This is a genomic window from Nocardiopsis sp. NPDC006832 (genome assembly GCF_040635885.1).
GTDB lineage: Bacteria > Actinomycetota > Actinomycetes > Streptosporangiales > Streptosporangiaceae > Nocardiopsis.
Window position 1 is genome coordinate 1 of the sequence record NZ_JBEYLC010000001.1, and the last position, 115,343, is coordinate 115,343.

Consider the following 115,343-nt stretch of genomic DNA (forward strand, 5'->3'; position numbering starts at 1 on the left):
AAGGCTCTTGGCCTCGGCCGGAGAGGTCCCCCACTGGTGGGTGATCCACGCCTGGATGCTGCGCTGGCCGCCCTCTTCCAACAGGGCACCGGTGGCCTCCATACGGGCCAGGGAGGGCAGCATCCCATAGCGGATCCGGTCTGTTTCCTGATTGAGGCGGCCGAACTGTGCGAGCACATCGCCCTCGCACCCGAACGGGATATCCCGGCCGGAGAATTCCACCGCCATCTCCCGCGCACCCGCCATCGCCTTATCGACCGGGGTGTTCCCGGTCGGGCGCGGCGTGTGGGGAGGAAAGCTCATACTCTGATTATATGCGAACACCCTCAAGAATGACAGGCCTCCCTGTGAGTTTATTAGTCGAATTCTGGAGCTGGCATTCCTGCTATGCGATAGCCTCTGTTTCAGGTTGCCCGAACCCCCTTTTCCTTATGGCCGGATCCGCCCATCGCGGAGACACTCCTGGCGAATTCGAGGGAAGGGGCTCTGAAGAGAAACGATCTTGTCCGTAGCGCCATGTTGGGCGCCCAACATGGCGCTACGAGCAAGATCATCGCTGTGAAGACCAGAGCCGGCTACCGCGGGGACGCGCCCCGCCCCGTGCCCGACCTGTAGCGGGTACTTCGTGACCGGACCCGTCACGTAGTGGCGACGCGGCCCACGAGGACACCAGAGGGAAGGGAAGGCATCCGGCCGGCTGCGGCCGGAGTGGGCCGAAGGCCCACCGGGCCGTTGGGACCTCAACCACTCTCCCCCCTTCCCCGATAGCCGCCAAACCGCCGCCCGCACCGTACGGGTCAAGGCCACCAACCACAGCGTCACAGAACCCGACATCGCCTTGACGCGTGCGGTGCGGGCGGCAACAATCACGCGGCGGGGAAGGAGGGAGAACCCACCCCACCCCGCCAGGCCACCAGCAGGGCCCCGACCCGAGGCGCCCCACCCCACACCCCACCCCGCCCAACCACCCCAAAGAGCCAGAAACCCTAGGCGCCCCACCAATCCACCCGAGCACCCCCACCAACCCCAAGAACCAAAAACCTGAGGCACCCCACGCCCCATCCCCACCACACCCACCCACCCCCGGGCAGCACGAAACCGGCGAAACCAGCGGCTCCCCCAAGATCGATGGGATCACGCCCACCGACCCCACCACCACCCCGAACTCCCCTGCCTGTGGATAACTCGCCTTCCTTGCGGAAAATCCGATCTCTAGCCTCCGATCCCCCACCCCCCTTTCCGACCGTCTTCCGTCCTCACCTCCCACTCCCCGTGGCCCACGTCCCCGCCGCGTCCCGCCACATCCCGCGACGTCCCGCCACGCACACGAACGCGCGGGTGCCCCGGTACACCGGGACACCCGCGCGTTCGCGTTCGCTCAGCTCGCGCCGTGCACGACCCGATCGGCCCGTTCCTCGCTGGGCTGGATCTCACCGGACAGGATCTGCTCGGCGTAGTGGCAGGCCACCCGGTGGGTACCGCTCTTCAACGGGCGCAGTTCGGGCCGCTCGGTGTCGCACAGCTCCTCCTGGCGCCAGGGGCACCGGGTGTGGAACCGGCAGCCGGTCGGCGGGTTCGCCGGCGAGGGCAGGTCACCGGCGAGCAGGATCCGCTCACGGGAATCCTCGACCGTGGGGTCGGGAACCGGCACCGCCGACATCAGCGAACGGGTGTAGGGGTGCATCGGGGTCTCGTACATCTCGTCGCTGGTGGCCTCTTCCACCAGTGAACCCAGGTACATCACCCCTACGACGTCGCTGACGTGCCGCACGACCGCGAGGTCGTGGGCGATCACCAGGTACGTCAGCCCCATCTCCTCCTGGAGTTCCTCCAAGAGGTTGAGCACCTGCGCCTGGATGGACACGTCCAGGGCGGACACCGGTTCGTCGCAGATGATGAGGTCCGGTTGCAGGACCAGCGCGCGGGCGATGCCGATGCGCTGGCGCTGGCCGCCGGAGAACTCGTGCGGGTAGCGCTTGAGCGCCTTGGCGGACAGGCCCACCCGTTCCAGGGCGTCGACGATGCGGGTCTCCCGATCCTTCTGGATCAGTCGACGGCGGTCCTTGGCGGTGGTGCCTTCGGGGATCTCCTCGGGCCCGCCGATGCCGTGGGTCTCCAGCCCTTCCATGAGGATGGCGCCGATGGTCTGCCTCGGGTTGAGGCTGCCCAGCGGGTCCTGGAAGACCATTTGGAGGTTGGCGCGTTCGCGACGCATGGACTCGGGGTCGAGTCCGGCGAGGTCGCGCCCACCGAACCACACTTCGCCGTCGGTGATCTGGTTCAGGCGCAGGACGGCTCGCCCCAGGGTGGTCTTGCCGCATCCGGATTCGCCGACGAGGCCGTAGGTCTGGCCCTTCTCGATACTCAGCGAAACGCCGTCGACGGCTTGGACGTGCCCGATGGTGCGGTCGATGAGCACGCCGCGCTTGATCGGGAAGTGGACCTTGAGGTCCTTGATCTCCAGCAGGCTCATCCCCGCTCCTCCTCGTCTTCGCCGTCTCTGCCGTCTCCCACGTCTTCGCCGGCAACGGTCGCGGTGTCCAGGACGGCCCGGTCCACCACTTCCGCGTGCTCGATGGGATTGACGCAGCGGTGGACGTGCTCGCCACCGCCACCACCCCCGGCGCCGTCGGCCATGGTCACGAGAGGGGGCGGCCCCTGGAGGCACTCCATCGTGTAGTGGTCGCAGCGGGGCGCGAACGCGCAGCCGTCCGTCCAGGCGATGTTGTCGTTGACGGAACCGCGCACCGGGGTGAGCGGCTCCCCTCGTGGCGCGTCGAGCCTCGGGATGGACCCGAGCAGTCCCACGGTGTACGGGTGCGTGGGGTCGGCGAACAACGGTTCGCGTGGCGCGGTCTCCACCGCCCTCCCGGCGTACAGGACGTTGATGTCGTCGCACAGGCCGGCCACCACGCCCAGGTCGTGGGTGATCATGAGCAGGGCGGTGCCCTCCTCGGTGACCAGGTCCTTGAGCAACTCCAGGATCTGCGCCTGGATGGTGACGTCCAGGGCGGTGGTGGGTTCGTCGGCGATCATCAGGCGGGGCTTGCAGGCCACCGCCATGGCGATGAGCGCGCGCTGGCGCATTCCACCGGACAGTTGGTGCGGGTACTCGTTGAGCCGTCGAGTGGGATCGGGGATGCCCACCCGGTACAGCAGGTCGGCGGCCTCCTTGCGGGCGACGGCCCCGCGTATCCCCCGGTGTCGCTTGAGGATCTCGGTGACCTGCAGGCCGATGGGAACCACCGGGTTGAGCGAGCTGAGCGGGTCCTGGAAGATCATCGCCATCTGGGATCCGCGCAGGTCCCGCAGGCGGCGTTGGGAGAGGCGGAGCAGATCCACCTCACCGTCGGGCAGCTGCATGACGGCGCTGCCACCGACCTTGACCCCGCGGTCCGGGAGGAGCCCCATCAGGGCCAGGGAGGTGACGCTCTTGCCGCAACCGGACTCGCCGACCAGACCCGTGACTCGACCTTCCTCCAGGCTGAAGGAGACCCCGTCGACGGCGCGCGTTTCACCGGACCCGCGCCGGTGGAACACCACGGACAGCTCGTCCACCGCCAACAGCGGCGTGCTGGAACTCATGGTCACTTCCTCAACTTCGGGTCGAGCGCCTCACGCAGGGACTCTCCCAGGAGGGTGAAGCCGAGCGCGGTGATGATGATGCCCAGGGCCGGGTAGACGGCCAGGGCCGGAGCGCTGGACAGGAACCGTTGGGCCTCGGAGAGCATCGTGCCCCACTCCGGGAAGTTCGCGTCGGGGTTGCCCAGACCCAGGTAGGACAGGGCGGCCGCGTCGATGATGGCGGTCGCCAGGGTGAGCGTGGACTGGACGAGCACCGGCCCCATGGAGTTGGGCAGGATGTGCGTCAGGGCGATCTTGTGGCTGCGCACGCCCATGGCCTGCGCGGCCAGTACGTACTCGCGGTTGCCCTGGGAGATCATCGCGCCGCGCAGCAGCCGGGCGAAGATCGGGATTTGGGCGATACCGACCGCGAGCATGACGGTGGTCAGGCTGGGTCCGACGAGCGCGGCGACGGTGACGGCCAGCAGCAGGGACGGCAGCGCGAGCATCATGTCGATGACGCGCATGATGACGTTGTCGACCTGACGCCCCCACCGGCCACCGAGGACCGTGCAGCCGCCGGCGACGCCGCCGAGCAGGGCACCGAACAGGAAGCCGACGAAGGTGGCGACCACACCGACCATGAGGGTCTGGCGGGCTCCGATCACCATGCGGGAGAACATGTCGCGGCCGAGGTGGTCCAGGCCCAACCAGTTCTCGGCGCGTGGTCCGACGAACTCGTTGCGGTTGGGGAAGACCTCGCTGCCCCAGGCCTGTGAGGTCGGGCTGTAGGGGGCGATGAGCGGTGAGAACAGCGCCACCAGCAAGAACACGACGACGATGATCGCGCCACTGATCGCCATGGGGCTGCGCCGCATGCGTCCGAAGGCCTCGCGCCAGACCCCGGCACCGTGGCCGTCGTCGCCCCGGTCGCCCATGAGTTCGGCGAGCCGGTCGACCTTGGCGGCCTTGCGCTTGTGGAGGGGCGTCTTCTCTTCGGTCTCGGAAGGGCTTTGGGAGCTCGGTGTCGTAGGCATCACTGGGCCCGCACTCTCGGGTCGAGGAGGCTGTACGAGATGTCGACCAGGAGGTTGATGAACACGTACATGGTGGCGATGAGCAGGATGAACCCGGTCAGGACCGGATAGTCGCGTTCCTGGGTGGCGATGTACACGAACGAACCGATGCCCGGGAAGGCGAACACGCTCTCGGTGAGGACGGCCCCCGCGAAGAGGCTGCCGGTGAGCAGACCGACGGCGGTGACCACCGGCAACAGGGCGTTGCGCAGCACGTGGCGGGTGCGGACCGTGGTCCGGTGCAGACCCTTGGCGTTGGCCGTGCGCACGTAGTCCTCTTCCATCACCTCCAGGACGCTCGCCCTGGTCATACGGGTGATGACGGCCAACGGGATGGACGCCAGCGCCAGCCCCGGCAGGGCCAGGTGGGCGAGCGCGTCCCAGACCACGTCCCATTCACGGGTCATGACACCGTCCAGGACGACGAATCCGGTGATGTCGGTGCGGGTGAGCCCCGGGGAGAGCCGGAAGGCCGAGGGGAACCACCCCATGCCCTCGGCGAAGACCACCTTGAGGATGAACGCGAGGAAGAAGACCGGGGTGCAGATGCCCAGGAGGGAACCGCCGACGGCGGCGAAGTCCAGGATGGTGCCGCGGCGGCGCGCGGCGAGGTAACCGAGCGGAAGTCCGATGATGACGGCGATGAGGATCGCGGTCACGCCCAGCTCGAACGTCGCCGGGAACCTGAGGAAGAACTCGTCCAGGACCGGACGTGAGGTCTGGAGCGATGTCCCGAGGTCGCCTTGGGCGATTCTGCGCAGGAAGGCCAGGTACTGAACCATGAGTGGTTCGTCCAGGCCGAGCGACCGCCGCAGCATCGCACGCTGTTCAGGGGTCGCGTCGTCGGGGAGGAGGGCGTACTCCGGCCCGCCCGGCAGCCGTTGGAGCCAGACGAACAGCAGGATCGACAGGCCACCCAGTGTCGGGATGAGCTGTAGGAGTCGCCTGACGATGAATCGCAGCACCTTCGCCGCCTTTCGCCAGTGGTGGAAGGTTCGGATGATCGGGGGATCGCCCCAGGGGAGGTGCGGCGACGGGGGGACACCGCCATGGGGCACCCGTGGTGCCGGGCCCGACCGGCGTGGCGGTCGGGCCCGGCGGAGGTACTACTTCCAGGAGGCTTCGCCGAAGTTCTCCTGCGTCAGCGGGCTGACGTTGGGCGGCTCGACGTCGGGCGAGAAGGCGATCGAGGGCGGGGAGCTGGAGATGGGCAGCCCCGGCAGGGCGTCCATGACCATCTCGTTGAGCTCCTGGTAACCGGCGACGCGCTCTTCCTCGTCGGGGTTGGTGCTCACCTCGGTCATCTTGTCGAAGAGCTCTTCCTCGTCCATGCCCCACGCGTCGTTGTGGGTGGAGAACCAGGTGCCGATGAAGTTGTAGGCGTCGTTGTAGTCACCGGTCCAGCCGAGCAGGTACATCGGGCAGTTGCCGCTGTCGACCTGGCCGGAGTAGACGGACCACTCGTAGGGGGTGGCCTCCACGGTGACGCCGACCTCCTGGAGGTCTTCGGTGATGACGTCGAAGATGTCCTTGGGGGCGGGCATGTACGGGCGGGTGACCTCGGTCGGGTAGCAGAACTCGACGTCGAAGCCGTCTTCGTACCCGGCGTCGGCGAGCATCTCGCGGGCCTTGTCCGGGTCGTAGTCGAAGGTCCGCACGTCCTCGGACCAACCGTCGAGGGTGTCCGGGTGGAACTGCGTGGCGACCTCGCCACCCTCGGGGAGGATGGTGTCGACGATGCGCTGGCGGTCCACCGCGTGGGAGAGGGCCTCACGGACCTCCATCTCGGCGAGCGCCTCGTGGCTCTCCTGCTGGTAGGCCATGTACAGGACGTTGAACACGTCACGGGTGGGCACCTGGAAACCGGCGTCCTCCAGCGGCGCGACGTCGGCCGGGGCGACCAGGTCGTAGCCCTGGATGTCACCGGCCTCCAGCGCCTGGCGGCGGGCGGTCTCGTCGGGGATGCTCCGCAGGATCATGGTCTCGAAGCCCGCCGGGTCGCCCCAGTAGTCGTCGTACCGGTTGAGGGTGACCTCGGCCTGGTCCTGGTTCCATTCCTCGACGGTGAACGGACCGGTGCCGGCGAGTGAGCCGGCGCTCTGGGCGAAGTCGGGGAGGCTCAGGTTGCCCTCTTCACCGGTGACCTCCTGGCCCTCCATGGTCTCCAGGGTGGTGGGGCTCATGATGCCGAAGGCGGCGAGGCTGAATCCACCGGGGAAGATCGAGGAGTACTCGGAGATCTCGATGACGGCGGTGAGCTCGTCCTCGGCGTCACAGGAGACGTAACGGGATTCTCCGGTGCTGTAGTCCTCGTCGGGCTCGGCGAATCCACCGAAGATCGACTGCCAGTAGTAGGACAGGTTGGAGCTCTGGTAGGCACCGGTCAGATTGTTCCAGCGATCGAAATTGGCGCAGACGACCTCGGCGTTGAATTCGTCGCCGTCGTGGAAGGTGACGTTGTCGCGGAGGTTGAAGGTCCAGACGGTGCCGTCCTCGGACTGATCCCAGGTCTCGGCGAGACCGCCGACGATTTCCGAACCACCGGATTCGTGATCGAGAAGGGTTTCGAAGACCTGCCGGCTGTAACGGTAGGTCTCGCCGTCGTTGGTGAGGAAGGGATCCAGTGACGTGATGTCACCGGCGGCCCCGAAGACGAACGGCTGCTCGCCGTCGCCGGAGCCGCGGTCACTCTCCGCACAGGCTGTCGCCACCAGGGTGAGCGACGCCGCGACGGCCACGAGACCGAGCGGCTTTCGGGAAGACTTCGTGAACATGTGGTCCACCTCAGGGGGACGTGGGGTTGAGGCCCAGAACGATTGCTGTGGACCCTAAACCGGTTCACGAGCCCCTGGGAAGATAGACGGCTGGGTATTAATACAACCGTTTCAGATCTGTGCCGTGATCCATAGCTCGGTTTTTCGCGTCCAGGTGTTCAACTGTTCGGGATCTTAAAGGGTGCAACGGAAACCCGAATCCCATGACCCTGAGTACTCGCTTCAGTACATTCCCTCAAAGTTATCCGGTCATAGGATGATTTAACTTTTCCGACATGGTGTCCGTTTCGGACCAAGGACCCTTCGAGCGTCCTATGATCTGCGAATGGACACACCCCTGGACGACGCGTCCCTCACCGCGTTCCTCGAAGGTCAGGACAGCGCCTGGCTCACCGAACAGCTCATGCTGATCGCCGACGAGGACCCCATCACCCGCATCCGCCTGAGCGGTGCCGCCGGCGCGGAGAGCGCGGTCGAGGAGGCACGCGCCGTCGTGCTGTCCCTGGTCAACGCGCACCTGCCCGCCAAGAGCGAGGATGACGACGAGGAGGATGATCCCCTCCATCGCGCACTCGATCTCCTGGACGACCTCATCGACTACGGCTTCGAGGACGAGATCGGCGACGTCGCGGACGAGGCCCGGGAGGTGTACGTCGCCCGTCACGGCGAGGACGACGGCGAGCACTTGGCCCGACTGCACGTCCTGGCCGATGGCGAAGAGGACGACTGACCGGACATGGGGAAGGCCCGGCGGGGAACGGTTCGTTCAAAACCCGCCGGGCCCTTTGTCGAAGTGGAGTGGCCTGGTGCTACTCGTGGCACCAGCGACGCACGTTGGTGCTCCACAGCGCGATGTTGAGGACGATCGCGGAGAGCGCCGCCACGGTCCCCGCCAGCATCAGCGGGGTGTCGGCGAGCCAAGCCGCCAGGAACAGCGTGAACAGCGCGGTACCGAAGGCGAACAGTGAACCGATCTGGGAGGCCCGCCAGAGCACGTGACCGGCTCGACGGACCGGCAGTGCCAGCGCGACCAGGCCGAGGCCGACCAGGGCCGCCATCACGAGCAGCAGCCACAATTCGGTCGTCACGCTCGCGTGGACGCCTTCGGAAAGCATGCTCCCGACCAGGTAGGCGAGCAGGCCGTACAGGGCCGCGGCGACGAACATCAGGACACAGGTCTGACGCACGTCCAGCGGGGGACGCACTCCCGGGTGGGCCGGGGCCAGAAGGCTCTTCCGGGGCGGGGGCACCACGCTGAAGGGGCGGGACGCGGTGGCGGTGGGGGACGGTTGGGAGTCTTGCATGACGAACAGGGTCGCGTGCCGCGCCCCACTGCACAAGTGGAGTAATGCCACACAACGGACCGTGGCCGTGGCATGACGTAACGGAGCGGGACGGATCAGACCCCCGTGGCCCCCATCCGCTCCCCCACGTACTCCAGGGCCTGCGATGTCAGCGTGTCCAGGTCCTCGCGCACGTCGAGTTCCCGGCCGGCCTCGTCCAGGCCGAGCCGTTCCAGGGTCTGCATCTGGGAGAGCAGCAGCCCCGACGGCATGAAGTGGTCCTCTCGGGCGTCGAGCCTCTCCCAGATCACCTCCTGTGTTCCGTGCAGGTGGAGGAAGTGCACATCCGAGGCCCCGGCCCTCAGCAGGTCCCTGTAGTCGCGTTTGAGCGCCGAACAGGCCATCACGGTGGACTCGCCCAGGGCGTCGTTCGCACCGATCCAGCGGGCCAGTTCACGCAGCCATGGTCCACGGTCCTCGTCGGTCAGGGGCACCCCCGACTCCATCTTGCGGATGTTGGCCTCGGGGTGGAAGTCGTCGGCCTCGGCGAAGGGCAGCCCGAGACGGACCGCGACCCGCTGGGCCACACTCGTCTTGCCGCTACCGGACACACCCATGAAGACAAAGTGCATGGTCTCTCCGTCTCGTGGCCCGCCACTCGGCGGCACCACCAATAGTGTTATCAATCGTTCCCGTTAGGCTTCAGGCTGACCCCCGGCCCATAGCGGCCGAAGCAGCAGAACCGGGAAGTACGAGGGACCGCCGATGGGCACGACGCACCGCACGTTGCACAACCGGGTGCTGGCGGTGCTCGGCCCGGCGATCGCCGCGGGCGAGTACGCCTGCGGTCACACCTTCACGCTGAGCGGGTTGGAAGATGGATTCGGGGTCTCTCGGACGGTCGCCCGCGAGGCGGTGCGGGTCCTGGAGTCCATGGGCCTGGTGATCAGTCGCCCCCGCACCGGCATCCGGGTCCGGCCCCGGCGCGACTGGAGCGTGTTCGACCCGCAGCTGATCCGCTGGCGCCTGGCCGGAGACGCCCGCATGGACCAGCTGCGATCCCTGAACGAACTGCGAGCGGCCGTGGAACCGGGCGCCGCGGCCCTGGCCGCCGAACGCGGCCCCGCCGACGAGCGGGCCCGGCTGGTGGTGCTGGCCGAACAGATGACACTGACCGGTCGGGCCGGCAAGCTCGACACGTTCATGGACCTGGACGTCACGTTCCACCGGCGCATCCTGGAACTGTCCGGCAACGAGATGCTGGCCGGGCTCTCGGACGTGGTGACCGAGGTCCTGGTCGGCCGCACCTCCTACGACCTGATGCCGCACCAGCCGCGCCCGGAGGCGTTGCGCCTGCACACGGCGGTGGCGCAGGCCATCCGGGACGGGCTGCCGGACGTGGCGGAGGCGGCGATGCGGGCCATCGTCACCGAGGTCTCCGACGCGTTGAAGGACACCCGCCCCCCGCAGGGGTGAGCCGCGTTCGGGTCGCCCGGCGACCATGGCCCGTTCCACCTACAGGACCAGGGACAGACCGAAGGCGAGCCCGAAGCCGATGAAGCCGATCAGGGTCTCCATCACGGTCCAGGTCTTGAGCGTGGTCTTGACGTCCATGCCCAGGAAGCGGCCGACCAGCCAGAAGCCGGAGTCGTTGACGTGCGACAGGGCCGTGGCTCCGGAGGCGATGGCGATCACGATCAGGGCCAGGTCGATGGAGCTCAGCCCCGAGGTGGCCTGCACCGCCGGGGCGATGAGGCCCGCGGCGGTGGTGATGGCGACGGTGGCCGAGCCCTGGGCGACGCGCAGGGCCAGGGCGATGATGAACGCCGCGAGGATGACCGGCATGCCCGTGGAATCCAGGCTGTCGGCGAGGGCGTCACCGATACCGCTGGTGCGCAGGACCCCGCCGAACATGCCGCCGGCGCCGGTGATGAGGATGATCGCGCAGACCGGGCCGAGCGCCCCGCCCACGATCTCCTCCACCCTGGTACGCGTGAAGCGGCCCTTGCTGAGCACGACCATCGCGTAGACGACGGTGATGAGCAGGGCGATGGGGGTCTCACCGACCAGGCGCATGACCTGCACCCACGTGGCTTCCTCGGGCACCGCGCCGGTGGCGGCGACGGTGGTGATACCGGTGTTGGCGAAGATCAGCAGCATCGGCAGGAGGAGGACGCTGATGACGGTCATCAGGTGCGGCGGGTTCTCGTGCTTGACCTCACCGTCGGACATGATGTCGTCCGGGACGGGGAGCTCCCAGCGCTTGCCCGCCCACAGGCCGAACAGGTAGCTGGCCAGGTACCAGGTGGGGATGGCCAGAAGGGCACCGATGAGCAGGGTCAGCCCCATGTCGGCGCCGATCTCGACGGCGGCGGTGACCGGACCGGGGTGCGGCGGGACGAACGCGTGCATCACCGCGAAGGCGCCGGCGGTGGGCAGGGCGTAGAGCAGCACGGAGCCGCCCACGCGACGGGCGACGCTGAAGACGATCGGCAGCATCACGACGAGGCCGACGTCGAAGAAGATCGGGAAGCCGAACAGCAGTGAGGCCACGCCCAGCGCCAGCGGGGCCCGCTTCTCGCCGAACAGCTTGATGAGGGCACCGGCCAGGACGGCCGCGCCACCGGTGATCTCCAGCAGGCGGCCGATCATCACACCGAGGCCGACCAGGAGGGCGACGCTCGCGAGTGTTCCGCCGAAGCCGTCCAGGAGGGTGGGCACCACCCCGGCGACCGGGATGCCGGCGGCGAGCGCGGTGATCACGCTGACCAGCACGAGCGCGATGAAGGCGTGCAGTTTGAATCTGATGATCAGGAACAGCAGGAGCGCGATGGCGCCCGCCGCGATCCCGAGGAGGGGACCCGTGCCGTACACGGGTTCGAAGTTCTCCACGACGGAGCCTTCCACTGGGCGGGGTGGGACGTGGCGGACACCGAGTACCGCCTTGACCTGCTCTTGGACCAGGCTCCGAGAATGGTAATACCATTTGTGAGGTCCTGTGAACACACAGGTGAGGTTCTGTGACGGAGACGCAGGTCACAGGCCTGAAATCGGTGCTCGCGGGACGCGCCGGCCGGAACCGGCCCTGCTCACGGCAATGAAACGACACGCTCCGCCCGTAGGGTGATCGCGTGCCTGCGACCACAGAACCTCAGCTCCTGGACGACCGGATCCGACGCCAGGGGATCATCATCCTCAGCGTCTTCGCCTTCATCTGGGCTGTGGCGGGATGGGGGAACCTGAGTCAGGCCCCGCTCCTGGCCATGATCGTGTCCGCGTTGGTGTCCCTCCTGGTGATCCTCCAGGGGATTCGCTACGCGAGCCAGGGTCATCGACGACGCGAGCGCGTCCTTCCACGTTCGTGGAACCGCTGGGTGGGCGTGGTCAACATCACCCAGATCGTTCTGATCGCGGCGGCGGTGTTCGCCCTGGTGCGCACCGACCAGCTGATCTTCCTGCCGCCCACGATCGCGCTGATCGTGGGACTGCACTTCTTCCCCCTCGCCCCACTCTTCGATCAGAGGCAGTACCTCTGGACGGCGGCGGCCCTGTGCCTGCTGGCGATCGCCGGTTTCGTCGCCGTCCTCACCGGCGCGGCCCTGGAAATGGTCATCGCGGGCGTCTGCGTGAGCGCCGCCGTCACCCTGTGGACGAGCGCGATCCTCATCGCCATCCGCAACTGACCCCTCAGCCGGCCACGCGCTCCCGCGACAGCGGGACACCCTCGCCCTCCAGGATTCGTCATTGATCCTGCTTTCTTAGTAATCGCAGCTTGGAATTCAGGGCGTGTGGGGCTCAGGAGACATTGCAGCGTCTGCTGAGCCCTTTTTCGTGTGCGCGACCGGAAAGGTCAGAGACTCGCCCATGGGTTGTCGTTCAAATCGGCGGCCAGGAAGAACCAGAAGAGCCCCGATATCCGCCGAAGCACGCATGCACCACGCGCTCACGGCCGGGCGTTTCCCCTACCGGCCTCCACCTCATCCCTACTTCCTCACCCTCCGTCATCTGGACAAGTTCCCACCCGAACCACCAGACCGGTATTTTCACGGCACCCACGAATAAAACCGAAAGCGAGCGCAGCCGCCACCAGAACCCTGGTATCCGTAAATTGACACCCCGCCCTTCCAGACTTCAACCTCTTGCCATGAACGCAGAGCTCCGCACCTCCCTCCACCTCGCTGTTTACGACCAGATGGCCGACTGGCAGTACGGCCACGCGGTCGCGCACGTGCGTTCGGGGTTGGGTCCACTCGGGCTCGGGAGCCGCGAAATCGTCACCGTGGGCCTGACCGGAGCGCCCGTGACCACCGCCGGCGGCCTCACCCTCCTCCCCGACATCACGTTGCCGCAGCTCATCCCCTCCGCGAGCGCGATGCTGGTGCTCCCCGGATCGGAAGCGTGGGACCACTCCCCCGAGGTCATGGCCCCCTTGGCCTCCGCCGCGGGCATCTTCCTGGACGCCGGGGTTCCGGTCGGGGCGATCGGATCGGCCACGGTCGGCCTCGCACGCGAGGGCCTCCTGGACTACCGGGACCACACCGGGGTGTACCGACAGGACCTGGTCACGACCACCGGCTACGCGGGCGGTCACCGCTATCTGGCCCGGCTGGCCGTCACCGACGGTGACCTGGTCACCGCCGCCGCGACGGCACCGGTCGAGTTCGCCCGCGAGGTCATGGCCCGACTGGACGGCCACGGCCCCCGAACCTTGGACTCCTGGTATCGCCGCTACGCCCTGCACGACGGCGACACCTCCCTGAGCCTGGCGGATGAGGGCTGATCCACACCGGGCGGGTAGGCCGGCGCGAAGGGTCGCCCAGTATCGTCGTGGCCATACCCGCCTCTTCCGCGTCGCCGCGGCCGCCTCAGCCACCCCGGGGGACCCTCATGATCGACCTGCGCTCGGACACCTTCACCCGACCCACGAAGGAAATGCGCCTGGCCATGGCCGAGGCGAAGGTCGGCGACGACGTGTGGGGCGAGGACCCCACCGTCCGCGAACTGGAGGAGGAGACGGCCGCCCTGCTCGGCAAGGAGGCCGCCCTCTACGTCACCTCCGGCCACATGGCCAACCAGCTGGGCCTGTGGGTGGCGGCCCGCAGCGGCGAGGAGGTGTGGGCGCACGAGAACCACCACCTCATCGGCGACGAACAGGGCGCGGCGGTCGTGTTGTCCCGGGTCCTGCCGAGGCTGTACTCGGGCGACCCGTTCCCCGCCCAAGAGCTCCTCGACGGGTGGATCACCGGGCTGGGCGACGTGCATCGCGCGGATCCCGCCCTGTTGTGGTTGGAGAACACCTTCTCCGGTCGGGTGGTCCCGTTGGCCGAGCAGCGGCGCGTGACCGACTTCGCGCACGCCCACGGGTTGAGGGCGCACCTGGACGGCGCCCGGCTGTGGAACGCCGCCGCCCACCTGGAAGTGGGGCCGGCCGTGGTGGCCGAGGGCTTCGACACGGTTTCGGTGTGCTTCTCCAAGGGCCTGGGCGCACCGGTGGGTTCGGCGGTGGCCGGTGACGCGGACACGATTCGGCGGGCCCGGCGCGGTCGAAAGCTGCTCGGCGGCGGTATGCGTCAGGCGGGCGTCATCGCCGCGGGTGCCCTGTACGCGCTGCGCCATCACCGTGAACGCATGGTGGAGGACCACGAGCGGGCCGCTCGCCTGGCCGAACTCCTGAACGAGCTTCCCGGCCTGGACGCGGTGGCGCGAACCAACATGGTGCTGGTGACCACCCCCGAGGGCGAGGCCGGTCGGTACGTGGAGGCGTTCGCCGCGCAGGGGGTGCTCGCGACGGGCGGCGGTGACCGTATCCGGATGGTCGTGAGCCTGGAGATCACCGACAGCGACGTCGAGGACGCGGCGAAGGCGACCGCGAAGGCCGTCGCCCAACTCTGATCGGGCCCGGCCGCAGGTCAGCGGGGTGGAGCCTCGGTACACTTGCCCGGCTCCGCCGTGAACCCGGGGCCGGCAGGTGTCGAGCGTCACATCGCGTAGTAGCATCTGGCGTATGACATTGTCGTACTAGAGAGTGGTAGCACCGCAATGCCGGGAAGAATCCAGTCCATCGAACGCGCCGCCGCTATCCTGCGGCTGCTGGCCAGTGGCGCCCGGGGACTGAGCCTGGCCGAGATCTCCCGATCCCTCCAACTGCCCAAGGGCACGGCCCTGGGCATCCTTCGCACCTTGCAACACGTGGGGTTCGTGGAGCAGGACCCCGAGTCGAGTCGCTACCGCCTGGGCGGGGGCATGCTCAGCCTGGGCACCCGCTACCTGGACGGCAACGAACTGCGGACCCGGGCCCTGAACTGGGCCGACACCCTGGCCTCCCGAAGCGGGGAGAGCGTGCGCATCGGCACCCTGCACAAGCACCAGGTGCTCGTGGTGCACCACGTCTTCCGCCCCGACTCCTCCAGTCAGACCCTGGACGTGGGCACGTTGCTGCCGTTGCACGCCACCGCCCTGGGCAAGGTCCTGATGGCCTTCGACCCCTTGGCGGTCCCCGAGGACGTGGCCGCGGTGGAGACCGACTCCCCCGTGGAACTCACCGCCTTCACCCGCCATACGGTCACCACCATGGCCGACCTGGAAGCGGGTCTGGACGAGATCCGCGAACAGGGCTGGGGCTGGGAAGTGGAGGAACTCGTCGACGGCGAGGTGTCCATAGCCGCGCCCATCCGCGACCGGCGTGGAGTGACCGTCGGCGCGATCGGGGTGCGCGGCGCGGTCGAGCGCCTGCGAGACGAGGCCGGCCGCCCCGACATGGAGCAGGTCTCCTACATCCGCGACGCGGCTCGCGCGATCTCCCGCGACCTGGGCGTGACCCCGTACTGAGGCCCGCCACGAGCGCGCTTGCGACCCCGTCGGACGAACCCCGCTCACCGTGGTTTCCGGAGTGGGGTTCTTCTGATGTCCGCCTTCGCCTGAGATGGTGGGGGTCTAGGGCTTGTGACTCACGCGACACGATTGCGTCACGCGCTCTTGACATGGGAAGGAAACACAGTCGAAACTAACGCCTAATCATACGTCATTGTCGTACGCCATGCGGGGATGACCGCTGTAACGCATGTTCCGACCCCCCGTCCCCATCCACGTCCATCTGAAGGCGAGACCGATGAGCCAGCAGTACATCGCCGCGATCGACCAGGGCACCACGTCGAGCCGCTGCATCCTCTTCGACCAGGACGGGCGCATCGTCTCGGTCGATCAACGTGAGCACCGCCAGATCTTCCCCAAGCCGGGTTGGGTGGAACACGACGCCCTGGAGATCTGGACCAACGTCGAGTCCGTCGTCCAGAAGTCGCTGCAAAAGAGCGACATCACCCCCGACCAGATCGCCGCCATCGGTATCACCAACCAGCGCGAGACCACGCTGATCTGGGACAAGGAGACCGGTGAGCCGGTCTACAACGCGATCGTCTGGCAGGACACCCGCACCGACGAGATCGCCCGTGAACTCGGCGGTGAGGAGGGCCAGGACCGCTTCCGTCCCAAGTGCGGTCTGCCGCTGGCCACCTACTTCTCCGGCCCCAAGATCCGCTGGCTCCTCGACAACGTCGAGGGGGTCCGCGAGCGCGCCGACCGCGGTGAGCTGCTGTTCGGCACCATGGACACCTGGCTGATCTGGAAGCTGACCGGCAAGCACGTCACCGACGTCACCAACGCCAGCCGCACCATGCTGATGAACCTGGAGACCCTGGCCTGGGACGACGAGATCCTGGCGGCCATGGACATCCCGGCGAGCCTCCTGCCGGAGATCCGGTCCTCCTCCGAGGTCTACGGCGAGTCCACCGGCTACCTGGCCGGCACCCCGGTCGCCTCCTCACTAGGCGACCAGCACGCCGCGCTGTTCGGTCAGACCTGCTTCGACCCGGGCGACGTCAAGGGCACCTACGGCACCGGCACGTTCCTGGTCATGAACACCGGCACCAAGCCCATCAAGTCCGAGAACGGGCTGCTCACCACCCTCGGCTACAAGATCGGGGACACCCCGGCGGTGTACGCGCTGGAGGGCTCCATCGCGGTCACCGGCTCCCTGGTGCAGTGGCTGCGCGACAGCCTCGGCCTGATCTCCTCCGCTCCGGAGATCGAGACCCTGGCCCGCACCGTGGACGACAACGGCGGTTGCTACATCGTTCCGGCCTTCTCCGGCCTGTTCGCCCCGCACTGGCGCAGCGACGCCCGCGGCGTCATCGCCGGCCTGACCGGTTACGTGAACAAGGGTCACATCGCGCGCGCCGTCCTGGAGGCCTCGGCCTGGCAGACCCGCGAGGTCGTCGACGCCATGAACGCCGACTCGCAGATCGATCTGACCACCCTGAAGGTCGACGGCGGCATGACCGCGGACAACCTGCTCATGCAGATCCTGTCCGACGTGCTCGACGCCGAGGTGGTGCGTCCGATGGTCGCCGAGACCACGTGTCTGGGCGCGGCCTACGCGGCCGGTCTGGCCGTGGGTTACTGGCCCGACATCGAGACGCTGCGCGCCAACTGGCACAAGGCCGCCGAATGGAACCCGAAGATGGATTCGTCGGTTCGTGAACGCGAGTACCACAACTGGAACAAGGCCGTCGAGCGCACCCTGGGCTGGGTCGAGCACGAGAACGCCTGAAGCGTACGGGCGGACGTCAGCCGTCCCGCACCACACGCGTGACCGCGCCCCAAGGGGACAGAGCGAACTGGAACCCTTGGGGCGCGGATCCAGGGCACCGACCAGGTGCCCACTCCCCATTCAAATGTGACGGGTGTGTCCGATTATGCCCGTGTAGGCGCGAATCCGCTGCGGTTCACGCCACACCGGCCAGGTGACACCCGTGACCCGGCTGCCCCCGCCAAGGGGGCGGAGATCCCCATGGTCTATCTCGCAGAATTCATCGGAACCGCGATCCTCACCCTGCTCGGCTGTGGTGTCGTCGCGGGTGTCTCTCTAGCCCGGTCCAAGGCCCTCAACGCGGGCTGGATCGTCGTGACGTTCGGCTGGGGCATGGCGGTCACGATGGCCATCTACGTCGTCGGCACCACCAGCGGCGCCCACATCAACCCGGCGGTCACGCTGGGCATGGCCAGCATCGGCGACTTCGAGTGGGCGCTGGTGCCCGGTTACATCGCCGCCCAGATCGCGGGTGCCTTCGTCGGTGCCGTCCTGGTGTACCTGGCCTACCTCCCGCACTGGGAGCACACCGAGGACCAGGGCGCCAAGTTGGGCGTCTTCTCCACCGCTCCGGCGGTGCGCAAGCCGCTCCTCAACCTGGTCACGGAGATCATCGGTACCGCGCTGCTGCTGCTGGGCATCCTCGGCATCGGTGCCAACGCCGACGCGGTGTCCTCGGAGGGCGGCGTCATGCTGTCCGACCTGTTCGCCAACGGTCTGGCCCCGCTGATGGTGGGTCTGCTGGTGTTCGCGATCGGTATGTCCCTCGGTGGTCCCACCGGGTACGCCATCAACCCGGCCCGTGACCTGGGCCCGCGTATCGCGCACGCCCTGCTGCCCATTCCCGGCAAGGGCTCCTCGGACTGGGGCTACTCCTGGGTCCCGATCGTCGGTCCCATCATCGGTGCCGTGATCGGTTCCTGGATCTGGAAGCTGACCGGCTTCGGCGGCTGATCCCCACCGAGAACCCCGTACGAAACCCCACGGGGGCGTCCGACCTCGGTCGGGCGCCCCCGTCCTCATGGGTCCAGGTGCACCTCTTGGAGGTACTCCAGGGTCTCCGCCGGGCGAAGGGCCACCAGCCGTAGGTGGTCCACCAGGTTCTGGTAGCGGACCACCTCGTCCGGCTCCTCCAGGTAGATGCCGTCGGTGGTGGTCTCCAGGAAGACGACCGTGGGGTCGATGGGGTCGGGGAACTCCAACACCACGCACGAGCCACCGCTTCCGGGGTTGAGCCGGTCCGCGCGGGTCAGCTGCACGGTGACGTTGGGGCGCCGCGCCATCTCCAGGAGGTGCTCGACCTGGACGCGTTTGGTCCGCGGGTGGTCCTTCAAACGCAGGAGGGAACCCTCGTCGAAGATCGCCCACAGCCGGGGAGGATCCTGGTCCTCCAGGATGCGCTGACGGGTCATGCGGGCGTCGATGGCCCGCCGGATCTCCTGGGGGCCGGCCAGGCAGGCCTGGGCGTTGACCTTCATGTACTCGGGCACCTGGAGGAGCCCGGGGATCATGAGGGGCTGCCAGGTGGTGATCGCGCTCGCCTCGGTCTCGAAGCCGACGAAGCGCGCGGCCAGGACGTCGCGGTAGCGGGTCCACCAGCCGCGTTCCAGGGACTGGCGGCACAGGTCGAGGATCTCGTCGAACTCACGCCCGGGAGGAACCTCGCAGACTTCCAGGACCGCCTTGACCTCGGCGACCGTGGGCCTCTTCTTCACCCCCGACTCGATGTTGGAGTAGGTGGACTTGGACAGACCGGCGTCGGCGGCGACCTCTTCGCCGGTCTTGCGCGCGGCGAGCCGGATCCGGCGGAGTTCGGCGGACAGGCGGCGTCGCCGGATGGTGGGAGAGTACCTAGTGGCCATGATGGGGCTCATCGTAGAACCGGGAACGCCCGCCCTGTGGGGCAATCCGTGGAACCCGGAATCCAGGTCGTGATTCCGTCCCCGAAACCGGGATGTCGTCTTACGAGAGGTTGGATTCCAGAACCCGAACCCTCGAAGGCCTGCGAGACCTCCAATGTGCGACAATGTCGCATACCGTGCACCACTGGCGACACTTTCACTCCACCGTGTCACATCAGCCTCTGGCGCAGCATCCCCCAGTACCGCCGAGAAGGCGGAGTTCAGAACAAGGGGCGGTCAACCTTGGGCATCGTTCGGCATTGTCGTATCATGCAGTCGACACCAGCCTGAATCGCGGAGTCCGTTCAGGTACGTGCACCAGCCACCCCTCCCCAACGGACGGAGCACCAGCCATGAAGGCCGACACCCACCGCGCCACACCCCTATACCGGAGCCACACCCGTGAGGAACTCACCCGCGGCACCTTCGACCTCCTGGTCATCGGCGGCGGCATCCTCGGGACCTCCGTGGCGTGGACCGCCACCCAGGCCGGACTGCGTGTGGCCATGGTCGACGCCGGCGACTTCGCCGGCGCCACCTCCAGCGCCTCCTCCAAGCTCGTGCACGGCGGACTGCGCTACCTTCAGACCGGCAACGTGCGCCTGGTCGCCGAGAACCACCGCGAACGTCGCTCGCTGGCCTCCGACGTCGCCCCGCACCTGGTCAACCACCGCCCCTTCCTCGTGCCCATCTACAACGACGGCCCGCACGGCGCCGCGAAGATGGGTGCGGGCGTCTTCCTGTACTCGGCGCTGTCGGCCTTCGGCGACGGCATGGGCCGGCTGCTCTCCCCCAAGCAGGCCAAGCGCCTGGCCCCGGGCCTGCGCACCGACGGGCTCAAGTCGGTGGCCGCCTACAGCGACCACCAGATGAACGACAGCCGCATGGCCGTCATGTCGGTGCGCGCGGCCGTGGACGCCGGTGCCGTGGTGCTCAACCACGCCGAGGTGCGGGGACTGCGCACCACCAGCGGTCGTGTCACCGGCGCCGAACTGCGCGACCGGGTCTCCGGCGAGGAGTTCGGCGTGGACGCGCGACTGGTGCTCAACGCCACCGGCCCGTGGGTGGACCACCTGCGTCGTATGGAGGACCCGAACGCGGCGCCCAGCGTGCGCCTGTCCAAGGGTGCCCACCTGGTGCTGAACACCCCGGACCCGTGGCGCGCGGCGCTGACCATCCCCGTGGACAAGTACCGGGTGTCCTTCGCGATCCCGTGGGAGGGTCACCTGCTGCTCGGGACCACGGACGAGGCCTACGAGGGCGACCCGGCCGACGTGGGCGTGGTCCCCTCCGATGTGGACCAGATCCTGAGCGAGGCGTCGATGGGCATCGACCCCTCCTACCTGGACCGTGATCGGATGACGTACTCGTTCGCCGGCCTGCGCGTGCTGCCGGGCGGCCCCGGAGACACCAGTTCCGCCAAGCGGGAGACCGTGGTCTCCCAGGGTCGCGGCGGGATGTTGTCGGTGGCCGGCGGCAAGTGGACCACCTACCGGCACATCGGTCGGACCGTGGTGGAGGCGCTGCGCAAGGTGTCGTCCGTGCCGCTGGGCGAGGGCATGGCCGACCCGCTGCGGACCGTTCCGCTGCCCGGTCTGGCCAGCCCCGACGCGGTCACCCAGCGGCTCATCATCGACCGTGAGCCGGGGGCACGCGTGGACCCGCTCGTCGCCCGACACCTGGCCACCCACTACGGGAGCCTGGCCATGGACATCGCGGCCCTGGTCCGCGACCGGCCGGAGCTGGGCGAGCGCATCCACCCGGACGGCCCGGACGTGTGGGCGCAGGTCGTCTTCGCCCGTGACCACGAGTGGGCGGTGACCGTCGACGACGCGCTGCGTCGCCGCACCACCGTGACCGTGCGCGGCCTGGACACCCCCGAGGTGCGCGAGCACACGGAGCGCCTCCTGGCCGGTTGATCCGAACGTCGAACGCCCCGACCGTCTTCCCCACGGCCGGGGCGTTCGTGTGTCCGGCGCCGTGCGCACGGCACGCGGACCCCGCGGACACAAAAAGAACACCCCCGGCGGGTGGTACCCGTCCGGGGGTGTTCGGCGACGTTCACGCCCCTGCTAAGCGGGGCGACGACGCTACGTCTGTGCGATCGTTAGATGGCGACGACGTTCTCGGCCTGCGGGCCACGGGTGCCCTCGACGATCTCGAACTCCACGCGCTGGTTCTCCTCCAGGTTACGGAAGCCCGAACCCTGGATGGCGCTGTAGTGAACGAAGGCGTCGGGGCCGCCGCCGTCGGGGGAGATGAAGCCGAAGCCCTTCTCGCCGTTGAACCACTTCACAGTTCCCTGAGCCATGTTCTCTCCTTCAGCTCGGTGTAACACGGACGCATACTCACGCCCGATAATTGCCGCGAGCCGACTCCATGAGAAACCGCCCGCCGGTCACAAACTCCGCGGGCAAGACACCAACTGCGAAATTCAACGACTAACAATCACCTTGAACGTACCACAGCCGGCGCCCCGAGTGAGGGTTTCGAGTGTGGCAACACACACGGCCCGCCGAGGAATACCGGCGGGCCGCATGGGGGTCCCGTGTTATTCAGGTGGCGATCACCGGAACGTCACATGATGCTCACAAAGAGGCCACAAGGGTGTCGTTGACGCACCTCAGGACAGGTGACGCCGACACCTTCCCCGGATCGAGGTCGGCGCCGCCGTGAACGGTGAACGTGTGCTCCTCCCCCGGCAACAAGGTCACCAGGGCGCTGTCCACGACGGCGTCCGGGGCGATCCTGTCGACGTTCAGGACCAGGTCCCGCAAGAGCACTCCGGCCCGCACCTTCACCCGCAAATCGGAACCAATGACCCGGGTTTCCACTTCGAATTCCGGTTTTCTGTACGCGATCTCGTGGTCTCGGGCGAAGAACCACCACGCGCGCTCGTCCGCCCCGTCGACGGTGATCACCTCACCGCCCGGCTCGCCGGACCGAGACACCTCCTCGGGCACCGGGACCCGCAGCGCGCCGCGCGGCGCCACCCGGACCGGGTGCGAGGAGGCCGCCAGTTCCGACCCCGTGGCGATGTCACGGCGCGTCACCGTCAGCTCCGTCACCCACTCGGTGTCGGTGTCGTTGCCCAGCACCACGGTCAGCCCGTCGTCGACGGGTTGGACCGTGGCGACCCGGTCGGCGTAGACGCGGCGCAGCACGTACCACAGGGGTTTGCGCCTGCCCGCGCCGTCCACCGCCGCCCAGGAGGTGACCGGCCAGCAGTCGTTGATCTGCCAGACCACCGTGCCGGTGCAGTACGGCCAGGTGGAACGGAAGTGCTCGATGCCCACGGTCAGCGCCCTGGCCTGGTTCACCTGGGTGAGGTAGTGCCAGTCGTCGTAGGACCACTCACGGTCGCCGAAGTGCAGAGCGAGCCCGCGAGCGAGCTTGCCGTTGCCGTCGATCGCCTTCTGGTGGTGCAGCACACCCGGTGAGGTGGGGGTGAGCGGGTCGTCCGACACGGCCGCGCGCAGGGTCGCGTGGTTCGCCGGCGCCTGGTATCCGAACTCGGCGGCGAACCGCGGCCTGCGGTCCCGGTACACTGTGTAGTCCAGCTCGTTCCACACGTCCCACAGGTGCATGGTGCCGTGGGCGGGGTCGTTGGGGTGCACACCCTCGCCTTCGGAGTACGGGCTGCCCGGCCAGTAGGGGCGGGTGGGGTCGAGTTCGGCCACCACCCGAGGCAACAGGTCCAGGTAGTACCCGGCCCCCCAGGACCGCCCCGCCAACTTCTCCTTCCAGCCCCAGTCCTCGTGGCCCCAGATGTTCTCGTTGTTTCCGCACCACACCGCGAGCGAGGCGTGCGGGGACAGGCGGACGACCGCGTCTCGGGCCTCCGCCTCCACCTCCGACCACAGGGGCTCGTCCTCCGGGTAGGCGGCGCAGGCGAACAGGAAGTCCTGCCAGACCAGGACGCCGCGCTCGGAGCACACGTCGTAGAAGTCGTCCGCCTCGTAGATCCCACCGCCCCACACCCGCAGCAGGTTCATCCCGGCCCCGCAGGCCTGGTCGATCGCCTCCGTGTAGCGGGCCCGGTCCAGCCGGGAGGGGAAGGTGTCGTCGGGGATCCAGTTGGCGCCCCTGACCAGGATGTCGCGACCGTTGACACGGACCGCGAAGGCCGCCCCGTGCTCGTCGGGGGCGCTGTGCACCGCCACGTCGCGAAACCCGATCCGGCGTTCCCAGGTGTCCAGGACGACACCGGGCGCGGACAGTTCCACCGACAGGTCGTACAGGGGTTGGCCGCCGTGGCCGCGTGGCCACCACAGGTCGGGGTCGTTCACCTCCAGGTCGAGGGCGATCTCGTCCTCCCCTGCCGGGATCGTGACGGTCCCGGTGACTCCGGCGACCGACGCGTTCACCGTCAACACGGTGTCGTTCCCCGCCTCGGTGCGCTCCACGTTCAACCGCAGGGAGACCCTTCCCCGGGAGCCGTCCGCGGAGACCGAGACCAGCGGCCGCACCGACGCCAGACGCGCCGTCGACCAGGCGTGCAGGCGGATCGGCCGCCAGATCCCGGAGGTGACCACGGTCGGCCCCCAGTCCCAGCCGAAGTTGCAGGCCATCTTGCGGACGTACTGGTAGGGCTCGTCGTAGGCGGCGGGCACCGGCCCGAGACGGTCACGCTCGGCCTCGGCGCGCCGGTAGGGGGCGTCGAAACGCACCTCCAGCCCGGGGCTCGCCCCGGCCTCGCCCAGCGCCTCGGTGACGTCGAACCGGTACGACCGGTGCATGTTCGCGGTGCGCCCCACCTCGCGGTCGCCGACTCGGACGGTGGCGAAGGTGTCCAGTCCCTCGCACACCAGGTCGACGCGTTCGGCCGGCGTATCACCGGCCAGGGCGGCGACCTCCGCCGACAGGGAGCGGGTGTAGCTCCAGTCGGTGCGCCCGATCCAACCCAGACGGGTCTCGTTGTCGTCGAGGTAGGGGTCCTCGATCAGACCGTGGTCGAGCAGGTCGGTGTGGACGCAGCCCGGCACGGTCGCGGTGAGCCCCCCGGCCCCATGAAGCGTGGCGGCCGGTTCGGCGAGCGCGCCCTCATGGGGCGTCGCGGCCAGTGTCCAGCCGTCGTGCAGGTCGAACCACGCGGTCATGCGTGCTCCTCTTCCCTCTGTGTGCCACCGTCCCCCGAAAGAGGGGAGGGTCAGCGCTGATCGATTCCGACGAAGTGCCCCTGCTCCGCCTCCACCAGTGGGGCGGAGTCGTCGCCCTCGGCGACCACGGGCAGTTGGACGTCCTCGGGTGGGTCCGCGGCCAGTTCGGCGTCCACCTCGGCCCAGGTGCGGTGCAGTTGGGGCACGCACGAGAGCAGGTGACGGCTGTAGGGGTGCAGCGGGTTGTCGAACACCTGCTTCGTCGGGCCCATCTCGGCGATGGCGCCCTTGCGCAGGATCACCGACCGGTCGCTGACGTAGTTGCCCAGCGACAGGTCGTGGGTGACGAAGAGGATCCCCAGGCCGCGTTCCTTGAGGTCGGCCAGCAGGTTGAGCACGTCGATCCGGGTCGAGGCGTCCAGCATGCTGATGATCTCGTCGGCCACCAGCAGACGGATGTCCAACAACAGTGCCCGCGCGATGAGCAGTCGCTGCAACTGCCCGCCGCTGAGCTGGTGCGGGTACTTGTTCAGGACGTTCTCGGGGTCCAGGCGGACCGTCCCGATCACGTCCAGGACCTTCTTCCGCCAGTCGGCGTCGGAGACGCCCGGGAAGTAGGAGGAACGGATCATCTCGAAGACCCGGTCGGCCTTGAAGATGGGGTTGAAGGAGCTGAAGGGGTCCTGGAAGACGCCCTGCACGTGGCGGTAGTACTCCTTCTTCTCGGCGAACCCCCTCAGGCGGGTCACGTCCTTGCCCTCGAAGGTGATGCTGCCCTGGCTGGGATTGGTGAGGCCGAGCACCATCTTGCCGAGGGTGCTCTTGCCGCTGCCGGACTCACCGATCAGCGACACCACCTCACCCGGTTCCACCACCAGGTTCACGTCGCGCACCGCGCGCAGCTTGGCGCCGCCGAACGCGCCCACCCGGTACACCTTGTGCACATGGCTCAGTTCCAGCACGGCGCTACCTCCCCGTCTTCCAGCAGGCGGCCCAGTGGCCGGGTTCGATCTCCACCAGCGGCGGCGTCTCGGAGCACTCCTCCGAGGCGATGGGGCACCGGGCCTTGAACCGGCAGCCGGTGGGTGGGTCGAGCAGTCCGGGCGGGGTGCCCGGGATGCCCTCCAGGCGGGTGTCGGCGGTGGTGGATCCCACCTCCGGCAGCGCGCCGATGAGCATCTTGGTGTACGGGTGCTGTGGGTCGTTGATGATCGTGGAGGCCGGCGCCTTCTCCGCGACCCGGCCCGCGTACATCACCATGACCGTGTCGGCCATCTGGTAGACGAGCGAGATGTCGTGGGTCACGAAGATCATGCTCTTGATGAAGCCCCGGTCACGGAACTCCACCATGGACTCCACCACCGAACGCTGGGTGGACACGTCCAGGGCCGAGGTGGCCTCGTCGGCGATGAGCAGGGACGGGTCGAGCAGGGTGGACATCACCATGACCACGCGCTGCTTCATGCCGCCGGACAGCTCGATGGGGAACCGGTCGAGGACGTCGGGGTCCAGGCCCACCAGTTCGAGGCGGCGGCGCAGTTCGTCGGCGATCTTGGCCGGTTTCACCCCTCGGGCCTTCAGGAGCTCGTTGATCATCCGCCCGATCTTGCGGGTGGGGTTGAGGGCGCTCATCGCGTACTGCGGGATGAGCGAGATCTCGTGGTACCGGTAGGGGTTCATGGCGTCGTCGTCGGAGATGGGCAGCTTCTCGCCGTCCAGCTCGACGGTGCCGTCGACGTGCCGCATCCGGTTGTCCAGCCGGATCAGGCTCTTGCCGAGGGTGGTCTTGCCACAGCCGGACTCACCGGCCAGGCCCATGATCTCCCCGTCGGCGAGGTCGAAGCTCACCCCGTCGAGGGCGTGGACGTCCCCGCGCAGGGTTTGGTAGTAGACCTTCAGGTCGTTGACGCGGAGTGTCATCACAGCTCCCGCAGCTTGGGGTTGAAGACCTCGTCCAACCCGACGTTGAGGATGTACATCGAACCGACGATCGCGGTGATCCCGGCACCCGGCGGGAGGAACCACCACCACATGCCGAGTTGTAGGGCGCTCCACTGCATGGAACTCTCCAACATCATGCCGAGGGAGACACCGTTGGTGGGGCCCAGACCGATGAAGTCGAGTCCGGCGGCGATGAGGACGGCCCCACCGAACATCAGGATGAACGACATCACCAGGTAGGAGCTCATGTTGGGCGCCATCTCGGCGGTGATGATCCGCCAGGTGCGCCGTCCGCTGAGCCGGGCCAGGTCCACGTAGTCGCGGTTGGCCAGGGTCAGCGCCTGGGAGCGGACCGCTCGCGCGGCCCAGGGCCAGGAGGTCAGACCGATGAACAGGCCCTGTGTGAAGAGACCCTGGACGTCCAGGTAGGCCACGGCCACGATCAGCACGACCATGGCGGGCAGCACCAGCACGACGTTGGTGATCATGTTGAGGATCTCGTCGATGATCCCGCCCTTGTACCCGGCGACGAATCCGACCGTGGTGCCGATGACGAAGGCGATGCCGCCGCCGAGGAAACCGATGATGAAGGTCGAACGCACTCCGTAGACGAACTGGGCCCACACGTCCTGACCGAACGTGGTGGTGCCGAACCAGTACTCGCCGTTGGGCGGCTGCGTCTGCGGACCGACGTACTGGTTGGGGCCGTGGTCGACGAACAAGGGCCCGACGAGGCCGAGCAGCAGGAAGCCGAGCACGATGCTCAGCCCGATGAGGAGCTTGGGGTTGCGCCGGGCGAAGTGCAGGGTCTCGGAGACCTTGCGCTCGGCGACCGGTTCGGGGGCGGTGCCGGAATCGGCCGACCCCGGCGCTCCGGGAACGTTGGTCATGACGCGCCTCCCGTCATCTGCACGCGCGTACGCGGGTCGACCAGGACGTAGATGATGTCGATGATGAAGTTGGCGATCAGCACGCCCACGACCACGAACAGGAAGACCCCCTGGAGCAGGAAGAAGTCGCGGCTGTTCAGGGAATCGAGGATCAGGCTGCCGAGGCCGGGGTAGTTGAAGACGATCTCGGTGAGCAGGGCGCCGGCGATGACCGTGCCCAGCTGCACGGCCAGACCGGTGATCTGCGGGAGCATCGCGTTGCGGAACGCGTAGCGGCGGATCAGTTTCCGGGGCGCGCCCAGGGACTTGAGGTAGTTGGAGTAGTCCGCTTCCAGCTCGTAGATGATGAGGTTGCGCATGCCGATGGCCCAGCCGCCCAACGCCACGACGAACATGGACAGGAACGGCAGCACCCAGTGGGTGATCAGGCTGGAGATGAACAGCCAGCTGAACTCCGGGCGCAGGGAGAAGCTGTAGCCGCCGGAGGTGGGGAAGACCCCGGCGACGATGCCCAGACTCCAGGCGAGCAGCAGCGCGAGCCACATGTACGGGGTCGCGGTCAGGACGTAACCGACCGGCAGGAGCGTGTTGTCCAGGATCTTGCTACGGGCGGCGAAGGCCCCGAAGCGGTTGCCGATGATCCAGCTGAGGAGGATGGCGGGCAGCAGCAGCGCGAGTGTGTAGGGCACCGCGCGCATGATGACGTCGGTGACCTCCTGGGGGTACAGCATCACGCTGATGCCGAGGTCACCCCGGAACAGTCCGGCCCAGAAGGCGAAGTACTGCTCGTACAGGGGCTTGTCGAGGCCGAAGACCCCGTTGTAGTAATCGGTCATGCGGGCGAGCGCGTCGGGGTCGTCGACCGCCGCGCGGGTGAGCATGCTCCGGACGGGGTCGCCGGGCATGAAGCGGGGGATCATCCAGTTGATGGTGACCGCGACGATGAACGTCAGCAGGTAGACGAAGGACTTACGTCCGATGTAGCGCCACACACGTTCCTCCTGGTGATGGCGATGGGCGGTCGAGTACCCCCGTCGAGGTGCCGGGGCACCGCGACGGGGGCGGGTTCACGGAGCGCTCCCGGGGCGGAAGCGCTCCCAGGGGCCTACTCGGCGGCGGGTTCGATCGCCGCGAGGGTCTCGATGAAGCCCAGCTCGTACCAGCCCTCCCAGAGGACCGCGGGGGTGGCCAGGTCGCCGTCCTCACTGGGCCAGTTGGTCCAGTTCGCGTTGCTGACCTGCGCCCACTGGCCGTTGTACCAAAGCGGGATGGTGGGGAGTTCCTCCAGGTAGATCTCCTGGATCTGCGAGCTCACCTCGGCCATGCCCTCGGTGTCGTCCGCGGGGACGGCGGCGAGCTGCTGGGTGAGGTCCCACGCCTCCTCGTTCTCGTAACGGTGGAAGTTCACCGTCGTCTGCTCATCGCGGATGGGCATCTGGAAGAGGTATTCGTAGTAGGTCCACGGCGTGTTGCTCAGCTGCCGGGCGTTGTTGATGACCAGGTCGTACTCACCGCTGTTACGGTTCTGGTTCAGCAGGTCCTCGTCGGGGAACTCGGCCTCGATGTTGATGCCGACCTCCTGGGCGTCCTGGGCGATGAGGCGCGCGGCCTCCATCCAGTCGGTCCAGCCGGAGGGGACCGCCAGGGTCAGGGAGATGGGCTCACCGTCAGGGGTCTCGACGAAGCCGTCACCGTCCTCGTCCAGGTAGCCGGCGTCCTCCAGGAAGGCCACGGACTCGTCCTTGTCGTGGCTGAAGCCCGCCTCCTCGACCAGTTCGTGGTCGATGTAGTCGTCCCACTCGGGGAGCAGACCGGTGGGGCTGGCGGCCTCGACCAGGTTGGAGTAGGGACCCTCGATGATCTGATCGATGTTGATCGCGTGGGCCAGCGCCTGGCGGAAGGCCGCGTCGTCCAGCGGGGCGACGTCGTGGTTGGGGATCAGCCACGCGGTGTTGGCGCTGCGCATGTAGGGCGGGCCGTCGTAGTAGCTGGTGATCAGCTCGTTGCTCTCCAACACCTGGTCGATGCCGGGCAGGAAGTTGTTGGACAGGTCGACCTCGCCCTGGGTGAGCATGCCCAGGGTGACGTCGTTGGAGGCGTTGACGATGTCGACGACGTAGCGGGCGTCCATGGTGAGGTCGAGCGCGTCGGTGCCCCACCAGTCGTCGTTGCGCTCCCAGATCATGCGCTCGTCGTCGTGCGACTCGTAGCCGTAGGGGCCGGTGCCGACAGGGTTCTCGTTGGCGCCCTCGACGATCTGGGTCTCCTCCATGTCGGCCCAGATGTGGTCCGGGACGATCGGGTTGGAGTAGGCCCAGTTCATCCACTCCTGGGCACGGGGCTCGGAGAAGTTCACCGTGACGGTCTGCTCGTCGGTGGCCTCGACGGACTCGACGTAGTCCCAGACCGTGCTGTAGGGAACGCCGTCCACCTTGCCCAGTTCGAGGGTGGTGACGACGTCCTGGGCGACCAGGGGCTCACCGTCGTTCCAGGTGATCCCCTCGCGCAGGTTGATGACGTGGGTCTGCTCGTCGGGCCACTCGTCGCCCTCGGCGAGCCAGGGGACGTACTCCCCGGACTCGGGGTCGTAGTGGAAGAGCGACTCGTAGACCATGCCGATCGTGCCGACGGCGAAGTTGCCGCGCATCATGGGGTTCCAGCTGGTCGGCGGACTCCAGGCGGTACCCGTGGTGTACAGGGTCTCCTCCCGGGGATAGCTGCCACCGTTGGCGGACCCGCCTTCGTCCGAACAGCCGGTGGCGATGAGCGCCACCGCCGCAAGGGCGGCGGGAAGTCTCAGAGATTTCATCTCGACTCCTCCTTCGACCCGGTCGGCCCTTTTCAGGGGGGAAGCCGATTCCTGAGAGGAAGGCTGGGAGCGCTCCCAGTAGTGAGCGCGAAGGGCCGTTACTGAACCGGGTAAGTGAGGTCCACAACAGCATGCCCGGACGAAGCCCGTCAATCCCCGTCACTTCGGTGTTATCCGCTTGTAACAGGCATGTCGACCCGAAGACACACCGAGAAGACCGGCACTGAACCGGTTCCGTGCACGCCGTCGGGCCACCATCCTCGTTCAAGGGGTCAAGGGGCCCGTGCTCCCCCGGGGTTGGAGCTCGCCCAACGGGGTCTCCCGATCCTCGACGCGCTCCCCCGCCAGGAGTCGGTTGAGCATCTCGGCCACTATGCGACCGTGACCGAACACGTCACGGCTTATAGCGGTGAGCGAGGGGCGCACCAGACGACACAGCGCGGAGTCGTCCCAGGCCACGATGGACAGCTGCGAGGGCACCTTCACGCCCATCTCCGAGGCCACGCCCAGGCCCGCCAACGCCATCAGGTCGTTGTCGTAGACCAGCGCGGTGGGCGGCTCGGCGGCGGCGAGCAGTCGCCGCGTGGTGCGCCCGCCGGCCTCCCCGGTGTAGTCGGCGTGCACCGTGCGCGCCTCCTCCAGGCCCGCTCGGCGAGCGGCCTCCTGGAAGGCGAGGGTGCGGTCGCCCGTGTGCACGAAGTCCTCGGGGCCGGCCACCCGAACGATCCGGCGATGGCCCAGCGCGGCCAGGTAGTGCACGACCTCGCGCACCGAGGCGCCGTCGTCGGTGTACAGGCACGGCAGCCCGCCGGTGCCGCCCGGCCCGCCCAGGACGACCGCGGGCAGCGGCAGGACGCCCATGGCCTCGGGACGGGGATCATCCACCCGCAGGTCCACTATGACGACGCCGTCGACACGGCGTTCGGCGGCCCAGCGGCGGTAGACAGCGAGCTCGGAGCCGATGTCCTCGGCCACCTGGAGCATCAGGTCTATGCCGGCGGCCGCGAGCTCGGTCTCCACTCCCGAGACCAGTTGCATGAAGAACGGTTCGATCCCGAGGGATCGGGCGGGTCGGTCCACCACCATGCCGATCGCGCCGACCCGCCCTCCCGGGGCGAGTGCTCGGGCGGGGTTGCTGGGAGCCCAACCGAGGTCGCTGGCGATCGAGAGGATCCGTTCCCGCGTGGTCTCGGACACTCCTGGGCGGCCGTTGAGGGCGTAGGAAACCGCCCCTTTGGACACGCCCGCCGCCTTGGCGATGTCCATGATCGTCGGGCGCCTCATCACAGACCCCAAGCCGCCTCCCCATTACTTCACGTACTGAACCGGTTCAGTCACCGAGAGGGGATTGTAACCCACGCGCATACGGCGTGGTCCAGGGAGTTTCCCGACTGTGACGGATGTGACGGGTGGGACGGAGGGTTCGGGAGAGGCTCAGGGCTGGCATCCGGGGCACCAGTACAGGGTGCGTCCGGCCAGTTCCGAGGAGGCGATCGGCGAGGAGCACACCCGGCAGGGCTCACCGGTCCGGTAGCACACGTAGAGGGTGTCGGGCCGGGGCACGGGGTGGGCGTCGGGATCGGGACGGTCCTCGGGTCGGGTGGTGATGATGTAGCCGTCCCGCACCCCGTCACGCAGCAGGACGGACAGGTCCTCCCACAGGGTGTCCCACCGTTCCCGGCCCAGTTCCCTACCGGGGGTCAGGGGGTCGATCCCGGCACGGAACAGGGACTCGGCGCGGTAGATGTTGCCGACGCCCGCGATGACGTCCTGGCGCATCAGCAGCGCGGCGATGGTCGTACGCGAGCGCGAGATCATCCCCCAGGCCCGGTCGGGGTCGGCGTCGGGGCGCAGGGGGTCCGGACCCAGCCGGTTCTGGACGGCGTGCTTGTCGTCGGTGGTGATGACCTCGCAGGCCGAGGGGCCACGCAGGTCGGCCCAGCCACCGGTGTTGACCAGGCGGGCGCGGACGGCCCCCACCGGAGCGGGCGGAACGACGAAGCCGTCGGGGTCGCGCTCCAGTTCGAGCCGATCCGCGCCTGGGGCCCGTGGTGCGCCCAGGTGACGTTCACCATCGACGTCCCCGAAGGTCCAGGCGCCGTAGAGGCCCAGGTGGACGCGGAGCCACTCGCCCGAGTCGAAGCCCAGGAAGAGGTGCTTTCCGTGGGCCTCGCTCTCGACCAGGACCCGCCCGTCGACGCGCGCGGCCCCGTCGGAGAACCTGCCCTGGGGGCTGGTGGCGCGCACGGCGCCGCCGCCGAAGACCTTGTCGAAGTGTGTGGCCAGCCGGTGCAGTGTGTGTCCCTCGGGCACCCGAGTCTCCCCTTCTTCGCCCGCGGCATCGCCTGGCCTGTCGGGCGAACCAGGGTGATTCGGGCATGTGCGCGTGGCCTCCCAGGATAGGTGGGGCGCGGGCCGGGGCGGACCGGGATCCGGGCGGCGGGGGCCGGGGTCAGCAGGCGGAGAGGATCTCCTCGACCAGGGCGCGCGGGTCGGCCAGGCAACGCCAGGCGGGGACGACCACGACGAGGTCGTCGGTGGCCCCGTTGAGGGCCTCGCCGCGGGCCAGGAGCCGACGTAGCGCGGGACCGTCGGGCTCGCGGTCGAGCAGGAGCACCACCCTGCGGGCTCCGTAGCGAACGAGCAGGTCGGCGGCATGACCGTGCAGTCGTGGCGCGACGGTGACGTCGGTGCCGGCGGCGCGCAGGGCGTCGACCAGGGCGGCGCCGGCCGGATCGACGGGTGTGGCCACGGTGCCGGTGGTCGTGGCCCCGGCGATCAGGTCGGCGAGGGGTCCGTCGCCCTGGGCCCAGTGGGATCGATCCCCCACCACCACGAGCCGACGTCGGGTCCGGGTGAGGATCGACGCCCACAGGTGGCTCATCCGGCGCACCCGGCGTTCGGCGATGGCGGGCCCGCCGGTGGTGAGCATCGGGGACAGCAGGGTGACGTCGTTGGTACCGCCGCCCTCCGTCAGCAGGTCCGGGCCACCGACCCGGACGGGCCGGCGCAGGACGCGTTGGCGCAGCAGCCGGCGGACCAACGCCACCTGGGGTTGCAGGGGCGCGACCACGGCCAGGGTGTGCCCTTCGGGGAGTTCCCGGTCGAGCTCGTCGACCACCACGGCGACCCGATAGGCCTCGTCACGGTTGATGTAGGAGGACCCCGGCGCGGCCTCGCACGCGCCGGTGACGTCACGCCAGTCGAAGACGGGACCTCGGGCGGGTTCGGGTTCGGTGATCACCGAGACCCGTCCCCCGTAGCAGTGGCGTGCGGCGACGGTGGCCAGGGGTTCGGGGGCACCCCGGTGCTCGTCCAGCCACAGCATGGGCGGAGCGGCCTTGTAGGCGGCGCGCAGGGCCGAGCCGGCACCGTAGCGCAGGGCTCGGTCGTCGAGAAGGTCGGGAACGAGCCCGGCGGTGGCCAGGGCCCGACGTTCCTCCTCGGGTTCCAGGGCGGTGAGCGGCCCGGGGTGCGCGGGGTCGCCGAGGACGACGGCGCGGTCGGCCCGGTAGAGGACGGGCAGGAGTTCACCGACCCGGGTTCGTTCGGCTCCCGCCACGATCACCAGGTCGAACAGGCCGGCCTGCGGAGGCAGGGCACGGACCTGGTCGGTGCGGCAGACCCAGGCCGGTAGGGCTCCGAGGAGTCCGGTGAGTCCGGTTCGGCCGCCGCCGTGGTGCCAGTTGAGGGTCTCCAGGCGGTTCTCGATGGCGGCGCGACCGCGCCAGAGCCGGAGTTCGGTGTTCGCGGTGAGACGCTGCGCCCCGGCGCGCCGGTGGTCGTGGAGGGCGCGGGCGAGATCGTCGGTGAGTTCGGCCAGGGGCGCGCTGCGGGTACGGCGGTCCACGGCCTCGCGCCAGTCGCTCTCCAGGCGGGCCACGGCGCACAGTTGGGCCAGGCTGTCGGGATCGGTGGTCACGCCGAGTTCGCGGCGGACCGCGGCGCGGTGGGACAGGCCGCCCAACCCGCCGGCGGCCGCGCGTTCGGCGCGGTGCAGCCAGTACTCGGGGCCGCCTCGTTCGGGGGTGAAGAAGGTGTCGGGGTCCCAGCCGCGGGCGATGCTGCGGCCTCGTTCCTCGGCCAGGTGGGCGAGGGCGTGGCCGCCGGAGGCCATGGTGTCCATGGCCTCCCACACCTGGCGGACCCGGTTCCAGGCGTCGGTGAGGTCGTCGGAGCGGTCCGGGTCCTCGTCGTCGGGGGTCATCGTGACGGGGACGGCCCCCGTGTGCCGGCCCAGGACCCTGGTGAGCAGGCGTGCCTCGGCGGCGCGTCGTCCGTGGTCACCGGCCCGGATGACGGGGTGGCCGGGGTCGGTGTCGGCCCGGCGCAGGACCGCCTCGACATCGGCTTCGGTACACGCGCACACCAGGACGCGCTGCCCGGCGGTGACGGCGGTGCGAACCATGGCGTCCACGAGGTCGTAGGCACCGGACCCGGGCGGGGCGGCGACCACGGTGAGCTGCTCGCGCATGGCCGAACCCAGTGCCCGATATCGGGGCTGGGACAGGGCGGTGGCCGAGACCGGGACGGGCACGGTGGAAGCGGTGGCCTCGGCGGTGCCCTGGGCTCGCCGACCGGTGGCGCGACGCCGTCGACCCCGGGCCGGTCGGTCCCCGTCCGTTCCCTGGTCACGGGCGAGCTTGCCACCGAAGGGGCGTGCTCCGAGGAGGGACTCCAGGGCGGTGCCACCGATGGCGTCGGGGTCCAGACCGTCCCGGTCGGTGGGGTCGAGGTCGGCCAACAGACCCTCGACACTGCCGGGTTCGGGTTCCTCGATCTCGGGTCGGCCGCCCGGACCGGCGCGGAGGAGCACCGCGGTGTTGTGCGCGCCGACGTTCAACGTGCGGGGCAGACCGCGGGTGCCGAGCGGGGCGATGTCGTCGACGCGCTCGATCTCCAGGCGGGTGAGCAGGGTGCGCACCTTCGCGGCGAGGTCGGCGACGGCGGCCGGCCGGTGGACCGTGTCGGGCGCCCCGGCGCGCAACCTGGTGCGCAGTTCGAAGAGGTCCTCGGGGTCGGTGATGCCCAGGCGGGCCAGCAGGGCGATGTTGACGTCGGGTGGGCCGATGGCCCGGACCAGGGGCACGTCACCGGCCCCGAGCCGCTCGCCGCCCCCCCTGGTGTCGTACTCGTCGACGACCCGGACGTCCACGGTGAGCAGTGGCAACGTCACCCGCGCGTCGATCTCGTCCGCCGGTTCACCGGGCAGGACGACGAGGGGGTAGCCGTAGCGCAGGGCCTGACCATGGCGACCGGCGAGTCGTGTGACACGGGCGCTCTCGTGGTGCAAAGGCAGGGTGTCCCTGGCCCCGCTGAAGAGCAGTTCCGGACCGGCCGGCAAACAGGAGCAGGTGTCGGACTCCAGGTGTTCGGCGCGCACCACGTGGCCGTGGACCGCCTCCCGGTGCAGACAGGAGCGCAGGTAGGCCAGGAACGAGCGGACCTCGCCCTGGTCGACGGGGGGCTTCCAGCGCAGCGAGGCCGTTCCCACCCCGACGCCCTGGGCGCCCGTGTCGCCGACCGTTCCGCCCACGGTGGTGTGGGTACCGGCCGGTCCGCTCCGTGCCTCGTCTCGCAGTGACCTCACAGCGTCCCCCTGAGCATCCGACCCTCTTGTGATCAGATGATTACTCCCCGCCATCAGGTCCCATTGTGGTGCATTCCGCGCGCGTCCACCCTCGGAATGATCGAACCCGCGACGACTATCACTCAGGGTGACGCACCCGCTCGTTCAGGGCCGGGCTCGCCCTTCGCGGACACGGAGGGAGATCCACAGTTCCGTGCGGTGATCGGGGTCGTCGAGGTCGCCCGGGAGCAGCTCCCGGATGCGTTTCATCCGATAACGCAGGGTGTGCCGATGCACCCCCAGTCGTTCGGCCGCGGCGTCCCAGCGGCCCGAAGCGGCGAGGTAGGCACGGAGCGAGGCGAGCAGTTCGGCGGCGTTGCGCTGACGGTCGAGGGGGGCGAGGAGATCATCGGCCAGCCGGGTCCCGGCGGGGGTCTCCAGCAACCCGAGCAGACCGCCGGGCAGGTCGCCGGAGCGCACCGGACCGCGTCCCTCGTCCACCGACACGGCCAAGGCCCGTTCGGCCTGGGCGCGGGCCACGGCCAGTTCGGCGTAGGACACCGGCTCGCTCAGTCCCACGCCCCCGTCGAAGAGTTCGTCGAACACCTCGGGAAGCCGGTCGAGGATTTCGGCCGAGGCCAGCAGCAGTGTGCCGGTGGCCGGGCCGGCGGAGGGGACGTCCGCGGCGTCGGTGGTCAGGAGCCCGTCCGGGAGCGGCCCCTCCGGTGGCGGACCCTGCACGGCGACCGCCACCACCGGTTCGTCGGGCAGGGCGCGACGCAGGGCCGCCGCACCCGTGTGCGCGGGGTCCAGGGCCCCGTCGAACAGCGCGGCCACCACCCCCGGCGCGATCCCGGACCCGCCCTCCGTGGTCGGGCGTTCCAGTTCCAGGGACAGCAGCGACACCGCGGCGTTGACCAGGGTGCGGTCGTGCGAGCCGAACCCCCTGCGGGAGCCCACCGCGAGGAAGCCGCGCACCCGACGACCGATGGCCAGGGACTGCAGGGCCACGTGCTCGTCGTCGGAGACCACCGAGACTCCGGCGCGGGGACCCGCCCCGCGCAGCCGGGGCAGTTCGGCGGCCGACCGGCGAGCGTGCTCGGCGGCCCGGGCGGGGGCGGCGTGTCGAACCGAACCGTCGGGTTCCAACAGCAGCACCCACCCGTCGAGCTCGCGGGCCAACCGTTCGACGACGGCGCCCGCTCCGCGCAACGCGGCCCGGGCAAGTTCCCGCTGAGCACCGAAGGCCCTGGTCAGACCCTCATACTCCTCTTGGGCCAGCAGCCGCGATACCTCCTTGCCGACCGCGATGAAGGGTGTCTCCCGCGCCACCTCCACCAGGGTCACCCCGAACTCCTCGGCGGCCATGCGCAGCTCGTCGGGGGTGTGCTCGAAGACGACGTCGGCGCCGAACCCCAACCCGGCGATGTCGCGCTCGGCCAGGCGGCGCACGTAGTCGCGCAGGTCCCGTGGATCCTCCACCCAGCCCACCCCGGTGGTGAGCACCAACTCTCCCCCGGCCAGGTACGGGGTGGGGTCGGTGAGTTCGCTGACCGCGACCCACTCCACCCTGCGGTGCAGCCCTTCCTGCCCGGTGAGCAGGCGCAACCGCAGCTTGGGCGTGCGCAGCAGGGCTCCCAGTGTCGGTGGCATCGCGCCTCCCCCTCGTTCGACCACCCCGTCGATCCGCACCCCGCCGCAATGGCACAGGGCACCGCTTCGATTATCCACTGTGTCCATGTGTGTCGGGTTCCACCCGGCCTATGGTCTGTTCCATGGACCACCGGGGGTCGCCCGTTCGGGCGCCGTCAGGGTTCTGCCCCCAGGCGTCCGGACACGCCGAATCGAAGCGCAGGCGCGAAACCGACACCACTCGCTGTCAGGCGAGTCACCGGCGTCCACCCCGTAGAACCGACCCCCGCAAGGAGGCAGCCGTATGGCCACGACCGAGGTCGTCCAGTCCCGTCGGATCGTCACCGAGATCCCCGGCCCTGGATCCAGGGCCATCCAGGAGCGTCGCATCGCCGCCGTCGCCCAGGGTGTGGGCAGCACCCTGCCCGTCTACGTCGAGCGCGCGGGCGGTGGGATCATCGAGGACGTGGACGGCAACGCGCTCATCGACTTCGGGTCGGGCATCGCCGTGACCAACGTCGGCAACGCGGACCCGCGCGTGGTCGAGCGGGCCGCCGAACAGATGGGCCGGTTCACCCACACCTGCTTCATGGTCAACCCGTACGAGGCCTACGTCGACGTGTGCGAGGCCCTCAACCGGGTCACCCCGGGTGACCACGAGAAGCGGTCCATCCTGCTGAACTCGGGCGCCGAGGCGGTGGAGAACGCCGTGAAGATCGCGCGCAGCGCCACCGGACGCCAGGCCGTCGTGGTGTTCGACCACGCCTACCACGGCCGCACCAACCTCACCATGGGCCTGACCGCCAAGAACATGCCGTACAAGCACGGGTTCGGTCCGTTCGCCGGCGAGATCCACCGGATGCCCATGGCCTACGCCTACCGTTGGCCGACCGGACCGGAGAACTGCGGTCCCGAGGCGGCCGCCGCCGCGATCGACCAGATCACCAAGCAGGTCGGCGCCGAGAACGTGGCCGCGATGGTCATCGAGCCCATCCAGGGCGAGGGCGGGTTCATCGAGCCGGCGCCCGGTTTCCTGCCCGCGCTTGTGGAGTACTGCCGCGCCAACGGGATCGTGTTCGTGGCCGACGAGGTGCAGACCGGTTTCGCCCGCACCGGGGACATGTTCGCCTGTGACCAGGAGGGGATCGTCCCGGACCTGATCACGACGGCCAAGGGCATCGCGGGCGGGCTGCCGCTGGCCGCGGTGACCGGTCGCGCCGAGCTGATGGACGCCGTGCACGGCGGTGGCCTGGGCGGCACCTACGGCGGCAACCCCGCGGCGTGCGCGGCCGCCCTGGCCTCACTGGAGGCGATCGAGTCGGGTGACCTGGTGGGGCGCGCCCGGGAGATCGGCGAGCTGATGCTGGGTCGGTTGAACACCCTGGCGCGCAAGTTCGACGTGGTGGGCGACGTGCGCGGTCGCGGCGCCATGATCGCGATCGAGCTGGTCAAGGACCGTAAGGAGCCGAACCCGGAGGCGGTGGCGAAGGTGCTGAAGCACTGCCACGCCCGCGGCCTGGTGCTGCTGAGCGCGGGCACCTACGGCAACGTGATCCGGATGCTGCCGCCCCTGGTGATCGGTGACGACCTGCTCCATGAGGGCCTGGACCTGCTGGAGGAGGCCCTGGCCGACCTGTAGGGATCGGCCGGGTCAGCCCTGGTCGCGGACCGAGTCCAGCGACAGCAGGGCGACGTGCAACGACAGGCACGTCTCCACCGATTCCAGGTCGACGTCCAGCACCGAGGAGATCCGCCGCAGCCGCTCGTAGAAGGCGGGCCGGGACAAATGCGCCCGGCTCGCCGCCAACGCCTTGTTGCGGCCCGCGCCGAGGTAGTGGCGGAGCATGTCGGTCAGGTCGTCGCCGCGACGGGCGTCGTGGTCCAACAGCGACCCCAGCTCGCGTTCCACGTAGGTCTGCAGACGCTCGTCGTCGCGGAACAGGTGCAGTAGCCCGCGCAGGTGCAGGTCGGGAAGTCGGTAGAAGGGGCGCCGCTCGCCCTGTTTGAGGGCCACGTCCCCCACCTGCCGAGCCTCCAGGAAGGATCGGCGCACCGTGCGGATGTCGTCGGTCTCCGATCCCACGGCCAACACCACGGCGTCGCCCAGTCTGGCGTGCACCCGGTCGGCCAGTCGGCTCAGGGTGGTGTCCAGCCGTTGGCCGGCGGGCAGGGCCAGCAGGATCCCCACCCGTAGGTCGTCCAGGGAGCCCACCAGCGCGGGCAACCGCAGCTCCCGACAGGCCCGGGCGGCGCCCTCGGCGGTCTCGGACAAGCGGGCCTGCGCGGCCAGCCCGGTCCCGCCCTCCCGCAGGCGCAGCACCAGCCCCACGAGTTCACGTCCGTTGAGCGGCACCCCCACGGCGCGGGCGCGTACCAGGGCCTCCTGCGGGTCGGAGTAGGAACGATCGATGATGCCGGCGATGATCGTGCGGTGGGTCTGGCGTTCCAGGCTCTCCTGGTGGCGTTCCAGTAGACGGCCCAGGGCCAGGGTGGTGGCGGCGCGTTCGATGAGCATGGTCTGGCGGGCCGTGGGGGTGGCGCCGACGATGAGGATCAATCGCCCCCAGTCCTGTCCGCGCGCGCCCACGGTGGTGACCAACCAACCGGTGGTGGGCGCGTGCACGGTGCGGTCGCCCGAACGGACCGACCGTGAGCGGCTCTCCCAGGAGGTGAGCAGGGTTCCGGGTTCCTCGCCGTTGAGGTCGCAGGCCAGGACCTGATGGGTGAGGTTCTCCAGGACGACCGGGCAACCGGAGAGCCGGCCGACCTCCCGCAGGATCTGGACGGCGTCGGCGCCCTCGACGGACAGCCGGGTGAAGACCGAGTGGAGCTTCTCGGACTCGCGCAGTTCCTCCACCTGTTCGTTTACCACCCGGATGTGCACGGCCTCGGTGATCTCGACGAACCGCGCCTCGCGGTCGAGCAGGACGACCGGGACACGGGCGTCCTCGGCCGCGTCGAGGAAGGCCTTGGGGAGTTCGGCGTGGTACTTGCGGCCGAGCTCGACGGCGAGGCCGCTCACCCCGGCGTCGGCGAGGTCCTCGATGTAGCGGCGCAGCGCGGCGGGGTCGTCGGGCATGGCGATGCCCGTGCTGAGGACGAGTTCACCACCGCGCAACAGGTGGGCCAGATCGGTGACCTCGGCGACGTGGACCCAGCGCACCGGAACGTCCAGGTACTCGGAGCCGGCGACCACTCGGGGGCGTGCGCGCTGTAAGGCCGGGAGCCTCAGTACTTCGGCGAGGGTGGGGAGCACCTCGTCAGTGTAGAACGTGGGCCACACCCAGGGCGGTTTACACTATGTAAAGTCGACCAGCATGATGTCAACATGCTGAGCCTGGTCAATTCCGTGGGCGCTGGGAAGACTGAGGGCATGTCGGAACTCCTTGCGCGCCACCGCGCGGTCATGCCCTCCTGGATGCCCCTGTACTACGAGAACCCGATGGAGATCGTCGGAGGTAAGGGCGCCCGTGTCACGGACGCCGAAGGCCGTACCTACCTGGACTTCTTCACCGGCATCGTGACGAACATGCTCGGCTACGACGTCCCCGAGGTCCGTGAGGCGGTCGAACGTCAGATCGCCAAGGGCGTCGTGCACACGTCCACGCTGTACCTCATCCGCTCCCAGGTGGAGCTGGCCGAGAAGATCGCCCGGCTGTCCGGCATCCCCGACGCCAAGGTGTTCTTCACCAACTCCGGCACCGAGGCCAACGAGACCGCGTTGCTGCTGGCCACCCACGGACGCGGCAGCGACGAGGTGCTGGCCCTGCGCGGCAGCTACCACGGCCGGTCCTTCGGCACCGTGGCGGTCACCGGGAACAAGGCGTGGAAGAACTCCTCACTGTCCCCACTGAACGTGCACTACCTGCACGGCACCGATCACGCCTCCCCCGCCTTCCGGCACCTGACGGAGCAGGAGTACATCGACGTGTGCGTGGCGGACCTGCGCGACGTCCTCGACACCACGGCGCCCAACGTGGCCTGCCTCATCGCCGAACCGATACAGGGGGTGGGCGGCTTCGCGATGCCACCGGACGGCCTGTACGCGGCGTACAAGGAGGTCCTGGACGAGCACGGCATCCTGTTCGTCTCCGACGAGGTACAGACCGGGTGGGGGCGCACCGGCACGAGCTTCTTCGGGATCGGGAACCACGGGGTGACCCCGGACGCCATGACGTTCGCCAAGGGCCTGGGCAACGGGTTCGCGGTGGGCGGCGTGGTGGCGCGCGGCGACCTCATGGACGGGCTCCCGGCGCTGGGGGTGGCGACCTTCGGCGGCAACCCGGTGTCCATGGCCGCGGCCGGCGCCACCCTCGACCACGTGCTCGAACACGACCTGCAGGGCAACGCGCTGCGGCAGGGCGGCACCATCATCGACGGGCTGCGGGCCCTGCGCGAACTCTCCTGCGTGAAGGACGTGCGCGGCAAGGGGCTGATGTTCGCCATCGAGATGGTCGACCCGGCCACCGACGCGCCCTCCTCCGCCCTGGCCGGGCGGGTGCTGGAGGCCTCCCGCGAGCGCGGGCTACTGGTGGGCAAGGGCGGCGTGCACGGCAACGTGCTGCGGATGGCCCCTCCGATGAACCTGTCCACCGAGGAGGCCGCCGAGGGACGCGACATCCTGCTGGACGCCGTCCGCGCGGTAGCCGACCAGGCCTGACACGCCCCCCCCGGGAGGAAGAGGAAGCATGAGCGAACACGTCACGCATTGGATCGGCGGGACCGCCCACGAGGGCCCCGCGAAGCGGACCGGGGACGTCTACGACCCGGCGTCCGGACGGGTCCGCGGCACCGTGGACCTCGCCGGCCCCGAGGAGGTCGACGCCGCGGTGGCCGCCGCCAAGAAGGCGTTCCCCGGCTGGCGGGACACCTCGCTGTCCAAGCGCGTCCAGATCCTGTTCCGGTTCCGCGAGCTGCTGCGCGCCGGCTCCGACGAGCTGGCCCGGCTGGTGAGCGCCGAGCACGGCAAGGTCTTCTCCGACGCCCGGGGCGAGGTGGCCCGCGGACTGGAGGTCGTGGACTTCGCCTGTGGCATCCCCCACCTGCTCAAGGGCGGCTACTCCGAGAACGTGTCCACGGGTGTGGACTCCTACTCGATCCTGCAGCCCCTGGGCGTGGTCAGCGGCATCACCCCGTTCAACTTCCCCGCCATGGTGCCGATGTGGATGTTCCCGGTGGCGATCGCCTGTGGCAACACCTTCGTGCTCAAGCCCAGTGAGAAGGACCCGTCGGCGGGTTCCTTCCTGGCCCGGCTGTGGCGGGAGGCCGGGTTGCCCGACGGCGTGTTCAACGTGGTGCACGGCGACAAGGTCGCGGTGGACGCGATCCTGGAGCACCCGGACGTCGCCGCGGTCAGCTTCGTGGGCTCCACCCCGATCGCGCGGTACGTCTACCGGACCGCGGCCGAACACGGCAAGCGTGTGCAGGCGCTGGGCGGAGCGAAGAACCACATGGTGGTGCTGCCCGACGCCGACCTGGACCTGGCCGCGGACTCGGCGGTCTCCGCCGGGTTCGGTTCGGCGGGCGAACGGTGCATGGCCATCTCCGCGGTGGCGGTGGTGGACTCGGTCGCCGACGATCTGCTGGAGCGGATCAAGGAGCGTGTGGCCCGGCTACGGGTGGGGCCCGGCGACGACGAGCGCAGCGAGATGGGGCCGTTGGTGACCCGCGAACACCGGGACAAGGTCGCCTCGTACCTGGAGTCGGGGGTGCGCGAGGGCGCGACCCTGGCGATCGACGGTCGGGCGCACCCGGTCCCGGACGGTGACGAGGACGGCTTCTGGTTGGGTCCCTCCGTGCTGGACCACGTGGGGCCGCGGATGGCCTGCTATCGGGAGGAGATCTTCGGTCCGGTCCTGAGCGTCGTGCGCGTGGCCGACTACAACGAGGCCGTCGAGTTGGTCAACGACAACCCGTACGGCAACGGAACGGCGATCTTCACCAACGACGGCGGTGCCGCGCGGCGCTTCCAGAACGAGATCGAGGTCGGCATGGTGGGCATCAACGTGCCCATCCCGGTGCCCATGGCGTACTACTCGTTCGGGGGTTGGAAGCAGTCGCTCTTCGGTGACTCGCACGCCCATGGCACGGAGGGTGTTCACTTCTACACGCGAACGAAGGCCGTCACCGCCCGTTGGACCGATCCGAGCCGACGCCCCGAAGGAGGCGTCGACCTGGGCTTTCCCACCAATGGCTGACGAACTTCACCGAAATACGGCATGGATGTCTCTCACTGACCGTCGATGATGGGCCACACGGAGTATCGTTGACACCGACGCCCTACGGGGACGTGGCCGTCGGGCCACGTGTGTCACGAGAACCATCCTGGAGAAGGCGCGCTCAATTCCCCTCCTCCCCATGGAAGCGGGCGCGTCGACGGACGCGCTCCGGGTCCTACTTCTCCCCCTGGACCCGGGGCGCGACCGTCCGCTGACCACCCGAAGGCGGCACACCGATCAGTGTGCGGCGAACAACGGCTCGGGGACGGGCTGGTGCCCGATGATCCCCGCGCATTCGTCGCACCCGAACACCCGGGTCCCATCCGGCAGCTCACCGAGCTCCCGACGAGGCCGGGGCCACTTGACGTGGCAGACGACGCAGGCATCCCCCATGCACTGCGCCAGGCTCAGCCAGGTCGGGTCGTAGACGTAGCTGTCGGGTGCGGCGGCAGCCTGCATGACTGGTTCACACATCGTGCTCGTTCCGCGCAATGTCCCTGCTCCCCCCGTGGTTTAGGACAGTCTGGCGGGCCGATAGTTACCGGCTCTTAATTGAATCAGAAGCTCGCGGTGTCCGGAAGGGCCCGGACCGATCTAAATCACTCCGTGCAGGTAAATCATAACCCTAAGTGATCAACCCTGTGAAGCCCCAGGGCGAGGGCTGGACATTCATACGTTCTGCCCGAAATGTACGCCCGATCCCGTGGGGGACTCAGGCCTCCGCGCCCGGGGGACACCGAGAATCGGCGCGTCGCGCGGGCCGGATTGGTGACACGGGCCGCTTCCACACGCTCGGCCGAAACCCCGGCGGTGGCGACCTCGAACACCCGCCCCCCATGGGCACGGACCACCCCGAAAGCGCCCCGAGCGCACGCCCGGGAGGGAGAACCCCCTTGCCGGCAGACTGAACAACCGTTTAATGTATTGAACATGAGTTCAGCCCCGCGAGACGACCTCACCGCCCGAGCCCGCATCCGCGACGCGGCCCTGGCCCGCTTCGGCCGGGACGGCTTCGGTGTCTCCGTACGCGCCATCGCGGAGGAGGCCGGGGTCTCCCCCGGCCTGGTCATCCACCACTTCGGCAGCAAGGAGAAACTGCGCGCGGCCTGTGACGAGCACGTCCTGCGGCTCACGGCGGACACCAAGGGCGAGGTCGTCACACGGATGTCGGCGACCCACTTCCTCCAGCAGTTGGCCGAGGTGGACGGCCACGGAGACGTCTTCGCCTACCTGATGCGCTCGCTCCAGTCGGGAGGGCACGTCGCGTCGGCCCTGTTCGAGCGCATGGTCCAGGACGTGGAGATCTACCTGGCGGAGGGCGAGCGCGCGGGCACGATCAGGCCCAGTCGCGACCCGGCGGCCCGGGCGCGCTACGCCGCGTCCATGTCGCTGGGATCCCTGATGCTGCACACGACCATGCGCCCCCAGGACGCCGACCGGAACCCGTCCACCGTTCTGCGCGAGTGGATCGACGCCTACATGCTCCCGGCCCTGGAGCTGTACACCGAAGGACTGCTGCTGGACAGCACCTTCCTGGACGCCTTCGTCGCCCACCGCGACGACCCTCCCGCCAACGACCACTGAGCACCGAACCGAACCGGAGCAGCCCATGTCACCACGGAACGCGATCGAGGTCGGCGGCCTCGACAAATCCTTCGGCCGATTCAAGGCCCTCGACGAACTGGACCTGACGGTCCGCACCGGAGAGGTCGCCGGGTTCCTGGGACCGAACGGATCCGGCAAGTCCACCACCATCCGGGTCCTGCTGGGGCTGCTGCGCGCCGACTCCGGCAGTGTGCGCCTACTCGGCGGAGACCCCTGGAAGGAGGCCGTCCACCTGCACCGGCGGCTGGCCTACGTCCCCGGTGACGTGTCGCTGTGGCCCAACCTGACCGGCGGCCAGGCCATCGACCTGTTGGGGCGACTGCGCGGCGGTCTCGACGCCCGACGCAAGCGGGAGTTCCTGGAACGCTTCGAACTGGACCCGACGAAGAAGGCGCGCACCTACTCCAAGGGCAACCGGCAGAAGGTGGCCCTGGTGGCGGCGCTGGCGTCCACCGCGGAACTGCTGGTCCTGGACGAGCCCACCTCGGGCCTGGACCCGCTCATGGAGGCGGTGTTCACCGAGTGCGTGCGGGAGGTCAAGGAGACCGGTCGCACGGTCCTGCTGTCCAGCCACATCCTCTCCGAGGTGGAGAAGCTCTGCGACACGGTCACCATCATCCGTGCCGGTCGCACCGTGGAGTCGGGGACCCTGTCCGAGCTGCGTCACCTGACCCGATCGACGGTGCGGGCCGAGGTGGACGGCGACGCGACCGCGCTCAAGGACCTGACCGGCGTGCACGACCTGGCCGTCGACGGCGCCGCGGTCTCCTTCGCGGTGGAGCACGCCCACATGAGTACGGTGCTCCACGAACTCACGGCACTGGGCGTGCGCTCCCTGGTGAGCAACCCGCCGTCACTGGAGGAACTGTTCCTGCGCCACTACGGCACCGGCGCCGAGGGGAAACGGTCATGAGCGCGTTCACCGGAACCGGCACGCTGATCCGGTTCACCCTGCTCCGTGACCGCCTGCGCATGGCGATCTGGGTCGTGGCCCTGGCCGGACTGACCGCCGCCAGTGTCCCCGCCCTCGACGACATCTTCTCCGACCAGGCCGAACGTCAGGCGCGGGCCGCCCTGATGGACTCGCCCACCGGGATCGTGTTCGGCGGCCCCGGGTACGGCCTCGACGACTACACGCTCGGCCCGATGCTGGTCAACGAGCTGACCATGAGCCTGCTCATCGCGTTGGCGGTGATGAGCGTGCTGCACGTGGTCCGACACACCCGGGCCGAGGAGGAGAGCGGGCGCGCGGAACTGTTGCGCGCCGGGGTCCTGGGGGCGAGCGCGCAGACCGCGGCGGCCCTGATCACCCTGGCCCTGACCAACCTGCTCATCGGCGGGCTGATCACGGCCACCATGGTGGTCTTCGACCTGCCCGCCGCGGACTCGACCGTCTACGGGCTGGGGTTGGCGCTGGCCGGGATCTCGTTCGGGGCGATCGCGGCGGTGTGCGCCCAGGTGTCCGAACACGGTCGTTCCGCCTCGGGGCTCGCCTTCCTGATCATCGGGGTGCTCTTCCTGTTCCGTGCGGTGGGCGACATGGCCGAGGAGGGCGGCAACGCCCTGTCCTGGCTGTCACCGTTCGCGTGGGTGCAACAGACCCGGCCCTTCGACGAACCGCGCTGGGAACCACTGGCCCTGTACGGGGCGTTCGTCCTGGTGCTGTTCGTGGTGACCTACGCGCTGGCCCGCCGCCGTGACGTGGGCGCCGGGCTGGTCGCCGCCCGACCCGGACCACCCGACGCCGGAAGACTGCTGCGCGGGGTACTCACACTGCACGCGAACCAACAGCGCGGGGCGATCGTCGCCTGGGTGGTGGCGGTGCTCGCCTTCGGATACGCGTTCGGAAGCCTGGTCACCGAGGTCGAGGGCATGCTGGACTCCGCGCCCGACCTAGCGGCCATCCTGGGTGGCGACACCGACGACCTGGTCGACGGGTTCCTCGGGATGATCGCCGCCTACGTGATCATGGCGGCCGCCGCGTACGGGGTGCTGTCGGTCTCGCGAGCCCGGACCGAGGAGAACGCCGGCCGCGCGGAACTGCTGTTGTCGACCGCGGTGGGCCGGGTGCACTGGTGCGGCGCGGCACTGGTCGTCGCGGTCGTGTCCACCGTGTTGATCACGCTGTCCGGTGGGCTGGGTCTGGGCCTGGGCGCGGCGGTGGCGTTGGAGGACGCCCAGTGGACGTGGCGGATGGTGGAGTCGATGCTCGCCCAACTGCCCGCCGCGCTGGTGTTCGGGGCGATCGCGGCCTTGCTGCTGGGAGTCGCTCCACGGTTGCTGCCGCTGGTCTGGCTGTGGTTCGGGTACAGCCTGGTGGCCACGATGCTGGGCGCACTGTTCGAGTTCCCGGAGGAGGCCATGAAGCTGAGCGCGTTCGAGATCCTGGCCAGGCCTCCGATGGAGGGGTTCGAGACGGCGCCGTACCTGCTCTACCTGGGCGCGGTGCTGGTGGCCGGGGCGGTGTCCCTGGCCGGGTTCCGCGACCGCGACCTGGTCACCGCCTGACGGGCCCCGGACCGGACCGCCTTCGGGGTTCACTCCCCGGGGGCGGTCCACTCGCGCGCGGCGTCGCGCAGGCGGGTCAGCCGTTCCCAGTGCTGGGCGACGGTGTCCCGCCCCATGGGGGTGAGACCGATGGTGGTGCGGGGGCGGCCACCGGTGCTCTTGGTGACGGTCACGATGCCGCCCTTCTCCAGCTTGGACAGATGGCTGGAGAGGTTGCCCTTGGACAGCCCGGTGATGCGTTGAAGGAAGAGGAAGTCCGCGCTCTCACAGGACAGCAGCGCGCTGGTGATCGCCAGCCGCGAGGGTTCGTGCACCAGGCGGTCGATCTCCGCCATGTCCTCGAAGGGCGTGCCCATGGTCAGTCCGTCCCGTTCTCGCTCACCGGGGTGAGGGTCCGCACCAGCGTACGGTGATCCAGCAGCCCGTTCACCACGAAGACGAGCCCCGCCACCAACGGAACCATCACCGGGTACTCCCATTCGACCGGGTGGACGCCCGAAGGCGCGAGCGCACCCAGCGGAAGCAGGGTGAACACCAGGATGGCCCCGGCTCCGACCAGGTAGTGCCACCGGGCGCGCGGATCGGAGCAACCGACCGCGACCAGGCAGACGCCGATGAAGACGCCGAACACCCACCCGCCCTGGACACCCAGCACGTTGGTCACGCTCATCAGGGCGACGTACCCGAGGAGCAACCCGAACGGCAACAGTAGGAGCCACAGGACGCGCTTCGTGGTCCAGAGGGCACGCACCTTCCCGTACCGGCGCCGGTAATAGCGCTGGACGACGATGAACAGGCCGGCGAGCAGGAGTATCCCGACCGGGAACAGCACCGACCACGGGCCGCCCCGAGAGAGCGGAACGAAGGCCATCCAGAGCCCGAACAGGCCCAGCAGGACCGTGTACAGCCCTTGGTAACCGCTGAAGTCGGAGGTGACCGCGCGGATCCTCTCCAGGCGATCGATGTCGTGAGGGGTGTTCATTCGAACCTCCGGTTTGTACCGCAAACCTTTCTTCGACCATACGCGCACAGGGTTCGGTTTGCAATGCAAACCTCAGGGATGTTCCGTCTGGCAACGGGTATCCCGCATGGCGAGGACCCCGTACTTCCCCGGAAGGAACCGCCGTGACCGGCACCGACGCCCCATCTCCCACACCTCGAAGGAGGCGCCTCTTGATCGTGGTCGCGGTGGTGGCCCTGGTACTCGTGGTCCTGGTGGGGCTCATGTGGGTGATGCAGCGCTCGGTGATCTACGTGCCCCTGATCGGCGAACCCCCCACCGCCTCGGAGGTGATCGAGGGCGCCGAGGACGTGCGGCTCGACACCGAGGCCGGCCTCGAACTCGGCGGCTGGTTCGTCCCGTCCCAAGGCGAGGATCGCGAGGCCGCCGTGTTGGTGACCAACGGCAACGCGGGCAACCGCGAGAGCCGGGCGCCCCTGGCCCGAGCGCTGTCGGCGGAAGGGTTCTCGGTACTGCTGTTCGACTACCGCGGCTACGGCGGCAACGAGGGCTCCCCCTCCGAGAAGGGACTGATCGCCGACGCCCGGGCCGCCGCCGACCACTTGGCCGAACGAGGATTCGCCGCCGAGCGCACTCTCTACTTCGGCGAGAGCCTGGGCGCGGCCGTGGCCACCGGCCTGGCCGTGGAACGCCCGCCCGCGGCGCTGTTCCTACGCTCGCCGTTCAGTTCCCTGGCCGACCTGGGCGCCCACCACTACCCGTTCCTGCCGGTGCGGCTGATGCTGTGGGACCGCTACCCGGTGGCGGAGCAGGTAGCGCGGGTGGAGGTCCCCACGAGCGTGGTGATCGGCGACGTCGACGCGATCGTCCCGGCCGAACAGAGCCACGCGGTCGCGGGGGCGAGCGCGAACCTGTTCGAGGAGAGGGTCCTGTCCGGGGCCGGCCACAACGACGCCGAGCTGATCCACGGCCCCGAGGTGATCGAGACGTTCGTCCGCCTCGCCGACCACGCGCTCTGAGCGGCCTCGGACCCGCGCATCAGCCCGGCAGGTGGCTCAGGGCCCAGGCGGGGGCCAGGACCACGATGAGGAAGCGGGCCAGGCGGGTGACGAAGGTGACCACGCAGAACAGGACGAGGTTCATTCGGACCACCCCGGCGAGCACCGAGACCACCATGAACGGCGGGACGCTCGCGAAGGAGCTCAGGGCCAGCAGTCCGGCGCCCCAGATCGGGCGGTCCTCGGCCTTGGTCCGCCAGCCGGCCATCCGCGTCGCCCATTTGCCCGGGGTCGCGGCCTTGCGTTTGAGCCAGGGCGCGGTGATCGTCCCCTTGCCCACGTAGTAGTAGGGGATCTTGCCGAGGGTCTGCCCCACCGCGGCGGCCACCGCCATCGCCACGAGGGCGCCGTCGTCCAAGGTGGCGACGGCGCCCAGCAGGTACACCTCGATGTTGAGGATCGGGACCAACCCGCCCGCCGTGGCGACCACGAAGGCCAGGAGGGTCTCGCCCATGTCGGCGTTACTTCTCGGCGGCGGCGAGCTGTCCGCAGGCGCCGTCGATCTCCTGGCCACGGGTGTCACGGACGGTGACGGACACCCCGTGCGATTCCAGGCGCCGCACGAACTCGCGCTCGTCCTCGGGGCGCGAGGCGGTCCACTTCGATCCCGGGGTGGGGTTGAGCGGGATGAGGTTGACGTGCACCAGGTGCCCCTTGAGGAGCTTGCCGAGCAGATCGGCCCGCCAGGCCTGGTCGTTGATGTCCTTGATCAGGGCGTACTCGATGGACACGCGACGGCCGGTGGTGCCGGCGTAGCGCCAGGCCGCGTCGAGGACCTCGCCGACCTTCCAGCGGGTGTTGATCGGCACGAGCTCGTCGCGCAGCTCGTCGTCGGGGGCGTGCAGGGAGATCGCGAGGCGCACCTGCATCTTCTCGTCGATGAGCTTGTTGATCGCCGGGACCAGGCCCACCGTGGAGACGGTCACGCCGCGCTGGGAGATACCCATGCCGTTCGGGACCGGGTCCGTGATCTGACGGACGGACTGGAGCACCCGCTTGTAGTTGGCCATGGGCTCGCCCATCCCCATGAACACGATGTTGCTGATCCGCCCCGGACCGCCGGCGACCTCACCGCGGGCCAGGTCACGGCCGCTCGCGATCACCTGCTCGACGATCTCGCCGGTGGACAGGTTGCGGGTCAGGCCCGCCTGTCCGGTGGCGCAGAAGGGGCAGTTCATGCCGCATCCGGCCTGGGAGGAGATGCACAGGGTGACACGGTCCGGGTAGCGCATCATGACCGACTCGAACATGACCCCGTCGAAGGCCTTCCACAGGGTCTTGCGGGTCATCCCCTTGTCCGCGGACAAGTGTCGGACCGGAGTGAGCAGCGTGGGCAGCAGCGCCTCGCCGAGCTTCTCTCTGGAGGCCTCGGGCAGGTCGGTCATGTTGGCGGTGTCCGACTCCAGGGCGCCGTAGTAGTGCTTGGCGATCTGCTTGGCCCGGAAGGGCTTCTCGCCCAGCTCCTTGACGACGTCCTGGCGCTCCTCCAGGGACAGGTCGGCCAGGTGCCGGGGCGGCTTGGCGCGGCGGGGTGCGACGAAAGTGAGCTCGGCGGGCATAAGTATCCGTAACGAGTGGAGTCGGTGGACTGCGCCCGGCGCGGAAAAGGTGTGGCGCCGCGGGTCGTTATACGACTTATACGCGGCTGCGGCATTGCTCCGCCTGTCAGGGCACTACCGTCGAGTCTACGCGCAGTGTGGACAGCCCGGACGGGTGCAGGCCCCTTCGGTGACCACGACAACACGACTACCCCCTGGGTCGACACACACGTGGGAGAGCCGGTGACCGAGATCGACGTCCTGCTCGACGAGATCAGCCCGTACCAGAGCCGCCGCGTCGTCGTCGAATGCGACTCCCACACCACCGCCGCGTACCTGCTGGACGCTCGCGAGCGCATCCGTGTCCCGGTGTGGCTGGCCAACCACGAGAGCGCGCCGACCGAGGCGCAGCCCGGTGACCTGTACCAGGGGCGGGCCCCGCTGATGCCGGAGGCCTACACCAAGCACCCCCAGGGCCGCCCCCGTTTCGACCCGGACTCCTTGCGAGCGGTCTGGTTCGAGGAGGGCGACGGCGTGGCCCTGCTCGACGAGGAGGGGCTGCTGGCGGTCATCCCCGGTTGGGCGGACGCCGACAGCGGACTGCCCGGGTACGCGCGTGAGGCCATCGGGCGCAGCGCGTACGCGTGGGAGCTCGACTCGGTCAAGCGCCGGCTGTGGCCGCGGGTAGTGCACGCCGAGGCCTACTGGGACTGGCGTCGGGCCTCCGGTGCCTGGCGGAGCGTGCAGCGCACGGTGCTCGGCCATCTGAACCGACGGGTGGGCGAGGCCGGCCACTACTGGGACGTCTCCGACGGGCACCCGCCGTTGCTGCGGCTGTCGGAGCGACCGCCGACGAAGGAACGGCCGTTCACGGTCCTGTCGACGGTCGGCATGTGCGGTCAGCGGATGCCGACCCTGGACCGGTACATGGCCGACACCTCCCACCACGCCCGGGTGGAGCTGGCGCTGGCCACGACGTTGCCGGCGCACCACGCGGCACGTGTCTTCCGGTGGATCGGGGCGTTCCCCTGGCGGGCGGTCACCTGGTTCGGCACCGGCCACACGGTCAAGTGGTTGGACAACCCCGAGGACCAGGCGATGCGTCGGGGCGCGGGCGCCGTGCTGCTGTTGGAGGACCCGACCCCCTTGGTCACCGACCCCGACCGCCGGCCACCGGACACCTCGGGGCTGAACTTCCAGGGTGACCCGGTGAAGTGGCTGTGGATCGTGCCGATCACCCGCCCCGAGCACCTGTTCGCCAAGGAACACGACAGCGCCACCCTGGTGGAGAAGCTCGCGGCCGAGGGTCGCAGCTGGGTCCTGGGCTGAGGGACCTCGCCCACGCGCGCTAAAACCGGTTGACCGGTTCTGCCCGTTCCACGAGCATTCCCCGGTCGGGACGGTTCGAGGCGGGAACGGGTACGAGGCATGGACCAGACGCGGAACACCGGTACGGGGCCTCGGGCGGGGATCACGGCGCCGCTGCGGCACCCGAACTTCCGCGCGCTGGCGTTGGGCCGGGTCCTGATGATGTTCGGCAACGGCATGGCGAACGTGGCGTTGGCCTTCGCCGTGCTGGACGTGACCGGATCGCTCGCCCAGGTGGGTCTGGTGGTGGGCGCCCGGTCGGTGGCGAACGTGTCCCTGCTGCTGTTGGGCGGGGTCATCGCCGACCGGCTGCCGCGCGCCCTGGTGCTGCGAGGGGCCTGTGTGCTCGCGGCGCTCTCCCAGGGACTCCTCGCACTGGCCTTGCTCACCGGGTCCGCGACGTTACCGCTGATGATCGTGTTGAGCCTGGTGAACGGGGCCGCGGCCGCCGCCAACCTACCCGCGGCCGCGGCGCTCACCCCGCAGACCGTGCCGCACACACTGCTGCGTCAGGCCAACGCGCTGGTCGGGATCGCCAAACAGCTGGGCATGTTCGCGGGGATGTCGGTGGGCGGCGTCGCCGTGGGTCTGCTGGGTCCGGGGTGGGCGATCGGTGTGGACGCCGTGATGTTCGCCGCGGCCGGGGTGGCCTTCCTGTTCCTGCGAGTGCCGTCGACGACGCCGGCGGAGCGCGGCAACGTGCTCCGCGACCTGCTGGAGGGCTGGAGCGAGTTCGTGACCAGGCCCTGGGTGTGGATCATCGTGTTGCAGTTCATGGTGGTCAACGCCGGTTGGTCGGCGACCACCTCGGTGCTGGGCCCGGGGATCGCCGACGAGACGTTCGGGCGGACCACGTGGGGGCTGGTGATGGCGGCCAACAGCGTGGGGCTGTTGGTGGGCGGCGTCCTGGCCGCGCGTTGGCAGCCGCGAAGAGCGCTGTTCTACGGAACCGCTCTGGTCACCGTGCAGACCCTGCCGTTCTTCGTGCTGGCCGATCCGTCACCGATCGTGCCGTTACTGTTCGCGGCGATGTTCGTGGGCGGGGTCGCCGTCGAGCAGTTCAGCGTGGCCTGGGAGGTGTCGGTACAGGAGAACATCCCGCCGGACCGGCTCTCGCGGGTGTACTCCTATGACGCGTTGGGGTCGTTCGTGGCCATGCCGGTGGGGCAGATCGCCATCGGGCCGCTCGCCGAGTCGATCGGCGCGGACCGGTCCCTGCTGATCGTCGCCGTGCTGACGATCATGGCGACGTCGGCGGCGGTCGCCGCGCCGAGTGTGCGTTCACTGCGCCGCCGGTGACCTGTAGGGCGAGGCGGAACCGGTGCGATGGTCGCGGACCTGCCGGAACGCGTGGTACAGCCGGGCCATGTCCTCGTCGCTGAAGCGTTCGACGAAGCGGAGCAGGGTGACACCGGAGTCGGGGCCGGTACTGAGGACCTCGCCCATGACGCGCGCCGTGTACTCGGCGTGGGTCTCCCTGGGCCGGTAGGTCCAGGCCCGCCCCGTCTTCTCCCGTTCCAGCAATCCCTTCTGGTGCAGGATGTTGGCGACGGTCATGACGGTCGTGTAGGCGAGGTCGCGGTCGTAGACCATGCTCGACCGGATGTCGCGGACCGGCAGTGGCCCCTCCGCGCGCCACAGGGCGGACATGATCGCCGCCTCCAGTTCCCCCAGGCCCCTCATGGGTTCCCCCTCGCCCCCGTTGTTCCCGTTGTACGTAGGCGCATCGTAGGCAGGGTGATGGCGACACCGAGGAGGAATCGGGGAGAGCGCGTAGATCCGTGCATCCAGGGCCGCCGGCACCTGCGTTTCACGGTCGGGAGCACCGCTTCCACCGTCGGCTCGCGGGTCCCCTCGGACGAGCCCATGGAAACGTGTGTCGTGTCACATTCCCATCGGCCAGAGGCGGTCATGGCGTCACGAACCGAAAACCCCCACGGACATGGACAAACAGGACACTGTGATCACACAAGGCAAGGCCACGACCACGGAAAGCCAAGGTTCGTGTGAAAGATTGTTAGCTATCTCCCAGTTTCAACAACCACAGTGTTCCCGGCCGGGAGGTCGGTACAAGTAGCCTTGTACGCGACGAGTGCCGGCCTGGTCAGACACTCCGCATGGGGGCGACCCCATGTTTCTTCGAGCCCGCCTTGCCGGCAGCCACCCGTCTTTCCTGAACATTCACAAGCGAGCAGCGGAAGTGGGCGATCTCCGCCGTGTCGTCTGAGGCGTCTCAACCCCTGACAGATTTCGGCCCGAACGAGTGGCTGGTCGAGGAGCTTTACCAGAAGTACCTCACCGACCCGAATTCGGTTGACAAGGCTTGGTGGAACTTCTTCGCGGACTACAAGCCCGCGGACTCGGGCGGCGGGAAGGGTGGGGCCACTGCGACCGCTAAGGCGCAGACCGAGAAGGCCCCCGCAGCCCCCGCTCCGAAGAAGAAGCCCACTCCGGCCGCACCCAAGAACACCGACAGCGACGATGGGCTCCAGGTCAAGGAGGAGCGGCTGCGTGGCGCGGCCGCCCGTACCGCGACCAACATGGACTCCAGCCTGACCATGCCCACCGCGACGAGTGTGCGCGCGGTGCCGGTCAAGCTGCTGTTCGACAACCGCATCGTCATCAACAACCATCTCCGACGCAGCCGCGGTGGGAAGATCTCCTTCACCCACCTCATCGGCTACGCCATGGTCAAGGCGCTTGAGTCGATGCCGGAGATGAACCACTCCTACACGGAGGTCGACGGTAAGCCCGGCGTCGCCAAGCCCGAACACGTGAACTTCGGTCTGGCGATCGACCTCCCCAAGCCCGACGGCTCACGTCAGCTGGTCGTGCCCTCCGTCAAGAAGTCCGAAGAGATGGACTTCGCCGAGTTCTGGAGCGGCTACGAGGACCTGGTCCGCAAGGCCCGCAACAACAAGCTGGCCGTCCCGGACTTCCAGGGCACCACGATCAGCCTGACCAACCCGGGCGGCATCGGCACCGTGCACTCCGTGCCGCGCCTGATGCCCGGTCAGGGCACCATCCTCGCGGTGGGTGCCATGGAGTACCCGGCCGAGTTCCAGGGCGCCTCCCAGGACACCCTGAGCGAGCTGGGCATCAGCAAGGTCATGACGATCACGTCGACCTACGACCACCGGATCATCCAGGGTGCCCAGTCGGGTGAGTTCCTGCGTCGGATCCACCAGCTACTGCTGGGCGAGAACGGTTTCTACGACGAGATCTTCAACGCCCTGCGGATCCCCTACGAGCCGGTCCGCTGGGTCCAGGACATCCACGTCAACCCGGCCACCCAGCTCGACAAGACCACCCGGGTCCAGGAGCTGATCCACGCCTACCGTGTGCGCGGCCACCTCATGGCCGACACCAACCCGCTCACCCACGAGCAGCGCAAGCACCCGGACCTGGACGTGCTCGAACACGGCCTGACGCTCTGGGACCTGGACCGCGAGTTCCCCACCGGGGGCTTCGGCGGCAAGCAGGTCATGAAGCTTCGCGACGTCCTGGGCGTGCTGCGCGACACCTACTGCCGCACGGTGGGTATCGAGTACATGCACATCCAGAGCCCGGAGGAGCGGGAGTGGATCCAGTCGCACGTCGAGCGCGAGCACGAGAAGCTCGACCGTGACGAGCAGCTGCACATCCTGCACAGGCTCAACAGCGCGGAGGCCTTCGAGACCTTCCTCCAGACCAAGTACGTGGGTCAGAAGCGCTTCTCCCTCGAAGGTGGAGAGTCGCTGATCCCGCTGCTGGACGGTGTGATCTCCAAGGCCGCCAAGGCCGAGCTGGACGAGGCCGTCATCGGTATGGCCCACCGCGGTCGCCTGAACGTGCTGGCCAACATCTGTGGCAAGTCCTACGGGCAGATCTTCGGTGAGTTCGAGGGCAACCTCGACCCGCGCAGCGCGCACGGCTCCGGTGACGTCAAGTACCACCTGGGCACCGAGGGGGTCTTCGAGACCCGCGAGGGCGACAAGATCCAGATCACGCTGGCCGCCAACCCGTCCCACCTGGAGACGGTCGACCCGGTCGCCGAGGGCATCGTCCGCGCCAAGCAGGACGTGCTCGACAAGGGCCCGCACGGCTTCACCGTGCTGCCCATCCTCATCCACGGTGACGCGGCGTTCGCCGGGCAGGGCGTGGTCGCCGAGACCCTCAACCTGTCCCAGCTGCGCGGTTACCGGACCGGCGGCACGGTGCACGTCATCGTGAACAACCAGGTGGGCTTCACCACCTCGCCGTCCGACAGCCGCTCCAGCGTGTACGCCACCGACGTCGCGCGCATGGTGCAGGCGCCGATCTTCCACGTCAACGGGGACGACCCCGAGGCCGTGGTCCGGGTCGCGAACCTGGCCTTCGCCTACCGTCAGGCGTTCAACAAGGACGTCGTGATCGACCTGGTCTGCTACCGGCGTCGTGGGCACAACGAGGGCGACAACCCCGCGTTCACCCAGCCGCTGATGTACGACGTCATCGACGCCAAGCGTTCCACCCGCAAGCTGTTCACCGAGTCCCTGATCGGTCGCGGTGACATCACGGTGGAAGAGGCGGAGTCGGCGCTTCGCGACTACCAGAGCGAACTCGAACGCGCCTTCACCGAGACCCGTGAGGTCGAGAAGAGGCCGATCGAGCCGGGCTCCGTGGTCAAGCCCGAGGTGTTCACCGAGTCCCGTCTGGACCACTCCAAGGTGGAGACGGCGATCTCCTCGGAGACCGTCAAGCGGGTCATCGACACCCAGGTGAACCTGCCCGAGGACTTCAAGCCGCACCCGCGTCTGGCCCCGCAGCTGTCCCGTCGCGCGACCATGGTCGAGAACGACGCGATCGACTGGGCCACCGGTGAGCTGCTGGCCTTCGGGTCGCTGCTGCTGGACGACCACCCGGTCCGTCTGGTCGGTCAGGACAGTCGCCGCGGCACCTTCGGTCAGCGTCACGCCACGTTGATGGACCGCGACACCGGCGAGACCCACACGCCGCTGAAGAGCTTCGACAACGGCACCACGAAGTTCCTCGCCTACGACTCGCTGCTGAGCGAGTACGCGGCGCTGGGCTTCGAGTACGGCTACTCGCTGACCCGTCCGGGCTCCCTGGTGATGTGGGAGGCGCAGTTCGGTGACTTCGTCAACGGCGCGCAGACCATCATCGACGAGTACATCAGCGCGGGCGAGCAGAAGTGGGGCCAGCGCTCCAGCGTCACCATGCTGCTGCCGCACGGCTACGAGGGCCAGGGCCCGGACCACTCCTCGGCCCGCATCGAGCGGTTCCTCCAGTCGTGCGCGCAGGAGAACATGACCGTCGCGATGCCGAGCACCCCGGCGAGCTACTTCCACCTGCTGCGTTGGCAGGCCAAGTCGCCGCTGGAGCGCCCGCTCGTGGTGTTCACGCCCAAGTCGCTGCTGCGTCTGAAGACCGCGACCTCGGCCGCCCAGGACTTCACCTCGGGCTCCTTCCAGCCGCTGATCGGGGACGACTCGATCGCGCCGGAGAAGGTCCGTCGTGTGGTCATCTGCTCCGGCAAGATCTACTACGACCTGGACGCGGCTCGCCGCAAGAGCGGGGACAAGCACACCGCGATCATCCGCGCGGAGCGGCTGTACCCGCTGCCGATCGAGGAGATCCGCGAGCAGCTCAAGGCCTACCCGAACTCGGGCGAGGTCCTGTGGGTCCAGGAGGAGCCGGCGAACATGGGCCCGTGGCCCTTCGTCGCGCTGGTCTTCTCCGAGCAGCTCGACCGCCCGTTCACCCGGATCTCGCGTCCGGCCTCCTCCGCGCCCGCGGCCGGTTCGGCCAAGCGTCACGAGGCCGAGCAGCGTGCCCTGGTGGACACGGTCTTCCCACCCGCGGAATAGCGACGGAAGAACCATGTACTTCACCGATCGAGGAATCGAGGAGTTGGAGAACCGCCGCGGCGACGAGGAGGTCAGCTTCGCCTGGCTCGCCGAGCAGCTGCGGGTGTTCACCGACGTCAACCCCGAGTTCGAGACGCCCGTCGAACGGCTGGCCACCTGGTTGGCCCGGCTGGACGACGAGGAGGAGTAGCGACGAGGCATCGCGCTGAGCGATGTACCGGCCGAGGGGCCCGGGTCCACGTGGACCCGGGCCCCTCGCTTGTGTCCGGGGTCGATCCGGTGGGTGGGCCCGCGCACGCCGGGCTCGGGGTCGTCCCCGAGGTTCCCCCGATTCGACCCCCGAAATCCACGACATATCTTGAGTTCGCCGAAGACGCGACATATCGTGAAGACATCGAGAGCGAACGGAAGGGTTCACGATGGCAAGTTGGACCATCGACAGTCCGATGACGCACACCTTGGACGGCATCGTCGCCCTGAAGGTGCGAATCGTCGGCGGACAGGTCAACATCATTCCCACCGACGACCCGGTGACCTTCGAGATCACCGACATCGAGGGCGAGCCCCTGGAGGTCACCCAGGAAGCCGGGATCCTCACCATCCACTACCGGGACCTGACCGGTCAGGGGTTCCTCGACCGGCTCAAGCCCCTCCAGCTGACCGGCTACAAGAACATGCACTCGCGTCGGGTCACCGTGAACCTGAGGGTCCCCCGGGACTGCCCGGTGGAGGTGTCCACGGCCACCGCGCCCGTGGTGGCGGCCGGGCTCAGCGCCCGCACCAAGATCAGGACCGCCACCGGCGAGATCACCCTGGACGAGGTCTCGGGTGAGACCGACCTGAACACCGCCGACGGCAGCGCCTCGGTACGCGGGCCGGGCGGCACCCTGGGCTTCAACAGCGCCACCGGGCAGTTGGCCGTGGCCGGCGGCCGCCTCTCCGGGCTGCGGGCCAAGACCGTCTCCGGATCGGTCCTGGTCGACACCGACCTCTCGGCCTCGGCTCGTGTGCGGGTGACGACCGTGTCCGGCGAGGTGGCCCTGCGGGTCCCCGCGGAGAGCTCCGCCAACGTCGAGTTGCGCACCATGACCGGTGGGGTCGACTCCGACTTCGGATTGGACCGCAACACCGCGCCGGCCCGCAACACCCTGAGCGGGAAGATCGGCATGGGTGTGGACCCCGCCGCCATCAGTGTCAACACCGTGTCCGGTCGAACCGCGCTGCTGCGTCGTGCGCCCGAGGCTCCGGCCGCGATCCCAGAGGGGGCCTCATGAGCACCATCTTCGGCCACGGCAGACTGCGCCTGTACCTGCTCAAGCTGCTCGACGAGAGCCCGCGCCACGGCTACGAGATCATCAGCCTGCTGCGCGACCGTTTCCTTGGCGTGTACTCGCCCTCTCCCGGCACCATCTACCCTCGGCTCGCCCGGTTGGAGGAGGAGGGTCTGGTCACCCACACCGAGGAGGGCGGCCGCAAGGTGTACAGCCTCACCGACAAGGGACGTGAGGAGCTGCGCGCCCGCGAGAGCGACCTGGACGACCTGGAGCGGGAGATCACCGACTCGGTGCGCGACATCGCCCGCGCGGTCAAGCAGGACGTGCGCGCCACCATCAGCTCCCTGCGCGACGAACTGAAGTTCACCGCGGGCGGCACCCGCCGTGAGGGGGCCGAACGCGCCGAGGGGACCAAGGCCCCCGAGGACGAGGAGGACCAGGACCGTCGCGAGCGGGACCGCGCCCGGGACTGTGGGGACGGCGGAATGTGGGCCCGTGAGTGGGATCGGTTCGCCCAGGGCTTCGGCGGGGCGTTCGGTGCCGCCTGGGGTCGCACCGACTCCGAACGTCGTGGTGAGGGCTCGGGGGAAGGGTCCGAACACGACGACGCCCGGCGTGACGAGGCGGGGCGTAAGGAGACCGGGCACGAGGGGTCCGAGTTCGAACACGCCCTGAAGGACTTCTCCGTGCGCGTTCGGGACATGCTCCGGGGCGCCGGTCAGGTCGGCGGGTCCGCCGCGAACGACCTGCGACGCATCCTCGACGACACGGTCGAGGTGATCCGCCGCGACCTGGGCCGGTGGGGGCCGGCCGAGGGGGAACGCGAGGGGTCCGAACCGACGTCGGACAAGGGTGGGGAGTCCACCGAGGGACCCACCGGCCAAGGGTCCGAACCGGGGGACGCGGGCCCCTCGGAGGAGCCGAAGGCTCGACCGATGCCGCCCTCGGGCGGTGATTCCTGGTCCACCGCCACCGGCGAGGACCAGGAACGGCGCGACTGAGTCGACGCCGGAGGAGGCCCGGGAGACCACACGGGGGCGTGGTCTCCCGGGCCCCTCGTCGAATCATCCGATCCAGAAGGAAGAAGCGGTGCTGGTTCCGTACACGATCGAGCAGGACGCGGACGGCGTGTGGAGTGCCCACGCTCGTCTGCCTTCGGGGGCGGCCACTCGTGGCGAGGGTGACACCCCGGACGCCGCCCTGGCCGACCTGCGCCGGGCGTTCGACCTCCTGAAGGAGGAGTTCGACTCACCCGCGGAGCTGATGTGATCGTCCCGACGGCGCACGGTGTCAGAGCGTGGCCAGACCCACCAGGAGCGCCAGGCCGGCGAAGGCGACGAGGCCGGTCAGCGCCCATCTGGGCCAGGGCAGGCCACCCCTGGTGGTGGGCAGGTCCGACCATCTTCGGGCCCCGACCACGGCCGCGGCCACGGTCAGGAACACCCCGGCCGCCCACGCCCACGGGGAGACCAGGTGCCAGAAACCGGCGAGGTGGACGTACCCGAGCAGCGCGACCGTGAGCGTCCCGTAGGCGACCAGGCCCACCCGGTCCGTGGGTCGACGCGTCATCCGCCAGGGGCGGCGCCGGGCGGCGAAGCCCAGGAACAGGGCCCCGGGCAGCAGTGCCAGGATCGCCGTCACGGTGGCGTACAACCGCTCCCCCGCCACGTTGTCCGGACTGGGTTCGTCGACCCCGAGCAGTCGGATGCCGATGTCCTCGCTGTACCGGTGCGTGTTCGACAGGACCACGGCTCCCCGGTCACCGGAGTAGCCGATCCAGGCGGTGTGGCCGTTGGTGGTGGCGTTCCCTCCGTGCGCGGTGATCTCCCGACCGCCGAGGGTCTCCACGTACCAGCCCAGTCCCTGTTCCCGGCGGGCCACGTCGCCCGCGGCCACGGGTTCGGCCGCGCCGGCTCCCGGCGCCGAGTCGTCCATCATCGCCGCGAGGAGCAGCCCGAGGTCACCCGCCGTCGTGGTCACCCCACCCGAGGGACCGGACGCGACCGTGCGGTCCAGTTCGATGGGCCACCCACGGTCGGCGTCGTGCACGACGGGGTCGGAACCGGCCTGGTCGGACCACACTCGGGTGTGCTCCATGCCCAGGGGTTCCAGGAGGCGTTCGCGGACCAGGGCGGCGTAGTCGATCCCGGCGCGGGCCGCCAGCGCGTGCCCCAATAGACCGAAGCCGGTGTTGGAGTAGACGTTGCTTCCCCGTAGTTCGGGGTCGACGCGGGCCTGCGCGGCCACCTCCGCGAGGAAGTCGTCGACCGAACCCGCCGGGTCGGGGTGGCGTTTGGCGACGAACTGCCAGAGGGTCTGGGGCAGGGTCGTCTCCTCACGTGACAGCCCCGAGGTGTGGGTGGCCAGTTCCTCGACGGTGATGTCGGCGATGGCGGGATCGGCCGGGTCCAGTTCCGGCAGCAGTTCCCCCACCCTGGTGTCCAGATCGAGTTCGCCCTGGTCGATCATGTCGGCGAGCAGCATCCCGGGCAGCACCTTGGCCACCGACGCGGACCCGAAGGGGGTGTCCTCGTCCACCTGTTCTCCCTCGTCGCCGACCGAGCCCAGCCCCGCCGAGCGGACGTGGTACCCGCCCTCGGGGTCGGGTTCGACGAGGGCCACGGACAGCCCGTGGTAGCCGGTGGTGTCGCCGATCCCCTCCCGGACCGACGCCGCGACCTCACGGTCGCCCTCGACCCGGTCGTCGAGTTCGTAGGGCCGCGGGATCAGGGTCACCGCTCCAACGGCGGCGATCACCACGGCCAGGGCCATCGCGATCCGTCCACCGGTTCTTCGGGGCTCGCGCGTGGTCGGGGAGGTCGGTTCCATGAGGGGTGTCCCAGGGGTCTGAGGCCGTTCGAACGGCGTGGTTCCAGTCCTCGAAAACCTACGAGTGCGCCCCGTCACGGCGCACTACGCCGGTCCCCCCGAACCGGGGTGTCCGTACTCCCCCCTGGGTGGTGGCCTCGACCCCACCCCGGCACGAAAAAGGGCCCGAGCGATCGAGACGATCGCACGGGCCCTGGAACTCCATCAACGGCGGGCGACGCCGTCCGCACGGGCCTGAGCGGCGACCGCGGCGGAGACCGCCGGGACCACGCGCTCGTCGAACGTGCTGGGGATGACGTAGTCGGCGCTCAGGTCGTCACCGACGAGGTCGGCGATGGCCTTGGCGGCGGCCAGCTTCATGTTCTCGGTGATGTCGCGGGCCTGGACGTCGAGGGCGCCCCGGAACACGCCGGGGAAGGCCAGGACGTTGTTGATCTGGTTCGGGAAGTCGCTGCGCCCGGTGGCGACGACGCTCGCGTGCTTGCGGGCCACGTCCGGGTGGATCTCCGGGTTGGGGTTGGCCATGGCGAAGACGATGGCGTCGTCGGCCATGGTGGCCACGACCGACTCGGGGACCTCACCGGCGGACAGGCCGACGAACACGTCGGCGCCCTCCAGCGCGCTCTCGATGGAGCCCTTCAGACCGGCCTTGTTGCTGATGGCGGCCAGTTCCCGCTTGACCGAGGTCAGGCTCTCCCGGCCTTCGTGGATCATGCCCTTGGAGTCGGCGACGGCGATGTCGCCGATGCCTCCGTCGACGAGCATCTTGGTGACGGCGACGCCGGCGGCGCCCGCACCGGAGACGACGACCCGCAGGTCGGCCAGGGTACGGCCGGTGAGGCGGGCCGCGTTGTGCAGCGCGGCGACGGTCACGATGGCGGTACCGTGCTGGTCGTCGTGGAAGACCGGGATGTCCAGGCGCTCACGCAGCTTGTCCTCGATCTCGAAGCAGCGCGGAGCGGAGATGTCCTCCAGGTTGACGCCACCGAAGGACGGTGACATGCGCACGACGGTCTCGACGATCTCGTCGACGCCGGTGCAGTTGAGGGCGATCGGCACGGAGTCGACGTCGCCGAACTGCTTGAACAGCAGCGACTTGCCCTCCATGACCGGCAGCGAGGCCTCCGGCCCGATGTTGCCCAGGCCCAGGACCGCGGTGCCGTCGGTGACGACGGCGACCAGGTTGCTCTTCCAGGTGTAGGTCTCGACCAACTCGGCGTTCTCGGCGATCGCGTCGCAGACGCGGGCGACACCCGGTGTGTAGGCCAGGGAGAGTCCCTCGTGGTCGCTGACGTCCACGGAGGAGGTGACATGGAGCTTGCCACCGCGATGCATGGCGAAGGCCGGATCCTTGTCCAGCTCGGACGTGTCCTGGGTACGCGAAGTAAAGGTGGTCACTACTCAAACCCCTCGGTCTGCTTCTACGTCCGCGTCGGCCATGACGAGGACGATGGTCGACGGATCGCGCGCGAAGACGTAAGGGTGCTAGGGGAACCCTCCACGGCGCCGGTCGGCCATGACCGGTGGTGTTCGCCGGAAGGGACAGTCTTCGCCGGACTCTTATACGAGTACAGCGCGTCCGCATCTCACGGGGATGACCCGTTACGCAATCCTCTCACAACGGTGACCGCGGGAAAATCGCGGGGCGTCAGGATGGAGTGCTACCGACTTAAAGCACTATGCAGCATAATGTCCGTGTTGTCGTTCCAGGCCTGCGGAACGGATCCGCGAACAGGCCTCCGAGCAGGCATGATTCGTGCCCTTGAAGGAGACCTCACATGCCCCTGCGCAAGTCCCTCCCCTACTTCACCGCCCTCGCCGCAGTGGGTGTCCTGACCCTTTCCGCGTGTGGCGATGGTGACGGCGCCGAGGACGAAGCCGCCCCCGAAGCGCCGGAGGTCTCCGTCGACGAGGAACTCGCCGCGTTGCTCCCCGACGACATCGCCGAGGCCGGCGTCGTCAGCATCGGTGTCGAAGCCGAGTACGCGCCCGGCGAGTACCTGGACGAGGACGGCGAGACCGTCCTCGGCTTCAACGTGGACCTGGTGACGGCCGCCCTGAACAAGCTCGGCCTCGAAGTCGAGTGGGTCCCCGCCAACTTCGACTCCATCATCATCGGCGTCGACAGCGGCAACTACGACCTCGGCGCCTCCTCCTTCACCATCACGGAGGAGCGCATGGAGGCCGTCAACATGGTGAGCTACTTCTCCTCCGGGACGCAGTGGTTCGGCCTCGCCGGGAACCCCGAAGGGGTCGACCCCGACAACGCCTGCGGTATGCGCATCGCCGTGCAGACCGGCACCACGCACGACACCGACATCGAGGCCCGTAGCGACGCCTGCGTCGAGGCGGGCGAAGAGGCCATCACCATCGAGAAGTTCCAGAACCAGCCGCTGGCGACCTCCAGCGTGGTCTCCGGACTCAACGACGCGTCCCTGGCCGACCTGCCCACCTCCCTGTTCGCCCTGCAGGAGACCGGCGACCAGCTCGAATTCATCGACGAGCAGTACTCGGCCGCGCCCTACGGCGTCATCACCCCCAAGGACGACACCGAGATGGCCGATGCCCTGGCCGCCGGGTTCAACTCCATCATCGAGGACGGCACCTACGGGAACGTCCTGGAGGAGTGGGGCATCGAGGTCGGTGCCGTCGAGACCTCCGAGGTCAACCCCTCCGTCGACGAATAGCCCCACCGGGTCCCCCAGCGTCGCACCACCGCACGCCGAGCTCACCAGGGCCGGCGTGCGGCCGTTTCATCAGAACGTGTCCGGGCGCCCGTTCCGGTCACGACGACCGCCCGCCCTGTTCGCCCGCCACTAGCGAAAGTCTGATCCGTGACGTCACCGAGTGCATCGGCGGACGATCCGGGGTCGAAGGAACCGACCCCGGGCCGACCGGCCGACCCGATCTCCGCAGTCCCCGTCCGCTACCCGGAACGTTGGGTCGCCGCCGGGGTCGTGCTGGTCCTCGCCGCGATGTTCGTGAACATGCTGATCACGAACCCCGCGTTCAACTGGCCGTTCATGTTCGAGCACATGTTCTCGGACCCGGTCGTGAACGGTGTCTGGGTGACCCTCAGCGCCACCATCCTGTCCATGGTCATCGGCATCCTGCTGGGCGTCGTGCTGGCGGTGATGCGTCTGTCCGGGAACCCGGTCCTGGTGTCGGTCGCCTGGCTGTACACCTGGTTCTTCCGCGGTGTGCCCCGGTTGGTCCTGGCCGTGCTCTTCGGCAACATCGCCATCCTGTACTCGACCATCCACGTCGGGCTCCCCTTCGACAACTACTGGATGCCCATGCTGGGCCTGGAGGGCGACGCCCGGTTCTTCGAGATCGACGTCCGCACCCTCCTGAGCGGCTACATGGCCGGTCTGCTCGCCCTGGCGCTGTCCGAGGGCGCCTACATGGCCGAGATCATCCGCGCCGGCCTGCAGTCGGTGAACAAGGGCCAGACCGAGGCCGCCCAGGCCCTCGGTATGGGCCGAAGCAAGATCATGCGGCGCATCACGCTGCCGCAGGCGATGCGGGTGGTCATCCCGCCCACGGGCAACGAGACCATCGCCATGCTCAAGGACACCGCCCTGTTGGCGTACGTGCCGGTGACCATCGAGCTCTTCTACCAGCTCCAGGCCATCGGAACCCGCACCTACCAGATCTTCCCGATGCTGGTGGCGGCCTGCCTGTGGTACCTGGCGATCACCAGCGTCCTCATGGTCGGCCAGTACTTCATCGAGCGCAGGTTCAGCCGCAGTGAGCGCGGCGTCGAGAACCACATCGTCGGAGGGAGGCACTGATGGCCGAGGAGAACCGCATGCCCGCTGACGACGTGGCCGTAGAGACCGCCGACGCACCACCCTCCGACGCGCTCGTCGTCGCCGAGGACGTGCGCAAGAGCTTCGGTCGCCTGGAGGTCCTCAAGGGCATCGACCTGGAGGTCCGACGTGGCGAGGTGATGTGCGTGGTCGGCCCCTCGGGGTCGGGCAAGTCCACCTTCCTGCGCTGCGTCAACCACCTGGAGAAGCTCACCGCCGGCCGTCTGTGGGTCAATGGTGAGCTGATGGGATACCGGCAAAGGCGCGGGCGCCTCTACGAGCTGCGGGACAGCGAGATCGCGGCCCAGCGCAGCGACATCGGGATGGTCTTCCAGCGGTTCAACCTGTTCCCGCACCTGACCGTGCTCGGCAACGTCATCGAGGCGCCGACGCAGGTCAAGCGCACCCCGAAGGCCCAGGCCACCGAGCGGGCCATGGAACTGTTGGAGCGGGTGGGTCTGCCGGACAAGGCCAACGCCTACCCCGAACAGCTCTCCGGTGGCCAGCAGCAGCGTGTGGCGATCGCCCGCGCGCTGGCCATGGAACCGTCGTTGATGCTCTTCGACGAGCCCACCAGCGCGCTGGACCCGGAGCTGGTCGGCGAGGTCCTGGACGTCATGCGCGACCTGGCCAGGGGTGGCATGACCATGGTGGTCGTCACGCACGAGATGGGCTTCGCCCGCGAGGTGGGCGACTCGCTGGTCTTCATGGACGACGGCGCCGTGGTGGAGACGGGGACGCCCGCCGAGGTGCTCTCGAACCCACAACACGAACGCACCCGCGCGTTCCTGTCCAAGGTGATCCAGTAATCCACCCGCGGGGTCCGTACACCAGTGGTGTGCGGGCCCCGCGGCCCTTACCTCATCGAATCGGTTCCACACGCCCACGGCCGGAACCGGACCGTATCCACCCGAAACCGCACGTGGGTTCGGGGTGATCGGGAAACACCCCGCCTCACCCCTTGACCGGCCGGCCTCCCGGTCCCAGAGTCTTTTCCCAGGGGCACCCCGAACCTGTCCCGGGGAGAGGCATGGACTCGCGTACGGAAAAGACACGTCGGCTCTGGGAGCACCGCGCGGGCCGATACGACCTCGGAGGCCACTGCGAACACGTGGCCATCCGCGACACCAGGGAGCTCTTGTGCACCGGCGCGCGCGGGCGCACCCTGGAGGTGGCCGTGGGGACCGGGCGGAACCTGCGGTACTACCCGCCCCAGGTGGAACTCACCGGGTTGGACCTGAGCCCCGCGATGCTCGCCAAGGCCCGGGAGAAGGCCGATGGCCTGGAACGATCCATCACCCTGGTGGAGGGCGACGCGCAGGACATGACCTTCGCCGACCGTTCCTTCGAGACCGTGGTGTGCACGCTCTCCCTGTGCACCATCCCCGACCAGGAACGGGCCCTACGGGAGATGCACCGCGTCCTGGTACCCGGCGGCCGGCTGCTCCTGGTCGACCACATCGAGTACACGCGGATGCCATTGCTGCTGCGGGAGCGCCGACGCGAACACCCGCGCAGGCTCCCCCGGGAGGTCGCCGGGGAGGTCGGTTTCGAGGTGGGCCACCACGACCGGCTGTTCTTCGGACTGGTGGAACGCGTGGTGGCGCACCGACCGCACTGAGCGGTACGCGGGCACCTCAATCACCACGCGCCGATCATCGGCCCCACATTCCCCTTACGTCGGACGCATACCCTGGGAACATCCGCCGTCCCCGACTCGCCCGAGGTGGTCCGATGATCCGTCCCGCCCGCCCCGAAGACGTTCCCGTCATCAACCGGATGATCGGTGAACTCGCCGAATACGAAAAGGAACCCGAGGCGGCGGTGGCGACGGAGGACGACCTCCACCGGGCGCTGTTCGGCCCGGACGCGGCGGTGTACGCGCACCTCGTGGAGCACGAGAACGCCGACGGCACCGTCGTGTCGGCGGGGTTCGCCCTGTGGTTCCTCAACTACTCCACCTGGACCGGCAGGCACGGGATCTACCTGGAGGACCTGTACGTACGACCCGAGATGCGCGGCCACGGGTACGGCGGTGCCCTGTTGCGCAACCTCGCGAGGATCTGCGTGGAACGTGGTTACACACGCCTGGAGTGGTCGGTGTTGGACTGGAACACCCCCGCGATCGGGTTCTACGAGTCGTTGGGCTCCACACCCATGGACGAGTGGACGGTCCGTCGTCTGGACGGCGACGCGCTGGTCGCTGTGGGTTCCGCGCGGACCTGAGTCCGACCATTCGTCTCGGGTTCGGCCATCACCCGCCGGACACGATCTCACTTCCCTGCGTCAGTGGCAGGGTGAAACGAGATACATTGCATTCAAGCGGCAACCTCGCCCCCCGAAGGAGGGACGTGACCGAAGAAACCGCCGTGCCCACGGCCGACGCCACCGGTGTACGCGACGCCGTCACCGTCAACATGCCAGCCGACAGTGCCTATCTGTCGGTGCTGCGGACGGCCACGGCCGGCTTGGCCGCGCGACTCGACTTCACCCTCGACGAGATCGAGGACCTGAGGATCGGTGTCGACGAGGCCTGCGCGATGCTCCTCTCCCAGGCGCTGCCCGGCACGGAACTGACCACGGAATTCGAACTCACCCCGGATGGGATGCGCATCTCCGTCTCGGTGCTGACCGCGGACGGGCGCCTTCCGGCCCGCGACACCTTCGCGTGGACCGTCCTGTCCGCGTTGGCGGGGGACGTGGACGCGGGGGTCGGACCGGACGATCGCGTCTACATCGTCCTGTACAAACGTCGCGGCACGCTGGAGCCGGCGTGAGCGAAAGGGGGCCCGCTCTGACAGCGAAGACCGAGCACGCGGTGCCCGACCGGGCGCGCGCGAGAGCGTTGTTCGAGCGCCTTAACGAACTCGACGCGGACTCGCCCGAGCGGCGCTCCATACGTGACGAACTGGTGGAGCTCCACCTGCCGTTGGTGGAGTACCTGGCCCGCCGGTTCCGTAACCGTGGTGAGTGGTTGGACGACCTCACCCAGGTGGCCACGATCGGACTCATCAAGTCCATCGACAGATTCGATCTGGAGCGCGGGGTGGAGTTCTCCACCTACGCCACCCCGACGATCGTCGGTGAGATCAAGCGCCACTTCCGGGACAAGGGCTGGGCGGTCCGGGTTCCCCGTCGCCTCCAGGAGCTGAAGCTCTCGCTGACCAAGGCGGTCAGCGACCTCTCCCAGCGGGAGGGGCGCTCTCCCACCGTCGCGGAGTTGGCCCAGCACCTGCAGATGACCGAGGAGGAGGTGCTGGAGGGCCTGGAGTCCGCCAACGCCTACTCGACGGTGTCGCTCGACGCCCCCGACAGCGGTGACGAGGACGCACCCGCCGTCGCGGACTCGCTCGGCATCGTGGACGAGTCGCTGGAGGGCGTGGAGTACCGGGAGTCGTTGAAGCCGCTCTTGGAGCAGCTCCCGCCCAGGGAGAAGCGGATCCTGCTGCTGCGCTTCTTCGGCAACATGACCCAGTCACAGATCGCCCAGGAACTGGGGATCTCGCAGATGCACGTGTCCCGTCTGTTGGCGCGGACCCTGGCCCAGCTGCGCCAGGCACTCACCACCGACGATTAACGGTCGTTCGGGCGCCGGCGGGTTCCACCCGCCTCAGGCGCCCGAACACCACCTCGCCACTACTTGCGCCCGGTACGACCGGGCGGTGTCTGGTCGGGGTACAACGCGGCGGTCGTGGGCGGTGCCAGGACGGCGGCGGCCGCGATGACGGCCGTGCCGAGCATGACCCCGCCGATCACGTACTGCTCGCCGGTGAACATGTAGTACGCCACCACCGCCAGGAACAGCTGGGTGACCACCACCGGGGTGCGCGACCACTCGCGCAGCCGCAGCAGTCCGCGGGCGACGAAGATCAACAGACCACCGACGCCCAGGCCGATGACGGTGAGCGGGATCGCGGAGGAGGTCACGTCGGTGGCCTCACCGGCGATCGCCGTGTACAGGCTGTAGAGGCCGCCGACGGCCGCGACCAGCCCGATCAGGGCCTCCAGCGCGGCGGCGATGATGAGAGTGATGGGACGCGAAGACACGCGTCAAACCTATACGGGTCCACCGCCCTCCCCGGCCTCGCCCCTGGCACGGCCCTCCGTATCCTCGACCCCCTACACTGGCCGGGTGCGTGCCCTCTTCATCGTGAACCCCAAAGCGACCACGACCACCGATCGCACCCGCGAGGTGATCCTGGGCGCGTTGAGGTCGGAACTGGACGTCACCGTCGTGGAGACCTCCTACCGCGACCATGCCCAGAAGTTGGCGCGAGACGCCGCCGATGGCGGTTTCGGGCTGGTGCTGAGCCTGGGCGGCGACGGGACCGTCAACGAGGTCGTCAATGGGCTCCTGGCCGTACCCGAGCGGAAGCGCCCCAGTTACGCGGTCATCCCCGGGGGTAGCGCCAACGTGTTCATCCGCGCCTTGGGGGTCTCCGGAGACCCGGTGGAGGCGACCGGGCAGATCCTCGCCGCGATCCGTTCCGGCCGTGAGCGCGAGGTCAACCTGGGCCGGATCACCAGCCACCTGGACGACCGCTACTTCACGTTCTGTGCCGGTTTCGGGTGGGACGCCGACGTGGTGCAGCAGGTGGAGCACGAGCGAGAGAACGGCCGGAAGGCCACTCCCGCCTTGTACGCGGAGGTCGCGGTAAAGCTGTTCTTCGGTGGGGATATACGCGACCCGTCACTTACCGTGTCGACCGACGGAAGGTCGCTGGGGGACGTCTATTTCGCCCTGGTCACCAACACCACACCATGGACGTACGCGGGTTCCCTACCGCTTCAACCGACCCCGTCCTCCCGTTTCGAGCTGGGTCTGGACGCTTTCGCGCTGACCCGCTCCTCGTACTGGTTGACCGGCTGGGTGCTTTCGCAAATGTTCCTGCCCAAAGGTCTTCCCGGACGGGGCGAAGGCTACGTGACCTGGCACGACCAGGGTTCACTGCGGATCACGTCGAACCACCCGAGGGCCTTCCAAATCGACGGTGAATACCTGGGAGAGCGTGAAGAGGTCAACTTCCAGTCGGTACCGAAGGCATTACGAATCTTCTGTTAATTCCGGCGAATGAAGCCATTCCGACCGACTGTGACGCACCCGACACGTCGATCAGGACCTTTGACCTCGGGAACTCTTGCGTGCCTGTCGTGATCCTGTCACGCTCAAGATATCGCCGCGAGTTACGGGCGAGTTAATACGAGCCCTTCCCACATGACCGTGGGATGAAGGCCCGACCCTCCCGGCCGGAGACCCGTTTCCGCTGAGCCTCTCGCCGGGTGCCCTTGCACAGCGATCGTGAAAAGCTTCACAATCTGTGAGGAGTGGACCGCATGGACTGGCGCCATGACGCAGCCTGCCGTGACGAAGACCCCGAACTCTTCTTCCCCATCGGCGACTTCGGGCCCGCACTGATCCAGATCGAGGAGGCCAAATCCGTCTGTCAACGCTGTCCGGTGAGCTCCGCCTGCCTCAAGTGGGCACTGGAGAGCGGCCAGGACGGCGGGGTCTGGGGTGGCACCTCCGAGGAGGAACGCCGCCGGATGCGCAAGCGCAGTGGCTCCACGCAGCGCACCATGGCCCGTAGCCACTGAATCGCGTCCCTTCCCGGGACCTCCCCTTCGAACGACGAACGACGCCGAACGATCCCCCGCCGGCGCGGGCGGGGACCGGCGCGCCTCCGACGGGACCACACCCCCTGAGCCCGTACGGGAGCAGAACCCCACTCGCCTGCCCCGCCCCATCTCCCCCTGACCTCTAGGGGAGCGCGCCCTCGGGATGTTCCAGCGGCAGGCTGATCGCGATCTCAGTGCCGCCGCTCTCCTTCGGCTTGATCGCCAAGGTGCCACCGAGTTCGCCCACGATCAGGGTGCGCACGATCTGCAGACCCAGACTCGTGGCGCCCTCCAGGTCGAAGTCCTCCGGCAGGCCCCCACCGTCATCGGAGACGGCCAGCTCCAGGCTGCTCGGCCCGGGGAACCCGGGTCCGGTGTCGAAGCGCTGTACCCGCACCTCGATCTTGCCCGGCCCCTGCCCCAACCCGTGTTCCACCGCGTTCTGCACCAGTTCGGCCAGCACCATCGACAGTGGCGTCGCCACCAGTGCGTTCAACAGGCCGAACCCACCGATCCGGCGCGGGACCACCACCTCGCCGGTGGAGGACACCTCCGCCGCCATCTGCATGACCCGGTCGGCGATGTCGTCGAAGTCCACGACCTCGTCGGGTGTGTGCGAGAGCATCTCGTGCACGATCGCGATCGAGCCCACCCTGCCCACGGCCTCGTCCAGCGCGGCCCGCGCCTCCGGCACGTCCAGGCGCCTGGACTGCAGACGCAGCAGCGCCGCCACGGTCTGCAGGTTGTTCTTCACCCGGTGGTGGATCTCCCGGATGGTGGCGTCCTTGGTCATGAGCTCGCGCTCGCGCCGACGCAGCTCGGTGACGTCTCGGATCATCACCAGGGCCCCTATGCGCACCCCGTCGATGATCAGCGGAATGGCCCGCAGTTGGACGGTGACGCCGCGTGCCTCCACCTCTGCCTCCTGCGGCGCGCGTCCGCTGGCGGTGTAGGTGAGGTTCTCGTCGCGGGCCTCGCCCTGCGCGGCCAGTTCCAGGGTGGTGCGGTCCAGGCGGGCTCCGACCAGGTCGGCGGTCAGGCCCAGGCGTCGGTAGGCGGACAGCGCGTTGGGGCTGGCGTAGACCACCTCCCCGTTCTGGTCCAGTCGTAGCAGACCGTCGCCGACCCTCGGGGAGCGCACCATGAGCGGTCCCTGGTCGCTGAACGGAAAGGCTCCCTCGGCGATCATCTGTGCCAGGTCGCCGGCGCTCTGCAGGTAGGTGAGCTCCAGCCGGCTGGGCGTGCGCGCCGAACTGAGGTTGGTGCTGCGTTGGATGACGGCGATGAGGTTGCCCTGGCGACGGACCGGGATGGTCTCCTCGCGCACCGGTACCCCGCCGGACCAGTCGGGGTCGCCGTCCCGGCAGATCCTTCCCTCGCTCCAGGCCCGGTCGATGAGGGCGCGGCGGCCGACCACCCTGAGCCCGGAACGGGAGGTGACATCGGTCATATCGTCCCGCAGCACGGTCTCGACCAGGTCGTCTTGGAAGGCGGTCGGGCCGGTGGTGGGTCGCATCTGGGCGATCGCCACCCAGCCGTCGTCCTCGCGCAGACGCACCCACAGCACGAGGTCCGCGAAGGAGAGGTCGGCCAGGAGTTGCCAGTCCGAGACCAGGGAGTGGATCCACTCCAGGTCCGCCTGTTTGAGTGACGTGTGACGGCGAATGAGGTCGCTGAGGTGAGGCACTCACAAATCATCCCATGAAGCCGTGCATACTCAAGGGATACGCACTCGACCAATGGTCCACACCAATCGGCGGCCGGAAGGGTCGGCCACCGGCCATCACGGCACGGGATGTGCGTGGCGAACACTGGACGCGGCGGAGGAGACTGATGACGGTTCAGCGGGCATTGGAAGGCAACCCCCGGGTGCCCAAGTACTACCAGGTCAAGAAGCAGTTGCTGGAGCTGATCGAGGCGATGCCGGCGGGCAACCCCGTCCCTCCGGAGCGTGCCTTGGCCACCCAGTTCGGCACCTCTCGCACCACCGTGCGACAGGCCCTGACCGAGATGGTGGTCGAGGGTCGCCTGCTGCGCATCCAGGGCAAGGGCACATTCGTCGCCAAGCCGAAGGTCGCCCAGATCCTCCAGTTGACCAGCTACACCCAGGAGATGCGCGCCCACGGCCTGCACCCGGCCACCCGCATCCTGGACGTCAGCTACATCAACGCCGACGACCAGCTCGCCGAGCTCCTGGCGATCCGCTCCGGCGGTCGTGTGCTGCGGATCGAGCGGCTCCGTTTGGCCAACGGCGAACCCATGGCCGTGGAGACCGCCCATCTGGCCGCGCGGCGCTTCCCCGGACTGCGCAGGCAGCTCGACCGCTACGCCTCGCTCTACGAGGCTCTGGCGAGCGCGTACGAGGTGTCCCTCGCGGAAGCGGAGGCGTCCATCGAGACCGTGCTGGCGACGCCGAACGAGGCCCGGCTGCTCGGTGTGGACGTGGGCCTGCCACTGGTCCTGCACTGCCAGCACAGTTTCGACGGTGACGGCCACCCGGTGGAGTGGGTGCGCTCGCTCTACCGCGGTGACCGGTACAAGTTCGTCACACGCCTGCGTCCCCCGACGGACTGACCGCCCCCGGGCGGGCGCCGGAAGGGTCGCTGCCGCCCCGGAGCATGGTGGTGCCCTCACCCTGGTGCCCGGAAGGTCCGCCGCCTAGGTTCGTTCCAGGACCGGAAGCGACGGAGGGGAGTTCGATGGTGGGCGCTTACACGGGCAGGAGTGTCCTGGTCACCGGCGGAGCCGGCGGTATCGGCGCGGCATTGGTGCGTCGTGCCGCGTCCGACGGCGCCCGGGTCGTGATCGCCGACGTGGACACCGAAGCGGGAGCGGCGCTGGCGGAGGAGGTGGGGGCCCGTTTCCAACGCACCGACGTCCGCGACTTCGAGCAGGTCCGTACCGTGGTCGATCTCGCCACGAACGAACACGGCGGCCTGGACGTACTGCACCTGAACGCGGGGATCACCGGGCCGAGTGAGAGCTTCACCGACATGGGCGTCCCCTATTCGCTGGAGCACTACCGACAGGCCGTCGGGGTGAACCTGGACGGGGTCGTCCACGGGGTGCACGCGGCGCTGCCCTCGATGCGGCATCGGACCGGCGCCTCGATCATCGTCACCGTCAGTTTCGCCGGGTTGTCCCACTCACCTCACACCGAGGTCTACTCGGCGACCAAACACGCGGCCCTGGCCCTGGTCCGCTCCCTGTCGATGACCTTCGCCGACGACCCGGTCACCTTCAACGCCCTCTGCCCCGGGTTCGTCGACACCCCGCTCCTGGACCCGGTACGGGAACACCTGCCGAACATGGACATGGGCGCGCTGGGCAACCGGGTGTCGTCGGCCGAGAGCATCGCGGACCTGGCCGAACGGATCATCGCCGAGGGCGGGGACGGGGACGCTTGGATCGTCTCCGCCGACGTCGTGCCCACCCGTTACCCCTTCGAGGCCGAGCGGGAGCTCCTGGAAGGGACGCTGCGGGCCGCCGCCCGCCGCTGACGGGTCAGCCGCGGGCGAGCACTCGGCCCAGGGCGTCGACCACGCGGGGGTCGTACTCGCTTCCGGTGTCCATCCGCAGCCGTTCGATCACCGCGGTGCGGCGTTCGTCCTCGCGCGTGTCACCGACGAGGTCGTCGAAGGCGTTGGCGACCTTGATGATGCGGCTGCCCAGTGGGGGCACGCCCTCGTCGCCGTCACCGGCCAGCGGCTCGCACTGGCGGCGGACCAGTTCGGCGACGTTGTCCAGCACACCGGTCTCCCGGATGATCGCCGAACCCAACTCGGCGATGCGACGCTGCTCGCGTGGCGAGGACAGCACGGTGGCCCCTCCCGCGATGGGTTCGCGCAACGACAGCTGGCCGATGTCGTGCATCAGCGCCGCGTACTCCAACTCCAGCAGTTCGTGCTCGGCCAGACCGAGCTCGCAGGCGATGCCGTGGGCGAGTCGGCTCACCCTGCGGGAGTGTCCGTTCTCGACGTAGCCGCCCACCTCGGTGACCCGGGACAGCGCCCGCACGGTCTCCAGGTAGGTGCGGCGCACCTCGGCGTGCCTACGGAAGGCCACCTGGGAGACCAGCAGCGGGGCGCTGAACACCAGCAGGCCGACCAGGCCGGTGATGGTGCAGGCCAACGCTATGAGCACACCGCTGGAGGCGATCGCGACACCGGTGGCGACCTGGGCCCTGGCCTCGTCCTCGGCCGCGACCCACAGGCGGGTGCGCAGTCGTTCCGCCCGTAGCAGCGCGGAGATCGCCACGTCCACCAGCCAGGCCGCCAGGATCAGCCCGATCATGATCAGGGCGAGCAGGATCGACGGTTCGGTCAAGGACAGGTGGTCGGCCAACGGCCGGAAGGCCGCGGCCAGCAGCAGGGCGGTGAACACCCGGCGGGCGACCCCCTCCACCCGGGGACTGCGCCCGACGGCCACGTGCGGGAGTTCACCCAGGGCCACGCCCAAGGCCACCACCGCCACGACCTGACCGACGCCGTGGTGGACCGGCTCACCGCCCAGACTGATCAGGTACGCGTAGGCGATCGCGCCGGACAGCGCGATCGGCGCGGACTCCCGCTGCCCGGGCAGGTTGATCCTGGCCAGCTCGCCCGCGGCGATCACCAGGCAGAACGCCAGGGCGACCTCCGGGTCGACGACCCCGTTGACCGCGGTACCGACCAACGCGGTCAGGGACGCGGCGCCCACCCCCGCCACGAGCATGGCCCGTAGGGGGCGTGAGGTGCGCCAGAGCGGTTCGCGCCGACGCTGGTGCTCCAGGGCTCCGCCCTCGGGCCCACCGCCCTCCGGTCCCGCGGGTGCGGGTCCGTCCGACTGCTGTTGTGTCATCACCGGTCCTGACCACCCGTCACGGCTCCGGCCGAGGTGGACTCGGCGACCGTGGCCGTGCCACCACCCTTCTTCGCCGGGGCCGGTACGGGTGCGCCGGTGGCGGAAGTGGAGTCGGCCTTCTCGGTGGAACCGTAGCGGCCGCCCGGAGGTTCGGTGATGTCCGGGGTCTGCCAACCCTCGCGGCTGACCGCGCGGACCATGGCCTCGACCATCCGGGGGTCGAACTGGGTGCCCGCGCACCGACGGAGTTCGACGATGGCCTCCTCCACCGACCAGGCCTTGCGGTAGGACCGCGTGGAGGTCAGGCAGTCGAAGACGTCGGCGACGCTGATGATGCGGGCGGACTCGGGGATCTCCATCCCGACCAGACCCATCGGGTACCCGCGCCCGTCCAACCGTTCGTGGTGGTGGCGGATACCGGCGAGGGCCTCGTCGAGGAAGCTGATCTCCCGGACGATCTCGTAGCCGCGGGTCGGGTGCAGCTTGATCGCGGCGTACTCGTCGTCGGTGAGCTTGCCGGTCTTTTGGATCACCTTGGTCGGGACCCCGAGCTTGCCGATGTCGTGGAGCATCCCGGCGTACCGGATCTTCTGCACCCGCTCGGCGGACATGCCCAGTTCGGCGGCGATCATGGCCGACCCCTCGGCCACACGCATGCAGTGCCCGCGGGTGTAGTAGTCCTTGGTCTCCACCGCCTGGCACAGGGTGGCCAGGGTGGCCTCGTGCGCACGCGCCTCCGCGGTCTGCTGCCCGAAGGTCCATCGCGCGATGAACAGCGGCAACAGGATCAGCAGCGTCGCGACGACACCGACCGCGCCCCAGACCGCGGCGATCGCCAGGCCCAGCATCTGGTAACCGATGGAGGAGAGCTCCAGGGCGACCAGGGGGCGCCAGCGTTGGGGCCGACGACCCGAGACCTGTCGGGTGGCGCCCAGGCACCACATGAGGATGGCGATGAGCGCCGAGTTGAGCACGGTGTAGGTCAGGACCGCCGCGACGTACGGAAGCACGATCCCGGGGAAGTGCGACTGGGTCGGTATCCCGACGATCCCGCCGAGCAGAAGGTAGACGTGTCCGGTCGCGTAGCCCGCGATCGCGTACTGGGCTCCGTTGAAGGCCCGTTTGACCACGGCCTGTCGGCGAAGGGCCAGGGCGCACGAGAACCCGACGACGGCCGCGCCGACCGGACCGACCAGGACGACCGCGGCCAGTGCCACGGCCGAACTGGGCGAGATGCCGGCCTCTTTGACGTCGACGAGGACGTGTGTACTGATCGACTCCGCGACCACGAAGAGAACCACCATGAGCGCCAGAGTCCCCGTGTCGATCCCTTGATAGGGACCGATGAGCACAATGGCCACGGCGCAGACAACGATGATCCCTACGTAGACACGCGCGCCCCCTGGAAGAGCCCGCACCCCCGTTCACCCCCCACCGACGACGACCGGACTGTCATGGTTTCACCGGTTCTGTTCTACCACCAGGTCCATCCGGTAAAAGCGGAAGCCATGAAAATTCCGTACATCGCAGCCACGTACATGCCAGCGAACATCGCTGTCCCCTCTCCCCATGGCGACGCCCCGCTCATCCCCGAGCACGCCGCGCAAATTACCCTATTCGTTGGATAAGGCCTTCAGTTTAACGGGCCCCGAGACCCACATGATTACCCACAGCCCGAACTGGTCAGCCCGAAAGACCCTTTCGGAAGATCGACTTCCGAAGCGTGGAATTACTAATTCAATTAGCAATACAAGAAGACTACCCAGCGTAACCATGTGCTTTTGTCCGGACACGGACGATCCACGTAGGGTTCGACCATCCGTGGACAGCCCACCCCAGACCCCATCAGTAATGACTACTCCCCGTAACCACTCGAAGTGCACTGATTCGGACCTCAGGAAAATCATTCCGACTCGATCACGACCGAAATAACCTCGAACCGATCGGGCGTGTCGACCACGCCTTGGGCCATCCGACAAGGCACCCGGTGACCAAAACCCCCACACCCAGGAGAGACAAGATGACACAACGGCACAAATGTATATGAACAGAACAAAATAGAGCAGAGATCATCGTTCTTCATCCGGGCATAAAAAATGGCGAAGGCTGGAATTCCAGCCTTCGCCGAGTAGCGGACCAGCCCTCAGGCGGGTGGGGTACCCGCGGCCCCCGCCTCCCGGGCCAACTGCTCCTCACGAGCGCGCGCCAACCGACCCAGCACCTTGTCCCTCAGGTCCAGCGGGACCGGATCGCAGCCGCAGTGCTTGGCCACGAGCTTCTTCACGGCATCTTCCAGGCCGTACTCGTCCAGGCACGGGTTGCATCCGCTCAAGTGCTCACGGACCTGTTCGCAGTCACCCTCGCCGAGCTCACCGTCGATGTAGACGTAGATCTGCTCCAGCATCTCACTGCACGGGGTGTCCTTCTCAGGTTTGTCGTGGCCGCCGCTCATCGTCGATCTCCTCGATCCGACCCGCTCTGTGTCCGCCCGCCGGCGGAAGAACCATTGGCGCCCACTCCGGCGGCCTCGGCCGCCCGCGTCGCCGGGAGGAACCCGCGGTCCACCGCGTACTCCTCAAGGTGGCCGCGCAGCTGGCGCCGCCCCCTGTGCAGACGCGACATGACCGTTCCGATGGGGGTCCCCATGATCTCGGCGACCTCCTTGTACGCGAACCCCTCGACGTCGGCGAGGTAGACCGCGATACGGAAGTCCTCCGGAAGGTCCTGCAGCGCGCGCTTGACGTCACTGTCGGGAAGGTGTTCGAGCGCCTCGGCCTCGGCGGACTTCAGCCCCGCGGCGGTGTGGGTCGCGGCCCGCGCGAGCTGCCAGTCCTCGACGTCCTCGGTACCGGCCTGCTTCGGCTCCCGCTGCTTCTTCCGATACGAGTTGATGAAGGTGTTCGTGAGGATGCGGTACAGCCACGCCTTGAGGTTGGTCCCCTCCTTGAACTGGTGGAAGGAACCGAACGCCTTCGCGAAGGTCTCCTGAACCAGATCCTCCGCGTCCGCCGGGTTACGGGTCATGCGCAGTGCCGCCGAGTAGAGCTGGTCGAGGAAGGGGAGCACGTCCCTCTCGAACCGCTCGTCCCGTTCCTCGGCTGTCTCCTGGCTCTGTTCCAAGCCCTTCGGCCTCCTCGCGCTGGTCCCTGGTGGGGTGTCCATATCCAAACGATACGGTCCCACACCCGGGTCCCTCGCATCGACGTGGCCTGACGTCGACACCACTTCCTCGCGCTCCAAGCACGCGCCGGCAGTCGGCATGGTTCTCGTGTTCCTCCCTCGCGAGTGACGAATACGGCGAACACCCCCGGGCACCCGCACTTTCCGGTCAGGTCTCGTTGACAACAACGGGCTCCGTCCACTGATTCCGCCGGGCCGACGACCGACGGCCCTCGAAAGTTCGACGATTGGCCCCGTCGGTAAAGGTGAGGCATGGCAGAGTGCGGGTAGGACACTTGAAGGATTGGGAGAGGAGTGCACGTGCGACCGTCCCCGACTCCGGCCTCCGATCGTCCCCGATCGCCCGCGGCGCAGTTCGCCACCACCGATCGACTGTCGGACTACTGGCGTTTCTACTGGGCCGTCGCCGAGGCGCAGATCAGCCGCTGGTTACCGGCTACGCCCTCCCGCCTGCTCGACCTTTCCGGTCCGGACTTCCAAGGCACCTCACGCGCCGTGGCCGCGGGGCACGACGTGGTCACCCTCCTGCCCTCCGTGGACGCGGCGATACGGTGGCCGCTCACCCTGGTCAACGGCCGGGCCGCGGTGGTGCCTCGGCCGGCCCGCCGGGGTCGGCTGCGCCACGTGGTCGGCGACTCCGCGTTCCTGCGTTCCTTCGCGGAGGGTTCCTTCGACGGGGTGATCGCCGACAACCGGGTCCTCTCCCGGCACCTGGCCACGGAGGGCTCCGTGGCCGAGGTCGCCCGGGTCCTACGACCAGGCGGGCGGGCCCTGCTGTGCGTGGACTCTGTGGTGCTGGGCATGGCCCTGCTGGCCGAACAGGACTACTGGCCCGAGCTCAGTCACGCGCCCAGCGCCGACGTGCTGTTGGTGCCCTGGCCGGACGGTTCCATCACCCGCTGCTTCACCGCCGAGCAGCTCACCGAACTGGTCACCGACTCCGGGATGGAACTGGAGTGGATCCGGCCGCGAACCGTGCTGTCCGCCTCCACCGTGGAGATGATGCTGGCCCGCGACCCCCGGTCCATGGGCCGTCTGGTGGAGATGGAGATGCACGCGGCCGAGTCCGACGACTACGTGGGCGTGCACCTGATCGCGAGTGTCGTCAAGCCTTCCTGAGCACCGGCCGCCTATACGCCGATGAGGGTGAGGGCGAGCACGACGTCGAAGAACAACAGACAGACACCCGCGCCGACGCCGGTGGCGAAGCTGATCGACACGTCATGGCGGCGTGCCCCGCGCACGGCGAGGAACGGCCAGGCGCAGAGCAGTACGCCGACCAGGTGGAGGATGGGCTGGTTCAACAGTGGAGCCAGCGGGAAGAAGTGCGCCCCCACCACCAGGCAGATCCAGGCGGAGGTGTACTCGGAACGGTCGACGAACCGTAGGACGATGGCGCCCACCAACGCGAGGGCGAACTCCAGTCCCACCACGATGAGGTACGTCCTCAGGTTGTCGCCGGCTGCGATGACGCCCTCGCTCCGGGAGTCCAGGACGCGCGTCACGCCGTACACCGTCAGGCCGAGCGCCAGGAGTGAACCCGCGCCCAGCGCCCAACGGACCCGGTCACCGGGCGGCCGTTCCTGCGCCCACCCGAACCACGCGAAGGAGAAGAGCCCGAAGACGGCCGTGGTCACCGCCAGGTCGAAATCGACGATCTCCAAGAGGACCTCCTGTGCAGCGGGGCTCTTGCGATCACCCTGTCACAGGGGCCGGTGGGCCGCCAGAAACGGCGACCCACCGGCGCTTCCGTGTCAGTCAGTCGGCCAGGGGCAGGTAGACGCGGTTACCGCCCTCGGCGAACTCTTCGGACTTGTCGGCCATGCCCTTCTCGATGGCCTCGACGGTGTCCAGCCCGTTCTCCTCGGCGTACCTGCGCACGTCCTGGGAGATCTTCATCGAGCAGAACTTCGGACCGCACATGGAGCAGAAGTGCGCGGTCTTGGCGGGTTCGGCGGGCAGGGTCTGGTCGTGGAAGGACTGGGCGGTCTCGGGGTCCAGGGACAGATTGAACTGGTCCCGCCAACGGAACTCGAAGCGCGCCTTGGACAGTTCGTCGTCCCACTCCTGTGCCCCGGGGTGTCCCTTGGCGACGTCGGCGGCGTGCGCGGCGAGCTTGTAGGTGATGACCCCGGTCTTGACGTCGTCCCGGTCGGGCAACCCCAGGTGTTCCTTGGGGGTGACGTAGCAGAGCATCGCGGTGCCGTGCCATCCGATCTGCGCGGCGCCGATAGCGGAGGTGATGTGGTCGTATCCGGGAGCGACGTCGGTGGCCAGGGGGCCGAGCGTGTAGAACGGCGCCTCGCCGCACAGCTCCTCCTCCAGACGGACGTTCTCCGCGATCTTGTCCATGGGTACGTGCCCGGGTCCCTCGATCATCACCTGCACGTCGTGGGAGCGGGCGATGTGGGTGAGCTCGCCGAGGGTGCGCAGTTCGGCGAACTGGGCCTCGTCGTTGGCGTCGGCGATGGACCCGGGGCGCAGCCCGTCACCGAGGGAGAAGGTGATGTCGTACCGGCGGAAGATCTCACAGAGTTCCTCGTAGTGGGTGTAGAGGAAGCTCTCCTTGTGGTGGGCCAGGCACCAGGCGGCCATGATGGAGCCACCGCGCGAGACGATGCCGGTGACGCGGCGGGCGGCCAGGGGCACGTAGCGGAGCAGGACGCCCGCGTGGACGGTCATGTAGTCCACGCCCTGTTCGGCCTGTTCGATGATGGTGTCCCTGTAGATCTCCCAGCCGAGCCTGGTGGGATCCCCGTCGACCTTCTCCAGCGCCTGGTAGATGGGGACGGTGCCGATGGGCACCGGAGAGTTGCGGATGATGCGTTCGCGGGTCTGGTGGATGCGCTTGCCGGTGGACAGGTCCATCACGGTGTCGGCGCCCCAGCGGGTGGCCCACACCATCTTCTCCACCTCCTCCGGGACGGAGGAGGTGACGGCGGAGTTGCCGATGTTGGCGTTGATCTTGACCAGGAACCTCTTGCCGATGATGGTCGGCTCGGATTCGGGGTGGTTGCGGTTGACCGGGATGACGGCCCGGCCGATGGCGACCTCGTCGCGGACGAACTCGGGGGCGACCCCCTCCCGTGCGGCGACGAAGCGCATCTCGGGGGTGATGGTCCCGGCCTTGGCGTAGGTCATCTGGGTGACCGATCCGTCGATCGGATCCAGGGCCCAGTCGGCACGGGTGCGGGGCAGACCCCGGTGGACGTCGATGTCGGCGGTGTCGTCGGTGTAGGGGCCGGAGGTGTCGTACAGATCGAAGTGGCTGCCGTTGGTGAGTTCCACCCGACGTCGCGGAACGCGGAGCGTGGGACCCTCGGGGGTCTCGGTCTCGCGGTACACCTTGCGAGATCCCATGATGGGACCGGTCGTCACGCGGTGCGCGTCGTCGGTGGAGAGATCACGGCTGTCCATAGCCGTCATGGCAGGCCTCCCTACGTCGGAATTACCCGAACAGGTTCTGCGGTCGGCGACACCGATGAGTCGCCCTCTCAGCCCGCCATGGCGCGAGCTCCCGCGTTGCGTATTCACATGTCGGCACGGCGAACGTGCCCAGGGACGCGTCGATCACGTCGTCCCGGCCGGGGGGGAAGGTACTCCCCCTGTGGCCCCGGACACCATACACAGGGCCGCCCCCGGCCTGTCCACCCTCGCCGAGGTCAGAAGAGTGTGTCCGCCTGTTCTTCGCCATCGTCCGGAAGGGGTTCCAGCAGGTCGGGGCGGTTGTTCTTGATGCTGTTGACGTCGGTGGAGACCTCGTCGACGGAGAACCGGTCCACCGGGGTCGCGTTCAGCAGGTGGGACAGGTCGTCGGGGCCGGAGGTCGGGTCGAGCCAGGTCGTCCAGTCGTCGGCGGGCATGATCACGGGCATGCGTTCGTGGATGTGCGCGAGTTCGGGGGCGGCCTCGGTGGTGATCACCGCGCACGACCACACCCAGGCGGCGGGGTCGTCCTCGGCGACCTCGGGGTCGCGCCAACGCTCGAAGATCCCGGCCATGGCCAGCGGTTCGTCGCCCTGGTAGTGGATGGAGAAGGGCTTCTTGGCCGCCTTGGCCTTGCGCTTGCGGTGCCCGGGGTCCGTGGCCGGCGAGGTACTGGCCTCGGCGGTGCCGTCCTTGTTGAGCAGTTGCCACTCGTAGTAGGCGTCGGCGGGCAACAGGCAGCGACGGTGGCGGAAGGCCGACCGGAACGCGGGTTTGTCGGCGACGGTCTCACCCCGGGCGTTGATCATCCGGTAGCCGATGTTGCGGTCCTTGGCCCAGGAGGGGACCAGGCCCCAGCGCAGGGTGTGCAGCGAACGCGGTCCCGGAGCGCCGGAGGCTCCGCCCTGCGGGGGTGGACCGAAGACCGCCTGGACGGGGCGGCCGGGTGAGATGTTGTAGTCGGGGTCGAGTTCCTCCAGTGGTGGCCACGCCCGTGGGTCGGGCTCCTCCCCCAGCGCCTGCTCCGGCAGGTCGAAGGCGAGTTGCAGCTGGTGCACGTTCCGTGACTGGGCATATCGACCGCACATGTGTCCGATTCTACGCCGCCGTCCCCCTCGCGTCCCCGTACCCGCCCCTGTTCCCGTCGGCCCCCACCGCGTCGGGGACGATATCGGCGCGGGTGAGGTGGACCAGGAGGGCACCGACCAGGCCGGCCGTCAGCGCCACCGTTCCGGCCACCGCGAGCAGCTCGCGCGGGTGGTCGGCGGCGAACAGCCCGGCGAGCAGGAACCCCACGACGAAGGAACCGTTGACCACCGTCCCCATGAGCGCGTGGGCGCGCCCCAGCAGGGGTTCGGGCGTACGTTGGTGGACCACCGAGCGGAGCAGGATGTTGTGCGCGGAGTTGCCCACGCCCGCCAGGACCACGCACATCAGTGCCACCGCCAGGAACGGGAGCCAGGCCCACAGGGCCAGCGCGGCGCCCACGACGGCGGCGGCCAGGGCGACCGTCCGCCCTGAGGGGGCCGGACGCAGCAGCGCCACGGCCAGTGCCCCCAGCAGCAGCCCCACGCCCCAACCGGCGGTGACCAGGCCGAACACCTGAGCCCCGTGGCCCATGACCTCGCGGACCACGAACACCATGCCGACGTTGATGGTGGAGGTGGCCACCACGGCCAGGACGAGCACCGGCAACAGGACCCGGAAGAGTCGGACCCCGAACAGGTGACGGGCTCCTTCCACCGCGCCGGACCACAACGGCCCCGACGGTTCGGTCACCGGTCTACGGATCCGCAGCGTCAGGTAGACCAGGGTCGCGAGCAGGAATCCCGCCGACGCGGTGAGCAGCGTGGCGGAGAATCCCGCGAACCCGACGAGCACCCCTCCCACCAGTGGCCCGAGGACCGTGGCGGAGGCGCGAGAACCCTCGAACAGGGCGTTGGCGTGTACCGGGGAGAGCTCCCCGGTCGCCCGGGGCAGGAGGGTGAGGATCGCCGGGTTGACGAAGGCCGCCATGGAGCTCACCACGAGCACGCACAGCACCAGCACCACGGGGTGGTCGTCGAAGCGGACCGCGGGCAGCAGGGCGACCGCTTGGACCAGGCAGGCCACGACCAGCACCCGCCCCGTGTCATGGCGATCGAGCACCGCGCCGGCCAAGGGGCCGAGGAGGATGAGCGGGGCGAGCTGGGCGGTCACCAGGGCGCTCACCCACAGGGCGTCACCGGTCTCCGACAGCCGGAAGACCGCGGCGACCAGCAGGACCTCGTCGCCCATCGACGCGGCCAGGATGGCGAGGAGCAGGACGAGGGCGCGCAGGCGGTGGATCTTCGGGGCCATCGGCATGGGGCCTTCCGAACGGGGACGGTGACCGGATCCTCGCCCGTGTCCGAGGCCGAAGTCCACCGGTTTTCCTCGCGGACCCGCCCCATGTCCCCGCCCGCGTGGCTCAGGCCCTCCCGGTCGGGTCGGGCGCGGCCACGCTCTCGATCACCGTGCCCTCTCCGGGATCGTTCGGCTCGTCCTCGGGTCGGGAGCGCAGCGCCTGGACCAGACCGGCGAGGATCGCGACCACGCCGAGCGGTCCCAGGGTCCAGGGGACCCACACGTCCAGCCCGCGCAGGATCAGCGAGCGGACCCGGGCCTGTTCGGCCAACGAGGACACCTGTCCCTCGGCGAGGACGAACTCGGCCTCCAACAACGAGACCTCCCCCGAACCGTTCTGCGGGCGCAGGGTCTCGGTACGTTCCTCGGTCATGTGGACGACCTTGCCGGTGATCGGCTCCACCCAGAAGGTCCGTTCGAACTCCAGCCAACGGGTGGCCGTCACAGTCCCCGCCGAGTCCCCGAACAGGGCCGCGGGCACGTCGCGGGCCGATTCGGGCACCTGGGTCTCGGACAGTTCCTGGACGTAGCGACGCACCGCCAGGCCGGCGACCTCGTCGTTCTCCTCGAAGACGACCGCGGGGGCGGCCCGCACCTCGGCGTCGTAGAAGGAGTGGTCGCCCTCGGGCACCCCGGCGGGCCAGTCCAGGATCAACCCGGCCTGGCGGACGGCACGATCTCCATCGACGTGCTCACCGCAACAGTTCACCGCGCGCCCGGTCTCCCGGTCCACGATGACGCGACGGCTCCAGTGGTCGATGACCTGGTCGGAGTCGGTCGTGTCGACGGTCATCTCCCAGGCCGACCAGTCCGACCCGTGGGCGGTGCCCTCGATCCGGGTGGTCCGGTCCAGGTCGGCGCCCTCCTGCCGAGTCCAGGTGGCGGTGTCCAGGTAGGTGGCGCCGGGGGCGTCCATCCGCAGCTGCCGGGTGACGTCCCCGGGCATGAGGGCGACCCGGTCCTGCACGTAGAACGGCAGCAGCAGCGCCATGGTCACCAGGAAGGCCCCCACCGCCACCAAGAGGGTGCCCTTGGGCAGGCGTCGGCCGGGTTCGGGGAGCAGTGGGGCGGGGCGCACTTGCGGCGCACGCCCCATCTGGGAGAACACGCTCACCTGTGGGCCTCCTCGACGTCGTGCGCGGGCCTGGCCCCGTCGGGTCCGGACCCATCACCGCCGGGGGCGCCCCGACCATCGCCGGATCCACCGCCCGGTCCGCCGTCCTCGTCCGGAGCCGTGGGCCCCTCGAAGGGTGGTGCGTCCGTAGGCCCGGACACGGCGTCCTCCGCCGACGGGGTGTCGGCGGGCGGCGGTTCCGTCGCCTCCCCGCGCTGGCCCAACGCCAGGACCAGACGGGCCATCGCGGGCAGACACAGAGCCTGCGGCACCCAGCCGCGCAGCGCGGTACCGAACGTCTCGGTGATGTCGTGGAAGGGCATGTACACGGACAGGTAGGTCCCGACCGCGGTCGTCAGGCCGGCCAGGGCCAGCGACACCGTGACCACCCAGGGTCCGGCCAGGTGCGGCAGCGCCCGGCCGCCCATCGAGGGCCTTCCGGGTTTGGCGTGGCGCAGGCGTTTGGGCGCCCGCCTGGCCAGCCACCAGATGACCAGCAGGATGGCGCCGACCACGGCCGCGCCGGCCCAACCGGCGATCCACACCCCGTAGGCCAACCCGAGCGGCAGGACCACCGGACGCGGCAGCCAACCGGGGCCGGCGGTGGGCAGGGCACGGCCGCCACGCGGCGGTTCGGTGGCCGAGCGCCGGCCACCGGGCAGCAGGCGGCGCGGCCACAGGGCCAACAGCACCAACAGTCCGGCGAGCGCGCCGCCGATGGCCAGGACCCGGTGGTAGACGGCGTCGGGGGTGTATTCGAGCGTGACCGTGCCCGCGGTGCCCTCGGGCAGCACCCAGGCCTGCTTCCACCCCTCCAGGCGCACCGGTTCCAGCGGCCCGTCGACGCCCTCGACCCGGGCCTCCCAGCCCTCGTTGAAGTTCTCGTTGACCACCAGCAGGCTGTCCTCGTCGACCGACACGTCGAAGCTGCGCTCGCCGGGTCCCCAGGAGTGCAGGGTGTCGACCTCCGCCGTGGTGACCTCGGGTGCGGGCGTGTCGGCCAGGTCGGCGGTCTCCACCAGGGCCGAACGGACCTGGTAGCGGTTGCCGGGATCGACCACGACCCGGTTCTCGCCCTCGATGAGGTCGAGGTCGGTGCAGGTCTCGTAGCTCAGCGGACGTCCGGTGAGCTGGTCGCCGAGGGTGCCCTCGCTGATCCGGGTCTCCACGCGCCGATCGTTGACCCTCAGGTTCGGGCCCAGGCCGCAGGTGGTGGAGGCGTCGATGTCGGCGTCGGGGATCGGCTCGACCGGTGCCACGCCGGGCAGGTCGATGGTGCCGATCTCCAGGGCCTGACCCTCGGGGCGTTCGAAGGTGACCTTCAGCGAGGAAGCGGTGAGTTCGGCGAAGTCCACGCGCCCACTGCCGTCCAGCCAACCCTCTCGGACGGTGTCGCCACCCTCGACGGTGACCTTGATCGGACGCATCACGGTGTCGGCCCGGGGGAACTCGACCTTCATGTGGTCCAGGGTGGTCCGACTGCCGAGGTCGATGTCGAGCGAGGGCCGCTTCTCCTCGGGGTCCGGATACCAGACGGTGCTCTCGTCGTCGTCCAGCGCTCCCCTGCCCATGGCGGCGGGGTGCTGTACCGCGGTGGAGGAGCCGGTGACGCGGGGGTATCCGCCGGCCCGGTTGGCGGCGTTCTCCGCCTCCCGGGGGTCGGTGAGGACCACTTCGCCGGAGATGCGGTGCGGGGAACCCGCCGACTCCTCCGCCAGGGTGAACGTGCGGTCCAGCCGGTCGGCGTCCTCTCCGCTCACCTCCAGGTCGGGGTTGCACACCCACGTGTGCGAACCCTCCATGCAGCCCGGAGCGGTACCGGTGGAGCCGGTGAAGAGCAGCGTCCCCGCCTCGGACGGACCGGGAACGTCCAGGGTGCGCGAGGTCTCCAGACCCGGGATCGAGATGGAACTGATCCCCACCCGGGTGCCGAAACGGTACTCGGGTTCCCAGGCGAGTTCGTCGATCCGGATCCGCAGGCTGGTGGTCTCCCCCGGCGGGGCGTTGAGCTCCTGGGGTTCGTCCGTCTCCGCGACGGCCACCTCGGACTCCCCGTTGTCGGTGATGAGGCCGACCCGGGAGGGCGGCGGTTCGCCGGGCAGTTGTTCGAAGGCGACGTTCAGCCCGTCGAGGTTGCGGGGCTCGGTGAACTCGACCTCCAACCACTGGCCCAGGGAACCCTCGAAGGCGCTGGAACGCCAGGCGGTGCCGAGGTCGTCGTCGAGGGCGGCGTGCGGCGCGTGGCCCGGGTCGCGGTCACCGGGGCGGGCCTCGACCCCCGCCTCGGAGGTGGACGCGGTGACCTCGGCGATGCCGATGTCGCGGGCGTGGGCGACGTACTCCTCCCAGGCCGGTTCCATGACGTCCGGGGCCGGTACGTCGCGCTCGTACTCCTGGTCCTCGGTCATGGTGGCCGAGAAGTTGCGGCGCACGTCGGAGTAGACGACCTCACGGCGGCGCACCGTGTCGGTGACGATCGTGTTCTCACCGTCGATGGCGTCGGCGCCGGGGTCGTCGCCGAGCAGGATCGGGCGGTCGTCGTCGACCAGACCCTGTTCGGCCAGGTGCAGGACGGACTCGGGACCACCGGTGACGCGCAGCGTGTCGGCGGAGGGCACGGTCCCGACCCGGGGAGCGGCGTCCTCCACCTCGTAGACGGTCAGCGACGGGTAGGGCTGGTCGAACCACTGGGACGCGGAACGGTGGTCGAGGGAACCGATGACCGGGCCGAACTCGGCGGCCTCGGTGATGCCGGGCGAGTTCTGGAGGGTCTGGTGGACGCGGGCCGGCCAGCCGCCGTTGTTGCCCACGCGCTGAAGGTCGTTCCGGACGAGGAGGTGGGTGACCCCGAGCCGGGCGAAGGTGTCGGACAGTCCCTGGGATCCCCGCCCGGAGGAGACCCTCTGGTCGATCTCGTGGGTGATGCGGGAGGCCCCGGACGAACCCCACGGGATGATCTGGTGGTTGGTCCACGCCCCCGACAGCAACGGCTGCATGGGTTCGTCGAGGGGACGCCCCCACTCGTACTCGCCGCGGGCGGAGCCGGGCAGCGCCATGGTCATGCCGCGTTCGTCGGAGCGCTCCTCCAGCCAGTCGACCGCCTCGTACCAGTAGTCGGGGATCTCCTCGAAGCCGCCCTTGGGCGCGATGCCGACCGTGGCGATGGGCACGAGCGTGACCAGGAAGACCGCGGCGGAGCCGCCCGCGACGGCACGGCGCACCTTCGCCGAGACCACCACGCCCGAGCGGTCGGCCCGGTCCCGGGCGACCACGACGGGCAGGTGGGCCAGCCCCAGGACGATGGGCAGCCGGATGAGCGCGTCGAACTTGTGGACGTTGCGGAACGGGGAGAGCGCGCCGTCGAACAGTTCCCGCATGGACGCGGCGAAGGGGCCGGTGAGGTCACCCGTGTAGCCGGCGACCACGATGGCCGTGCCGACCAGGAGGCTGCTGATGAGGAAGAGGCGCTCGGGGGTACGCCGGTTGATGAGTCCGGCCAGACCGAGCCCGGCGACCAGCGCGGTGACCGCCACCAGCCATGGGGTGAGCGAGAGCTCCGCCCCCGAGGGCAGGGCCGTGTTGCCCATGTCGGGCAGGAAACCCATCCAGTTCGAGGTGCCGCGCAGAGCGTTGAACAGCGAGGTGATGCCGGTGGTAACGCCGGCGTCCTCGGTGTAGGGCATGAACGAGTACACGTACCGCGACATGATGAGCAGCGGCACGATGTACCAGAACGAGGCCAGGACCAGGCCGAACGCCCACCACAGGATCAGCCGCCACTTGCGCCGGCCGTTGGCGCGGGTCAACAGGTACAGGCCCGGAACGACGAGGACGGCCAGTTCGGAGGCGGCGTTGGTACCGCCGCACATGAGGAACGCCAGCCCCGACAGCAACGCCATGCGCGCCGGTGGGTATCGGCGTTCGGCCCCCAGGATGAGCGGCAACAGGATCCACGGCATGAGCAGCATGGGCTGCAGCTCGGCCGAGTTGTACGACAACAGCGTGAGCACCCGCGGCGCCAGCGCGTAGGCGATGCCGGCGATGATGCGGGTGTTGACGGTCCCGAGCCCCAAGGCCTCGGCGACCTTGTAGGTGCCGAGGAACGCCGCGATGAGCAGCACCGCCATCCACGAGCGCTGGATGAGCCACTCGGGCATGCCGAGCACCTCGAACAGCAGGTGGAAGGGGCCGTTGGGGAAGAAGTACCCGAAGGCCTGGTTCTGGAGCTGCCCGAAGTAGGAGGCGTCCCACAGGTGCAGGGCGCGCTCCATGAACCCCAAGGGGTTGATCGTCAGGTCGATCTTGGTGTCGCTGACGATCCGGCCGGGGTCGATGCTCGCCGCCAGCGCGCCCAGGAGCACACACACCGCGAGGACCTTGAGGCGCGCCAGCAGCCTCTGGTCCAACCCGCCGGGGGCGGACGGTGTCGTGGAATCCTCCGGTTCGCGCCTGGCGGTGGATTCCGCCGAAGTCACATCTTCGCTTTCTTGCCTGCTGCCGGGTCAGGGGGTGTCAAGGGGGAATCGATACCGAGTTCCGCGGCGACGAGGCGGGTCATCCGCGCGCCGCTCGCGTCCCAGGTGAACCGGGACGCCCAGGCGCGACAGGCGCGGCGGACCTCCTCGGCGCGCCGGGGGTCGGACAGTTCCTTCAGGGCCCGTGAGACGACGTCCTCCAGGGTCTCGCCCTCTCGGACGAGCCATCCGGTTTCTCCGTCACGGACCGAATCGCGCAATCCGTCCACATCGTAGGCCACCGTGGGCACTCCGAGCCGTGCTGCCTCGACGACCGTCAGGCCCCATCCCTCGAACTCGGAGGCGGTGACGTGCAGGTGGCAGGACGACAGGACGGCTTCCTTGTCCTCTTCGGAGAGGAATCCGTGCAGGTCGACCCGGTCCCGCAGATCGTCGCGCCCGATCTGTTCGGCGAGGTGTTCCCCCTCGGGGCCGCGGCCGATGATGTGCACGCTCAACCCGGGGTGGTCGTCGGCCAGCGAGCGGGCCAGGTCGACCACGCGGGACACCCGCTTTTGCACCACCAGGCGACCGAGGCTGACCAGGGCGGGAGCGGTGCCGGGCTCGGGCGCGGGGGGCAGGGGGGCCAGGGCGGGCCCGCCGTTGTGGACGACCTCGATGGGCGCACGCCAGGCGAGCTTGTCACGCATGGCGGCCCGGGAGGACTCCGAGACGGTGACGGTGGTGCAGTTCCGGTAGACCCGGGAGGCGACGGTGGACTCCACGAAGCGCCCGAACCAGGCCAGTGGCGCCGAGAAGTAGGCGTTGAACTGCAGGTCGTGGACGTGGTGCACGACGCTGACGACCTTCGTGCTCCGGCGCAGGACCAGCCGGGACAGGAAGGGGATGCCGTTCATGCAGTCGAAGGCCAGGTGGTACTCGCGCCGCCACAGGGCGAGCCAGGCCATCACGCGCGGGTAGACGGTGAACTTGCCGCCCATGCGGCGGATGACGATGCCGTCCTTGGTCTCGACCCGGGCCTGGTGGGGTTCGCGGCTGGTCAGGAAGGTGACGATGGCGCCACGTTCGGCCAGGTGGCGGCTGATCCGCCAGGCGTACTCCTCGGCGCCACCGGCGGTGGACTGCCAGGGGTCGCGCCAGTTGATCATGACGATCCGGACACCGTCGAGACGGGGACCGAGGTCGATGGGGGTCGGGGGGCCGTCGGTCGCGACCGGTTCGGCGGTCGCGGACCCTTCGGCCTCCGCCGGTGCGGGGGCGGGGATGGTGGTCGGACCCGTGGTGACCGTGACGACTCCGGGCTCCACCCGGCGGGGGACCTTCTGGAAGACCACACGCTCTCCTTCCGCGCGGTGCCCGACCCGGGCCTGCCTACGCCGAGCGAGCGAGATATCGCTCTGAGCGAACACTCGGGGGCGGGGAGTGCTGCTGAACAGGCCCAAGGACCGGACGTCAGTGGGGTGGGGCGACCATCGTGATCGCGAGGGGACGGCGGTGTGTCGGGTTCGGATCACCGGGGACCAGGGGCGTGGGGCGCCCCGCAGGTCGCGAGGCGCCCGCCGGACCTCGCGAACCCGAAGACCTAGCGGTCGCCGTAGTTGTAGAGGGTTTCGTTCACCGGTTCAGCGGTCGCGGTCGACTCGGTGGCGAGGTTGGTGGCCACCACGGTGGCACCTCCCGCCAGAGCCGCGCCGATCACGCAGGCGGCGATTACCTTGATCACTTGAGGATCTCCTTCCGCACGCTCCGAACCGTTCTGGCCCGGGGCGCTGGAAACCGAGACTAGAACCTGATCTAGCTACAGACCAGATGGTTGCCCCAACTGTAACTAACCCTCCGGTAACTTCCAACCCCGAAATGTGCACTTTGCACGCATCCATATGCTGGTCAGGGGCGGCCGAGTGGCCTGGATCACCTGGTGAGAACGGGATCGACGATGAAACCAGAACCCGTTTCAAAGTGACCGAAAAAGCGGCCCCGGCCCTCGCGGGACGGTCAGGCCCCGACCGCGGCCCCCTCGACCGGATCACCATGGCGGGGTTCTCTCCGGGCGACCGTGAACACCGCCCAGACGATGGTTCCCAGGCTGGTCAGAGCGCCGGCGACGACCGGAACGGACACACTCTCCGGTGTCGCCTCGACGTACTCGTCGTCGACCTCGAACAGGGCCATGTCGCCCCCCTCCACCACGGGGGACAGCCCATCGGTGTCGGAGAGGTCGTGGTCGACCGGAGCGGACACCGCCACGTACCGAACGCCCATCGACCCCAGGAGTTCGGGGAGTTCGGCGGGTTCGATCCGCGGCATAGCGGTCTCGGGGTCGAGGTCGAGTGATTCGGCGGCCTGCCGCGCCCGCAGGTCCTCCCCCGTCACCACCACGGTCCCACCGTCCGGAGTTCCGACCCTCAGGTCGTCGTTCCAGAGCGTGCGCCGATCGAACAGTCTGGTGGCCGGGTCCAACACCACCACCGGTTCCCCGGACCAGTCCGGTCCCCGGTAGGCGCTCCAGGGCAGCACCAGGACCGCGCCGGGGCTTTCGTCGGCGGCCACCGCGGCCTGTGCCCCACGCCAGGCCGGTGGGTACTCCACGGGCGCGAGCCCGCCGCCGGCACCCCACAACAGCCCGGGGAGCACCACCACCGGCGACAACCCCAGGACCACCACGGTCACCATCCGACCCATGCCGGGCACCGGCGGCCCTTCGACCGGTGTCGTCTCGGGCAGGGCTCGGAGCACCCACAGGACGATCGCGCCCAGCCCCAGGGACTGCAACAGGGCCAGCGGCGCGACGTACAGCTGCCCGTCGCGCAGCGGCCCGAAGCCGGGCCACAGGTCGATCAGCGCGGCCAGGGGCCCCGGGGCGAGCACACCCGCCAGGGCGATCAACAGGCCCAACGCCGCCGACACCGACAACCCCACCGCCACGACCGGACGCGCCCGTCGCCACCACCAGACCCAGCCGATGAGCGCGACCGTCACCACCAGGACCCTGAGAGCGGCCGTGACGGGCTCTCCGTATCCGGGAGGCACCGCCCCCGCGTTCCACACCCCGCCGAGCAGCAGGAGCGAACCGAACGCGCCGAACGGGGTGTCGGAGCGGGCCGCGAAGGCCGCCACTCCGGCCGGGTCGGTGGCGGCGCCGCTGAGGAGCGAGGGCACCAGCCAGGGCGACGACAGCAGGATCAGCGCCAGGATCAGCAGGCCCGCGTCCCGCCACCGGCGCAGCGAGGTCGGACCGGCGGTCAACGCGCTCAGCAGCACCGAGGAGAACCCACCGATCGCGGCGGGCACCAGGGCGCACACCATCCCGGCGAGACCTCGGGTGGGCCCAAGCGAGGTCATACGGACCACCCCCGCCAGGACCCAGGGCAACCCCGCGTATCCCAGCAGGACCGCCCACTGCCCCAACAGCAGACGCTCGGCCACGAACGGGTTCCACACGTAGGCGATTCCGGCGACCGCACCCGCGGCCAGGCCGGCCATGGGGACCGCCCCCTTCCCGTACACCAGGCCGGTGAGCAGCCGGAACGCGCCGGCCACTCCCAGGACGAACACCGCGGCCAGCACCAGGCTCTGCACCACATGGCCCGGCAGGACCGTGGACAGTGCCGCGACCACCGCGTCACTCGGGATCGCCCGGGGGAACCCGTCCGCGCCGGTGAGCACGGCCCGCAGGGACAGATCGGGCACGAAGACCATGTCGTATCGCAGGACATGGCCGGGCCCCAGCGCGGGCCCCAGGGCCAGGAACGCCACCAGCGCCCCCAGGCCCCAGTGCGCCCGGCGAAGGGCCATCAGTGGTCCACCAACGGAAGGCTCGCGGAGTAACCGCCCTCCACGTAGTCACGATAGGAACGCACCACGACCTCGTAGGGGCCCGACACCGTGACCCGCCACCGAGCCCGGTCCCCCGTCGAACCGAGCGTGCGCCAGCCCTCGCCGTCCCGCGGCCCGCGGTCGTCTCGCGGCGAACAGGTGGAACCCGGCGCGGGCGGCGGGCTCGACGGCGGCGGCGTGGGCGCGGGGGCCGGTTCCGGCTCGGGGCGCGGGGTGGGCGGTGGTTCGGAGGGGCTGGGCCGCGGTGGGTCCGGTTCCCCTCCCCCGACGTTCTGGTCGTCGTCGATGGTCGTGGTGGTGTCCCCGGCCACGGGCGGGGTGTCGCGGGAACGCCGGAAGGAGTCCCCCGGGGTGCACTCCAGGAGACGGACCCACACCTCGTAGTGGCTCGCGTCCTCGACCTCGTCCCAGACGAGCAGTGCCCCGTCGTCCCGCAGTCCCAGTCCGCTCGGGCCCGGCGGCGGGTCGTCGTCCCAGACCAGCCGGAGCGGTTCGGACTCCACTCCCTCGTCGCGGCCCTTGACGGGTCGCACGACGAACTCGTAGCGGGCACCGCTCAACAGCGACTCGACGGTGACGGAGCCTCGCTCGTCGTCGACGTCCACGTCGAAGGGGAGCACGAAGGGGTCGTCCGGGGCGGGTTCGATCCGGCGCTGCACCACGCGGTAGTCGGTGGCTCCGGGAACGTTCTCCCAGGACAGCAGGAGACCGTCGTCGGTTTCCTCGTACTCGGGTTCGGGCGCGGTCAGCGGCCCGGTGGACAGGTCCGGGAAGGGCCGGGGGAACTCGCCGCCCACACCCAGGGGCCTGGCCAGCGCGTCGGCGAAGGCCGCCGCGATCTTGAGTTCACCGCGAACGTTGGGGTGGGTGGCGTCCCAGTTGTCGAAGGCGGGGGTGTAGTCCCGGGCGGTCTGGGCGACCACCACGGGCGACTCGGCCGAGGTCAGCTGTTGGGCGAGGTCGACCAGGCCCATGTTGAACCGTTCGATCTCCCGGTTGACCCGGCCGTCGTCGTCGGTGCCCTCCACCTCGGGCAGTTCGCCGACCACGAAGCGGGCTTCACCGAGCACCACCCGCACGGTGGAGACGATCTCGGCGATGCCGTCCAGCGCGTGATCGGCCTCCCCTCCGTTGAGGATGTCCTCGGTCCCGGCCAGGAGAAGCAGGTAGTGGGGGTCGTACTCCGCGGCGACGCCGGCGACGTCGGTGGCGAGTTCCTGGGCTGTGGCGTCCCAACGGGCGGCGTGGTCGGTGTCGAAGTCGGGGTCGGCGTAGTCGTGGGCGCCGAAGTCCTCGTCGGCGAGGGAGTAGAGGTCGTCGTTGGGTCCGACCAGGTCGAAGTCGATCTCCTGGTCGGACAGGTGGGACCACAGGTGATAGCGCCAGGTGTGGTCCCCGCTGCTGCCCTGGGTCGCGGAGTCGCCGATCGGCATGATCCGCAGCTCCCCGTCGGGCGGGCCGGGCACGGCGACCGGTTCCTCGGCCCGCTCGTCGCCCTCCGCTCCGAGGCCGCCCGAACCGGTCTGCAGGAGCAACATGGTGACGGCCATGGCGGCGAGCATGACGCCGAGCAGCCCCAACGGGCCGGGTTCGAAGCGCGAACCTCCGCGCTCCCACAGGCCGCGGAATCGGCTCGTCGACGGGCCGGGGCGCAGGAGGTCTCGCCAGGTGGATCCACGCCAATACTCGCGGCTCGTCCACGTGGGAAGCCGGTCTCGCCAAGCGCTCGGGCGAGAACTCTCCGTCTCGCTCCCGGATGCCCGGCCCCGGGGGGTCCCGGGTGTCTCGGTCACGTCCTCTTCCTGGGGGGTGTCGTCGTCGCCCGGGTCCTGCACCGTGCCCCATCTCTCGCCGCGGCGCTTAGCGGTAGTTACAGGTTCCTATTCGACCCACGAGTGACATCCACCCTGCTGAGACAGGACCTCAGGCGTCACTCGCCAGACAAGACTAGAACTGGTTATATGGAGGCCGTCAACCTTCGGGCCCGTCTGGGTCACGGAGCGCCGAGCCGAAAGGCCTCCTCCTCGTGATCGGACTCCTGGTCGCGCTGTTCTCAGCGGTGGTCTACACGATCGGACTGACCGTGGAGCAGCGTGCGTTGCACGGCTCCGAGTCGATCTCGATCAACCGTCCGCTTCACCTCGCCAGGGTACTGCTGGGTAATCCGAAATGGGTTCTCGGTTGTGTGTTCGCCGCCCTGGGGAGCGTCGGCCTGATCGTCTCCCTCGGTCTGGCTCCGGTGTCGGTCTCCCAGCCCGCCTTCGCCGCCGGTGTGGCCACGACGCTGCTGGTCATCACACTGGTGCGCGGTGAGCGGATCACCCGAGGCGAGTACGTCGCGCTCGGCGTGATGCCGGTGGCCCTGGGCCTGCTGAGCCTGTCCACGGTGGACGGCGCGGAGACCGGGACGACCGCGGACACGCCCCTGTTGGTCGTGGTCAGCGTGGGCACCGTGTTGGCCTGCGTGGCCGTCATGAGCGTGGTCGGGGGACGAGGGAAGTACATCTCGGCCGCCGCCATGGGCGCCGCGGCCGGCCTCGCCCAGGGCAGCGCGGGGCTCCAGGGGAAGGGCCTCGGCGGCCTCCTCGCCGACCACGGGCTGTGGGCCGCGATCGGCCCCGCCCTGTTGTCGCCCTACCCGTACCTGTACGCGCTGGGCTGGGCCGTGGGCATCGTGCTCTTCCAGACCTCCCTGCAGCGCTCCCGGGCCTCCATCACCGCCCCGGTCGCCAACGTGGTGGGCAACGTGTTCACCGTGGTGGCGGGCACGCTCCTGTTCGGGGAGAGCCTGCCCGAGGACCCGCTCACCATGGCCCTGCGGGTGGGCGGGTTCGCCCTGACCCTGGTCGTGGTGGTGTTGGTGCGCGGCAACGTCGCCCAGGCGGAGGCCGACACCAGCCGGTTGCGCGGCGAGTCCACCCCCAACGCGTGAGGACGGTCGCCCCTACCACCCCCGGCCGGTGACCGGAGCCGGTGACCGGACGGCCGAGGACCCCGCCACGGACGGCGGGGCCCTCATCGCTTCGTCGCTCAGGCGGCGACGGAGACGGCCTGACGCAGACCGGGCGCGGCCACGTCGGCCCAGGCCCGAACGACGCTCTCCGGCTCGCCGGTCTCGTCGCTGGACAGGATCAGACCGGGCTCGGCGACCCAGGCGCCGAGGTCGGCCAGGAGGACGCGAAGGTCCTCCTCGATGCCGTGGCTGTTGCGCAGGTCCTCGACGACGGCGAGCGGGATGGCGACGGTGTGGCCCAGACCCAGCTCGGGCAGGCGGTCCAGGAAGACCTTGAGCAGGCCGGTGTAGGTGCCGTGCACCTGCGGCGAGGCGACGAGTAGCACGTCACCGGCACCGACCTTCTCCAGCGCCTCGGAGACCGCGGCGGAGGAGTCGTCGAGCAGGTCGGCACCGAGGTCGGCCAGGTCGATGACATCGGGCGTGGTGGTCACGCCGGCGCGGACGGCGACCTCGGTGGCGGCGCGCAGCGCGGCGGAGCGGACGGAGGAATGGGAACGGGGTGCGGCGACGAGCACGGTGAAGCGAGTCATGCGGAGAACTCCTGGGTTCGGTCTGAGCGAGCCGGGATCGACCGGAAGGGAACGCGGGGGGCGGTGATCGGAAGCGGGACACCGGAGTAGAACCGTGTTCCTCGCGAGTCGGCGCGCGGCGCGGGACCTGGTGGTCCGGCGTCGGGGTTCGCGTCCGCATCGCGTGGGAGTGCTCATTCGGACCGTGAAGATCCGTGGACCCATGGAGTGGGAGCCGAGCGTCCGGTGTCTGCGTAGGGGCACGAGGGCACGGGATACACCCGTGGCGCGGGGCACGGGCCCCGCAAGGCGCTAGCTACGACAGAGCGCGCTCGCCTGCTGTCGAAGGTCGACGTGCAGGCGCTGGACAAGCAGCTCACCGGCGGACATGTCTCCATCATGAGGCGAGTCGGCCACTATCGTCAATGCGTGCCGGTGCCTCTCCCGAGGGGACTCCGGGCCTCACTGGCACCGGTCCACCTCTCGGACGCTCGTCCCAGAATGCGGGATCACCCTGCGTTCCCTGGGAAGACGTCGCTTGGAGAAGGTGCGCACGACCCCCTGAAAACCTCGCGGTCACACGAATGTAATTTACGACACACAGCGCCCGTCGCACCCGTCGCGGCGGGACCCGCAGCAGGAGGAGAAGCCCCACCCATGGCCCACGTACCCCTGACCCTCACCGGCGCGCGCGTAGTGACGGCCCACGGCACCCACGACGGCTGGGTCCGGATCGAGAACGGTCGGGTGGCCGAGCTCGGCACCGGCGACCCCGGTCCGGGCGAGCACCACGACCTCGGTGGGCGACTGGTCGCCCCGGGACTGGTCGACACCCACATCCACGGCGGAGCGGGACACGCCTTCCCCGAGGCCGACCCGGAGGGCGCGCGCGAGATCGTCGCCTTCAACCGACGGTCGGGGGTGACCTCCGTGGTGGGCGGGTTGGTCGCGGCCTCGCCCGAGGAGACACTCCGTCAGGTCTCGGCGTTGGCCGAGTCGTGTGAGGAGGGCACACTGGCCGGGATCTACCTGGAGGGGCCGTTCATCGCGAAGTCGCGGTGCGGCGCCCACGACCCGGACCTGCTGCGCGACCCGGACACCGCGGAGCTCGACGCCTGGGTCAAGGCGGGGCGTGGGCACGTCCGGATGATCACGGTGGCCCCGGAACTGCCGGGCGCCCTGGAGTTGATCCGCGCCGCGGTGTCATCGGGCGTGGTGGCGGCCGTGGGGCACACCGAGGCCACCTACGAGCAGACCCTCGCCGCGATCGACGCGGGGGCGACCGTGGCCACGCACGTCTACAACGCGATGCGGCCGCTCAACCACCGTGACCCGGGGCCGATCGCGGCGGTGCTCGGCGACGAGCGGGTGACGGTGGAGCTGATCCTGGACAACGTGCACGTCCACCCGGGGGCGGCGCGCCTGGTCTTCGACGCCGCCGGGCCAGAACGGGTGTCGCTGGTGACCGACGCGATGTCGGCGACCGGCCTGGGCGACGGCGAGTACACCCTGGGCGATCTTCGGGTCCGGGTTCAGGACGGCGAGGCACGCCTCGTCGAGAACGGGGCGATCGCCTCCAGCACCATCGTGCTGCCGCAGGCGGTGCGCAACACGGTCGCGGTGGGGGTGCCGGTCGAGGAGGCGGTGCGTTCGGCCTCCTCGGTGCCGGCGGCCGCCTTGGGCCTGGGCGAGGTCGGGCGGGTCGAGATCGGCGGCCACGCCGACCTGCTGGTGCTCAATGAGGACCTTTCGGTCGCGGACGTGATGTATCGGGGCAGGTGGGTCGGCTAACGGCGTGTCGTGAGCACGGTACGGATGAGTAACTTGTCTCTGAGCGACAATTGTCAACAGGGCATCGAGGAATGCGCCGTGCTCGTCACGAAAGGATCCGTCATGGCCCAGTCGAGACAGGTGAACGACCAGGAGCCGACCCAAGCGCCCTCCGAAGAGCGAGAGCACCTCGGCAAGCTCGCCGGTGAACTGTCCCGTTACGAAGTCCGTGCGGAAGTGGTGGAGGAGTCGGGGTTGTGCCTACGCGTCGACAACCCGGAGTCCGTCCACGCGGTCGAGGACGTGATCTGTGAGCGCCGGGAACACGACTACGCGTTCATCGCATCGTTCGGGGTCCACCTGGGCAACAGCGGCAGCCTGTCGCTCACGGCCCACAAGATCGCGTGGCTGGTGGGGGCCACCAAGGAGTGATGGACCCGGATCCGACGGGGGCGTTACCGAGCGGTGGCGCCCCCGTCGGATCCACCCGAGGAACTTCCGGCGGAGCTCCCCACCCAGGGGAGTTGGTACCTTCGCCCAAGGAACCCCGGACGAAGAGGATGCCCCGTGAGCGCCTTCCGCTACGAGCTCGAACCCGTCGACGAGAGCTACTTCGAATCCGCCCCGATGCGCTGGCGGGTCGGGCTGGAACTGGCCGCCGGGCCCGACGAGGTCTGGGCCGAGCTCACCTCACCCCGGCCACTGTCCTGGTGCCGGGCGCTGGGAGACGTGCACCACACCACCGAGCCGCCCTATGGTGTGGGCACCATCCGCGAGGCCCGGGTCCTCGGCGCCTACCGGATGCGCGAGCACTTCTTCCGCTGGGACGAGGCCGAACGCCGCAAGTCCTTCTACGCCACCGAGGGCACGCTCCCGCTGTTCGGCTCGTTCGCCGAGGACTACCACGTGCTGCCGTTCGCCGGCGGCAGCAAGCTCGTGTGGTCCTTCGCGTTCACCCCGTGGCAGGGACTGGACAGCGCCCTGCAGTTGGGGCGTCCCCTGACCGAGAGCATGCTCGCCTCCCTGGTCAAGGACACCCGCGCCCACTTCGGCCCCCTCACCGAGGTGCGCTGACCCCAGGAGAGCGCTCACCCCCGGCCCTTCCTACCCCGGACCAGGACCCCGGCGGTCACGGCGAGAGGGTCGCCGACCGGTGACTCCAACATCGAAGCCCTTGCCGGTCACACGGATCGTTATCGTCTACGGGTCCGCGGCGTTGACACGCCACGGGTGGTCACGGTCAGCGGTTACGCAGTCTGGCGAACAGCCAGAACACACCCAGTACCGCTCCCATGCCGACGAGCGCACCGACCCCGGCTCCGGCCAACGTGGCGATCCGGTCGGCGGTGTCCCCCTCCCACAGGGTTCCGCCCAGATCGAACAGGGAGATCGCCAGGACCACCAGGGCGACCGCGATCAGCAGCAGGCCGGGCGGGCTCCAGAAGAACCGCTTACGGCTGGGCTCGGGGCGTTCGTCCAGCTCGGCGGCGGGCCCGACCAGTGCGGCCCGGGACCGTTTGAAGTAGGCGAAGGTGAAGTAGTGTCCGGCGATCTCCCAGCCCTCCGGAGCCAGGTTCTCGGTCAGGCGCTTCCGTTCACGGCGTCCGGGGGCGATCTCCTGGCGATACTCCCAGACCTGCGGGTCCTCACCACGGTGGCTGACGAACCGGCCGTACCGATCCACCCGTTCGACCTCCCAACCCTGGGCGCCCATCTCGTTGAGCCGCTCGGTGGCCGCGAAGGAGTCCGCCGCCCACACCAGGCTCTCGGGATCGGGCTCGGGGCCCTCCTCGCCCACCAGGTCGTCGGCGAACGCTCTCACCGGACCGAACTCCCGCGCCGGGTCCAGATCGCCGTCGGCCAGGAACGCGGCGAGGTCGTCGATGGTGCTCTTGAGACGTTGCTCGGGGACCCCACGGGCCCGTAGCAGTGTCGCCAACTCGTCGAGGTAGCTCATCGGACCCCGCCCTTCCTCAGAACCTCGCGTACCGATGCGTCGAACTCCAACCAGGCGGCGCCCTGATCCGCCAGGACCTCACGGCCCTGGTCCGTCAGGTGGTAGTAGCGCCGTCCGGGTCCCTTCTCCGCCGCGCGGAACTCCGCGGCGACCAGCCCCGCCTCCTCCAACCGGTTGAGCACCGGGTAGAGGGTGCCTCCCTTGATCCGGCCGAAGCCGGCGTCGTCCAAGCTCGCGGCCAAGGCGTAGCCGTAGCTCTCGCCGTCGGTCAGTGCGGCCAGCACGAGGAGGTCGAGCACCCCCTTCAGCCAGCTCGATCGTCGATCCATTCATCACCCTTGGAACTAGGTCCGGTATCTACCTAGACGGTAAAGCAACCTAGTTAGGATCGCAACCTAGATAGCCGTACGGACTTCCCTGGAGCGAAAGAACCGGCGGCCGAACAACGCCACCGACAGCACGCCGCCCGCCCCCGCCATGGCCACCACCAGGTGCGTCGGTAGGAACTCCGCGACCGCCCCGGCCAGCGCGAACCCCACCCCCTGGGTGATCATCAGCCCGGCCGAACCCAGCGCGAACACGCGCCCGCGCAGCTCCTGTGGGGTCTCCGCCAACAGCAGCGCGTCCAGCGCCAACGTGTAACCCCAGCCCAAAGCGCCCAGCCCCAGAACGGCCACCGCGAACGCCGGACCCGGGTCCAAGACGAAGAACATCATCGGCAGGAAGGACACGAAGGCCAACGGCAGCATCCACCTGCGGCGCGCCTCGGCCGTGAGCAACGACCCGGCGGCGAGCTCACCCACGACCGTCCCCACCGGCCCCGCGGTCAACAACAGCGCCACCAACATCGGGCCGCCGCCCATGCCCGCCGCCAACGGCGCCGCCAACGCCTCCGGCCACACGAACAGCGCCGCCGGCACCCAGCTCAACAGGAAGACCGCGCGCAGCCGCGGCAACCGCAACGCGTCGCGCACCCCTCCCAGCGAGGAGGCGACCAACCCACCCGAACCCCCGCGCCCGGGGCGGTATTCGGTGCCGACCGCCACCAACAGGGCGGACCCGATCATCAACCCCGCCGCGACCAACAGCGCGGTCGTGGGCGAGGCGACCAACATCAGGGCGCCACCGAACGAGAACCCGCTGATCTGAGCGGTCTGCGCCGCGATCCGCAGCAGTGAACGCCCCAGGGGAAACCCCTCCCCGCCCAGCACGTCCGCCAGGGCGGCCGAACGCGCCCCCGAGTACACCGGGGCGATCGTCCCGCTCACCACCAACAACGCCAACATCACCGGCACCGGCGTCCCGGGGACCGCCATGCACGCCATCACCGCGCCGCTGATCAGCTGCGTCCCCACCATCACCCGCCTGAGCGGAAACCGGTCGGCCACCGACGACAACAACGAGGCGCCCAACAAATGCGGCAGGAATCCCAACGCGAACGCCAACGAGGACAGCAGCGGCGATCCCGTCCGGTCGAAGATCAGGACGGACAGGGTGATCTGCACCGCGACCAGCGCGAGGATCGACAGGATCTCCGCGACGAACAGGGCGCGGAACTCGGGCACGGCGAGCACCCGACGGAAAGAGGTCTGCGACATGCGCCCAGCCTCCGCCCGATGAACGGGCCCCTCAACGGATTCGGGTATGTTCGAATCCATGCCGGGACAGGTGGTCTTCGAACACGAGGACCTGCTGCGTTGCAGGTTCGCCGTCTCTCCGCTCTGGGAGACCCTGGCCGCCCTGCACACCCTCTTCGAACCCCACCGTCAGAGCTTCCACCTGCCGTGGGTCCGCGCCGCCCGGCTCCCCGACCACGTCGACCTGTCCCCGGCACGTCTGCTCTTCCCTCGCCCCGGTTACGTGCCGGACTTCCTGAGTCCTCCCCCGGCCGGTCCGCTCACCTCCTTCGAGGATGGACTCATCCAGGTCAGGTCCACCCCGACCGACCGGGTGGCGAGCGAACTGCGCGCCTGCCTGTTGGACCCCCGCCGCGGGCTGCCCGCGAGCATGACCGACCCGCTGTTGGCCGACCCCGGGGCCACCCGGGACACGCTGGCCGATCTCTTGGCCACCTGTTGGGAGCACCTGGTCCGGCCCTACTGGCCACGTCTGCGCGCCCTCTTGGACGCGGACCTGTCCCTGCGGGCCCACACTCTGGCCCGGAACGGATTGGCCGCCCTCATGACCGACCTGGACGGGCGGCTCACCTGGGACGGCCACACTCTCCACGTGGCGGGGCCGTCCGCCGCCGAACGGCTGCGTCTGGGCAACCGCGGGCTGCTGCTGATGCCGAGCGCCTTCGTTTGGCCCGAGCTGATCCTCATCAGTGAGGAGCCGTGGCAGCCCACCCTGATCTACCCGGTGCGGGGAGTGGGTGAGCTGTGGTCACCCGGAGAACGTTCCTCCGAGGCGTTGTCGGCGGTCCTGGGACGCACCCGCGCTCGGATCCTGACCCACCTGATCGTCCCCGAGACCACCCGGAACCTGGCCGCGCGCCTGGGGTTGGCTCCGGCCACGGTGTCGGTCAACCTTTCCGCCCTACGCGACGCGGGCCTGTTGGAGTCCTGGCGCGCCGGCCGCGAGGTGTTCTACGCCAGGTCTCCCCTGGGCATCGCCCTCGCCGCTCAGGACCCCTGAACGCGAAAAAGCCCCCGGACCACGCCGAAGCGCGGCCCAAGGGCCGGAAGGTCCCGAAAACGACGAAGGACGACCCGGCGAGCGCGTTCACGCGCGAGCACGATCGTCCCACCTTCTCGTCACAACAGAACCCCCCACCCACCACACCGATCAAAACGACCCAGGCCATCAGGGGGTACCTCGGGGGGCCGGGGGGTCTCCCCCCGAAAACGACGAAGGACGACCCGGCGAGCGCGTTCACGCGCGAGCAGGGTCGTCCTGAGTCCGTGGAGGTGGCGGGAATCGAACCCGCGTCCTTCAGCAACGAGCCAGGGCTTCTCCGGGTGCAGTCTGTGGTGTCGTTCTACTCGGCCCCAGCGCTTGCACAGACACATCGCTGACAGGCCCAGCCACGTGAGTGTCCCGCTCAGGCCCCGTGGCCTGATCTGAGCGGTGAGTCATCTAAATGGTGCCGGATCCCGAGCCGATGACGAGCCCGGACCGACAGAGTCACAATCGCTTAGGCAGCGAGAGCGAACTCAGTGCGCTTAGAATTGGCACTTGAATTTATGCGAATGCAGGATTAACGAGGTCACAAACACAACCCTCGACCCGCTTCCCCTGGAACGACTACCGAAGTCGAAACCGATCACCCCCTGTGAAGTTGTCAAAGCCGACGTGGATCCCGTCTGCACGGGTTCGGTGTCGACCGACATGCGAGCGGCGAACCACTCGCGTGTTCGTCACTCTACCGGGTCAACGTTCGGGGGGCCAAGCTGATTCCCGGCTCGGGGACCTACTCAGGAAGAAACCCCCGTGAGGCGGACTCAAGATCTGGTCGACGCGACTCACGGGGGCGGTCGGCAGGGTCTGGCCGACCTTTGGAACCGGCAGGGTCTCCCCCGAGACGAGATCCTGCCTCATCGAACTGGTCCGCTACCCCCTGATGCGGTCCCAGTTACCCATGAAGACGCCGCCGGAGCGCCCGTGGGTTGCTCCGGCGGCGGCCTCTTTTTTTCCGTGCTACTCGGTCGGACCGGTGTCGGACTCCGGCATGACCTCGGCGAGCGGCTGGTCGTCGGTCAGCGGCTGCTGCTGGCCTTCGGCGGCGTTGCCCGCGAGGAAACTCGTGGCGGCGGTGACGGCGTACTGCTGCCACATCGTCATCTCCGGTTCGACCTCGGCGAGAACGGCGAAGGCGACGTCGCCCCGATAGCCGACGAACCAGTGCAGGGCGGTGTCGTCCTGTTCGGCCCGGGCGGCCTGCCCGTACACGGGCTCCTCACCCACGCCGACCTCGGGGAAGCGGTTGACGACGGCGTCGCGCATGCCTTCGCGGATCACTTCGAGGTGGGCCTCGTTCAGCTCACCGGCGCCGGCCGGGGCCGGCCCCTCCTCGGGGACGAGGGTCGGGGAGTTCCAAGTGCCGTCGGCGATCGCGCCGGCGGCCAGGGCCATGGCGAGCGGACTCACCTGGACCCCGTGCTCACCGACCATGGCGGCGGCCACATCGGCCTCGTCATCGTTGATGTCCACGACCCCGGAGTCGGCCGGCAGGGACAGCTGCCAGTCGGCACCCAGTCCCAGGGCGGCGGCGGACTCGGTGATCTGGTCGCCGCCCACATCCGAGGCGATGTCGACGAAGCCGACGTTGCACAGGAAGGACAGGTTGCGGCTCAGGTCGGGCTCCCCGGCGAGGAAACCGCTGCTGGGGTTGGTGAAGGTCCGGTCACCGATTTCGGACTGGTAGCCGCAGGGCATCGGGCTGCCCGGGCTGACGGCACCGGAGTCCAGGGCCGCCAGCGAGGACACCAGGGTGAAGGCTCCCCCGGGCGGGTAGCTCCCGGTGAACGCTCCATCGTCGGCGGCCTGGCCGGAGGCGTTGGCCGCGGCGAGCACGTCTCCGGTGCCGGTGTCGACGGCCACGAGGTAGCCGTCTCCCGGCAGGTTCTCCAGGGCGCCTTCCGCGGCGTTCTGGAGTTCGAGGTCCAGGGTGGTCTGCACCCCGCTGCTGCGCACACCGTCCCATGATTCCAGGACGGCGGTCTGTCGTCCGTCCTCGCCGAGGGTGACCACCTGCGTGGTGGCGGTCCCGGCGAGTTCGTGCTGGAAGATGTTCTGCAGGCCGCTCAGACCGACGGTGTCCCCGGCCTGGTAGGCGCCGGCGACACGGGAGGACACCCGGTGCTCGGCGGTTCCCGCGACATCGCCGAGGAGGAACGGCGCCACCCGCGGCGACAGGTTGATCTCGACCTCTTCGGTCTGCACCCCGGAGATCTTCCCCGCCTCCTCCAACAAGGTGCCATCGACGCTGCCGCCACGCATCAGCACCAGCGGCTGGAACTGCTCGGGCGGGGCGGAGCGCACCCGGTTGAGCAGCGGGTCCGGGTCCTCGTCGAGGAGTTCGGCGAGTTCGGTGACCCCGGCCTCCTTGTCGTCCATCTCCGCGGGGAGGACGCCGAAGGCGGTGACGCTGTCGGATGAGACGAGGGGTTCACCCTCCCGGTCCAGGATCTGGCCGCGATCCTCGATCTCGTAGCTGACGGCGAGTCGCTCGCCGTCCTGGAGTTCGGGGTGGATGACGCCGGGCGACCAGTCGATCCGCCAGCCCTCGGGACCGTCCGTCAACGGCATGCTGCCGGTGTAGGTCCACACCGGGTCGCCGATGCCGAGGTCGGCGGAGGCCTCGAACTCCGCTACGGCCTGGTCACCGTCCTGGGTGATGCCGCCCAGGTTGAACCGGACCGAGGCCAGGTCGAGTTGGTCGTGTACGTCGGCGAGCGCCGCCTCCACCTCGGCCGGGTCACCGGTGGTGAACCTCGCGGCGTCGGCGTGGTTCCCGTCCTGCCAGGAGAGCAGGAAGGACCTGACGGCCACCTCCGGGCTGGGGTGGGTCGTGCAGGCCGCGAGGGTCAGGGCGACGACCAGGCCGCTGCTTGCGGCCGCGATCTTGCGGCCGAGGGGACGGGGGGACACCTTGTGTGTTCCTTTCAGGCGCCTCAACGAAGAATCCGCTACCGCCGACGGCGAAGCGCGCGTTCCATGTCGCGCTTGGCCTCACGTTCGGCGAGGGCGTGGCGCTTGTCGTATTCACGCTTACCGCGGGCCAGAGCGATCTCGACCTTGGCCCTACCGTCACTGAAGTACAGGGACAGCGGAACCAGGGTGCGCCCGGGCTCCCGGGTCTTACCGATCAGCCGGGAGATCTGCTCGCGGTGCAGGAGTAGTTTACGTGATCTGCGGGCGGAGTGGTTGGTCCAGGTCCCTTGGGAGTACTCCGGGATGTGCACGCCCTCCAGCCACACCTCACCATCGTGGATGTGCGCGAAGCCGTCCACCAACGAGGCCCGTCCCTCTCTGAGGGACTTGACCTCGGTCCCGGTGAGGACAAGGCCCGCCTCGTAGGTGTCGTCGATGTGGTAGTCGTGCCGCGCCCTACGGTTCTGGGCGATCATCTTGTGCCCGGTTTCCTTGGCCACGGATGGATCCCTTCATCAGTCCGGGGGGCCAGTGGCCCCCCGGTGTTCCGCGCCCGCCGGTCCCTTCCGACGGTGGTGCCGTCAGACCTTCAGGTAGCGGCGCAGGGTGAGGAACGAGGTCACGGTGCACAGGAGCACACCGAGGACCATCGAAACGCCGATGACGGACAGCAGCGATGTCGTGCCCAAGGCCACATCGAACTGGAACCACTCCTCGATCTGGGTGAGCAGCGTGAACCTGGTGGTCACGATGAACCCGGACGCGATCACACCACCGATGAAACCGGCGATGGCTCCTTCGAGGAGGAAGGGCAGCTGGATGTAGAAGTTCGACGCACCGACCAGACGCATGATGCCGGTCTCCCGACGACGACTGTAGGCCGACAGCCGGATGGTGTTGCCGATCAGCAGCGCGGCGGCGGCCAACTGCACGCCCGCGACCACCAGGGCGGCCCACTTGAGACCGTCGAGCAGACCGAAGAACTGCTCCAGGACGCGCTGGTCGTTGGAGACGGAGTCGACGCCGTCGGCCCCGTCCACGGCCGCGCGCACCGCGTCGTAGTGGTTCGGGTCGGTGAGCTGCACCCGGTAGTTGTCCGGGATGTCACCTTCCTGGGCGGCCTCGGCGAGGGCCTCGTTGGAGGAGCCGATGCGCTCCTGGAAGTCCTGCCAGGCCTCGGCCTCGGTCAGGTACCGAAAGCTTTCGACCTCGTTGAGCGATTCAAGCTGCTGCTCAAGGGCCTCACGGTCGCCCTCGCCCGCGGCGCCGTTCTCCTGACAGGTCGAGGTCGGCGAGATGTCGTTGCACATGTAGATGGTCAGCGTGATCCGCTGGTCCCAGTAGTTGCGCATCTCGGCGACCTGTTGGTTGACCAGCAGACCGGCACCGAACAAGGTGAGAGAGATGGCCACCGTCGTGATGACGGCGATGGTCATCGTCAGGTTGCGACGCAGGCCGATCCACGTCTCGGAGAGAACGAATTGTGCTCGCATGATCTGTTAAAGGTCCATCCTTCGGGGCTTCGCCATGCCGGTGGTCTCGGGGTCGCCGACCGAGGCCCGGCGACGAACGTACCAGGGCTCAGTACGCCTGGCCGTAGACGCCACTCATCTGGTCGCGCACTACCAAGCCCTCTTCAAGCTCGATCACACGCTTGCGCATGGAGTCGACGATGGCGGCGTCGTGCGTCGCCATGACGACGGTCGTTCCCGTGCGGTTGATTCGGTCCAGCACCTTCATGATGCCGATGGAGGTCGCCGGGTCGATGTTTCCGGTGGGCTCGTCGGCCAGCAGGATCTGCGGGCGGTTGACGAACGCGCGGGCGATGGCCACACGCTGCTGCTCACCACCGGAGAGCTCACCCGGCATGCGACCGGCCTTGCCTTCGAGGCCGACGAGTTCGACGACCTCCGGCACGACCTTCTTGATGAACCGCCGTGGCTTACCGATGACCTCCAGGGCGAAGGCGACGTTCTCGAAGACGTTCTTGTTCGGCAGCAGGCGGAAATCCTGGAAGACACAGCCGATACGGCGGCGCAGGTGCGGGACCTTCCAGTTGGACAGTCGCGCCAGGTCCTTGCCCGCGACGTGCACGCGGCCCTTGTCGGGCCTCTCTTCCTTCAGCACCAAGCGCAGGAAGGTCGACTTACCCGAGCCGGATGGTCCGACCAGGAAGACGAACTCGCCCTTGTCCACGTCGATGGAAACACCGTCGAGCGCGGGACGCTTCTGAGTCGGGTACTGCTTGGTGACGTTATCGAAGTGGATCACAGGCGCATCACAAGGCTCTCGAAGGTATGGGCACCCGGCGGAGGTGCTCCGCGCGGGATCGTACCGGCCGCATGGCCACCGACAGTTTAGAGGGGACAGGGGCCCGGATTGTCCAGGTCCCGTCTCGCCCAAGCGATCTGTGGAGATCAGCGCACTATCGGACAACAGCCACGAGCATATCGGAGGTGTCAACCGATGATAACGTTCACATATAGCAGTTTCGGTAAAACTGCGGCGTCGTGGTCATCACCTTTGGGACACGTCACCCCGGACCCGCCGAATTCGGCGACCCGGGGTGATCGACCAACGACCGTGCGCGTCCCCGCCCTGGTGGCGGAGGAACACCGGTCGGTGTTCGGGGCTCGTCTCGCCCCTACTCCTGCTTCTCCTGGTTGCGCATCCAGCGGATCTCCGCGTCGATGAAGGCGTCGATCTCGCCGTCGAGCACCGCCGACGGGTTGCCGGTCTCCATACCGGTGCGCACGTCCTTGACGTTCTGGTACGGGTGCAGGACGTAGTTGCGCATCTGGGTGCCCCAGCTGCTCACCGAGTCACCGCGGATCTCGTCCAGGGCCGCCTGCTCCTCCTGGCGCTTGCGGGCCAAGAGCTTGGCCTGGAGCATCGTCATCGCGGTCGCCTTGTTCTGGAGCTGGGAACGCTCGTTCTGACAGGAGACCACGATGCCGGTCGGCTGGTGGGTGATGCGCACCGCCGAGTCGGTCGTGTTGACGCCCTGACCACCGGGACCGCTGGAACGGTACACGTCCACGCGCAGCTCGGTCTCGTCGATCTCGATGTGGTCGCTCTTCTCCACCATCGGAACCACGTCCACACCCGCGAACGAGGTCTGGCGCCGGTTCTGGTTGTCGAAGGGCGAGATCCGCACCAGGCGGTGGGTTCCGTGCTCCCCGCGCAACGTGCCATAGGCGAAGGAGGCCTTGACCGCGAACGAGGTGGACTTGATGCCCGCCTCCTCCGCGTAGGAGGTCTCGTAGACCTCCGTGGGATAGCCGTGACGCTCCGCCCAACGCAGGTACATGCGCTGGAGCATCTGCGCCCAGTCGGCCGCGTCGACACCACCCGCTTGGGAGTTGATGGTGACGATGGCCTCGCTCTCGTCGTGCGGGCCGTTGAGGAGCGTACGCACCTCTAGTTCGCCGATCTCCTTACGGAGTTGCTCTAGTTCGCGGTCCGCCTCGGCGCGGGTGTCGGGGTCGTCCTCGGCCTCGGCGAGCTCGTAGAGCACTCCGAGGTCCTCCAGACGCTGCCCGATGCCGTTGACCTTGTTGACCATGGACTCCAGTGTCGAGAGTCGACGCGTCACCTTCTGCGCGTTGTCCTGGTCCGACCACAGTTCGGGGTCGGCGGACTGCTCGCGCAGTTCGGCGATCTGCGTCTGCATCGCCTCCAGGTCCAACACGGCGGTCACACTCGCCAGGGTCGCCGCGAGTTCCTTGATCTTCTCTGCCGGGTCCAGTTCTGCCACGCACCCAGTGTAGGACCCAACAAAGGGGCGGGCCCCACACCTGACGGTGCGGGGCCCGCTCGGGACACTCCATGTGCCCCCACTCCGGTCGCCCTAGACCACCAGGGAACGGATGGAGCGCAGGGCCACGGACAGGGTGGCCAGGTCGAAGCGCTCGTTCTCCTGGATCTCGGACAGGGTGATCCCGGACCGCTGCACGGCGCCCTCGTTGGCCTTCGTCCAGTCGGCGATGAGCTCACCGGCGGACGTGGAGTCGCCGGACTCCAGGACCCGCGCGGTCAGGTCGGCGTGCGCGGCGTACAGGTCGTCGCGCAGGGCGCCTCGGGCCATGGTCGCCCAGCGGTCGTCGCGCGGCAGGTCGATGATCCGCTCACGCCACCAGCTGAGGTTGAACCGGTCGGCCAGCTCGAAGTAGAGCGCGGCCACCTCGCCCACCGGACGTCCGGTGCGGTGCGCGATCTCCACCAGGTCCAGCGTGGAGTAGGCGGGCACCATGACCGCGATGCGCTCGGCGAGCCCGGTGGGCACCCCCCGGGCGACGTACCGGTCGCGACGTTCCTCGAACGCCTCCCGGTCACGGCCCCGCAGCAGGTCGACCAGCTGCGGCAGCACCTCGCCCACACCATCGGCGAAGAAGCCGATCTCGGTGCTGATGTCGAACGGGAAACTGCGGTTGCGCAGCAGCCACCGGGTGGAACGCTCGGCGAGCTTGCGGGCCTCCAGCAACAGGACGAGCTGGTTGTCCACGGCGATCTCGTGGTCGAGGTCCTCCAGCTCACCCCACAGCTTCCGCAGTCCCAGGACCTCCTGGGTCACCAGGTAGGCCCTGGCGATGTCGGCGGCGCTGGAACCCAGCTCCTCGTTGAGACGGAACGCGTAGGTGATACCGGACCGGTTGACCAACTGGTTGGTCACCTGGTTGACGATGATCTCCTTGCGCAGCGGGTGCGCGGCCACCTCGTCGGCGAAGGCCCGCACGCGCAGCGGCTTCGGGAAGTAGTCCGTCAGGGTCGGCGCCAGGTAGGGGTCGTCGGCCAGGTCCGACAGCGCGATCTGCTCCTTGAGGCTCATCTTGGTGTAGGAGAGCAGCGTGGCGAACTCGGGACTGGTCAGCCCCTTGCCGGCGGCGCGGCGCTCGGCGATGGCCTTGTCGGAGGGCAGGTCCTCCAGCTTGCGCTTGAGGACCTTGGTGCGCTCCAGGTGACGCATGTAGCGACCGTGGACGTGCAGCATCTCGTAGCTCTGCTTGCGCGCGGCGGCCAGCACCGTGTTCTGGGCGTAGTTGTTGTCCAGGACCAGCGAGGCGACCTCGTCGGTCATGTCGATGAACAGCCGGTCGCGTTCGTCCTTGTCCAGCTCGCCCGCCCGCACCTCGCGGTCGAGCATGATCTTGATGTTGACCTCGTGGTCCGAGGTGTCCACACCGGCGGAGTTGTCGATGAAGTCGGCGTTGAGTCGGCCGCCGTTGCGGGCGTACTCGATCCGGGCCGGCTGGGTCATGCCCAGGTTGCCGCCCTCGCCGACCACCTTCACCCGAAGGTCGGCCCCGTTCACGCGCACGGGGTCGTTGGCCTTGTCACCGACCTCCGCGTGGCTCTGGGAGCTCGCCTTGACGTAGGTGCCGATGCCGCCGTTCCACAGCAGGTCCACCGGTGAGGTCAGGACGCGCTGGATGAGCTCGTCCGGGGTGAGTTCGGTGACGTCCTCGTCGATGCCCAGGACCTCGCGGACCTGCGGGGTGATCGGCACGGACTTGGCCGAGCGCGGGTGCACGCCGCCGCCCTCGGAGATCAGGTCCGTGGAGTAGTCCGCCCAGGTGCTGCGCGGCAGCTCGTACAGGCGCTCCCGCTCCACCCAGGAGGTGTGCGGGTCGGGGGCGGGGTCCAGGAAGACGTGCCGGTGGTCGAAGGCCGCCACGAGCTTGGTCCGCTTCGACAACAGCATGCCGTTGCCGAACACGTCACCGGACATGTCCCCGATGCCGACGGCGGTGAAGGGCTGTTCCTGGACGTTCACGCCCAGCTCACGGAAGTGGTACTTGACCGATTCCCAGCCACCGCGGGCGGTGATGCCCATGCCCTTGTGGTCGTAGCCCACCGAGCCGCCGCTGGCGAAGGCGTCGCCGAGCCAGAAGCCGCGCTCGGCGGAGATGCCGTTGGCGATGTCGGAGAAGGACGCGGTGCCCTTGTCGGCGGCCACCACCAGGTAGGAGTCCTCACCGTCGTGCCGGACGGTGCGGTCGGGGTGGACGAGCCGACCGTCGACGAGGTTGTCGGTGATGTCCAGCAGGGCGCTGATGAACTGCTTGTAGCAGGAGACGACCTCGGCCATCACCGCTTCACGACCGCCGCCCGAGGGCAGGCGCTTGCAGACGAACCCGCCCTTGGCACCGGCGGGCACGATGATGGAGTTCTTCACCATCTGGGCCTTGACCAGGCCCAGGACCTCGGTGCGGAAGTCCTCGAAGCGGTCGGACCAGCGCAGGCCGCCGCGTGCGACGGTGCCGAAGCGCAGGTGGACGCCCTCCACGCGCGGCGAGTAGACGTACATCTCCAGCCGGGGCCGCGGCTGGGGCAGGTCCGGGATCTGCTGCGGGTTGAGTTTGAACACCAGCCGTTCCTCGGAACCGTGCTGGTAGTGGTTGGTGCGCAGGGTGGCCCGCATGACGGCGAGGAACGAACGCAGGATGCGGTCGTGGTCCAGGCTGGCCACACCCTCCAGTTCGGACTCGATCTTGGCGACCAACGTGCCGGCGCGTTCCTCGCGCCCCTCGTCGGGCAGGTCCGGGTCGAAGCGGGCCTCGAAGAGCTCCATCAGGAGGTTGGTGACCCCGGCGTTGGCGACGAGGACGTCGGCCAGGTAGTCGGGGGTGAAGGTGGATCCGGTCTGACGCAGGTACTTGCCGTAGGCGCGCAGGACGGTGAGCTGACGCCAGTCCAACCCTGCTCGGACGACCAGGGCGTTGATGCGGTCGGATTCGGCCCGGTCGCGCCAGGAGGCGTCGAACGCCTCCTCGAAGAGGACCCTCATCCGCTCGGGCGGCAGGTCCGACGCGGGGAACTCCCCGAGTCCGAAGTCGTAGATCCAGATCCTGCCCACGCCCTCCACTTCGAGGGAGTAGGGACGTTCGTCCACCACCTCGACGCCGAGGTGTTCCAGGACCGGAAGGACGCGGGAGAGCGAGAGGGGCTCGTCCAGGCGGACCAGACGGAACCGCCAGGCGGTGTCGTTCGTCTCGTCGTCCCGGTAGAGCGCGACGGAGAACTCACCGCTGCGCTCATCGGAGGGGAAGCGTTTCAGGAGGTCTTCGACGCGCTCGATGTCCTTGGCCGCGGTGACCGGGGTGTTGTCGACCTTGTAGGCCTCGGTGAGGCCGGCGCCGTAACGCTCCTTGAAGCCGGTGGCGCGGGTGGGACCGAACTCGTCCACGAGTGCGTCGTCGAAGTCGACGTCCCAGGACCTGGCGGCCTCGCGGACCTTCTCCTCCAGGGCGACCTGGTCGATGTCTGCGAGGGTGCGCCCGTGTTCGGCTCGGGCCACCAGGTACAGGCGCGCCAGTGGCGCGGCACCGATCATCACGTGGTGGTCCATCGTGGCGCCTTGGAAGGCCTCGGTGAGCACTTCCTGGATGTCCAGACGCACGCGGGTGCTGTACTGGTCGC

The 115,343-nt window shown here is 69.0% G+C and carries 95 protein-coding genes, 1 other RNA gene, 1 pseudogene and 1 riboswitch (1 of these 98 running past the window's edge); of the genes and pseudogenes, 40 read left to right on the plus strand and 57 right to left on the minus strand.

Annotated features, from left to right (window positions below; translation table 11 throughout):
- The 6 genes and pseudogenes from ABZ717_RS00005 to ABZ717_RS00030 form a co-directional block, all read right to left on the minus strand.
- Positions 1–303: pseudogene (locus ABZ717_RS00005) on the minus strand (HNH endonuclease); the annotation flags it as partial.
- Between the two features lie 1,075 nt (positions 304–1,378).
- Complete coding sequence (locus ABZ717_RS00010) at positions 1,379–2,473, minus strand: oligopeptide/dipeptide ABC transporter ATP-binding protein (RefSeq protein ID WP_358503034.1); 1,095 nt, start codon at positions 2,471–2,473, stop codon at positions 1,379–1,381.
- Positions 2,470–3,585: an ABC transporter ATP-binding protein gene (locus ABZ717_RS00015; RefSeq protein ID WP_358503037.1), complete on the minus strand. Its 1,116-nt coding sequence runs from the start codon at positions 3,583–3,585 to the stop codon at positions 2,470–2,472. Before ABZ717_RS00015 ends, ABZ717_RS00010 begins: the two co-directional genes overlap by 4 nt.
- Before the next feature lie 2 nt (positions 3,586–3,587).
- Positions 3,588–4,601 carry an ABC transporter permease gene (locus ABZ717_RS00020; protein ID WP_358503039.1) on the minus strand — a complete coding sequence of 338 codons (1,014 nt, stop codon included), beginning with the start codon at positions 4,599–4,601 and terminating at the stop codon, positions 3,588–3,590.
- On the minus strand, positions 4,601–5,605 hold the full coding sequence (locus ABZ717_RS00025) for an ABC transporter permease (protein WP_067601606.1): 1,005 nt from the start codon (positions 5,603–5,605) through the stop codon (positions 4,601–4,603). The genes ABZ717_RS00020 and ABZ717_RS00025 overlap by 1 nt, the downstream gene beginning before the upstream one ends.
- A 141-nt stretch (positions 5,606–5,746) precedes the next feature.
- The gene (locus ABZ717_RS00030; protein WP_067601603.1) at positions 5,747–7,414 is read right to left on the minus strand and encodes an ABC transporter substrate-binding protein; all 1,668 of its coding nucleotides are present in this window, start codon (positions 7,412–7,414) and stop codon (positions 5,747–5,749) included.
- 325 nt (positions 7,415–7,739) lie between these two features.
- Here ABZ717_RS00030 and ABZ717_RS00035 point away from each other — a divergent pair, with 325 nt between their 5' ends.
- On the plus strand, positions 7,740–8,144 hold the full coding sequence (locus ABZ717_RS00035; RefSeq protein WP_067601600.1) for a hypothetical protein: 405 nt from the start codon (positions 7,740–7,742) through the stop codon (positions 8,142–8,144).
- Positions 8,145–8,223: 79 nt separating this feature from the next.
- Here the strand turns inward: ABZ717_RS00035 and ABZ717_RS00040 are convergent, their stop codons facing one another.
- Both ABZ717_RS00040 and ABZ717_RS00045 read right to left on the minus strand, forming a co-directional pair.
- Positions 8,224–8,718 (minus strand): hypothetical protein, encoded by a 495-nt coding sequence (locus ABZ717_RS00040; protein ID WP_223809158.1) that lies wholly within the window; start codon positions 8,716–8,718, stop codon positions 8,224–8,226.
- Between the two features lie 95 nt (positions 8,719–8,813).
- Complete coding sequence (locus tag ABZ717_RS00045) at positions 8,814–9,329, minus strand: gluconokinase (protein WP_358503043.1); 516 nt, start codon at positions 9,327–9,329, stop codon at positions 8,814–8,816.
- A gap of 133 nt (positions 9,330–9,462) precedes the next feature.
- Between ABZ717_RS00045 and ABZ717_RS00050 the strand changes: the two genes are divergently transcribed.
- Positions 9,463–10,173: an FCD domain-containing protein gene (locus tag ABZ717_RS00050; RefSeq protein ID WP_358503046.1), complete on the plus strand. Its 711-nt coding sequence runs from the start codon at positions 9,463–9,465 to the stop codon at positions 10,171–10,173.
- 39 nt (positions 10,174–10,212) lie between these two features.
- On the opposite strand, the gene ABZ717_RS00055 is transcribed toward ABZ717_RS00050, so the two are convergent.
- Complete coding sequence (locus ABZ717_RS00055) at positions 10,213–11,589, minus strand: gluconate:H+ symporter (protein ID WP_067601591.1); 1,377 nt, start codon at positions 11,587–11,589, stop codon at positions 10,213–10,215.
- Positions 11,590–11,828: 239 nt separating this feature from the next.
- Between ABZ717_RS00055 and ABZ717_RS00060 the strand changes: the two genes are divergently transcribed.
- From ABZ717_RS00060 to ABZ717_RS00085, 6 genes are all read left to right on the plus strand, one after another.
- Complete coding sequence (locus ABZ717_RS00060) at positions 11,829–12,380, plus strand: hypothetical protein (RefSeq protein WP_358503049.1); 552 nt, start codon at positions 11,829–11,831, stop codon at positions 12,378–12,380.
- Positions 12,381–12,841: 461 nt separating this feature from the next.
- Positions 12,842–13,477, plus strand: a complete 636-nt coding sequence (locus ABZ717_RS00065) for a DJ-1/PfpI family protein (RefSeq protein WP_358503052.1) — start codon at positions 12,842–12,844, stop codon at positions 13,475–13,477.
- 107 nt (positions 13,478–13,584) lie between these two features.
- Complete coding sequence (locus tag ABZ717_RS00070; protein ID WP_358503055.1) at positions 13,585–14,589, plus strand: GntG family PLP-dependent aldolase; 1,005 nt, start codon at positions 13,585–13,587, stop codon at positions 14,587–14,589.
- A gap of 147 nt (positions 14,590–14,736) precedes the next feature.
- Positions 14,737–15,525, plus strand: coding sequence for an IclR family transcriptional regulator (locus ABZ717_RS00075; protein WP_358503058.1), 789 nt, complete (start codon positions 14,737–14,739; stop codon positions 15,523–15,525).
- A 280-nt stretch (positions 15,526–15,805) separates the two neighbouring features.
- Positions 15,806–17,302 carry a glycerol kinase GlpK gene (glpK, locus tag ABZ717_RS00080; RefSeq protein ID WP_358503061.1) on the plus strand — a complete coding sequence of 499 codons (1,497 nt, stop codon included), beginning with the start codon at positions 15,806–15,808 and terminating at the stop codon, positions 17,300–17,302.
- A 240-nt stretch (positions 17,303–17,542) separates the two neighbouring features.
- Positions 17,543–18,295 carry an MIP/aquaporin family protein gene (locus tag ABZ717_RS00085; RefSeq protein ID WP_358503064.1) on the plus strand — a complete coding sequence of 251 codons (753 nt, stop codon included), beginning with the start codon at positions 17,543–17,545 and terminating at the stop codon, positions 18,293–18,295.
- A gap of 65 nt (positions 18,296–18,360) precedes the next feature.
- Here ABZ717_RS00085 and ABZ717_RS00090 read toward each other — a convergent pair whose 3' ends face one another.
- Entirely contained in the window at positions 18,361–19,215 is an 855-nt protein-coding gene (locus tag ABZ717_RS00090; RefSeq protein ID WP_358503067.1) for a helix-turn-helix transcriptional regulator, read from the minus strand.
- Positions 19,216–19,595: 380 nt separating this feature from the next.
- Between ABZ717_RS00090 and ABZ717_RS00095 the strand changes: the two genes are divergently transcribed.
- The gene (locus ABZ717_RS00095; RefSeq protein ID WP_358503070.1) at positions 19,596–21,161 is read left to right on the plus strand and encodes a glycerol-3-phosphate dehydrogenase/oxidase; all 1,566 of its coding nucleotides are present in this window, start codon (positions 19,596–19,598) and stop codon (positions 21,159–21,161) included.
- Between the two features lie 188 nt (positions 21,162–21,349).
- Here the strand turns inward: ABZ717_RS00095 and ABZ717_RS00100 are convergent, their stop codons facing one another.
- From ABZ717_RS00100 to ABZ717_RS00150, 11 genes are all read right to left on the minus strand, one after another.
- On the minus strand, positions 21,350–21,553 hold the full coding sequence (locus tag ABZ717_RS00100) for a cold-shock protein (protein WP_067601566.1): 204 nt from the start codon (positions 21,551–21,553) through the stop codon (positions 21,350–21,352).
- 277 nt (positions 21,554–21,830) lie between these two features.
- Complete coding sequence (locus ABZ717_RS00105; protein ID WP_358503073.1) at positions 21,831–24,341, minus strand: glycoside hydrolase family 2 protein; 2,511 nt, start codon at positions 24,339–24,341, stop codon at positions 21,831–21,833.
- A gap of 50 nt (positions 24,342–24,391) precedes the next feature.
- Entirely contained in the window at positions 24,392–25,303 is a 912-nt protein-coding gene (locus ABZ717_RS00110; RefSeq protein ID WP_358503076.1) for an ATP-binding cassette domain-containing protein, read from the minus strand.
- 4 nt (positions 25,304–25,307) lie between these two features.
- Positions 25,308–26,261, minus strand: coding sequence for an ABC transporter ATP-binding protein (locus ABZ717_RS00115; RefSeq protein ID WP_358503079.1), 954 nt, complete (start codon positions 26,259–26,261; stop codon positions 25,308–25,310).
- Positions 26,261–27,172, minus strand: coding sequence for an ABC transporter permease (locus ABZ717_RS00120; protein WP_358503082.1), 912 nt, complete (start codon positions 27,170–27,172; stop codon positions 26,261–26,263). The genes ABZ717_RS00115 and ABZ717_RS00120 overlap by 1 nt, the downstream gene beginning before the upstream one ends.
- Positions 27,169–28,164: an ABC transporter permease gene (locus ABZ717_RS00125; protein WP_358503085.1), complete on the minus strand. Its 996-nt coding sequence runs from the start codon at positions 28,162–28,164 to the stop codon at positions 27,169–27,171. Before ABZ717_RS00125 ends, ABZ717_RS00120 begins: the two co-directional genes overlap by 4 nt.
- A gap of 113 nt (positions 28,165–28,277) precedes the next feature.
- On the minus strand, positions 28,278–29,981 hold the full coding sequence (locus tag ABZ717_RS00130) for an ABC transporter substrate-binding protein (RefSeq protein WP_358503088.1): 1,704 nt from the start codon (positions 29,979–29,981) through the stop codon (positions 28,278–28,280).
- 264 nt (positions 29,982–30,245) lie between these two features.
- On the minus strand, positions 30,246–31,265 hold the full coding sequence (locus tag ABZ717_RS00135; RefSeq protein ID WP_358503091.1) for a LacI family DNA-binding transcriptional regulator: 1,020 nt from the start codon (positions 31,263–31,265) through the stop codon (positions 30,246–30,248).
- Between the two features lie 150 nt (positions 31,266–31,415).
- A complete protein-coding gene (locus ABZ717_RS00140; RefSeq protein WP_358503093.1) occupies positions 31,416–32,294 on the minus strand; it encodes a DNA-formamidopyrimidine glycosylase family protein in 879 nt (292 codons plus the stop codon).
- Positions 32,295–32,433: 139 nt separating this feature from the next.
- On the minus strand, positions 32,434–35,571 hold the full coding sequence (locus ABZ717_RS00145; RefSeq protein WP_358503096.1) for a DNA helicase: 3,138 nt from the start codon (positions 35,569–35,571) through the stop codon (positions 32,434–32,436).
- A 144-nt stretch (positions 35,572–35,715) separates the two neighbouring features.
- Entirely contained in the window at positions 35,716–37,203 is a 1,488-nt protein-coding gene (locus ABZ717_RS00150) for a PucR family transcriptional regulator (RefSeq protein WP_358503099.1), read from the minus strand.
- Between the two features lie 283 nt (positions 37,204–37,486).
- Between ABZ717_RS00150 and gabT the strand changes: the two genes are divergently transcribed.
- Positions 37,487–38,821 (plus strand): 4-aminobutyrate--2-oxoglutarate transaminase, encoded by a 1,335-nt coding sequence (gene gabT, locus ABZ717_RS00155; RefSeq protein WP_358503102.1) that lies wholly within the window; start codon positions 37,487–37,489, stop codon positions 38,819–38,821.
- Positions 38,822–38,833: 12 nt separating this feature from the next.
- On the opposite strand, the gene ABZ717_RS00160 is transcribed toward gabT, so the two are convergent.
- The gene (locus ABZ717_RS00160; protein WP_358503105.1) at positions 38,834–40,438 is read right to left on the minus strand and encodes a PucR family transcriptional regulator ligand-binding domain-containing protein; all 1,605 of its coding nucleotides are present in this window, start codon (positions 40,436–40,438) and stop codon (positions 38,834–38,836) included.
- A 117-nt stretch (positions 40,439–40,555) separates the two neighbouring features.
- Here ABZ717_RS00160 and ABZ717_RS00165 point away from each other — a divergent pair, with 117 nt between their 5' ends.
- Positions 40,556–41,842, plus strand: coding sequence for an aspartate aminotransferase family protein (locus ABZ717_RS00165; protein WP_358503108.1), 1,287 nt, complete (start codon positions 40,556–40,558; stop codon positions 41,840–41,842).
- Between the two features lie 28 nt (positions 41,843–41,870).
- Entirely contained in the window at positions 41,871–43,379 is a 1,509-nt protein-coding gene (locus tag ABZ717_RS00170) for a CoA-acylating methylmalonate-semialdehyde dehydrogenase (protein ID WP_358503111.1), read from the plus strand.
- Between the two features lie 258 nt (positions 43,380–43,637).
- Here ABZ717_RS00170 and ABZ717_RS00175 read toward each other — a convergent pair whose 3' ends face one another.
- Positions 43,638–43,874, minus strand: coding sequence for a hypothetical protein (locus ABZ717_RS00175; RefSeq protein WP_358503114.1), 237 nt, complete (start codon positions 43,872–43,874; stop codon positions 43,638–43,640).
- A gap of 456 nt (positions 43,875–44,330) precedes the next feature.
- On the opposite strand from ABZ717_RS00175, the gene ABZ717_RS00180 reads away from it, so the two are divergent.
- From ABZ717_RS00180 to ABZ717_RS00190, 3 genes are read left to right on the plus strand one after another with little or no spacing between them, the layout of a single operon-like run.
- On the plus strand, positions 44,331–44,984 hold the full coding sequence (locus ABZ717_RS00180; protein WP_358503116.1) for a TetR family transcriptional regulator: 654 nt from the start codon (positions 44,331–44,333) through the stop codon (positions 44,982–44,984).
- Between the two features lie 25 nt (positions 44,985–45,009).
- The gene (locus tag ABZ717_RS00185; protein WP_358503119.1) at positions 45,010–45,918 is read left to right on the plus strand and encodes an ABC transporter ATP-binding protein; all 909 of its coding nucleotides are present in this window, start codon (positions 45,010–45,012) and stop codon (positions 45,916–45,918) included.
- Positions 45,915–47,513: an anibiotic ABC transporter efflux pump gene (locus ABZ717_RS00190; protein WP_358503121.1), complete on the plus strand. Its 1,599-nt coding sequence runs from the start codon at positions 45,915–45,917 to the stop codon at positions 47,511–47,513. The genes ABZ717_RS00185 and ABZ717_RS00190 overlap by 4 nt, the downstream gene beginning before the upstream one ends.
- A 29-nt stretch (positions 47,514–47,542) precedes the next feature.
- Here the strand turns inward: ABZ717_RS00190 and ABZ717_RS00195 are convergent, their stop codons facing one another.
- Positions 47,543–47,869 (minus strand): transcriptional regulator, encoded by a 327-nt coding sequence (locus tag ABZ717_RS00195; RefSeq protein WP_358503124.1) that lies wholly within the window; start codon positions 47,867–47,869, stop codon positions 47,543–47,545.
- 2 nt (positions 47,870–47,871) lie between these two features.
- Positions 47,872–48,495: a hypothetical protein gene (locus ABZ717_RS00200; protein ID WP_358503127.1), complete on the minus strand. Its 624-nt coding sequence runs from the start codon at positions 48,493–48,495 to the stop codon at positions 47,872–47,874.
- 197 nt (positions 48,496–48,692) lie between these two features.
- Here ABZ717_RS00200 and ABZ717_RS00205 point away from each other — a divergent pair, with 197 nt between their 5' ends.
- Positions 48,693–49,493, plus strand: coding sequence for an alpha/beta fold hydrolase (locus ABZ717_RS00205; RefSeq protein WP_358503504.1), 801 nt, complete (start codon positions 48,693–48,695; stop codon positions 49,491–49,493).
- Positions 49,494–49,512: 19 nt separating this feature from the next.
- Here the strand turns inward: ABZ717_RS00205 and ABZ717_RS00210 are convergent, their stop codons facing one another.
- Complete coding sequence (locus ABZ717_RS00210; protein WP_358503129.1) at positions 49,513–49,986, minus strand: hypothetical protein; 474 nt, start codon at positions 49,984–49,986, stop codon at positions 49,513–49,515.
- A 7-nt stretch (positions 49,987–49,993) separates the two neighbouring features.
- Positions 49,994–51,091 carry a 23S rRNA (adenine(2503)-C(2))-methyltransferase RlmN gene (rlmN, locus tag ABZ717_RS00215; protein ID WP_358503132.1) on the minus strand — a complete coding sequence of 366 codons (1,098 nt, stop codon included), beginning with the start codon at positions 51,089–51,091 and terminating at the stop codon, positions 49,994–49,996.
- A 222-nt stretch (positions 51,092–51,313) separates the two neighbouring features.
- Between rlmN and ABZ717_RS00220 the strand changes: the two genes are divergently transcribed.
- Together ABZ717_RS00220 and ABZ717_RS00225 are read left to right on the plus strand one after the other, a co-directional pair.
- Positions 51,314–52,399: a suppressor of fused domain protein gene (locus tag ABZ717_RS00220; protein ID WP_358503135.1), complete on the plus strand. Its 1,086-nt coding sequence runs from the start codon at positions 51,314–51,316 to the stop codon at positions 52,397–52,399.
- A 99-nt stretch (positions 52,400–52,498) separates the two neighbouring features.
- Complete coding sequence (locus ABZ717_RS00225; protein WP_358503138.1) at positions 52,499–53,737, plus strand: MFS transporter; 1,239 nt, start codon at positions 52,499–52,501, stop codon at positions 53,735–53,737.
- On the opposite strand, the gene ABZ717_RS00230 is transcribed toward ABZ717_RS00225, so the two are convergent.
- On the minus strand, positions 53,720–54,121 hold the full coding sequence (locus ABZ717_RS00230; RefSeq protein WP_358503141.1) for a BlaI/MecI/CopY family transcriptional regulator: 402 nt from the start codon (positions 54,119–54,121) through the stop codon (positions 53,720–53,722). The two genes, ABZ717_RS00225 and ABZ717_RS00230, sit on opposite strands and share 18 nt — an antisense overlap.
- A gap of 533 nt (positions 54,122–54,654) precedes the next feature.
- On the opposite strand from ABZ717_RS00230, the gene ABZ717_RS00235 reads away from it, so the two are divergent.
- The 5 genes from ABZ717_RS00235 to ABZ717_RS00255 all read left to right on the plus strand — a co-directional run bounded on the left by ABZ717_RS00235 (position 54,655) and on the right by ABZ717_RS00255 (position 60,830).
- Positions 54,655–58,287, plus strand: coding sequence for a multifunctional oxoglutarate decarboxylase/oxoglutarate dehydrogenase thiamine pyrophosphate-binding subunit/dihydrolipoyllysine-residue succinyltransferase subunit (locus ABZ717_RS00235; RefSeq protein ID WP_358503144.1), 3,633 nt, complete (start codon positions 54,655–54,657; stop codon positions 58,285–58,287).
- A gap of 13 nt (positions 58,288–58,300) precedes the next feature.
- Positions 58,301–58,477, plus strand: a complete 177-nt coding sequence (locus ABZ717_RS00240; protein WP_190318387.1) for a DUF6104 family protein — start codon at positions 58,301–58,303, stop codon at positions 58,475–58,477.
- A 229-nt stretch (positions 58,478–58,706) separates the two neighbouring features.
- Positions 58,707–59,561, plus strand: coding sequence for a DUF4097 family beta strand repeat-containing protein (locus ABZ717_RS00245; RefSeq protein ID WP_358503147.1), 855 nt, complete (start codon positions 58,707–58,709; stop codon positions 59,559–59,561).
- A complete protein-coding gene (locus ABZ717_RS00250) occupies positions 59,558–60,562 on the plus strand; it encodes a PadR family transcriptional regulator (protein ID WP_358503150.1) in 1,005 nt (334 codons plus the stop codon). The genes ABZ717_RS00245 and ABZ717_RS00250 overlap by 4 nt, the downstream gene beginning before the upstream one ends.
- A gap of 88 nt (positions 60,563–60,650) precedes the next feature.
- Positions 60,651–60,830, plus strand: a complete 180-nt coding sequence (locus ABZ717_RS00255; RefSeq protein ID WP_358503153.1) for a hypothetical protein — start codon at positions 60,651–60,653, stop codon at positions 60,828–60,830.
- Between the two features lie 21 nt (positions 60,831–60,851).
- Here the strand turns inward: ABZ717_RS00255 and ABZ717_RS00260 are convergent, their stop codons facing one another.
- Together ABZ717_RS00260 and ABZ717_RS00265 are read right to left on the minus strand one after the other, a co-directional pair.
- Positions 60,852–62,390: a serine hydrolase domain-containing protein gene (locus ABZ717_RS00260; protein WP_358503156.1), complete on the minus strand. Its 1,539-nt coding sequence runs from the start codon at positions 62,388–62,390 to the stop codon at positions 60,852–60,854.
- A gap of 204 nt (positions 62,391–62,594) precedes the next feature.
- A complete protein-coding gene (locus tag ABZ717_RS00265) occupies positions 62,595–63,788 on the minus strand; it encodes an NADP-dependent malic enzyme (protein ID WP_358503159.1) in 1,194 nt (397 codons plus the stop codon).
- A gap of 380 nt (positions 63,789–64,168) precedes the next feature.
- Between ABZ717_RS00265 and ABZ717_RS00270 the strand changes: the two genes are divergently transcribed.
- From ABZ717_RS00270 to ABZ717_RS00300, 7 genes are all read left to right on the plus strand, one after another.
- The gene (locus ABZ717_RS00270; RefSeq protein ID WP_358503161.1) at positions 64,169–65,077 is read left to right on the plus strand and encodes an ABC transporter substrate-binding protein; all 909 of its coding nucleotides are present in this window, start codon (positions 64,169–64,171) and stop codon (positions 65,075–65,077) included.
- 147 nt (positions 65,078–65,224) lie between these two features.
- Positions 65,225–66,184 (plus strand): amino acid ABC transporter permease, encoded by a 960-nt coding sequence (locus tag ABZ717_RS00275; RefSeq protein ID WP_358503164.1) that lies wholly within the window; start codon positions 65,225–65,227, stop codon positions 66,182–66,184.
- On the plus strand, positions 66,184–67,011 hold the full coding sequence (locus ABZ717_RS00280) for an amino acid ABC transporter ATP-binding protein (RefSeq protein ID WP_358503167.1): 828 nt from the start codon (positions 66,184–66,186) through the stop codon (positions 67,009–67,011). The genes ABZ717_RS00275 and ABZ717_RS00280 overlap by 1 nt, the downstream gene beginning before the upstream one ends.
- A 221-nt stretch (positions 67,012–67,232) precedes the next feature.
- The gene (locus ABZ717_RS00285; RefSeq protein WP_358503170.1) at positions 67,233–67,823 is read left to right on the plus strand and encodes a class I SAM-dependent methyltransferase; all 591 of its coding nucleotides are present in this window, start codon (positions 67,233–67,235) and stop codon (positions 67,821–67,823) included.
- A 113-nt stretch (positions 67,824–67,936) separates the two neighbouring features.
- The gene (locus ABZ717_RS00290) at positions 67,937–68,428 is read left to right on the plus strand and encodes a GNAT family N-acetyltransferase (RefSeq protein ID WP_358503173.1); all 492 of its coding nucleotides are present in this window, start codon (positions 67,937–67,939) and stop codon (positions 68,426–68,428) included.
- A 125-nt stretch (positions 68,429–68,553) separates the two neighbouring features.
- Positions 68,554–68,979: an anti-sigma factor gene (locus ABZ717_RS00295; RefSeq protein WP_067601466.1), complete on the plus strand. Its 426-nt coding sequence runs from the start codon at positions 68,554–68,556 to the stop codon at positions 68,977–68,979.
- A 41-nt stretch (positions 68,980–69,020) separates the two neighbouring features.
- On the plus strand, positions 69,021–69,779 hold the full coding sequence (locus ABZ717_RS00300) for an RNA polymerase sigma factor SigF (protein WP_358503507.1): 759 nt from the start codon (positions 69,021–69,023) through the stop codon (positions 69,777–69,779).
- 59 nt (positions 69,780–69,838) lie between these two features.
- Here ABZ717_RS00300 and ABZ717_RS00305 read toward each other — a convergent pair whose 3' ends face one another.
- A complete protein-coding gene (locus ABZ717_RS00305) occupies positions 69,839–70,249 on the minus strand; it encodes a hypothetical protein (protein ID WP_358503176.1) in 411 nt (136 codons plus the stop codon).
- Between the two features lie 85 nt (positions 70,250–70,334).
- Here ABZ717_RS00305 and ABZ717_RS00310 point away from each other — a divergent pair, with 85 nt between their 5' ends.
- Together ABZ717_RS00310 and ABZ717_RS00315 are read left to right on the plus strand one after the other, a co-directional pair.
- Positions 70,335–71,264, plus strand: a complete 930-nt coding sequence (locus ABZ717_RS00310) for a diacylglycerol kinase family protein (RefSeq protein WP_358503179.1) — start codon at positions 70,335–70,337, stop codon at positions 71,262–71,264.
- A 272-nt stretch (positions 71,265–71,536) separates the two neighbouring features.
- Positions 71,537–71,797 (plus strand): WhiB family transcriptional regulator, encoded by a 261-nt coding sequence (locus ABZ717_RS00315; protein WP_067601456.1) that lies wholly within the window; start codon positions 71,537–71,539, stop codon positions 71,795–71,797.
- 163 nt (positions 71,798–71,960) lie between these two features.
- On the opposite strand, the gene ABZ717_RS00320 is transcribed toward ABZ717_RS00315, so the two are convergent.
- Positions 71,961–73,505 (minus strand): histidine kinase N-terminal domain-containing protein, encoded by a 1,545-nt coding sequence (locus ABZ717_RS00320; protein WP_358503182.1) that lies wholly within the window; start codon positions 73,503–73,505, stop codon positions 71,961–71,963.
- 146 nt (positions 73,506–73,651) lie between these two features.
- Between ABZ717_RS00320 and ABZ717_RS00325 the strand changes: the two genes are divergently transcribed.
- Complete coding sequence (locus tag ABZ717_RS00325) at positions 73,652–74,392, plus strand: GntR family transcriptional regulator (RefSeq protein ID WP_358503185.1); 741 nt, start codon at positions 73,652–73,654, stop codon at positions 74,390–74,392.
- A gap of 125 nt (positions 74,393–74,517) precedes the next feature.
- Complete coding sequence (locus ABZ717_RS00330) at positions 74,518–75,318, plus strand: SDR family oxidoreductase (protein WP_358503188.1); 801 nt, start codon at positions 74,518–74,520, stop codon at positions 75,316–75,318.
- 4 nt (positions 75,319–75,322) lie between these two features.
- Here the strand turns inward: ABZ717_RS00330 and ABZ717_RS00335 are convergent, their stop codons facing one another.
- The 4 genes from ABZ717_RS00335 to ABZ717_RS00350 all read right to left on the minus strand — a co-directional run bounded on the left by ABZ717_RS00335 (position 75,323) and on the right by ABZ717_RS00350 (position 79,780).
- Positions 75,323–76,657, minus strand: coding sequence for an HD domain-containing phosphohydrolase (locus ABZ717_RS00335; protein WP_358503191.1), 1,335 nt, complete (start codon positions 76,655–76,657; stop codon positions 75,323–75,325).
- Positions 76,657–78,012 (minus strand): HD-GYP domain-containing protein, encoded by a 1,356-nt coding sequence (locus tag ABZ717_RS00340; RefSeq protein ID WP_358503510.1) that lies wholly within the window; start codon positions 78,010–78,012, stop codon positions 76,657–76,659. Before ABZ717_RS00340 ends, ABZ717_RS00335 begins: the two co-directional genes overlap by 1 nt.
- A 791-nt stretch (positions 78,013–78,803) precedes the next feature.
- Entirely contained in the window at positions 78,804–79,112 is a 309-nt protein-coding gene (gene rsrA, locus ABZ717_RS00345; protein WP_358503194.1) for a mycothiol system anti-sigma-R factor, read from the minus strand.
- Positions 79,109–79,780, minus strand: coding sequence for a sigma-70 family RNA polymerase sigma factor (locus tag ABZ717_RS00350; RefSeq protein WP_358503197.1), 672 nt, complete (start codon positions 79,778–79,780; stop codon positions 79,109–79,111). Before ABZ717_RS00350 ends, rsrA begins: the two co-directional genes overlap by 4 nt.
- Before the next feature lie 354 nt (positions 79,781–80,134).
- Between ABZ717_RS00350 and ABZ717_RS00355 the strand changes: the two genes are divergently transcribed.
- Positions 80,135–80,959 carry a methyltransferase domain-containing protein gene (locus tag ABZ717_RS00355; protein WP_358503200.1) on the plus strand — a complete coding sequence of 275 codons (825 nt, stop codon included), beginning with the start codon at positions 80,135–80,137 and terminating at the stop codon, positions 80,957–80,959.
- An 11-nt stretch (positions 80,960–80,970) separates the two neighbouring features.
- Here ABZ717_RS00355 and ABZ717_RS00360 read toward each other — a convergent pair whose 3' ends face one another.
- From ABZ717_RS00360 to ABZ717_RS00405, 10 genes are all read right to left on the minus strand, one after another.
- Positions 80,971–81,504: a hypothetical protein gene (locus ABZ717_RS00360; protein ID WP_358503203.1), complete on the minus strand. Its 534-nt coding sequence runs from the start codon at positions 81,502–81,504 to the stop codon at positions 80,971–80,973.
- Between the two features lie 94 nt (positions 81,505–81,598).
- Complete coding sequence (gene thiC, locus ABZ717_RS00365; RefSeq protein ID WP_358503206.1) at positions 81,599–83,266, minus strand: phosphomethylpyrimidine synthase ThiC; 1,668 nt, start codon at positions 83,264–83,266, stop codon at positions 81,599–81,601.
- Positions 83,256–83,371: riboswitch (TPP riboswitch) on the minus strand. Its footprint overlaps the gene before it by 11 nt.
- Positions 83,372–83,502: 131 nt before the next feature.
- Complete coding sequence (locus tag ABZ717_RS00370) at positions 83,503–84,354, minus strand: SOS response-associated peptidase (RefSeq protein ID WP_358503209.1); 852 nt, start codon at positions 84,352–84,354, stop codon at positions 83,503–83,505.
- A gap of 10 nt (positions 84,355–84,364) precedes the next feature.
- Positions 84,365–85,606 carry an MFS transporter gene (locus ABZ717_RS00375; protein ID WP_358503211.1) on the minus strand — a complete coding sequence of 414 codons (1,242 nt, stop codon included), beginning with the start codon at positions 85,604–85,606 and terminating at the stop codon, positions 84,365–84,367.
- A 109-nt stretch (positions 85,607–85,715) separates the two neighbouring features.
- Positions 85,716–86,765: a DUF3068 domain-containing protein gene (locus ABZ717_RS00380; RefSeq protein ID WP_358503214.1), complete on the minus strand. Its 1,050-nt coding sequence runs from the start codon at positions 86,763–86,765 to the stop codon at positions 85,716–85,718.
- On the minus strand, positions 86,762–91,240 hold the full coding sequence (locus ABZ717_RS00385; protein WP_358503217.1) for an alpha-(1->3)-arabinofuranosyltransferase family protein: 4,479 nt from the start codon (positions 91,238–91,240) through the stop codon (positions 86,762–86,764). Before ABZ717_RS00385 ends, ABZ717_RS00380 begins: the two co-directional genes overlap by 4 nt.
- Complete coding sequence (locus ABZ717_RS00390; RefSeq protein WP_358503220.1) at positions 91,237–92,574, minus strand: glycosyltransferase family 4 protein; 1,338 nt, start codon at positions 92,572–92,574, stop codon at positions 91,237–91,239. Before ABZ717_RS00390 ends, ABZ717_RS00385 begins: the two co-directional genes overlap by 4 nt.
- Positions 92,575–92,822: 248 nt before the next feature.
- Positions 92,823–92,963: a hypothetical protein gene (locus ABZ717_RS00395; protein WP_017542507.1), complete on the minus strand. Its 141-nt coding sequence runs from the start codon at positions 92,961–92,963 to the stop codon at positions 92,823–92,825.
- A 272-nt stretch (positions 92,964–93,235) separates the two neighbouring features.
- Complete coding sequence (locus tag ABZ717_RS00400; RefSeq protein ID WP_358503223.1) at positions 93,236–95,035, minus strand: hypothetical protein; 1,800 nt, start codon at positions 95,033–95,035, stop codon at positions 93,236–93,238.
- A complete protein-coding gene (locus ABZ717_RS00405) occupies positions 95,035–96,870 on the minus strand; it encodes an SGNH/GDSL hydrolase family protein (RefSeq protein ID WP_358503226.1) in 1,836 nt (611 codons plus the stop codon). The genes ABZ717_RS00400 and ABZ717_RS00405 overlap by 1 nt, the downstream gene beginning before the upstream one ends.
- Before the next feature lie 233 nt (positions 96,871–97,103).
- Here ABZ717_RS00405 and ABZ717_RS00410 point away from each other — a divergent pair, with 233 nt between their 5' ends.
- Complete coding sequence (locus tag ABZ717_RS00410) at positions 97,104–98,009, plus strand: hypothetical protein (protein WP_358503229.1); 906 nt, start codon at positions 97,104–97,106, stop codon at positions 98,007–98,009.
- Positions 98,010–98,107: 98 nt separating this feature from the next.
- Here the strand turns inward: ABZ717_RS00410 and ABZ717_RS00415 are convergent, their stop codons facing one another.
- The gene (locus ABZ717_RS00415; RefSeq protein WP_358503232.1) at positions 98,108–98,623 is read right to left on the minus strand and encodes an NAD(P)H-dependent oxidoreductase; all 516 of its coding nucleotides are present in this window, start codon (positions 98,621–98,623) and stop codon (positions 98,108–98,110) included.
- A gap of 636 nt (positions 98,624–99,259) precedes the next feature.
- Here ABZ717_RS00415 and nagA point away from each other — a divergent pair.
- From nagA to ABZ717_RS00430, 3 genes are all read left to right on the plus strand, one after another.
- Positions 99,260–100,393: an N-acetylglucosamine-6-phosphate deacetylase gene (gene nagA, locus ABZ717_RS00420; RefSeq protein WP_358503234.1), complete on the plus strand. Its 1,134-nt coding sequence runs from the start codon at positions 99,260–99,262 to the stop codon at positions 100,391–100,393.
- Between the two features lie 102 nt (positions 100,394–100,495).
- Positions 100,496–100,804 carry a hypothetical protein gene (locus ABZ717_RS00425; protein WP_358503237.1) on the plus strand — a complete coding sequence of 103 codons (309 nt, stop codon included), beginning with the start codon at positions 100,496–100,498 and terminating at the stop codon, positions 100,802–100,804.
- Between the two features lie 135 nt (positions 100,805–100,939).
- Positions 100,940–101,446, plus strand: coding sequence for an SRPBCC family protein (locus ABZ717_RS00430; protein WP_358503239.1), 507 nt, complete (start codon positions 100,940–100,942; stop codon positions 101,444–101,446).
- Between the two features lie 166 nt (positions 101,447–101,612).
- Here ABZ717_RS00430 and ABZ717_RS00435 read toward each other — a convergent pair whose 3' ends face one another.
- From ABZ717_RS00435 to ABZ717_RS00445, 3 genes are all read right to left on the minus strand, one after another.
- Positions 101,613–102,329, minus strand: coding sequence for a DUF2812 domain-containing protein (locus ABZ717_RS00435; protein ID WP_358503242.1), 717 nt, complete (start codon positions 102,327–102,329; stop codon positions 101,613–101,615).
- A complete protein-coding gene (locus ABZ717_RS00440; protein WP_358503245.1) occupies positions 102,326–102,658 on the minus strand; it encodes a PadR family transcriptional regulator in 333 nt (110 codons plus the stop codon). The genes ABZ717_RS00435 and ABZ717_RS00440 overlap by 4 nt, the downstream gene beginning before the upstream one ends.
- A 66-nt stretch (positions 102,659–102,724) precedes the next feature.
- Positions 102,725–103,927 carry an MFS transporter gene (locus ABZ717_RS00445; protein WP_358503248.1) on the minus strand — a complete coding sequence of 401 codons (1,203 nt, stop codon included), beginning with the start codon at positions 103,925–103,927 and terminating at the stop codon, positions 102,725–102,727.
- A 46-nt stretch (positions 103,928–103,973) separates the two neighbouring features.
- Between ABZ717_RS00445 and ABZ717_RS00450 the strand changes: the two genes are divergently transcribed.
- A complete protein-coding gene (locus tag ABZ717_RS00450; RefSeq protein WP_358503252.1) occupies positions 103,974–104,966 on the plus strand; it encodes a DUF5937 family protein in 993 nt (330 codons plus the stop codon).
- Between the two features lie 264 nt (positions 104,967–105,230).
- On the opposite strand, the gene ssrA is transcribed toward ABZ717_RS00450, so the two are convergent.
- From ssrA to ABZ717_RS00485, 7 genes are all read right to left on the minus strand, one after another.
- Positions 105,231–105,602, minus strand: a transfer-messenger RNA (tmRNA) gene (gene ssrA / locus ABZ717_RS00455).
- A 366-nt stretch (positions 105,603–105,968) separates the two neighbouring features.
- Complete coding sequence (locus ABZ717_RS00460; protein WP_358503255.1) at positions 105,969–107,921, minus strand: penicillin-binding transpeptidase domain-containing protein; 1,953 nt, start codon at positions 107,919–107,921, stop codon at positions 105,969–105,971.
- A 38-nt stretch (positions 107,922–107,959) separates the two neighbouring features.
- Entirely contained in the window at positions 107,960–108,424 is a 465-nt protein-coding gene (gene smpB / locus ABZ717_RS00465) for an SsrA-binding protein SmpB (protein WP_067601371.1), read from the minus strand.
- A gap of 81 nt (positions 108,425–108,505) precedes the next feature.
- Positions 108,506–109,417 (minus strand): permease-like cell division protein FtsX, encoded by a 912-nt coding sequence (gene ftsX, locus ABZ717_RS00470; RefSeq protein ID WP_358503258.1) that lies wholly within the window; start codon positions 109,415–109,417, stop codon positions 108,506–108,508.
- Positions 109,418–109,505: 88 nt separating this feature from the next.
- Positions 109,506–110,195, minus strand: a complete 690-nt coding sequence (gene ftsE, locus ABZ717_RS00475; RefSeq protein ID WP_067601365.1) for a cell division ATP-binding protein FtsE — start codon at positions 110,193–110,195, stop codon at positions 109,506–109,508.
- 373 nt (positions 110,196–110,568) lie between these two features.
- Positions 110,569–111,681, minus strand: coding sequence for a peptide chain release factor 2 (prfB, locus tag ABZ717_RS00480; RefSeq protein ID WP_358503261.1), 1,113 nt, complete (start codon positions 111,679–111,681; stop codon positions 110,569–110,571).
- Positions 111,682–111,774: 93 nt separating this feature from the next.
- On the minus strand, positions 111,775–115,343 hold the 3' portion of the coding sequence (locus tag ABZ717_RS00485; protein ID WP_358503263.1) for an NAD-glutamate dehydrogenase. Its footprint extends 1,306 nt past the window's final position; the window shows 3,569 of its 4,875 coding nt (coding positions 1,307–4,875); its start codon lies beyond the right edge, outside the window; it ends in the stop codon at positions 111,775–111,777.

Coding starts and splice junctions, on each gene's coding strand:
- ABZ717_RS00010 (WP_358503034.1), bottom strand. CDS start 2,473: ATGAGCCTGCTGGAGATCAAGGACCTCAAGGTCCACTTCCCGATCAAG.
- ABZ717_RS00015 (WP_358503037.1), bottom strand. CDS start 3,585: ATGAGTTCCAGCACGCCGCTGTTGGCGGTGGACGAGCTGTCCGTGGTG.
- ABZ717_RS00020 (WP_358503039.1), bottom strand. CDS start 4,601: ATGCCTACGACACCGAGCTCCCAAAGCCCTTCCGAGACCGAAGAGAAG.
- ABZ717_RS00030 (WP_067601603.1), bottom strand. CDS start 7,414: ATGTTCACGAAGTCTTCCCGAAAGCCGCTCGGTCTCGTGGCCGTCGCG.
- ABZ717_RS00035 (WP_067601600.1), top strand. CDS start 7,740: ATGGACACACCCCTGGACGACGCGTCCCTCACCGCGTTCCTCGAAGGT.
- ABZ717_RS00040 (WP_223809158.1), bottom strand. CDS start 8,718: ATGCAAGACTCCCAACCGTCCCCCACCGCCACCGCGTCCCGCCCCTTC.
- ABZ717_RS00045 (WP_358503043.1), bottom strand. CDS start 9,329: ATGCACTTTGTCTTCATGGGTGTGTCCGGTAGCGGCAAGACGAGTGTG.
- ABZ717_RS00050 (WP_358503046.1), top strand. CDS start 9,463: ATGGGCACGACGCACCGCACGTTGCACAACCGGGTGCTGGCGGTGCTC.
- ABZ717_RS00065 (WP_358503052.1), top strand. CDS start 12,842: ATGAACGCAGAGCTCCGCACCTCCCTCCACCTCGCTGTTTACGACCAG.
- ABZ717_RS00070 (WP_358503055.1), top strand. CDS start 13,585: ATGATCGACCTGCGCTCGGACACCTTCACCCGACCCACGAAGGAAATG.
- ABZ717_RS00075 (WP_358503058.1), top strand. CDS start 14,737: ATGCCGGGAAGAATCCAGTCCATCGAACGCGCCGCCGCTATCCTGCGG.
- glpK (WP_358503061.1), top strand. CDS start 15,806: ATGAGCCAGCAGTACATCGCCGCGATCGACCAGGGCACCACGTCGAGC.
- ABZ717_RS00085 (WP_358503064.1), top strand. CDS start 17,543: ATGGTCTATCTCGCAGAATTCATCGGAACCGCGATCCTCACCCTGCTC.
- ABZ717_RS00090 (WP_358503067.1), bottom strand. CDS start 19,215: ATGAGCCCCATCATGGCCACTAGGTACTCTCCCACCATCCGGCGACGC.
- ABZ717_RS00095 (WP_358503070.1), top strand. CDS start 19,596: ATGAAGGCCGACACCCACCGCGCCACACCCCTATACCGGAGCCACACC.
- ABZ717_RS00100 (WP_067601566.1), bottom strand. CDS start 21,553: ATGGCTCAGGGAACTGTGAAGTGGTTCAACGGCGAGAAGGGCTTCGGC.
- ABZ717_RS00105 (WP_358503073.1), bottom strand. CDS start 24,341: ATGACCGCGTGGTTCGACCTGCACGACGGCTGGACACTGGCCGCGACG.
- ABZ717_RS00115 (WP_358503079.1), bottom strand. CDS start 26,261: ATGACACTCCGCGTCAACGACCTGAAGGTCTACTACCAAACCCTGCGC.
- ABZ717_RS00120 (WP_358503082.1), bottom strand. CDS start 27,172: ATGACCAACGTTCCCGGAGCGCCGGGGTCGGCCGATTCCGGCACCGCC.
- ABZ717_RS00130 (WP_358503088.1), bottom strand. CDS start 29,981: ATGAAATCTCTGAGACTTCCCGCCGCCCTTGCGGCGGTGGCGCTCATC.
- ABZ717_RS00135 (WP_358503091.1), bottom strand. CDS start 31,265: ATGAGGCGCCCGACGATCATGGACATCGCCAAGGCGGCGGGCGTGTCC.
- ABZ717_RS00150 (WP_358503099.1), bottom strand. CDS start 37,203: ATGCCACCGACACTGGGAGCCCTGCTGCGCACGCCCAAGCTGCGGTTG.
- gabT (WP_358503102.1), top strand. CDS start 37,487: ATGGCCACGACCGAGGTCGTCCAGTCCCGTCGGATCGTCACCGAGATC.
- ABZ717_RS00165 (WP_358503108.1), top strand. CDS start 40,556: ATGTCGGAACTCCTTGCGCGCCACCGCGCGGTCATGCCCTCCTGGATG.
- ABZ717_RS00170 (WP_358503111.1), top strand. CDS start 41,871: ATGAGCGAACACGTCACGCATTGGATCGGCGGGACCGCCCACGAGGGC.
- ABZ717_RS00175 (WP_358503114.1), bottom strand. CDS start 43,874: ATGTGTGAACCAGTCATGCAGGCTGCCGCCGCACCCGACAGCTACGTC.
- ABZ717_RS00180 (WP_358503116.1), top strand. CDS start 44,331: ATGAGTTCAGCCCCGCGAGACGACCTCACCGCCCGAGCCCGCATCCGC.
- ABZ717_RS00185 (WP_358503119.1), top strand. CDS start 45,010: ATGTCACCACGGAACGCGATCGAGGTCGGCGGCCTCGACAAATCCTTC.
- ABZ717_RS00190 (WP_358503121.1), top strand. CDS start 45,915: ATGAGCGCGTTCACCGGAACCGGCACGCTGATCCGGTTCACCCTGCTC.
- ABZ717_RS00195 (WP_358503124.1), bottom strand. CDS start 47,869: ATGGGCACGCCCTTCGAGGACATGGCGGAGATCGACCGCCTGGTGCAC.
- ABZ717_RS00200 (WP_358503127.1), bottom strand. CDS start 48,495: ATGAACACCCCTCACGACATCGATCGCCTGGAGAGGATCCGCGCGGTC.
- ABZ717_RS00210 (WP_358503129.1), bottom strand. CDS start 49,986: ATGGGCGAGACCCTCCTGGCCTTCGTGGTCGCCACGGCGGGCGGGTTG.
- rlmN (WP_358503132.1), bottom strand. CDS start 51,091: ATGCCCGCCGAGCTCACTTTCGTCGCACCCCGCCGCGCCAAGCCGCCC.
- ABZ717_RS00225 (WP_358503138.1), top strand. CDS start 52,499: ATGGACCAGACGCGGAACACCGGTACGGGGCCTCGGGCGGGGATCACG.
- ABZ717_RS00230 (WP_358503141.1), bottom strand. CDS start 54,121: ATGAGGGGCCTGGGGGAACTGGAGGCGGCGATCATGTCCGCCCTGTGG.
- ABZ717_RS00240 (WP_190318387.1), top strand. CDS start 58,301: ATGTACTTCACCGATCGAGGAATCGAGGAGTTGGAGAACCGCCGCGGC.
- ABZ717_RS00245 (WP_358503147.1), top strand. CDS start 58,707: ATGGCAAGTTGGACCATCGACAGTCCGATGACGCACACCTTGGACGGC.
- ABZ717_RS00250 (WP_358503150.1), top strand. CDS start 59,558: ATGAGCACCATCTTCGGCCACGGCAGACTGCGCCTGTACCTGCTCAAG.
- ABZ717_RS00260 (WP_358503156.1), bottom strand. CDS start 62,390: ATGGAACCGACCTCCCCGACCACGCGCGAGCCCCGAAGAACCGGTGGA.
- ABZ717_RS00270 (WP_358503161.1), top strand. CDS start 64,169: ATGCCCCTGCGCAAGTCCCTCCCCTACTTCACCGCCCTCGCCGCAGTG.
- ABZ717_RS00280 (WP_358503167.1), top strand. CDS start 66,184: ATGGCCGAGGAGAACCGCATGCCCGCTGACGACGTGGCCGTAGAGACC.
- ABZ717_RS00285 (WP_358503170.1), top strand. CDS start 67,233: ATGGACTCGCGTACGGAAAAGACACGTCGGCTCTGGGAGCACCGCGCG.
- ABZ717_RS00290 (WP_358503173.1), top strand. CDS start 67,937: ATGATCCGTCCCGCCCGCCCCGAAGACGTTCCCGTCATCAACCGGATG.
- ABZ717_RS00315 (WP_067601456.1), top strand. CDS start 71,537: ATGGACTGGCGCCATGACGCAGCCTGCCGTGACGAAGACCCCGAACTC.
- ABZ717_RS00325 (WP_358503185.1), top strand. CDS start 73,652: ATGACGGTTCAGCGGGCATTGGAAGGCAACCCCCGGGTGCCCAAGTAC.
- ABZ717_RS00330 (WP_358503188.1), top strand. CDS start 74,518: ATGGTGGGCGCTTACACGGGCAGGAGTGTCCTGGTCACCGGCGGAGCC.
- ABZ717_RS00335 (WP_358503191.1), bottom strand. CDS start 76,657: ATGACACAACAGCAGTCGGACGGACCCGCACCCGCGGGACCGGAGGGC.
- rsrA (WP_358503194.1), bottom strand. CDS start 79,112: ATGAGCGGCGGCCACGACAAACCTGAGAAGGACACCCCGTGCAGTGAG.
- thiC (WP_358503206.1), bottom strand. CDS start 83,266: ATGACGGCTATGGACAGCCGTGATCTCTCCACCGACGACGCGCACCGC.
- ABZ717_RS00370 (WP_358503209.1), bottom strand. CDS start 84,354: ATGTGCGGTCGATATGCCCAGTCACGGAACGTGCACCAGCTGCAACTC.
- ABZ717_RS00375 (WP_358503211.1), bottom strand. CDS start 85,606: ATGGCCCCGAAGATCCACCGCCTGCGCGCCCTCGTCCTGCTCCTCGCC.
- ABZ717_RS00400 (WP_358503223.1), bottom strand. CDS start 95,035: ATGGCCCTTCGCCGGGCGCACTGGGGCCTGGGGGCGCTGGTGGCGTTC.
- ABZ717_RS00415 (WP_358503232.1), bottom strand. CDS start 98,623: ATGACTCGCTTCACCGTGCTCGTCGCCGCACCCCGTTCCCATTCCTCC.
- nagA (WP_358503234.1), top strand. CDS start 99,260: ATGGCCCACGTACCCCTGACCCTCACCGGCGCGCGCGTAGTGACGGCC.
- ABZ717_RS00425 (WP_358503237.1), top strand. CDS start 100,496: ATGGCCCAGTCGAGACAGGTGAACGACCAGGAGCCGACCCAAGCGCCC.
- ABZ717_RS00435 (WP_358503242.1), bottom strand. CDS start 102,329: ATGAGCTACCTCGACGAGTTGGCGACACTGCTACGGGCCCGTGGGGTC.
- ABZ717_RS00440 (WP_358503245.1), bottom strand. CDS start 102,658: ATGGATCGACGATCGAGCTGGCTGAAGGGGGTGCTCGACCTCCTCGTG.
- ABZ717_RS00445 (WP_358503248.1), bottom strand. CDS start 103,927: ATGTCGCAGACCTCTTTCCGTCGGGTGCTCGCCGTGCCCGAGTTCCGC.
- ABZ717_RS00450 (WP_358503252.1), top strand. CDS start 103,974: ATGTTCGAATCCATGCCGGGACAGGTGGTCTTCGAACACGAGGACCTG.
- ftsX (WP_358503258.1), bottom strand. CDS start 109,417: ATGCGAGCACAATTCGTTCTCTCCGAGACGTGGATCGGCCTGCGTCGC.